This window comes from Achromobacter piechaudii NBRC 102461 (assembly GCF_001571245.1).
GTDB lineage: Bacteria > Pseudomonadota > Gammaproteobacteria > Burkholderiales > Burkholderiaceae_B > Achromobacter > Achromobacter piechaudii.
Map to the genome: position 1 here is coordinate 57,672 of NZ_BCTK01000008.1, position 112,121 is coordinate 169,792.

Annotated in this window: 106 protein-coding genes and 2 pseudogenes (2 of these 108 cut by a window edge); 51 read left to right on the forward strand and 57 right to left on the reverse strand. The window is 64.4% G+C overall.

What is annotated here, in order from left to right:
• The 4 genes from API01S_RS20045 to msrA form a co-directional block, all read left to right on the forward strand.
• Window positions 1–263 carry the final stretch of a molybdopterin-binding protein gene (locus API01S_RS20045; RefSeq protein ID WP_006219263.1) on the forward strand. 529 nt of this gene lie to the left of the window's left edge, so the window shows 263 of its 792 coding nt (coding positions 530–792); the start codon falls outside the window, past its left edge; its stop codon occupies window positions 261–263.
• 42 nt (window positions 264–305) lie between these two features.
• Window positions 306–647, forward strand: a complete 342-nt coding sequence (locus tag API01S_RS20050) for a pentapeptide MXKDX repeat protein (RefSeq protein WP_050728926.1) — start codon at window positions 306–308, stop codon at window positions 645–647.
• Window positions 648–728: 81 nt separating this feature from the next.
• The gene (gene msrB, locus API01S_RS20055) at window positions 729–1,229 is read left to right on the forward strand and encodes a peptide-methionine (R)-S-oxide reductase MsrB (RefSeq protein WP_061305945.1); all 501 of its coding nucleotides are present in this window, start codon (window positions 729–731) and stop codon (window positions 1,227–1,229) included.
• A 31-nt stretch (window positions 1,230–1,260) separates the two neighbouring features.
• Window positions 1,261–1,950 (forward strand): peptide-methionine (S)-S-oxide reductase MsrA, encoded by a 690-nt coding sequence (msrA, locus tag API01S_RS20060; RefSeq protein ID WP_061305946.1) that lies wholly within the window; start codon window positions 1,261–1,263, stop codon window positions 1,948–1,950.
• 405 nt (window positions 1,951–2,355) lie between these two features.
• Here msrA and API01S_RS20065 read toward each other — a convergent pair whose 3' ends face one another.
• Window positions 2,356–3,735, reverse strand: a complete 1,380-nt coding sequence (locus tag API01S_RS20065; RefSeq protein WP_061305948.1) for an NAD-dependent succinate-semialdehyde dehydrogenase — start codon at window positions 3,733–3,735, stop codon at window positions 2,356–2,358.
• Window positions 3,736–3,912: 177 nt separating this feature from the next.
• Between API01S_RS20065 and API01S_RS20070 the strand changes: the two genes are divergently transcribed.
• Window positions 3,913–4,872: an AraC family transcriptional regulator gene (locus tag API01S_RS20070; RefSeq protein ID WP_039884535.1), complete on the forward strand. Its 960-nt coding sequence runs from the start codon at window positions 3,913–3,915 to the stop codon at window positions 4,870–4,872.
• A gap of 133 nt (window positions 4,873–5,005) precedes the next feature.
• Here the strand turns inward: API01S_RS20070 and API01S_RS20075 are convergent, their stop codons facing one another.
• Window positions 5,006–5,623, reverse strand: a complete 618-nt coding sequence (locus API01S_RS20075; protein ID WP_061305950.1) for an FMN-dependent NADH-azoreductase — start codon at window positions 5,621–5,623, stop codon at window positions 5,006–5,008.
• A 108-nt stretch (window positions 5,624–5,731) separates the two neighbouring features.
• On the opposite strand from API01S_RS20075, the gene API01S_RS20080 reads away from it, so the two are divergent.
• Complete coding sequence (locus API01S_RS20080; RefSeq protein ID WP_006221592.1) at window positions 5,732–6,166, forward strand: winged helix-turn-helix transcriptional regulator; 435 nt, start codon at window positions 5,732–5,734, stop codon at window positions 6,164–6,166.
• Between the two features lie 256 nt (window positions 6,167–6,422).
• Here API01S_RS20080 and API01S_RS20085 read toward each other — a convergent pair whose 3' ends face one another.
• Complete coding sequence (locus API01S_RS20085; RefSeq protein WP_061305952.1) at window positions 6,423–7,307, reverse strand: NmrA family NAD(P)-binding protein; 885 nt, start codon at window positions 7,305–7,307, stop codon at window positions 6,423–6,425.
• Window positions 7,308–7,670: 363 nt separating this feature from the next.
• Here API01S_RS20085 and API01S_RS20090 point away from each other — a divergent pair, with 363 nt between their 5' ends.
• From API01S_RS20090 to API01S_RS20105, 4 genes and pseudogenes are all read left to right on the forward strand, one after another.
• On the forward strand, window positions 7,671–8,603 hold the full coding sequence (locus API01S_RS20090) for a LysR family transcriptional regulator (RefSeq protein WP_006221588.1): 933 nt from the start codon (window positions 7,671–7,673) through the stop codon (window positions 8,601–8,603).
• Between the two features lie 206 nt (window positions 8,604–8,809).
• Window positions 8,810–9,370, forward strand: a pseudogene (locus API01S_RS20095) (FAD-linked oxidase C-terminal domain-containing protein); the annotation flags it as partial.
• A gap of 196 nt (window positions 9,371–9,566) precedes the next feature.
• Entirely contained in the window at window positions 9,567–10,496 is a 930-nt protein-coding gene (locus tag API01S_RS20100; protein ID WP_061305954.1) for a hypothetical protein, read from the forward strand.
• 163 nt (window positions 10,497–10,659) lie between these two features.
• Window positions 10,660–11,397, forward strand: a complete 738-nt coding sequence (locus API01S_RS20105) for a hypothetical protein (RefSeq protein ID WP_061305956.1) — start codon at window positions 10,660–10,662, stop codon at window positions 11,395–11,397.
• Window positions 11,398–11,518: 121 nt separating this feature from the next.
• Here API01S_RS20105 and API01S_RS20110 read toward each other — a convergent pair whose 3' ends face one another.
• The 8 genes from API01S_RS20110 to API01S_RS20145 form a co-directional block, all read right to left on the reverse strand.
• On the reverse strand, window positions 11,519–11,962 hold the full coding sequence (locus tag API01S_RS20110) for a DUF695 domain-containing protein (protein WP_061305957.1): 444 nt from the start codon (window positions 11,960–11,962) through the stop codon (window positions 11,519–11,521).
• Between the two features lie 102 nt (window positions 11,963–12,064).
• Window positions 12,065–12,448, reverse strand: a complete 384-nt coding sequence (locus tag API01S_RS20115; protein ID WP_039883193.1) for a c-type cytochrome — start codon at window positions 12,446–12,448, stop codon at window positions 12,065–12,067.
• Window positions 12,449–12,677: 229 nt separating this feature from the next.
• Window positions 12,678–14,846, reverse strand: coding sequence for a glycosyltransferase (locus API01S_RS28885; protein WP_084802467.1), 2,169 nt, complete (start codon window positions 14,844–14,846; stop codon window positions 12,678–12,680).
• Window positions 14,821–15,777, reverse strand: a complete 957-nt coding sequence (locus API01S_RS20125; RefSeq protein WP_061305959.1) for a glycosyltransferase family 9 protein — start codon at window positions 15,775–15,777, stop codon at window positions 14,821–14,823. The genes API01S_RS28885 and API01S_RS20125 overlap by 26 nt, the downstream gene beginning before the upstream one ends.
• Window positions 15,778–16,063: 286 nt before the next feature.
• The gene (locus API01S_RS20130; protein ID WP_061305961.1) at window positions 16,064–17,164 is read right to left on the reverse strand and encodes a serine hydrolase domain-containing protein; all 1,101 of its coding nucleotides are present in this window, start codon (window positions 17,162–17,164) and stop codon (window positions 16,064–16,066) included.
• Between the two features lie 183 nt (window positions 17,165–17,347).
• Window positions 17,348–18,655: an ATP-binding protein gene (locus tag API01S_RS20135; protein WP_061305964.1), complete on the reverse strand. Its 1,308-nt coding sequence runs from the start codon at window positions 18,653–18,655 to the stop codon at window positions 17,348–17,350.
• Window positions 18,648–19,349, reverse strand: a complete 702-nt coding sequence (locus tag API01S_RS20140) for a response regulator (RefSeq protein ID WP_006219239.1) — start codon at window positions 19,347–19,349, stop codon at window positions 18,648–18,650. Before API01S_RS20140 ends, API01S_RS20135 begins: the two co-directional genes overlap by 8 nt.
• A 120-nt stretch (window positions 19,350–19,469) precedes the next feature.
• The gene (locus tag API01S_RS20145) at window positions 19,470–21,005 is read right to left on the reverse strand and encodes a sensor domain-containing diguanylate cyclase (RefSeq protein ID WP_254598589.1); all 1,536 of its coding nucleotides are present in this window, start codon (window positions 21,003–21,005) and stop codon (window positions 19,470–19,472) included.
• A 388-nt stretch (window positions 21,006–21,393) separates the two neighbouring features.
• Here API01S_RS20145 and API01S_RS20150 point away from each other — a divergent pair, with 388 nt between their 5' ends.
• From API01S_RS20150 to API01S_RS20165, 4 genes are all read left to right on the forward strand, one after another.
• Window positions 21,394–24,147: an autotransporter family protein gene (locus tag API01S_RS20150; RefSeq protein WP_409360613.1), complete on the forward strand. Its 2,754-nt coding sequence runs from the start codon at window positions 21,394–21,396 to the stop codon at window positions 24,145–24,147.
• A gap of 150 nt (window positions 24,148–24,297) precedes the next feature.
• Complete coding sequence (locus API01S_RS20155) at window positions 24,298–24,825, forward strand: P-loop NTPase family protein (RefSeq protein WP_061305970.1); 528 nt, start codon at window positions 24,298–24,300, stop codon at window positions 24,823–24,825.
• A gap of 154 nt (window positions 24,826–24,979) precedes the next feature.
• The gene (locus API01S_RS20160) at window positions 24,980–25,906 is read left to right on the forward strand and encodes an alpha/beta hydrolase (protein WP_254598572.1); all 927 of its coding nucleotides are present in this window, start codon (window positions 24,980–24,982) and stop codon (window positions 25,904–25,906) included.
• A gap of 201 nt (window positions 25,907–26,107) precedes the next feature.
• The gene (locus API01S_RS20165) at window positions 26,108–27,055 is read left to right on the forward strand and encodes a sensor domain-containing diguanylate cyclase (RefSeq protein WP_061305972.1); all 948 of its coding nucleotides are present in this window, start codon (window positions 26,108–26,110) and stop codon (window positions 27,053–27,055) included.
• Between the two features lie 33 nt (window positions 27,056–27,088).
• Here the strand turns inward: API01S_RS20165 and API01S_RS20170 are convergent, their stop codons facing one another.
• A complete protein-coding gene (locus API01S_RS20170) occupies window positions 27,089–28,054 on the reverse strand; it encodes a Bug family tripartite tricarboxylate transporter substrate binding protein (RefSeq protein ID WP_061305974.1) in 966 nt (321 codons plus the stop codon).
• Between the two features lie 244 nt (window positions 28,055–28,298).
• Here API01S_RS20170 and API01S_RS20175 point away from each other — a divergent pair, with 244 nt between their 5' ends.
• The 4 genes from API01S_RS20175 to API01S_RS20190 all read left to right on the forward strand — a co-directional run bounded on the left by API01S_RS20175 (window position 28,299) and on the right by API01S_RS20190 (window position 32,313).
• Complete coding sequence (locus API01S_RS20175) at window positions 28,299–29,285, forward strand: Bug family tripartite tricarboxylate transporter substrate binding protein (protein WP_061305976.1); 987 nt, start codon at window positions 28,299–28,301, stop codon at window positions 29,283–29,285.
• Window positions 29,286–29,294: 9 nt separating this feature from the next.
• Window positions 29,295–30,080, forward strand: coding sequence for an SDR family NAD(P)-dependent oxidoreductase (locus API01S_RS20180; RefSeq protein ID WP_061305979.1), 786 nt, complete (start codon window positions 29,295–29,297; stop codon window positions 30,078–30,080).
• 179 nt (window positions 30,081–30,259) lie between these two features.
• A complete protein-coding gene (locus tag API01S_RS20185; RefSeq protein WP_050728946.1) occupies window positions 30,260–30,931 on the forward strand; it encodes a lysozyme inhibitor LprI family protein in 672 nt (223 codons plus the stop codon).
• Window positions 30,932–31,233: 302 nt separating this feature from the next.
• Window positions 31,234–32,313, forward strand: coding sequence for a LysR family transcriptional regulator (locus API01S_RS20190; RefSeq protein ID WP_254598573.1), 1,080 nt, complete (start codon window positions 31,234–31,236; stop codon window positions 32,311–32,313).
• On the opposite strand, the gene API01S_RS20195 is transcribed toward API01S_RS20190, so the two are convergent.
• Entirely contained in the window at window positions 32,248–32,982 is a 735-nt protein-coding gene (locus API01S_RS20195; protein WP_061305983.1) for an SDR family oxidoreductase, read from the reverse strand. The genes API01S_RS20190 and API01S_RS20195 overlap by 66 nt on opposite strands.
• 293 nt (window positions 32,983–33,275) lie before the next feature.
• Between API01S_RS20195 and API01S_RS20200 the strand changes: the two genes are divergently transcribed.
• Window positions 33,276–34,898: a sensor domain-containing protein gene (locus tag API01S_RS20200; protein WP_061305985.1), complete on the forward strand. Its 1,623-nt coding sequence runs from the start codon at window positions 33,276–33,278 to the stop codon at window positions 34,896–34,898.
• A 98-nt stretch (window positions 34,899–34,996) separates the two neighbouring features.
• Window positions 34,997–35,380: a VOC family protein gene (locus API01S_RS20205; RefSeq protein ID WP_061305987.1), complete on the forward strand. Its 384-nt coding sequence runs from the start codon at window positions 34,997–34,999 to the stop codon at window positions 35,378–35,380.
• A 12-nt stretch (window positions 35,381–35,392) separates the two neighbouring features.
• Here the strand turns inward: API01S_RS20205 and API01S_RS20210 are convergent, their stop codons facing one another.
• From API01S_RS20210 to API01S_RS20230, 5 genes are all read right to left on the reverse strand, one after another.
• Window positions 35,393–36,154, reverse strand: a complete 762-nt coding sequence (locus API01S_RS20210) for a peptidoglycan-binding domain-containing protein (RefSeq protein WP_254598574.1) — start codon at window positions 36,152–36,154, stop codon at window positions 35,393–35,395.
• On the reverse strand, window positions 36,154–37,119 hold the full coding sequence (locus API01S_RS20215; RefSeq protein ID WP_050728952.1) for a hypothetical protein: 966 nt from the start codon (window positions 37,117–37,119) through the stop codon (window positions 36,154–36,156). The genes API01S_RS20210 and API01S_RS20215 overlap by 1 nt, the downstream gene beginning before the upstream one ends.
• The gene (locus tag API01S_RS20220; RefSeq protein WP_156487143.1) at window positions 37,112–39,160 is read right to left on the reverse strand and encodes a hypothetical protein; all 2,049 of its coding nucleotides are present in this window, start codon (window positions 39,158–39,160) and stop codon (window positions 37,112–37,114) included. The genes API01S_RS20215 and API01S_RS20220 overlap by 8 nt, the downstream gene beginning before the upstream one ends.
• A 113-nt stretch (window positions 39,161–39,273) precedes the next feature.
• A complete protein-coding gene (locus tag API01S_RS20225; protein ID WP_061305990.1) occupies window positions 39,274–40,266 on the reverse strand; it encodes a Bug family tripartite tricarboxylate transporter substrate binding protein in 993 nt (330 codons plus the stop codon).
• Between the two features lie 70 nt (window positions 40,267–40,336).
• Entirely contained in the window at window positions 40,337–41,434 is a 1,098-nt protein-coding gene (locus API01S_RS20230; protein WP_061305991.1) for a mandelate racemase/muconate lactonizing enzyme family protein, read from the reverse strand.
• 107 nt (window positions 41,435–41,541) lie between these two features.
• Between API01S_RS20230 and API01S_RS20235 the strand changes: the two genes are divergently transcribed.
• Window positions 41,542–42,471, forward strand: a complete 930-nt coding sequence (locus API01S_RS20235) for a LysR family transcriptional regulator (RefSeq protein ID WP_061305992.1) — start codon at window positions 41,542–41,544, stop codon at window positions 42,469–42,471.
• Between the two features lie 67 nt (window positions 42,472–42,538).
• Here API01S_RS20235 and API01S_RS20240 read toward each other — a convergent pair whose 3' ends face one another.
• The 4 genes from API01S_RS20240 to API01S_RS20255 form a co-directional block, all read right to left on the reverse strand.
• Complete coding sequence (locus tag API01S_RS20240) at window positions 42,539–43,318, reverse strand: 1,6-dihydroxycyclohexa-2,4-diene-1-carboxylate dehydrogenase (RefSeq protein WP_006219214.1); 780 nt, start codon at window positions 43,316–43,318, stop codon at window positions 42,539–42,541.
• A 14-nt stretch (window positions 43,319–43,332) separates the two neighbouring features.
• Window positions 43,333–44,676 (reverse strand): MFS transporter, encoded by a 1,344-nt coding sequence (locus tag API01S_RS20245; RefSeq protein ID WP_434647482.1) that lies wholly within the window; start codon window positions 44,674–44,676, stop codon window positions 43,333–43,335.
• Window positions 44,677–44,762: 86 nt separating this feature from the next.
• Window positions 44,763–45,698 carry a catechol 1,2-dioxygenase gene (catA, locus tag API01S_RS20250; RefSeq protein ID WP_061305993.1) on the reverse strand — a complete coding sequence of 312 codons (936 nt, stop codon included), beginning with the start codon at window positions 45,696–45,698 and terminating at the stop codon, window positions 44,763–44,765.
• A 96-nt stretch (window positions 45,699–45,794) separates the two neighbouring features.
• Window positions 45,795–46,937 (reverse strand): muconate/chloromuconate family cycloisomerase, encoded by a 1,143-nt coding sequence (locus API01S_RS20255; RefSeq protein WP_061305994.1) that lies wholly within the window; start codon window positions 46,935–46,937, stop codon window positions 45,795–45,797.
• Window positions 46,938–47,365: 428 nt separating this feature from the next.
• On the opposite strand from API01S_RS20255, the gene API01S_RS20260 reads away from it, so the two are divergent.
• On the forward strand, window positions 47,366–48,535 hold the full coding sequence (locus API01S_RS20260; protein ID WP_156487144.1) for a hypothetical protein: 1,170 nt from the start codon (window positions 47,366–47,368) through the stop codon (window positions 48,533–48,535).
• A gap of 73 nt (window positions 48,536–48,608) precedes the next feature.
• On the forward strand, window positions 48,609–49,037 hold the full coding sequence (locus API01S_RS20265) for a bleomycin resistance protein (RefSeq protein WP_061305996.1): 429 nt from the start codon (window positions 48,609–48,611) through the stop codon (window positions 49,035–49,037).
• Window positions 49,038–49,061: 24 nt separating this feature from the next.
• Here the strand turns inward: API01S_RS20265 and API01S_RS20270 are convergent, their stop codons facing one another.
• The 3 genes from API01S_RS20270 to API01S_RS20280 form a co-directional block, all read right to left on the reverse strand.
• Window positions 49,062–50,387 (reverse strand): PQQ-dependent sugar dehydrogenase, encoded by a 1,326-nt coding sequence (locus tag API01S_RS20270; RefSeq protein WP_061305997.1) that lies wholly within the window; start codon window positions 50,385–50,387, stop codon window positions 49,062–49,064.
• Window positions 50,384–50,842 carry a DUF2231 domain-containing protein gene (locus tag API01S_RS20275; protein ID WP_061305998.1) on the reverse strand — a complete coding sequence of 153 codons (459 nt, stop codon included), beginning with the start codon at window positions 50,840–50,842 and terminating at the stop codon, window positions 50,384–50,386. Before API01S_RS20275 ends, API01S_RS20270 begins: the two co-directional genes overlap by 4 nt.
• Before the next feature lie 186 nt (window positions 50,843–51,028).
• Window positions 51,029–51,283 (reverse strand): hypothetical protein, encoded by a 255-nt coding sequence (locus tag API01S_RS20280; protein WP_006219206.1) that lies wholly within the window; start codon window positions 51,281–51,283, stop codon window positions 51,029–51,031.
• 229 nt (window positions 51,284–51,512) lie between these two features.
• On the opposite strand from API01S_RS20280, the gene API01S_RS20285 reads away from it, so the two are divergent.
• Entirely contained in the window at window positions 51,513–52,043 is a 531-nt protein-coding gene (locus tag API01S_RS20285) for a GNAT family N-acetyltransferase (protein ID WP_061305999.1), read from the forward strand.
• Between the two features lie 89 nt (window positions 52,044–52,132).
• Here the strand turns inward: API01S_RS20285 and API01S_RS20290 are convergent, their stop codons facing one another.
• The 3 genes and pseudogenes from API01S_RS20290 to API01S_RS20300 form a co-directional block, all read right to left on the reverse strand.
• Window positions 52,133–52,705: a hypothetical protein gene (locus API01S_RS20290; RefSeq protein ID WP_061306000.1), complete on the reverse strand. Its 573-nt coding sequence runs from the start codon at window positions 52,703–52,705 to the stop codon at window positions 52,133–52,135.
• 67 nt (window positions 52,706–52,772) lie between these two features.
• Window positions 52,773–53,281: pseudogene (locus API01S_RS20295) on the reverse strand (hypothetical protein).
• Between the two features lie 88 nt (window positions 53,282–53,369).
• Entirely contained in the window at window positions 53,370–53,957 is a 588-nt protein-coding gene (locus API01S_RS20300; RefSeq protein ID WP_061306001.1) for a TetR/AcrR family transcriptional regulator, read from the reverse strand.
• 282 nt (window positions 53,958–54,239) lie between these two features.
• Here API01S_RS20300 and API01S_RS20305 point away from each other — a divergent pair, with 282 nt between their 5' ends.
• The 3 genes from API01S_RS20305 (at window position 54,240) to API01S_RS20315 (ending at window position 56,536) form a co-directional block, all read left to right on the forward strand.
• Window positions 54,240–54,740, forward strand: a complete 501-nt coding sequence (locus tag API01S_RS20305; protein ID WP_006219201.1) for a hypothetical protein — start codon at window positions 54,240–54,242, stop codon at window positions 54,738–54,740.
• Between the two features lie 167 nt (window positions 54,741–54,907).
• Window positions 54,908–55,237: a YciI family protein gene (locus tag API01S_RS20310; RefSeq protein ID WP_061306002.1), complete on the forward strand. Its 330-nt coding sequence runs from the start codon at window positions 54,908–54,910 to the stop codon at window positions 55,235–55,237.
• 93 nt (window positions 55,238–55,330) lie between these two features.
• The gene (locus API01S_RS20315; RefSeq protein ID WP_061306003.1) at window positions 55,331–56,536 is read left to right on the forward strand and encodes an MFS transporter; all 1,206 of its coding nucleotides are present in this window, start codon (window positions 55,331–55,333) and stop codon (window positions 56,534–56,536) included.
• 43 nt (window positions 56,537–56,579) lie between these two features.
• Here API01S_RS20315 and API01S_RS20320 read toward each other — a convergent pair whose 3' ends face one another.
• Entirely contained in the window at window positions 56,580–56,792 is a 213-nt protein-coding gene (locus tag API01S_RS20320; protein WP_006219198.1) for a YbdD/YjiX family protein, read from the reverse strand.
• A gap of 19 nt (window positions 56,793–56,811) precedes the next feature.
• Window positions 56,812–58,893 (reverse strand): carbon starvation CstA family protein, encoded by a 2,082-nt coding sequence (locus API01S_RS20325; RefSeq protein WP_061306004.1) that lies wholly within the window; start codon window positions 58,891–58,893, stop codon window positions 56,812–56,814.
• A 309-nt stretch (window positions 58,894–59,202) separates the two neighbouring features.
• Here API01S_RS20325 and API01S_RS20330 point away from each other — a divergent pair, with 309 nt between their 5' ends.
• The 4 genes from API01S_RS20330 (at window position 59,203) to API01S_RS20345 (ending at window position 63,345) form a co-directional block, all read left to right on the forward strand.
• Window positions 59,203–60,624, forward strand: coding sequence for a cache domain-containing protein (locus API01S_RS20330; RefSeq protein WP_006219195.1), 1,422 nt, complete (start codon window positions 59,203–59,205; stop codon window positions 60,622–60,624).
• Entirely contained in the window at window positions 60,621–61,277 is a 657-nt protein-coding gene (locus tag API01S_RS20335) for a response regulator (protein ID WP_061306005.1), read from the forward strand. Before API01S_RS20330 ends, API01S_RS20335 begins: the two co-directional genes overlap by 4 nt.
• Before the next feature lie 152 nt (window positions 61,278–61,429).
• Window positions 61,430–61,975, forward strand: coding sequence for a GTP cyclohydrolase I FolE (gene folE, locus API01S_RS20340; protein ID WP_006219193.1), 546 nt, complete (start codon window positions 61,430–61,432; stop codon window positions 61,973–61,975).
• 677 nt (window positions 61,976–62,652) lie between these two features.
• The gene (locus tag API01S_RS20345; RefSeq protein WP_006219191.1) at window positions 62,653–63,345 is read left to right on the forward strand and encodes a response regulator; all 693 of its coding nucleotides are present in this window, start codon (window positions 62,653–62,655) and stop codon (window positions 63,343–63,345) included.
• A gap of 29 nt (window positions 63,346–63,374) precedes the next feature.
• Here API01S_RS20345 and API01S_RS20350 read toward each other — a convergent pair whose 3' ends face one another.
• Window positions 63,375–64,715, reverse strand: coding sequence for an amidohydrolase family protein (locus API01S_RS20350; protein ID WP_061306006.1), 1,341 nt, complete (start codon window positions 64,713–64,715; stop codon window positions 63,375–63,377).
• A 151-nt stretch (window positions 64,716–64,866) separates the two neighbouring features.
• On the reverse strand, window positions 64,867–66,576 hold the full coding sequence (locus API01S_RS20355) for a methyl-accepting chemotaxis protein (protein ID WP_061306007.1): 1,710 nt from the start codon (window positions 66,574–66,576) through the stop codon (window positions 64,867–64,869).
• Between the two features lie 392 nt (window positions 66,577–66,968).
• On the opposite strand from API01S_RS20355, the gene tauA reads away from it, so the two are divergent.
• The 4 genes from tauA (at window position 66,969) to pdxR (ending at window position 71,417) form a co-directional block, all read left to right on the forward strand.
• Window positions 66,969–67,997, forward strand: coding sequence for a taurine ABC transporter substrate-binding protein (gene tauA, locus API01S_RS20360; RefSeq protein ID WP_050728973.1), 1,029 nt, complete (start codon window positions 66,969–66,971; stop codon window positions 67,995–67,997).
• 61 nt (window positions 67,998–68,058) lie between these two features.
• A complete protein-coding gene (locus tag API01S_RS20365; protein WP_006219186.1) occupies window positions 68,059–68,901 on the forward strand; it encodes a taurine ABC transporter ATP-binding protein in 843 nt (280 codons plus the stop codon).
• A complete protein-coding gene (locus API01S_RS20370; protein WP_006219185.1) occupies window positions 68,894–69,721 on the forward strand; it encodes an ABC transporter permease subunit in 828 nt (275 codons plus the stop codon). Before API01S_RS20365 ends, API01S_RS20370 begins: the two co-directional genes overlap by 8 nt.
• Before the next feature lie 163 nt (window positions 69,722–69,884).
• Complete coding sequence (gene pdxR / locus API01S_RS20375) at window positions 69,885–71,417, forward strand: MocR-like pyridoxine biosynthesis transcription factor PdxR (RefSeq protein WP_061306008.1); 1,533 nt, start codon at window positions 69,885–69,887, stop codon at window positions 71,415–71,417.
• 84 nt (window positions 71,418–71,501) lie between these two features.
• Here the strand turns inward: pdxR and API01S_RS20380 are convergent, their stop codons facing one another.
• From API01S_RS20380 to xsc, 4 genes are all read right to left on the reverse strand, one after another.
• Window positions 71,502–72,917 carry an NAD(P)/FAD-dependent oxidoreductase gene (locus API01S_RS20380; protein ID WP_061306009.1) on the reverse strand — a complete coding sequence of 472 codons (1,416 nt, stop codon included), beginning with the start codon at window positions 72,915–72,917 and terminating at the stop codon, window positions 71,502–71,504.
• A gap of 7 nt (window positions 72,918–72,924) precedes the next feature.
• Complete coding sequence (locus API01S_RS20385) at window positions 72,925–73,317, reverse strand: nuclear transport factor 2 family protein (RefSeq protein ID WP_006219181.1); 393 nt, start codon at window positions 73,315–73,317, stop codon at window positions 72,925–72,927.
• Between the two features lie 128 nt (window positions 73,318–73,445).
• The gene (locus tag API01S_RS20390) at window positions 73,446–74,378 is read right to left on the reverse strand and encodes a bifunctional enoyl-CoA hydratase/phosphate acetyltransferase (protein ID WP_061306010.1); all 933 of its coding nucleotides are present in this window, start codon (window positions 74,376–74,378) and stop codon (window positions 73,446–73,448) included.
• A gap of 91 nt (window positions 74,379–74,469) precedes the next feature.
• Window positions 74,470–76,281 carry a sulfoacetaldehyde acetyltransferase gene (xsc, locus tag API01S_RS20395; RefSeq protein WP_061306011.1) on the reverse strand — a complete coding sequence of 604 codons (1,812 nt, stop codon included), beginning with the start codon at window positions 76,279–76,281 and terminating at the stop codon, window positions 74,470–74,472.
• A 193-nt stretch (window positions 76,282–76,474) separates the two neighbouring features.
• On the opposite strand from xsc, the gene API01S_RS20400 reads away from it, so the two are divergent.
• The 6 genes from API01S_RS20400 to API01S_RS20420 all read left to right on the forward strand — a co-directional run bounded on the left by API01S_RS20400 (window position 76,475) and on the right by API01S_RS20420 (window position 81,834).
• Window positions 76,475–77,233, forward strand: a complete 759-nt coding sequence (locus tag API01S_RS20400) for an IclR family transcriptional regulator (RefSeq protein WP_061306012.1) — start codon at window positions 76,475–76,477, stop codon at window positions 77,231–77,233.
• 71 nt (window positions 77,234–77,304) lie between these two features.
• Entirely contained in the window at window positions 77,305–78,693 is a 1,389-nt protein-coding gene (dbpA, locus tag API01S_RS20405; RefSeq protein WP_050728979.1) for an ATP-dependent RNA helicase DbpA, read from the forward strand.
• Between the two features lie 198 nt (window positions 78,694–78,891).
• Window positions 78,892–79,299, forward strand: a complete 408-nt coding sequence (locus tag API01S_RS20410) for a DoxX family protein (protein ID WP_061306013.1) — start codon at window positions 78,892–78,894, stop codon at window positions 79,297–79,299.
• A gap of 260 nt (window positions 79,300–79,559) precedes the next feature.
• Window positions 79,560–79,724 (forward strand): hypothetical protein, encoded by a 165-nt coding sequence (locus API01S_RS29360; RefSeq protein WP_006219173.1) that lies wholly within the window; start codon window positions 79,560–79,562, stop codon window positions 79,722–79,724.
• Between the two features lie 35 nt (window positions 79,725–79,759).
• Window positions 79,760–81,205, forward strand: coding sequence for a BcpO-related WXXGXW repeat protein (locus API01S_RS20415; protein ID WP_061306014.1), 1,446 nt, complete (start codon window positions 79,760–79,762; stop codon window positions 81,203–81,205).
• A gap of 92 nt (window positions 81,206–81,297) precedes the next feature.
• The gene (locus API01S_RS20420) at window positions 81,298–81,834 is read left to right on the forward strand and encodes a peroxiredoxin (RefSeq protein ID WP_006219171.1); all 537 of its coding nucleotides are present in this window, start codon (window positions 81,298–81,300) and stop codon (window positions 81,832–81,834) included.
• 95 nt (window positions 81,835–81,929) lie between these two features.
• Here API01S_RS20420 and API01S_RS20425 read toward each other — a convergent pair whose 3' ends face one another.
• Entirely contained in the window at window positions 81,930–83,378 is a 1,449-nt protein-coding gene (locus tag API01S_RS20425) for a CoA transferase (protein ID WP_039883184.1), read from the reverse strand.
• 345 nt (window positions 83,379–83,723) lie between these two features.
• Between API01S_RS20425 and phrB the strand changes: the two genes are divergently transcribed.
• Entirely contained in the window at window positions 83,724–85,145 is a 1,422-nt protein-coding gene (phrB, locus tag API01S_RS20430; protein WP_061306015.1) for a deoxyribodipyrimidine photo-lyase, read from the forward strand.
• 100 nt (window positions 85,146–85,245) lie between these two features.
• Here the strand turns inward: phrB and API01S_RS20435 are convergent, their stop codons facing one another.
• Window positions 85,246–85,578 carry a tetratricopeptide repeat protein gene (locus API01S_RS20435; protein ID WP_084802469.1) on the reverse strand — a complete coding sequence of 111 codons (333 nt, stop codon included), beginning with the start codon at window positions 85,576–85,578 and terminating at the stop codon, window positions 85,246–85,248.
• A 239-nt stretch (window positions 85,579–85,817) separates the two neighbouring features.
• Here API01S_RS20435 and API01S_RS20440 point away from each other — a divergent pair, with 239 nt between their 5' ends.
• From API01S_RS20440 to API01S_RS20450, 3 genes are all read left to right on the forward strand, one after another.
• Complete coding sequence (locus API01S_RS20440) at window positions 85,818–87,389, forward strand: DUF1800 domain-containing protein (protein WP_254598575.1); 1,572 nt, start codon at window positions 85,818–85,820, stop codon at window positions 87,387–87,389.
• Window positions 87,390–87,398: 9 nt separating this feature from the next.
• Window positions 87,399–88,595: a DUF1501 domain-containing protein gene (locus API01S_RS20445; RefSeq protein WP_061306017.1), complete on the forward strand. Its 1,197-nt coding sequence runs from the start codon at window positions 87,399–87,401 to the stop codon at window positions 88,593–88,595.
• A gap of 87 nt (window positions 88,596–88,682) precedes the next feature.
• Complete coding sequence (locus API01S_RS20450; RefSeq protein ID WP_061306018.1) at window positions 88,683–89,174, forward strand: glutathione peroxidase; 492 nt, start codon at window positions 88,683–88,685, stop codon at window positions 89,172–89,174.
• A gap of 31 nt (window positions 89,175–89,205) precedes the next feature.
• On the opposite strand, the gene API01S_RS20455 is transcribed toward API01S_RS20450, so the two are convergent.
• Complete coding sequence (locus API01S_RS20455) at window positions 89,206–89,673, reverse strand: Lrp/AsnC family transcriptional regulator (RefSeq protein ID WP_006219163.1); 468 nt, start codon at window positions 89,671–89,673, stop codon at window positions 89,206–89,208.
• A 123-nt stretch (window positions 89,674–89,796) separates the two neighbouring features.
• Here API01S_RS20455 and API01S_RS20460 point away from each other — a divergent pair, with 123 nt between their 5' ends.
• The 6 genes from API01S_RS20460 to API01S_RS20485 all read left to right on the forward strand — a co-directional run bounded on the left by API01S_RS20460 (window position 89,797) and on the right by API01S_RS20485 (window position 93,948).
• On the forward strand, window positions 89,797–90,699 hold the full coding sequence (locus API01S_RS20460; protein WP_061306019.1) for a DMT family transporter: 903 nt from the start codon (window positions 89,797–89,799) through the stop codon (window positions 90,697–90,699).
• A gap of 149 nt (window positions 90,700–90,848) precedes the next feature.
• On the forward strand, window positions 90,849–91,550 hold the full coding sequence (locus API01S_RS20465; RefSeq protein ID WP_061306020.1) for a glutathione S-transferase N-terminal domain-containing protein: 702 nt from the start codon (window positions 90,849–90,851) through the stop codon (window positions 91,548–91,550).
• Between the two features lie 13 nt (window positions 91,551–91,563).
• On the forward strand, window positions 91,564–92,028 hold the full coding sequence (locus API01S_RS20470) for a GNAT family N-acetyltransferase (protein WP_006219160.1): 465 nt from the start codon (window positions 91,564–91,566) through the stop codon (window positions 92,026–92,028).
• A gap of 29 nt (window positions 92,029–92,057) precedes the next feature.
• Entirely contained in the window at window positions 92,058–92,333 is a 276-nt protein-coding gene (locus API01S_RS20475) for a lipoate protein ligase C-terminal domain-containing protein (RefSeq protein ID WP_006219159.1), read from the forward strand.
• A complete protein-coding gene (locus API01S_RS20480; RefSeq protein ID WP_006219158.1) occupies window positions 92,330–93,106 on the forward strand; it encodes a lipoate--protein ligase family protein in 777 nt (258 codons plus the stop codon). Before API01S_RS20475 ends, API01S_RS20480 begins: the two co-directional genes overlap by 4 nt.
• Window positions 93,107–93,138: 32 nt before the next feature.
• A complete protein-coding gene (locus API01S_RS20485; protein ID WP_006219157.1) occupies window positions 93,139–93,948 on the forward strand; it encodes an RsiV family protein in 810 nt (269 codons plus the stop codon).
• Between the two features lie 245 nt (window positions 93,949–94,193).
• Here the strand turns inward: API01S_RS20485 and API01S_RS20490 are convergent, their stop codons facing one another.
• The 18 genes from API01S_RS20490 to gabT form a co-directional block, all read right to left on the reverse strand.
• On the reverse strand, window positions 94,194–95,303 hold the full coding sequence (locus API01S_RS20490; RefSeq protein WP_050728988.1) for a porin: 1,110 nt from the start codon (window positions 95,301–95,303) through the stop codon (window positions 94,194–94,196).
• Window positions 95,304–95,582: 279 nt separating this feature from the next.
• Entirely contained in the window at window positions 95,583–96,062 is a 480-nt protein-coding gene (locus API01S_RS20495; protein ID WP_050728989.1) for a thioesterase family protein, read from the reverse strand.
• 263 nt (window positions 96,063–96,325) lie between these two features.
• Window positions 96,326–97,615 carry a Glu/Leu/Phe/Val family dehydrogenase gene (locus API01S_RS20500; RefSeq protein ID WP_050728990.1) on the reverse strand — a complete coding sequence of 430 codons (1,290 nt, stop codon included), beginning with the start codon at window positions 97,613–97,615 and terminating at the stop codon, window positions 96,326–96,328.
• A 284-nt stretch (window positions 97,616–97,899) separates the two neighbouring features.
• Entirely contained in the window at window positions 97,900–98,847 is a 948-nt protein-coding gene (hutG, locus tag API01S_RS20505) for a formimidoylglutamase (protein ID WP_061306021.1), read from the reverse strand.
• Window positions 98,844–99,626: an amino acid ABC transporter ATP-binding protein gene (locus API01S_RS20510; protein WP_061306022.1), complete on the reverse strand. Its 783-nt coding sequence runs from the start codon at window positions 99,624–99,626 to the stop codon at window positions 98,844–98,846. The genes hutG and API01S_RS20510 overlap by 4 nt, the downstream gene beginning before the upstream one ends.
• A complete protein-coding gene (locus API01S_RS20515; RefSeq protein ID WP_006219151.1) occupies window positions 99,623–100,291 on the reverse strand; it encodes an amino acid ABC transporter permease in 669 nt (222 codons plus the stop codon). Before API01S_RS20515 ends, API01S_RS20510 begins: the two co-directional genes overlap by 4 nt.
• A complete protein-coding gene (locus API01S_RS20520; RefSeq protein ID WP_006219150.1) occupies window positions 100,288–101,031 on the reverse strand; it encodes a transporter substrate-binding domain-containing protein in 744 nt (247 codons plus the stop codon). Before API01S_RS20520 ends, API01S_RS20515 begins: the two co-directional genes overlap by 4 nt.
• A gap of 106 nt (window positions 101,032–101,137) precedes the next feature.
• On the reverse strand, window positions 101,138–101,878 hold the full coding sequence (locus tag API01S_RS20525; protein ID WP_006219149.1) for an IclR family transcriptional regulator: 741 nt from the start codon (window positions 101,876–101,878) through the stop codon (window positions 101,138–101,140).
• A 194-nt stretch (window positions 101,879–102,072) separates the two neighbouring features.
• Entirely contained in the window at window positions 102,073–103,425 is a 1,353-nt protein-coding gene (locus tag API01S_RS20530; protein ID WP_061306023.1) for an amidase, read from the reverse strand.
• Window positions 103,426–103,575: 150 nt separating this feature from the next.
• Window positions 103,576–104,307, reverse strand: coding sequence for an ABC transporter ATP-binding protein (locus tag API01S_RS20535; protein ID WP_006219147.1), 732 nt, complete (start codon window positions 104,305–104,307; stop codon window positions 103,576–103,578).
• Window positions 104,304–105,065 (reverse strand): ABC transporter ATP-binding protein, encoded by a 762-nt coding sequence (locus API01S_RS20540; protein WP_006219146.1) that lies wholly within the window; start codon window positions 105,063–105,065, stop codon window positions 104,304–104,306. Before API01S_RS20540 ends, API01S_RS20535 begins: the two co-directional genes overlap by 4 nt.
• Complete coding sequence (locus tag API01S_RS20545; protein ID WP_061306024.1) at window positions 105,062–105,961, reverse strand: branched-chain amino acid ABC transporter permease; 900 nt, start codon at window positions 105,959–105,961, stop codon at window positions 105,062–105,064. Before API01S_RS20545 ends, API01S_RS20540 begins: the two co-directional genes overlap by 4 nt.
• 4 nt (window positions 105,962–105,965) lie before the next feature.
• The gene (locus tag API01S_RS20550) at window positions 105,966–106,841 is read right to left on the reverse strand and encodes a branched-chain amino acid ABC transporter permease (RefSeq protein ID WP_061306025.1); all 876 of its coding nucleotides are present in this window, start codon (window positions 106,839–106,841) and stop codon (window positions 105,966–105,968) included.
• Window positions 106,842–106,865: 24 nt separating this feature from the next.
• The gene (locus API01S_RS20555; protein WP_254598576.1) at window positions 106,866–108,107 is read right to left on the reverse strand and encodes an ABC transporter substrate-binding protein; all 1,242 of its coding nucleotides are present in this window, start codon (window positions 108,105–108,107) and stop codon (window positions 106,866–106,868) included.
• A 120-nt stretch (window positions 108,108–108,227) separates the two neighbouring features.
• The gene (locus tag API01S_RS20560; RefSeq protein WP_061306027.1) at window positions 108,228–109,427 is read right to left on the reverse strand and encodes a CaiB/BaiF CoA transferase family protein; all 1,200 of its coding nucleotides are present in this window, start codon (window positions 109,425–109,427) and stop codon (window positions 108,228–108,230) included.
• Between the two features lie 28 nt (window positions 109,428–109,455).
• Window positions 109,456–110,229 carry an enoyl-CoA hydratase/isomerase family protein gene (locus API01S_RS20565; protein ID WP_061306028.1) on the reverse strand — a complete coding sequence of 258 codons (774 nt, stop codon included), beginning with the start codon at window positions 110,227–110,229 and terminating at the stop codon, window positions 109,456–109,458.
• Window positions 110,226–111,206: an aminopeptidase gene (locus API01S_RS20570; RefSeq protein ID WP_050729287.1), complete on the reverse strand. Its 981-nt coding sequence runs from the start codon at window positions 111,204–111,206 to the stop codon at window positions 110,226–110,228. Before API01S_RS20570 ends, API01S_RS20565 begins: the two co-directional genes overlap by 4 nt.
• A 10-nt stretch (window positions 111,207–111,216) precedes the next feature.
• Window positions 111,217–112,121, reverse strand: partial view of a 4-aminobutyrate--2-oxoglutarate transaminase gene (gabT, locus tag API01S_RS20575; protein ID WP_061306029.1) — the 3' portion only. Its footprint extends 454 nt past the window's final position; the window shows 905 of its 1,359 coding nt (coding positions 455–1,359); its start codon lies beyond the right edge, outside the window; the stop codon is at window positions 111,217–111,219.

Sequence of the window (112,121 nt, forward strand, 5' to 3'; positions counted from 1 at the left end):
ACGCCAAGTACGTCGGCTTCAAGTGCGCGGACGACTACTACACCAGTATCGACATGCCCACGGCCCTGCACCCGCAGACGATCCTGGCGCTGACCTATGACGGCAAGACCTTGCCCCCCGAGTACGGCTTCCCCATGAAGCTGCGCATGCCTACCAAGCTTGGCTACAAAAACCCCAAGCACATACAGGCAATCTTCGTCACCAACACCTACCCAGGCGGTTACTGGGAGGACCAGGGTTACAACTGGTTCGGCGGCAGCTAGGTGGAATTCCTGTCTTACCCCCCTCCATCAAAGGAACGCATCATGAAGAAACTCACCACCGCCGCTTTTTCCCTGTGCCTGGCCTTTGGCGCCGTCGCCGCGCATGCTGCCGACACCATGGGCAAGGACAACATGAGCAAAGACGGCATGAGCAATAGCTCGATGTCCAAGGACGGCATGGCCAAGGATGGCATGGCGAAAGACGGGATGGCCAAGGATGGGATGGCCAAGGACGGCATGGCGAAGGATGGAATGTCCAAGGGCGGCATGTCCAAGGACGGCATGTCGAAGGATGGAATGTCCAAGGATGGAATGTCCAAGGACGGCATGTCGCACGACGGCATGAAGAAGGATTCCATGTCCAACGACAGCATGAAGAAGTAAACGCAGTCTGACCCGCCAGCGCGACCCGCCTGCCGGGTCGCGCGGCGGGCAATTGCCTGCCACTGACCACGGAGCCCAGCCATGACACTGAACCGCAGACATTTTCTTAGCTTGGGCGGCGCCGCGGCGCTTGCCGCCGGCCTGGCCCCCTGGCTGACCCCGCGTGGCGCGTCCGCCGCTGCCACCACGACCTTTCCCTACACGCTCACCGACGAACAATGGCGCGCGCGCCTGACGCCCGCCCAGTACCAGGTACTGCGCCGCGAAGGCACCGAACGCCCGTATACCAGCCCGCTGAACGACGAACACCGCCAGGGCACATTCGCCTGCGCGGGTTGCGAGCAGCGCCTGTTCTCGTCCAACACCAAATTCGACAGCGGCACCGGCTGGCCCAGCTTCTGGCAACCGCTGGAACACGCCGTCGGCGAAACCCGCGACAACAGCTTCGGCATGGTCCGCACGGCGGTCTACTGCGCCAACTGCGGCGGCCACCTGGGCCACGTCTTCGACGACGGCCCCCGCCCGACCGGCCTGCGCTACTGCATGAACGGCGTCGCCATGAGCTTCGCCCCGCAAGGCTGAACGGCCGCCTGAACTTTAAGGATCACCGACTATGAATTTCCAAGCCAAAACATTCTGCGCCACCCTTGCTGCCGCTTTCGGATTGCTGGGCATGGGCGCATCGAACGCCGCTGAAACCGCCTTCATCATCCCCGCCCCCGCCGTCGACCAGACCCCGGACGCGGCCGGACAAGAAAAAGCCGTCATCGCCGGCGGTTGCTTCTGGGGCGTGCAAGCCGTGTTCCAGCACGTCAAAGGCGTCAGCAACGCCGTCTCCGGCTACGCCGGCGGCCAGGCCACCACCGCCAACTACGACACCGTCAGCAACGGCAGCAGCGGCCACGCCGAAGCGATCGAGATCACGTATGACCCCAAGCAGGTCACCTACGGGCAATTGCTGCAAATCTATTTTTCGGTGGCGCACGACCCTACGCAGTTGAATCGCCAGGGGCCGGATCGGGGAACGCAGTACCGGTCGGCGGTGTTTCCGGCGAATGATGGGCAGCGGAAAGTGGCTGAGGCGTATATCGCGCAATTGAATAAGAGCGGGGTTTATTCGAAGGCGCTGGCGACGACGGTGGAGCCGCTGAAGCAGTTCTATCCGGCTGAGGGGTATCACCAGGATTATCTGGTGAAGCATCCGAATAGCATGTACATCGTGATTAATGATGTGCCGAAGGTGGAGAACCTGGCGAAGACGTTTCCGGGTATGTGGCGGGATAAGCCGGTGTTGGTGAATTGAGGGGGTGGGTGTTTGACTCGGGTTTTGTGAACGCCTGGGACTGTTGTTTATGTTGGAGAAGGCCGCTATGCGGCCATTTCTTTTGGGGTGTGGGTAAGGGGCTCTGAGAAATAGCTGGGCACGGAGCGGAACGCGGGTCAGGAGAGACATGCGGGTGAGTTAAGGCCAATTAGAGAAGACTCACGACCAACTGGCGGGGCGACGTCCGATCCCGACCCGCAGAGGCCACCAGGCTGACCAACGCTGCAAAGCATCCGTCAGCCTGCATAAGCTGAACGTCCGCTTCGGATCGCAGGTAGTCCGACGATAGCTCCGCCTAAAGTTAAACAGGCCGGATAATCGCGCCCTAGAGACGAATAGGGCAGCCACGTTGCGCATTTGCGTATGCAGGGGTTCAGGCTCGCCCTACTGGTCCAACCCCGCCATCAAGACGTACTTCACCTCGACATACTCCTCGATCCCGTAATAGCTGCCTTCGCGGCCGTAGCCCGAGTGCTTGATGCCTCCAAATGGAATCGATGCGGTGCCTACCGAGCCCGAGTTCAAGATCACCATGCCGGCTTCGATGTTCCTGGACAGCCGAAACGAACGCGCCAAATCGCGCGTGAAAGCGTACGCCACCAATCCATATTCAGAATGGTTGGCGCGCGCGACGACATCGTCTTCGGTGTGGAACCGATACACCGCAAATACCGGCCCGAAGATTTCGGTATGCGCGACGCGCATGTCATCGGTCAGGCCGACCAACACCGTCGGCTCGTAGAACAGCCCGCCTCTCGAATGGGGCTTCCCCCCCAGCACCACCTGCGCGCCGGCGCGTTTGGCGTCATCGACGAGTTCGGCCACCTTATCGATGCCCATCTGGTTGATCAGCGGCCCTACAACGAACTCCTCCTGCATGCCTTGGTCGACCCGGACGCGGGCAACTTTCTCGGCAACCGCCGCGACAAAACGGTCGTGGATGGCATCCTGCACATAGATGCGATTGGGCGAAATGCAGACCTGGCCTGAATTTCGCAGTTTCGCAGCGACCAGGCTGGTGGCCGCATCTTCGATGCTGGCGTCGTCGAAGACGATGAAGGGAGCATTGCCACCCAGTTCCAGCGTCATCTTCTTCAGATCGTTGCCGCAAGCGGTAGCCAGCATTTTGCCAACGGCGGTAGAGCCGGTGAACGAGATCTTGCGGATACGCGACTCGCCGGTGAACAGCTCGCCGATCTCTTTCGGATTGCCGGTCACCATCTCGAACACGCCCTCCGGGATGCCGGCCTTACGCGCGTACTCCAGCATTTTGTACGCCGTCAACGGCGTCAGTTCGGACGGTTTGATGATCATGGTGCAACCGGCCGCCAGCGCAGTGGCGATCTTGCGGGCGATCATCATGAATGGGAAATTCCACGGCGTAATGGCCGCGGTCGGGCCGGCAGGCTCCTTGAACACAAGGACTTCGGCGCCGGCGGCGTGCGACGGAACCGTGTCGCCGTACACGCGCTTGGCTTCTTCGGCATACCATTCGATGAAACCCAGTCCGTAGTCGATTTCGCCCAAGGCTTCGGACAGGCATTTGCCGTTTTCCCTGACCATGATCTCGGCGAACACGCGCTTGTCTGCGCGGATCAGTTCAAACCAGCGGCGCAGCAGGTCGCCGCGCTCCTTGGCAAGTTTGCGAGACCACAGAGGGAAGGCGTTGCAGGTCCGATCAATGGCGGCCTGGACATCGGCTGCGCCAAGTTCGGGCGCTTCGCCTACAACGGCGCCGTCAGCGGGGTTGAGTACTTTGATCATGGTAGGTGTCGTCCTGTCGGGTTGAGGGATGCCTGAGGCATGGATGTAATGCTAGGATTCCCGACGAGATAGTTCGATGGCCTCAAGTCTTTGTTTATTGCCTAAAACTATTTGGCTGAATATTCATGGACCATTCATGGCAATCTGTTCACCCTGTACCCCGATCAGACCAACACCATGTCCGAACGCCCCGAACCCGATGACCCGCTGGCCTCCGTGCGCCAACAGATGGCCCGTCTGCTTGGCGGGCTGGCGCCCACCGAGGGCTACAACCTGACGGTGCTGGAAGACGTGCGGCTGCTGCGCTCCAACCGCCCGCTGAAGTCCGTTCCCGTGCTGTACGACCCCGGTATCGTGATCGTGTGCCAGGGCACGAAGCGGGGCTTTTTCGGCGGGCAGACCTACCTGTACGATGCGCAGCAATGCTTGGTCGTATCGGTGCCGGTGCCTTTCACGATGGAAACGGACGCAAGCGAAGCCGAGCCGTTGCTGGCCCTATACATGCATCTGGACTTCAAACTGGCGGCCGACCTCATGCTGCAAATCGATCAGTTGGGCGGTTTTGTGGCGGCCGAGCCGAAAGGCATGATCTCCAGCCCCATGGATCCGCCATTGACTGATTCCGTGTTGCGCCTGTTGCAAGCACTTGGCCAGCCTATGGAAGCGCAGATCCTGGGGCCGGCTCTGGTGCGCGAAATCTATTTTCGTATCCTGACCGGGGCACAGGGGCCGGCGATGCGGGCGGCTCTGGCCATGCAGGGCCAGTTCGGCAAAGTGGTCCGGGCATTGCGCCGTATTCACGCCGCGTTCAAGGAAGACCTGACCGTGGATCAGCTGGCGCGGGAAGCCGGCATGAGCGTGCCGGCGTTCCACGTCCATTTCAAAGCCGTTACCAGCACTTCGCCCATGCAGTATCTGAAATCCACGCGCCTACACCATGCGCGGCTGCTGATGGTGCGCAACTCAATAACGGCCGCCGCAGCCAGCGCCGACGTCGGTTATGAAAGCCCATCCCAGTTCAGCAGGGAGTTCAAACGCCTGTTCGGGCGCAGCCCGGTCGAAGAGGTGAACCGGATGCGGGCGGACTTTGCCGTGCCACCGCCCTTTGCCGCCTCGGCGTACGTCTCGTCACACTGAAGGTGTCGAAGTTCATTGAAGGTGGAAACTCGACGCCATTCAAATCAGAAGGTTAGCGAGAGTTGGTTCATCCACTTTGGTCGGCGTGGTTCATTGAACCTGACAGGCGATGGTTTTCTTCCCGTCCATGAGGTCACGCGAGCTTCGCTAGTAAGCCTTCGATCGTCGTTTCGGTATTGGCGATTGCGGCCTTTGCCGCATCGGGGCCGAACACCGTGCCTTCGACACGCACCACCTCAACGTCAGTCAGGCCGATGAAACCGAGCAAGTGCAGCAGATAGTTGGTTTGAAAATCGAACGGTGCCCAGACACCTTCCGAGAACACGCCGCCAGCAGCGGTCACGAGATAGACCTTCTTGCCGACCAGCAGTCCTTTCGGGCCGGTATCGCCGTAGCCGAAAGTGACGCCTGGCCAAGTGACATGATCGAACCATGCCTTGAGTTGTGAGGACGGCCCGAAGTTGATCATGCCCGAACCCAGCACGATCACATCGGCGGCCTTCAATTCATCCACGAGCTCTTGGGCGAGCTTCACGGCCTGGACCTGTTCCGGCGTGCGCGCTTCAGGCGAAGCGATGCGGCCTTGCATATAGGCGGGCGCGATGTGAGGCGGTGGATTCGCGGCCAGATCGCGCACTATCAGCGAGCCGCCCAAGCGCTCCTGTATGCCCTCGGCGATATGGGTGGCGAAGCGAGTGGACAGGCTCTCAGCGCCACGCGGGCTGGAAGTGACAAGCAGGGTACGGTTCATAACAATCCTAGGTATAAAAGGAGAACCAGATTAACTATTTAGCCTAAATTACCGATTCATACGAAGGATGGTATGGTCACTCCCGTCCCCCCACAAGAAGGCACACGCATGTCACTGAGTCACATCGATCCACCTGCCGATATGCCTGCTCCTGACGCGGGTGGCTGCCTGGCGACCCGTAAAATCCTGGATCGCATTGGCGACAAATGGACGCTCTACATCGTCGCTACGCTGGCTAAAGGCCCGCATCGCTTCAACGAATTGAAGCGAGGCATCGATGGCATTTCCCAGCGGATGCTGACGCTGACCTTGCGCGGACTGGAACGCGACGGACTGATAACGCGAACGATGTATCCGAGCATTCCTCCGCGCGTCGATTACGAACTCACCGAGATGGGACGAACACTGTTGAAGCCGGTCATGGCGCTGGTCAACTGGGCGAACGAAAACCAGTTCGCCATTGCGCAGGCGCAAGAACGTTTTGACGAGAAGCCAGAGTCAGATCAGGTGATGGTTCAGGGCGTTATCTACGTACGTCGATAAGCGAATCTCAGGCGATTCAGGGACGCCGGGCGGGCAGATCCCCGGTCGATCGGGAAGGTTCCCAATGAATCAAACGTAGTAGCTTGAAAATGCATGCCCCTGACTTGAGATCAACCAAGATTGAATACCGCTCTGGTTAGCTCTCGTCGTTAGGCCGTCCTTGCGTTGCCTCGGCAGTGCGCGCGTTTCGATCTTTGCGGGGCGAGAACGAACTGCCAGACATGCCGCAACATTCGCTGGGTTCGCAGCCGCCTTTTCAGTTTTTCCCGCAGACTGCAGCAGATGCCAACACAAGCTCGCCCAGTACCTTATCAAGCTCGATATCGCCGTGGGCTATACCATCAACGGGCCCTTCGAATTCGATCCAACCTTCGTTGAATCCATCCAGCATGCGCATCCGTGGCAGCGGATATTTCATGCCCTGTGAGCGGAACAATGCGTCCCAAGTCTGCCTGTCGACGACCTCGGCGCGGACAGGGCGATCAAGCACGCGAGCGAAAGTCGACGCGAGATCGTTGGGCGATACCCGGCGCGGGCCTTCGAGTTCGACAATGCGTACGCCGTCCCACGTCTGTTGGAGAAGTTCGGCCGCCATGCGTCCGACGTCTGCGGTAGCAACCATCGGCACGGGCTTGTCGAGCGGCAGCAGGTAACTGGCGATCGCGCCATCGTCGCGCGCGGACGCGACGTCCCATGCCGCGTTTTCCATGAACCAGGCCGGCCGCAGGAATGTCACCGGCATTGGCATCTTGCGTAGTGCCTGCTCCATCAACGTGCGCTGAGTGAGCAAATTGCTTTCCTGCGCTTGGGCTCCGATCGTCGACAGGCAAACCACCTTTTCGGGCCTTGCCTTCTCAATCGCCTTCGACACGGCGTCGATCACCGCCTGCGCCTCGGGAAATCCAGGCTCCGGATCGAACTCCGAAGGGGGCAGGATAAATGCACCTTTTGCGCCTTCGAACGCGGCGGTGAGCGACGCAGCGTCTTCCATGCGAGCTATCGCGATTTCACAGCCGAGCTCTGCCCACGGACCTGCTCGTGCTACGTCGCGCAATACGGCACGCACCGGTTGACCTGCCGCGAGAAGTCGGCTGGCAACCGCGCCGCCGACCTTGCCCGTGATTCCTGTAATCGCAAACATTGCTCGTTCTCCTTACATGGGTAAATAAAGTGGCGCCGCACCAAAGCAGTGGCCGCCATGCGATCAAGCGCATTGCAGATCGTCGTAAAGCGCTCGCTCGAACTGACCGTAGAGATTCACCACGCGGGCATCGTAGAAAGGCAGCATCTGTGTAAAAGGCGACCCTGCGACGCACTTGACGGGATCCATTCTGCTGAAGTGCCGATAAAAACAAAATGGCAGGGATAGCATTAAATAAGTGACACTAAATCACTAATTAGGCATGCTTGAAATCTGCGTGCGTCATGGCCGTCCGGTGCGATGATGCTGTGCTGACCTCAAGTCGAACACTTGTGATTCTTCATCCGTAGTACGAGCTCAACCATGAAATACAGTAGCGAGAAGCTGTCCGGCGGCATCGGCGTGTTCGCCGCGGTAGTCGATGCAAAGACATTTGCTGCCGCCTCGGAAGTGCTAGGAATGTCGCCACCAGGCGTCAGCCGGGCGATTGCGAGGCTGGAAGAGAAATTGAAGATCCGGCTCTTCAACCGAACGACACGCTCCGTCTCCCTGACAGAAGAAGGCCGCCGATTCTACGAGCAGGTCATGCCCCACCTTGCAGGGCTGGAGGAAGCAGCCGCTGCCGCTGCCGGAGGGGCGTCGGCGGTGCGCGGCAAGCTCAGAGTCAATCTGGATCCCGTTTTCTACCGGATCATTCTGGGGCAGCGGCTCAATGAGTTCATGGACGCGCACCCGGAGCTTGAAATCGAGTTCATCGCGCGAGACAGTCTGGGTGACCTCGTCATGGACGGCTTCGACCTGGCGCTACGGTTCGGCGAGCCCAAGACATCCACCCTGATCGCGCGAAAACTGCTGGATAGCGGCATCGTGACGGTCGCCGCGCCGTCGTATATCGCCCGTTGGGGACGCCCCGCCAAACCGGAAGAGCTTGAAAGCGGCAACCACAGATGTCTTGAATTTCGTAATCCGGAGACCGGCAAACCGTTTCCCTGGGAATTTCATCGCAGGCGAAAACGCATTCTGGTCGACACCCAAGGTCGTCTCACGGTCAACGATCCCAGCGCGCTTCTCAATGCCTGCCTCGCCGGCTTTGGGGTTGCACAGATGCTGGTTCTTGGCGCCGAGCATCTTATTGCCGAAGGGCGATTGGTCAATCTGTTTCCGGAATGGACAGACGAGCGATATCCCTTTTATGCCTACTACCCATCGCGGCATCACATGCCGGCAAAGACCAGGGCTTTCCTGGACTTTGTTATCGCGCTGACCAGTCAGAAAAAGCGCGTCGGCACGAGCTAGTTGCAGCGAGTTGGCAAGGCGAGGTAACTCGGCCAGCTAACTGGTATAAGCGGTCTTGCACGTTCAGGTCACGAAAGTCAGTCGTTGGCCGGGAGCAGTCGTTGACCAAGGAACCAACTCGCCCCCCTACCGTCGCCGATATTTCTACGCGAACGGCTCCTATGCAGTGAGAAACGTCTCTCGACCAATGCCGCCAACCCGCAGTCGACGCGCCATGGAGCGTGCTGATCCAGGCCAGCGGGCTGGCCGGCATGGATCCGCAGGTGGCGCTGGAAAGCGCGCTGGAACAGGCGTTGGAGGCAGGCTCGATCAGCGATTGCGCGGTGGCGACCAGCTTGTCCGACGCGCAGAAATTCTGGCGGCTGCGAGAGTGCATTCCGGAACTGTTGACGGAACTCAAGTCCACGGTGAATTTCGACTGTGGCCTGCCCTGGACTGAAATGTCGGGCTTCGTGACCGAGGCCGAGGCCGCGCTGAAACAGAAATACCCGGATGCGACGCACTTGTTCCTGGGACATCTGGGCGACAACAACGTCCACATCCTGACCGGGCCGCACGACGCAGGCGAATGGCTGGGCGTGGAAGAGCTCGTGTACAGCGCGTTGCGCGGCCGGCAAGGAACCATCAGCGCTGAACACGGCATCGGCTTCCTGAAAAAGCCATTCCTGGGCTACACCCGCAGCGACGGTGAAATCGCATTGTTGAAGCGCATCAAACGTGCGCTGGATCCGAACAACACGCTGAACCCCGGTCGTATCGTCGATTGACCGTGGGTGGGCTGGGTGCGATCTGGGCAATGCGCGACGCCTTGACTGTGGCTGGCAGAGAGAAGCGCGTGATGGGTGGCTCAGCCAGATTTTGGCGCTGGGCGTAACGCTCCTGCCGGAGTGAAATTGCTCTATTGTCGGCGCAGGGAACGCTCCATATGATTCGCCAATGCGGTCAATTGCAAGGAGTCTGGCTATGGACCGGTTTTCTTTCGCAACAGTCACATGCGCATTGGCGACCGCTCTGTCGCCGATTAGCGCGACCTCTGCTGACTGCGCTGGAAACGCCGTATCTGGCCTGGGTGGGGTGAGCCGCGCCTGGGTAATGTCGGATGGAGGAATCGCCGCGTTCGCGAAAATGAACATCAACATTGACGGCTACAACCGTGCGTATCATCCGCAAAACGCTGCGGGAGGAGCACTAATTCACTTGTGCAACGCCGGAAAGGTTTATTTGGCTGATGGAACTTCGTATCACGGTTCCGAGAGCAACAGCACCTGCACGGGGCGCTTCATGTCGGATGTGGCACGTATCGGCGCTGCGGGCTGGAAAGATCCTTCAATCGGTGCAGTCAACTGGTACGGAATCTTGGGAACCGAGTCGGTGAGAGTGGCTGGACGCACCGTGACCTCTGTTGTGCCCGTCGTTCAAACCGATGGATCCGGGTTCTATGTCTCGCCGACAGCGCTCGCTGATTTCGCCATCACCGACAAGGCCAATCAGTCGCGCTATGTCAATGCTTTGCGCGTCCCGGCAGCGGTGGTGCCTGAGAGTGTGCTGTCCCGTGGCATCACGATGGGAGGCTTCGGCGTTGCCTATGACCCGGACAAAAAGATTGCGGTTCCATTCGTAATCGGAGATGCGGGCCCCCGGATAGGCGAAGGTAGCGTTGCGCTCGCGCGCTTGGTGGCCGGGCACCCCCTCAAGGATGAAATCTCCAGGAACGAGCGCTTCGTAGGCCAGGTCGACAGACCGAACATTCTTTGGATCTTCTTCAAAACGCCCAGCGAGAAGTACGACAGTAAGAACGAAGCAGCGACGATTGCGAAAGCGAATGCAGCCTTTAGTGCATGGGGCGGCAACGAGCGCCTCACTGCTTGCGCAAGGGCGGTTCCTCGCAATTGAACGAGGGTCTCCGGTGCTCTCACCACGCGCTTCAGTTGCGCGAAAGGCAGCCATGCTGCACGTGGGTCACCTGAAACTGCACCACAGAACCTCAGCCGCAGCGCTTGGCAAGCCCTTTCCTCCCCGCGTTACTATCGCGAAACCACAAGCCGCAAGGAAGGGAATGAACCAGAAGCCGCGCACAACCGAACGCCGCCAGATTCCGCGCAAGGCCTGGGCCTTGGGTCTGGCCATCGCCGCAGTCGCCGGGTTTTATGCCTGGAAGGCGTCCCCGCTGGGTCCAGGCCTGACCGAAAGCAAGATACATAAGATCCTGGTCGACGCCATGGCGACGCCCACCAATGCGCCCGACAGCGCCTGCGTCAACGTGGTGGGTGTGCGGCCCTTGCCGACCGATGTCTACACCGCCTTCCTGGAAGATCAGGACAAGATCGTGCAAGGGCTGATCAAACACCAGCTCATCACGGTCAAGCGCGTCAGCGCCGACGGCGACGGATCACCGCCAAAACCCAATGAGAAACCCGAGGACGCCTCCAGCCACATGGCGCTGACCGAAAAAGGCCGCGCGTACTACACGGACGGCGAGGCACGCATCGGTTCGGATCTGGTCTATACCGCGAAGTTCTGCGCCCCTGGCTTGCAGGTCGGCAAGATCCTCGACTACTCCAAGCCGGGCAAGAATCCATTCGACGACAACCCCAACGAGGTCACTGCGGTGAAGTTCGAATGGCGGCTGGATCGCGCCACCGCGGATTGGGCGGCGGACCCCGTCTTCTATCCCCAGATAAGCGGCTTTCCCTCGAAGGATCAGCCGGACGAGTGGCACACCCGGCACATCATGCTGGAACGGAAAGACGGCGTGTGGGGGCTGGGGGACCGGCCGTATACGATCCGCTGGTAAGCAGGCTGGCGCTGGCGAATGCGGGCGCTTAAAGCCCGAAGGGGTCATGCCCGTTCACGAGTCCATCGTTCGCCAGAGCGCCCACATGCTCAACATCACCAGCGCTGCTCGCCCACCTACCTCAATGCACCTGATCCGACCCTGCCGGCTGCAAATGCCCCAGGCCATTCCAATCCGGGTCTTTGAACACGCTCAGCTTGACCGGATAAACCGGATGTCCCGCCAGGCAAGCATTGAACGCATCCAGAAACCCATCCACGTCATGGGTGTAGAAGCGCCATTCCTTCTGATGATTGCCCGTCAGGCAAGCCACTTGTACGCCGACGTCAGAATTCTCGAAGCCCTTCTCAATAGCCTCTTCGAACGCATTGGTAAGCTGCTTGTCTTCTTCATTGGGCATGCCGGACTCTATGCCTTCATAGGCCCAGGTAATGATGATCAGGTTGTCATTGGCCTGTCGATCCGCCACAGGCGGCAGCCCGGTACGAAAACGCACGATGACGGACAAATCGTTGATGCGGGCTTCGCCCACTGCCCACATATCACCGGGAAAAATACTGCTCATTGCATGACTTCCTATTCAGAACCGAACCGAGGAGTTCGGCATTTACCATTGAGATGACCGCGCCGTTCGCAGCCGGGCTGCCCATCGATCAATCCCGCACCCTTAACGACTCTTCGTGATCACTGCGCTCATGTACGTATTCAGATCCCGAAAATCCTGAACCGTCCACGTATGCGGCGCCAGCTTCACGCCATTCTCCCGCAAAGTTCGGGGAATCAGATCGCCATTGGGACGCAGGATCACGGACGAGACGATGACGCCGGGATAATCGTTGAGCCGCTTCTTGAAGGCGGCGGTAGTCAGGTCGGGGGTAGGAGGGTTGCTTTTCTTAGCCAAGGGCCCCGTCGCTTTGAGATCCGCCCCATGGCACATCGCGCAGCGTTGCGTGTAGAGGTTCTTCCCGTTGACGTTTTGCGCGAAGGATAGCGACGCGTGCGTCAGCGCCACGAATCCCAGCGCAGCGACGCATGATGCTCGTACTTTCATTTGGCCTTCTTGTATCAATCAGATCATTATCGACAGCAGAATCGGACGGCGACGCGCCGGGTATCGGGATCGACGGCATGCTCGGCTTCAATAATGTCTGCCTCGCCCGCGAACGGTGATCACTGCCGCGCGCATTATGGCAGAGCGCGCGGCGCCACCGCCATCATGCCGCCCGCAAAAAGATCGACCGCCGAATGGCGGTCGATTTGCTATTCAACACCCTGCGCCATCAAGCGACCGAGACCCCGCCGCCCTGCCCCGCGTCTATCTCCTGCTGCGCCGGCGCATCCACGATCTCATGAATGAACGCCGCGACCCGGGCGATCACCTGCCGCTGCTCTCGGTCCATCGCCATGCCACGATCGCCATCACCCAGCACTTGTAAACACACATTCGTATTACGGGCTCGTCGCACGACGTCCAGGACTCCGGACAAAGAGGCGACGTCGTCCTGCCGGGCGTGCAACACCAGGCACGGTGCGCGCAGGTTGTGCATGCGGCGCAATACCGACGTTGCCAGCTTGCGCATCTCAAGCGCTGACCCCCAGGAGTCGCCCGTACTGCCCTCGCCCGCATGTTGCGGCGACAAGACGTTGCCGCGCAACGTCGCATCCTTGATGCGTAGCGGCGCTCGCTCCCGGGACAGGCCCAAGCCCAGAATACGCAGCACGGGTCGCAGAATCGCCAGACGGGCAGCGCGCGGCATGTCAGTTCGTCCATGCCGGAACGCGGGCGACAGCGCCAGTACGCCGGCCACGTGCAGCGGACGTTCCTGCGCCAGCGCCAACGCCAGGACGGCGCCGGCGGACAGCCCGCCCACGATCAACCGGTCGACCCGGCTGGCCAGCACATCCGCCCCGCGCCGCACGCTGGCCAGCCAATCCAGCCAGCCAGGCTTCGCAAGGTCAGGCAGCGTGCCGCTATGGCCGGCCAAGCTGACCGCCAGCACCGTATAGCCCTCCAGGTGCAGACCACGCGCCAGCACGCTCATTTCCTGGGGCGTGCTGGTCAGGCCGTGAACCAGCAGAATGCCCGTTCGGCCCCGGGCGCCCTCCCCGACGAACAGGACGTCATGGTCCAGGATCTCCAGCGGTTCGATTCTTTCTGCCGGCCTCGCCGGTGGAGCGTTCGATAAAGGCGTGCCTGCAATAGCCTTACCCATCACATCGACTTCGCGCGGTCCCGTTTGCGCACATACCAGAAGATCCGCGCCCGCAAGACCACCAGCGGCCAAGACCTTCGGGCGGGTCGCCAGCAAGGACAGGCCCGGCTGAGAGGCCCCGCCCGGCTCCATTGCCAGCCGATACGCCTCCAGCGTGCGAAGCATCTTTTCTTTCAGGCGGAAATGCGCATCCGCAAACGCCCTGGCGTGATTGACGATGGCCTGCGCCGCAGCGGGTTGGTTTCGGATTTGCAGGATGCAATCGACATAAGCGGCGACGTCGCCCGGCGCGGCCAGCCAGCCGGTGTGCCCGGGTTTGACGATCTCCGGCAGCCCGCCCACGTCGCTGGCCACGACGGGCCGGCGCATGGCGAACGACTCAGGCACCACGCGCGACCAGGCTTCCGCCGCCGAGGGCACCAGCATCACGTCGGCCGCGTGGATCATGTCGGGCACGTCCGAGCGGTGCCCGGCGAACACCACGTGTTCCGAGATGCCCAGCTCCACCGCCAGGCGGTAAAGCTCGTAGGCATAGGCTTTGGTGGCGGGCGTAGCCATGCCCACGACCAGGCCCACGGCGGGTACGCCGAGAGCGCGCAGGCGCTGCACCACGCGCAGAAGATCGGCCTGGCCTTTCTCCGGGCGCAGCATGCCGACTGTGGCGACGACATAGGCCTCTTCGGCGTCGGGCAGCCCCAAAGCATGCCGGATGCGCAGGACTGCGTCGGGTTCGTCGGCCGGCCGGAAGAATTCGTCGCCCGCCCACTCGCCCACCACGCTGATACGCGATTCGGCGACCAGCCGCGCGGCCAGCAGTTCCTGTTTGCCGACACTGCTGGTCGCAATGACGTGGTCGCAGCCGATGTTCCATTCCAGCCGGCGGCGCGGCGACGTGCGCATGGGTTTGGCGAAATGGCGTGTCCGCACCACTGCGCACAAGTCGCGACAGAGCGCGGCGGTCTTGCCGTCGGCGCGGCTATGGCTGTCCACGACCTGGATGCGCATCGCCTTGATGGCGCGGCGCAGCGCCAGGATGGTTGATGGCGAATACGCCTGCTTGAAGTCGATATCCACGGTGGTCAGCTGGCGCTCGCGCGCGGCGCGGCTGACGGCACTGTCCGAGGGAGACGCAATGGCCACTTCATGGCCGTGGCGTTGCAACCAACTGGCCTGCTCCAGCGTGCGGAATTCCAATCCGCCCAGGCTGGGTTCAGCCAGCGTATGCAGTATGCGCATGATGTTCCATGACTTGACGACAGGCGCCCAGCACCTCGTCAGGGGTGATCGAATTGATGCCGTCTTCAAGCCGGCGCGGCACGACGTAGGCCGAACCCGGCCGTTGCCAGAACCACTCGGGATTCTGTTCGTTGAAAACCCCTACGTAGGGCACCCCCGCGCCTTGCGCGACATGCGACGGCCCGCAGTCATTGGCCACCACCAGGCGCGAGCGCAGCATGATGGCGCTCAGTTCCGCAATCGGCCGGCAGAACGCGACGGCAAAGTCGGGCCGCTGCATGGCCTGCAAGGCCTCGCGTTCCGCCGCCTCTTTGGGACCCAGCACAAAGAGGAACCGGGTGCCCTCGCCCATCTCGCGCTTGAGCCGGTCGGCCAACTGCAAGTAATTCGCAAGGCTCCAGCGTTTGAACGCGCCCGACCCGCCACCGGGAATCAGCACTACGTCGGCGCTTTGCACGGTTTGCAGATGCGGACGCGCCAGCGCCCGGAAACAGGCAAGCGTCGCGCGTTCGGGATCGCAGGGGCGGTACGAGGCCAACAAGCGCAGGTTGGCTTGCCCGATATATTCAGCGATGTTCTTGCGGTGGTGATGCGTCCAGATCAGATCGCTGATCCGGGCATTACGAAAACCCAGCCGCACGGGCGGCAGTCGCAGCATATTGACCAAACCAAAACGCTCGCTGCTGTGATGCAGGCTGACGGATATCTGCGTTTCTTTTTTCAGGCTGCGCACATAATCCCCGAAAGACGAAGCGCGTACAAACTCGTCGACCCAGGGTAGCGCCCGATAAAAACCACCGACGTCGTCGCGGGCCACCACATTGATTTTCTGCGTCGGCCACCATGCCTTGAGCTGATACAGCGTTGGCATGGCGACGATCTGGTCCCCAAGTTGCGGCTGGCTTCTGACATAGACAACGATTTCCGACACGTACGGCCTCCCAAGATTATGTTGCGGTCGATTGACCACTGAGGGGAAATGTATAGGGTCAGGCACGCCCAATTTCTTGGATCTCTTTAAAAAATGTAAAGAAAAATACGATCGCGCTTTAAATAACTACACAAATAGCTCATTAATCCACGCAATTGCTTTCCAATTACCAAACTGTCATGCCGTCAGCGCAATCGCGCGCAGACTATTTCACTGATCAATATCCGCTCTATTCAGAATTTTCTGAAAATGCTATGCACCATCGTCGATTCATGAGGCACAAGATTTAAATGGCGTTTGACCCTTGCTGGGCCTGACGCATCATGCGCATCGCCACCGTAGACACCGCCGCCACCAGCGCCTCACCGGAATCCGAATTGCTCATGACCAGCACGGCCAGCTTGTCCTGCGGCGCAAGCACCCACCGAGCATGAAACGCTTCCGTCGCGCCGCTGTGCACGCGCACCGCCGACGCGCTCAACACGGTGTCGCCGCACGGCGCGCCCAACCACGACAAGGCGAATCGGCAATCCAGGTCCAGCCCATTGCCCGCCACCGTTTCCAGGCCAAGCAGCATCTGCGCGGAACGATCCGTCAGCACCTGCTTGCCGCCATAGGCCCCGCCCGCGAACAACATGCTGGAAAAGCGCGCCAACTCGGACGCGCTCATCCACAAGCCGTCCGCCGCCTCGTTGGGCTGCGGCGCTTCGGTCCAGGCCTGGCCGCGCCGATAGCCCAGGGCGCGCAGCTCCAGCATGCGTTCGTGCGGCTGAAAGCCCGCGCGGGGAATGTTTGTGGGTTGAAGAATCGTGCTGCGCACGAAGGCATCGAAGGGTTCCTTGGCCACATGTGCAACCATGTCCCCCAGCAAGCCATACGCCATGTCGGCGCGTGCGCGGCCCATCGTGTCTTCAAGCGTGGCGGGATGCAGGTTCAGCAGATTGCGGGCGGTATAGGGCTGCGCGCCAAGCCACTGCATGGCGTTGCGACGCGGTTCAACGTGCCAGTCCGGCAAGGCCTGCGCGGCCGATTCGTCCAGCCCAAGCCGCCCCTCGTCGGCGGCGCGCAGCACGCCCGCCGCCGTGACGAGCTTGCTGATGGCGCCTACGCGATACAGCGTGTCGCCGGAGGCGCTGCGATGCCGCGACGCGTCAGCGTAGCCAAAGCCGGTGCTCCAGACGATGCGCTGGTCCTCCACAATGGCAATCGACACCGCCGGCACCTTGGCCGCGCCCATGTCGTAGGGAATACGCTGCGCCAGGTATTCCACGACCGCTGCGTAGTCTCCCTTGCCGATCGTGGCCGGCGCGGCGGGCGGCAGGCTCTGGCAACCGCCTGCGGCAAGCAACAACGATCCGATGGCGGCCAGGCGGCTGAGAGAAAACATGGATAGCGGCAAACCTTGTGTAAAGGGATTGCCGCGATGCTAGCCGTGCGCGTAGCCAGAATCTTTCGTGCTTTGTAGGGAGTTTGTGAAGATTCGGCGCGCGATTTGTGAAGATTCTTAAAGCCGGGCGACAGAGATCGATTCAGGCATGGCCCGTGGATAGCGCGGGCGCCCCCAAGTCGATCAGGCCGCGTTCCAGCGGATCTCGAAGCGCGCGCCGCCCAGCGCGCTGTCGGACACGGCTGCCGCGCCGTTGTGCCAGCGGGCCACGCGGCTGACGATGGCCAGGCCCAGCCCGGTGCCGCCCGTGACGCGCGCCCGGCTTTCATCCAGCCGGATGAAGGGCTCGAAAATCCGCTCGCGATCAGCGCCCGGCACGCCCGGCCCGTCGTCGTCCACCGTCAGCACATACTCGTGCGGAGCCGGGCTCGTCAGCGCCACCTGCACCCGTCCACCCGCGTGCCGGATCGCGTTCTGAAGCAGGTTGAGCAAGGCGCGGGTCATGTATCGCGGATGCAGCCGGACCTCGCCCGGATCGCATTGCGACACCTGACACTGCACGCCCAGCTGCTCGGCCTCGTAGGCCGCATGCTGCACCACGGATTCAAGCCAGCCGCGCGCGTCCTGCGCCTGTAGCGGAATGTCGTCGCTCTTGTGTTCCAGCCGCGCGTACATCAGCAATTCCGACGCCATGCTGTCCAGCTCGGCGACATCGCTTTTCATTTCTTCGACAAGACGCCTGCGTGCTGCCGGGTCGGTCTCGCGGTCGATCATGTCCAGCTCGAACGACAGCCGTGCAATCGGCGTGCGCAGCTCGTGCGACACGGCGTTGGTCAGTTCGTGCTGATTGCTGATCAGCGCAGCGATGCGATCGGACATCTGGTTGAACGTGTCACCCAACCCCCGGATGCTGGAATAGCGCGACAGCCGCGCCCGCGCCTGCAAGTCGCCATGGCCCATGCGCTGCGCGGCAGTCTTCAGCGCTTCCAGATCGCGCCAGATCGGCAACGCCCACACCAGCATGAAGGCGCCTAACAGCAGAGCCAAGGCCGAGTAGATGACGACGATCATCCAGGTGGTGACGGGCGGTTCGGGCGGCATCTGGACCATCAGCCATTGCGCGCCCGGCCCGGGTATGGCCGAGACAAAGCGCATCAGCTTGTCGCGCACGATGAAGCCGCCCGCCTCGACGGTGCGCCGCTCATCGTCGGTCAGCGCGAAATCCGGTGCGTTGTAGTCGGCGGGATCCAATACCTGCAAAACCAGGCCGTAATGCGGCGCCAGCGTGTCGCGCACGTAGGCGCGACGCGCCTCGGGCGCGACATCGGTCAATTCCTGCTTCAAGCTGTGCAACTGTCCACGCACCGCCTCGCGCGTGTAGTTCACGTTTACCGACTCGAAGAAGTAGTTCGCCGTCCGATCGACCACCTCGTTCGACAGCACAAAGCCTACGGCCAGCACCACGAAGAGCCGCAGGACGAACCTAAGCATCCGCGCCCTCGTGCGCCTTGGGCGAGAACAGATAGCCCTTGCCCCAGATAGTCTTGATGCGGGCGGGGTCGCGCGGATCGTCATCCAGTTTGCGGCGCAGCTTGCTGACGCAGACATCCACGCTGCGATCCAGGCCATTGAACTCGATGCCGCGCACGGCGTTGAGCAGATCGTCGCGCGTCAACACCTGGCCCGCCTGGCTCGCCAGCGCCCAGAGCATTTCGAATTCCATGGTCGTCAGGTCGACCTCGACCCCCGCATGCCTGACCGAGCGCGTGTGGCGGTCGATCGACAGCGGACCGAACTCCAGCTGATCCGCCTGCTCCTGCCCCTTGTTATGACGGCGCAACAACGCGCGGATGCGCGCCAGCAGCACACGCGGTTCCACGGGTTTGATGACGTAATCGTCCGCGCCGGACTCCAGCCCCAGAATCTGGTCCAGATCATCTTCGCGCGCGGTCAGCATCAGGATGGGCGCGGACGAAAACGCCCGCAGGTCGCGGCACACTTGCAGGCCATCACGGCCCGGCAGCATCAGATCCAGAATGGTGATGGCCGGGTCGTGACGCCGAAACGCTTCCACCGCGTGATCCCCGCGATAAGCCTGGGCGACATTGAAACCGTGTTGTTCCAGAAACTGCGCGATCAGGCGCGAGAGCTTCGGATCGTCTTCAACTAACAAGGCCTTGGTCATGGTGTCCAGCTGTCGTAATACCGGGGAAGCGCAATCATTCCTTCGGCTTTCCTCCGAGTCAATCAAAAAAATGCGGTCCCAATCGCGTGCTGCACCGCGTGGGACAGCGGGATGGGTTCGCTATCCGGCACAACCTTCGGCCATTTGCTGCGCCCGACGTGCCTGTTTGTCCGCATACATAAGCTGGTCAGCCTGCTTGAGTGCGTCTTGCAGCGAGCTGACGGCGGGGTCCACGCTGACAATGCCAAAGCTTGCACCTCGATAATCGAAACGCCAGTCGACCAGGTCATAGGTACCGATCAGCGGCAGCGCAAGCCGGCTGCGTATCTCGTCGACGGCCCTTTGCGGATCGTCCGGCGAGGACGGCGTCGCGAGCCCAACCACAACGAACTCGTCGCCGCCCCACCGACCCAGCATATCGCCCGCACGCAGACTGGCCGACATGCGCCGGCCGACCTCAATCAAGAATCTGTCGCCGGCCTCATGGCCATAGGTGTCGTTGATCGGCTTGAATCCATCCAGGTCGATAAATGCCACCAGCACCCATTGCTGCGTCCGCTTCGCCAACGCGAACAAGCGTTCCAATTCGTTCAATACCGCGCGTCGATTCGGCAGCCCGGTCAGCGCGTCATAGTTGGCCGCATACCGTTCATCCTGCCGGCGCATCACCATCTGGCTGGCCAAGTGGCCGGATAGCACGATCAGGATCAAGCCGAACACCCCGATCAGCCCCGCCACCCAAAAATGCTGTCTGCGCATGGGCGCCAGGTGATCCAGCGTCGCCAAGGTAAGCAACTGATATTGCGTACCCGACAAGGGCTGCTGCCGCAGCAGATAGAGCCTGCCGTCAATGAGCCACTGGTCGGCATGCTCTGCGCCGCTTGCCGCGCGCACATCCATGGGCTCGCCCGGCTCTTCTTCGCCGTCCGGCGCCAATACCGTACCTGGCGCAAGAAGCGCGGCAACGTTGCGGAGCATGAACGGCTCGGACGACGCCGTGATCACGCGCCCCTGGCGGTTCACGATCAACGCAATATGACGCCCCGTCAGATAAAGCGCCACCTCTGGCGCGTCAAACTTGACCGTGACCGAGCCCAGCGGCATGTCGTTTGCGTCCTCGATGCGACTGGCCACGAAATAAGACGGGGATTTATTCAGACGAGCAATACCGAACGACTGTCCGAGACCGGTGCGCAACGCGTCAATCAGGTACGGCCGGCCCGAATAGATCATGCCGACGATACTGTCGGGTTCGGCCCAATTACTGGCCGTCACGGTGTCGTCCGACATATTGTTCATGTAGATGCGGGCGTAACGCAGATCAGTGGCCAGTGCGTTCATGACGTCGCCGACCCGGCGTACCAAGGGATCGCGCGCAAACTGCGCAGCACGCTCCTGCCGAGTCAGCTCGGCGGCGCCAGGCTGGTCCGTGCGATAACGAATGGCAAGCTCGATCACCAGACTCTGCCGCGCCACCATATTGGCCACGCTGACCATCTCGGTGAACAACCGGTCCATGACGCGCGCGGTCGTTGTCGTCTCGTACTCTGCGCTGGCCGCCTGTCTGGCCAACTGCGCCGTCACGATCCCCTGCGAAATCCACCAGCCCAGGCCGGCCACCAGAGCCAGCCAGACGACGGCCGCACCCAGGGTCATCCGGCGCACGGCGCGCCGCAATTGTTGTTCACCCCTGCCTTGCTCGCCCAACACGTCGTTCCCCTCACGGACCAAACGTCTAAAACAATTTTCTGTAGCGTTCGCGGCTCTCGTGTACCTGGCGGGAGTATAAGCGTCGACCGCCGGGCGATTCTGGAAAACTCCAATTTTCAGGCATCCATTATTTTCCCGTCCTTAATATCTTCTGCTTCGAGCTGTGCGCCATATTCCCGGGAGCAATATTCAGACGCATCGGCTATTCGCGCATCGACGTGTCACGAGCCAGGTGCTTTGACCAGTTCGTCAGGGGTAATCACCTATTAAGAAAAGCGCTCTGCCTGCCGTATCCAAATATCTGAGGTAGTCATCTATTTGGGAAGAAACGGTCTTGTCCAACCAAAATTGCAATAGGCCGGGATGGCCGACGTGGATAATCCTGGCCGCGTCCGCAGCCACTTTCGCCAACCCAACCTACGCGCAATCGGTCGTCGGTACCGGCGAGGTATTACCCGGGCCGGTAGTGACGCCTGACTGGGTTGTTGGAGGCGATCTGATTGTTGGCGATACCCTCACCGGGACGTTGAGCATCACTGGTGGCGGCTCCGTGCAGAACGACTGGGCATTTATCGGCAACCTCAATGGCGGCGTGGGTTCGTTGACCGTGTCAGGCCGCGATGGCAGTGGCACGGCATCCACCTGGACCAGCCTCGGTTCGGTGCTTGTCGGGGCCGACTCCGGCAGCAGCGGCACGCTGGCGATCCTGTCTGGAGGCGTGGCGCAAAGCGATTCTGCCGCCATCGGCATGGGGAATGGCAGCGTCGGCAGCGTGCTCGTTTCCGGGCCGCAGTCGAGCTGGAATATCTCCACGATCTATGGATTCGCGATCGGCGCGAGCGGCAGGGGCGCGTTGCGTATCGACAATGGCGGCGCGGTGCATAGCGGGCAAGCCTTGATCGGGCGGGACGGCGGCAGCGAGGGCAGCGTGACGGTATCTGGACGGGAATCCGTCTGGGACCCCTTGAACAATATCTACGTGGGTTTCGACGGCGTTGGCGATTTGAGCGTCCTCGAAGGAGCCACGGTACGGACTGTCGGATCGTCGGGCCCAAGCGCGGCGGCAACGATTTACATCGGCGCAGGATCGAGCGGCGTCGGAACAGTGACCGTATCGAGCACCACCACCGATATCTCGACGCTTACCGCAAGCGACCGCATCGAAATCGGCTCGGCCGGCACGGGAACATTGACCATCGACAAAGGCGGACTGGCGGTTGCCACCAGCGATACGTGGTTGTCCGTCGGCGGCACCGCCCGGGGCACGCTGAATCTGCTCGGCGATGCCAGTGGCCGCGGCGTGCTGGAGACAGGCTCGGTCATCAAGGGCGCCGGCGATGCCACCTTCAACCTGAATGGTGGCGTCCTGCGCGCCAGGCGCGACAAGGCCAACTTCCTGAATGGCTTCCTGACGCAGCCGATAGGCAGCGAGGGAGCCGGGTTCGATACCAACGGCCACGATGTGGGCGTGATGACGGCATTCTCGGGCACATCGCGCCTTGACAAGCTGGGCGCGGGCACGCTCACCTTGTCGGGCGACAGCACCCCCTTCACGGGGACCACCGACATCCAGGCCGGCACGCTTCAGGTCGATGGCGTTCTGGGCGGGCCGGTCAACGTCCTGCCGGGGGCACGATTCACAGGCACGGGACGCGTCGGCGCCACGGTCAACCAGGGCACCATCGCCCCGGGGCCGCGCAGCGGCTTTGGCACGCTGACGATTGCAGGCGACTACCGGGCACAGGGCGGCAACCTTGAGATCCGCACCCAGCTTGGCGGCGACAACTCGCCGACCGACAGGTTGGTCGTCACGGGCGGCACCTCGGGCGCCACACCCGTCACCGTGCAGAACATGGGTGGCACGGGCGGATTGACCCAACGCGGCATACAGGTCGTGCAGGTCAACGGGATCTCGGCGGGGCAGTTCAACCTTGCCAACGGCGACTACGTCATCCAGGGGCGTCCCGCGCTGGTGGCGGGCGCCTACGGCTATGTCCTGCAACAGGACACGGCAGATGGCGGCTGGTACCTGCGCTCATCCTTGACCGACCCCGGCATACCGTCGACCGATCCCGGCACGCCGTCAAGCGGCGCCGGCACACCACCGGTCGGTGGCGTTTCGCCGGGCGCCGAGGCACCCTTGCTGTATCAACCCGGTGTGCCAGTCTATGAAGCCTACGGCAACACGTTGCTTAACCTGAGTCGCTTGCCCACACTGCGCCAGCGGGCAGGCAACCGCCTCTATGATTCGGCGGACGTCGGCCGCAACGGCGTGTGGGGCCGGATGGAGGGCACGACGAGCCGGCTCAAACCTTCCACGTCCACGACGCTTGAACACCAAGACATCGATACCTGGAAGGCTCAGTTTGGCTTTGACCGTATCCTTGCCGGGCAAGCTGACGGGTCTCGTCTGGTAGGCGGCGTGGCTTTTCACTACGGCAAGGCCGACACGCGCGTGTCCTCCACGTATGGCAACGGCAAGATCGACACCACCGCCTATGGCATGACACCGACGCTGACCTGGTATGGCAAGAATGGCCTCTATATCGATACCCAGGCCCAGGCGACCTGGTTCGATAGCGACCTGAATTCCCAACTGGCCGGCAGCTTGAAGAAAGGACGCCAGGCTCAAAGCTATGGCCTGGGTATCGAAGCGGGTAAGGCGTTCGAGTTGAGCGAACGGCTGGCCCTGGTACCGCAGGCGCAACTGACCTACGTATCGACCCGCTTCGACAGCTTCAACGACAAATTCGGCGCACGCGTTGAAAGCGACAAGGGCGACAGCCTGCTTGCGCGCGTCGGTATCGCGCTGGACTACAAAAGCAATTGGCAAACGGCAGGCGTGAACCGCCAATCCAGCGTTTATGGCGTCGTCAACGTGAAGCATGAGTTTCTTGACGACGCCCGCGTACGGGTGGCGGGCGTGTCCGCGGGAAGTCGCATGGCGCGTAACTGGGGCAGCGTGGGAGCCGGCGCCAACTACAGTTGGGCAGAGCGCTATGCGATCTACGGCCAAGTCGATGCCGACGTCGATTTCTCCGGCAGCTATATCGTCACCGCTACGGCGGGTTTCAGGATGACGTTCTGAAATAGCGATTCCGCCCAGCTTCGCGATCAGACCTTCATTGAAATAGCGCCAATCCGCTTTCAGGTTGGCAGAGAAACGTAGTTCCCTGTTGCATGCGAGAATCCCATTCCGGAAAGCCTGCTCAGGCCACAGCCCGACTCATGAACCGCTATGACCCTTGACGACCTCGGCTCGCGCATCTGCATACTCGGCCCCAGCAACAGCGGCAAGTCCACGCTTGCCGAGGCCATTTCGCGCAAGCGCGGCATGCCGGCAATACATCTGGATCAACTGTTCCACCTGCCGCACACCGACTGGCAAGCTCGTCCCAAAGATGAATTCCTACGCCTGCATGACGAGGCGATACAGCAGGAACAGTGGGTCATGGATGGCAACTACACCAGCAGCATCGGCCCCCGGCTGGAGCGGGCCACGGGGCTGATCCTGCTTGACCTGCCCACCGCCACCAGCCTGTTCCGGTACTTTCGTCGAACGCTCTTCGAACGCGACCGGCGCGGCGCGCTGGAAGGCGGCAGGGATTCCGTAAAGTGGGACATGATCCACCACATCACGATCGTCACGCCGGGCAATCGACGGCAATATGCAGAGATGTACGAAAGCCTTGTGCTTCCCAAAATAAAATTGCCGACGCCGGCTGACCTCAAGCGCTTTTATCAAACGGAGCGGCTGGGCGAGTAGCAGCAGAGTTTTCACTACATGGCGTTTTTGGCCCCGGAGCAAAAGTCGAATCCGTCAGGATGGCCGGCGGTGCTGCTGCGTAAGCAACGCCCCGCATCATCGACCCGAATCATTCTCTTGCGCCAAGTGCGGCGCTAATCGAGGACGCTTTTCCATGCATCGTCGTTTTACACATTCGCTGCTGCTTACCCTGATAGTCACCTGCGGCGCCTTTATCGCTCCGACGCGCGCGCAGGTCCCGTCGACACCAAAGGTGCAGCCTGGCGGTGGACTCCCTTACGAGATCGCCGATAGCGAGGTATGGGACGTGCCCGATCCCGTCTCGCATCGCGGCTACCAGGTCTTTGTTGCATTGCCGCCCTCCTACACCAAGCAGCCGCAGCGGCAATACCCGGTGCTGTATGTGACCGACGCCGACTACGCTTTTCCGATCATCCGCCAATTGGGGCGGCGCCTGAATGTCGAAGGCCCCAAGATCGAGGAATTCATTCTCGTCGGCCTGTCCTATGGCAAAGGCGAAGACGGCGGCACCAGCCGCCAGCGCGATTACACGCCTACGCCAAACGGCCCGAGCACCGCACCGCCCAATGCCGTCCACGGTCAGGCGCGGGCCTATCAGCAGTACCTGCGCGATCAGGTAAAGCCATTCATCGCCAACCGATACCGGGCAGACCCCGCCAGGGCAATATTCCTGGGCCACTCCTACGGCGCTCTGCTGGGAACGCAGATTCTGTTCACCGAGCCAAGCTTGTTCAGCAGCTATATCCTGGGCAGCCCGTCTCTCTGGTACGACAAGCGCCACGCCTTCAAGCTGGAAACCGCCTACGCCAAGCAGAACCAGGATTTGCAGGCGAAGGTGTTTCTATACGTGGGAGCGTTCGAGGCCTTGCGCAAAGGCGATCGCCGCTACAACCAGACGGTGGACATGGTTGCCGACAACCGAGCATTGGAAGCCGCGCTGCAAAGCAGGAACTATCCAGGCTTGACACTGAAGTCGGCGGTCTTGAACGACGAAGATCATCTCAGCGTCGCGCCACGAGGATTCACGCAGGGGTTGAAGTATCTGTTGCCGGTGCGGTGAGGCCGCGCAAAACGCTGAACAATCGCGGCGAATAGCATCGACTTGCCAAACGCTGCACGCGATCGACGCCATTGCGCGTTCAGCCAAGCAAGCTCTAACTCTGCACCGAAATCAGCCCGCTATAAAATCCCCCCCTAAAGCCTCCCTTCCCCCCGCCCCAGCACAAGCGACGCCTCGCTTCAGATCAAAAGGAATATCGGCATGCCCGACACCTCCCCGCTTTTTGACGACAACGCGGTGTACAGAACCTTGCTGGAATCCACCAAGGCGATACCTTGGAAGATCGATTGGGCCACGATGAAGTTCGCCTACATCGGTCCGCAGATCGAAACGCTGTTGGGCTGGAGCGCCGACAGCTGGGTCAGCGTAGAGGATTGGGCCATGCGCATGCACCCCGAAGATCGGGAATACGTGGTGAATTTCTGCGTCACACAGTCCCAGGCCGGCGTGGATCACGAGGCGGACTACCGGGCGTTGACCAAGGACAACGGCTACGTATGGATCCGCGACGTCGTGCACGTCGTGCGCAAGGACAACGGCGAGGTCGATGCGCTGATCGGCTTCATGTTCGATATCACGGAACGCAAGAAGACCGAAGAGCAGCTCTTGAGCCTGCAAAAGGAATTGGAGGTGCTGTCTTTCAAGGACGGCTTGACCAATATCGCCAATCGACGCCGCTTTGACAGCAGTTTCGAATTGGAATGGGAGCGTGCGCGAAGCGAGCGTCAACCGCTATCGATCCTGTTGTTCGACGTGGATTTTTTCAAGCAATACAACGATCTGTATGGCCACACCCAGGGCGACAAGTGCCTGGTGGATATCGCCCAGACGCTCAGTCTGGCGCTGGACGGGCCTCGCGATCTGGTCGCGCGCTACGGTGGCGAAGAGTTTGTCGTGCTGCTGCCGGGGGCCGATGCCAGCGTGGCCTGGAAAGTCGCCGAGCGCTGCCAGCGCTTGCTGCAAAAGAAATCCATTGTGCACGCGCTGTCGCCGCATGGCCGGCGCGTGACGGTCAGCATCGGCGCGGGCACGCTGGTGCCGGACGAGCAGGCCGACCGCGCCAGCTTCATCAGGGCGGTGGACAAGCAGCTGTATGCGGCCAAGAACAACGGGCGGGACCGCATCGAGCACGTGGAACTGCCAACCTGAACGCCTGGCCCTGCGCGCGCGAGCGCGCCCTTGTCACTCGGCTTTACGCTGCTTCGCGCTGGCTTCGAACTCATGAGCCAGGTGCATCAGCTCTTGCTTGTACTCGTCCAGGCTTTTGTCGTAGTCGTCCAGATATAGATCCCGGCGAGCCTTCTTCATTGCCTCGGAGGCCGCGGCCTGCCGGACAAAAGTGGCCAGCCGCGCTCTGACCGGTTCGGGAATGCCGGTACGCACGGCCACGCTGTAGCTGCTTTGGAACACCATGTCGGGCACGCCCTGTTCGGCGAACGTCTTTACTCCGGGCAGATAACTGATGCTGCCGGGCTGGCCCGTGTAAGCCAACACCTTGACGTGGGGATTGTCCTTGACGCTTTGCGTCGTTCCTATCGTGGTGAAGTAGCCGTCGATCTGGCCACCCAGGATCGCCGTCAGCCCTTCCGCGCCACCCTTGAACGGAATGGGACGGTACTTTGCGCCCAGGCCCGAAGCCAATCTTGCCGCCAGCGTGGAATAGGTGCCCACGCCCAGGTCGGCGGTGCCGATATCCATTTCGCGGTCCAGGCCTTTCAGGTCCTGAAGGCGGTTCCAGCCCCGGTCGGCCGGCACGATGAACGCGTAGCTGCTCTGGCCCAGCGGCGCAAGAATTTCAAAGTCAGAAAACTCGTAGCCCGCGCTGGGCGTCGTGAACTTTGCGCTGTAGAAGCCCTCGGCGTGCACCAGCAGGGTGTAGCCATCGGCGGGCCGGCTCTTGACGGCCTGAATGCCAATCGCCGACCCCGCGCCGGGGCGGTTTTCCACGACCACGGGCTGTCCCATGAGCGTCCCCAGCTCTTGCGCGAAAGCGCGCGAGATGGCGTCGGTGGCCGCGCCTGGCGGATACGGCACGACTAGCCGGACGGGTTTTGTCGGGTAGTCCGATTGCGCGGCAGCCGCGAACGGCAGCAATGCGCTAAGGACTGCGCTGCCCAGCAGCGCGCGGCGGCGAATGGCGAATGGCATGTCTTGCTCTTTTTCAATTGTCTCTGCCAAAAGTTTATCGATCGCGCACCAAAAGATTCCCTGCGAAATTTGCAGAAGTCTTCTTCAAAAAATGAAGCATGCGGGAAATTGGCAGCGCACGCGGCGGCGCCCGCGACTCCGTCGAACCGCGCAGTTCTGATCTGCGCGTTGCGCACTAGCCAATCCAGGCGAGCTACCTAGAATCTAGAGCTCCAAATAATTCAAAAATCCTGGAGACGCTGAAATGACCCAATCCCTGTTCACACGGCGCGCCATTCTGCTTGGCGGCATGCTGATGAGCCTGGGCGTCAATGCCTTTGCCGCCCCCGACAATTGGCCCGACCGCCCTATCCGGCTGGTGGTTGCCGGATCGCCCGGTGCGGGTGGCGACATCTTCGCCCGCCTGATCTCGGCGCCGCTATCCAAAGTGTTGAAGCAGCCCGTGGTTGTGGAATCCAAACCGGGCGCCAACGGCATGATCGCGTGCGAGACCGTGGCCAAGGCCGCGCCCGACGGCTACACGCTGCTGTTCGCGCCGTCGTCCGCCATCCTGTTGAATCCCGTGGTGCTTCCGTCGCTGCCCTACGACCCCGAGAAGGACCTGCTGCCCATCGCGCAGGTCGGGGCCGCGGGCATCTTGCTGGTGGCCAATCCCAGCACCGGCTTCAAGAATCTGGCGGACATGGTCGCCTACGCCAAGGCGCACCCCGGCGAGCTGGCCTACGGTTCGTGGGGCACCGGCTCGTCCGGCAATCTGGCCATGGAAGGCATCAAGGCCCATTACGGCCTGGACATGCCGCACGTACCGTACAAGCAGCTGGTCACCGAGAGCACCGACCTGATCGCCAACACCATCCGCGTGGGCTTCATGGACATAGCCTCGCCCATTCCTTTCATGCGCAACGGCAAGCTCGTCGCGCTGGGTCAGACAGGATCACGGCGCTGGCCCGCCACGATGGACGTCCCGACGCTCGCCGAGCAAGGCTACAAGTTCGAGGCCGATGGTTGGTATGGCGTCTTCGCCCCGGCCGGCACGCCGCCCGAGATCATCCAGCGCCTGAACGCCGAGATCTATCGCGCGCAGCACAGCCCCGAGGTCCGGGAAAAAATCGAAGGCCAGAACATGATCGTGCCTGCGGACATTTCCGCCCAGGAATTCGCGGCGTCGATCAAGCGCGATGCCGTGATCTGGCAGGGCCTGGCCAAAGTCGCAGACCTGAAAAACAAGTAGGCCTGCCCCATGGACATGCCTACTCACCCTTCATTTGCTTCTGACGCCTTGCAAGGCCGCGTGGCAGTGGTCACCGGCGCGTCGGGCGGCATCGGCCAGGCCATCTGCCAGCAACTGCTGTCCCTGGGCGCGGCCGTGGTGCAAGCGGATATCGACACGGCCGACAACGCCACGCCGATGGATGGCGTGTTGAACGTGCACTGCGACATCTCCGATCCGGATTCGGTGGCGGACATGGCCGGGCGCGTCCGGGCCCGCTTCGGCCGTTGCGACGTGCTGATCAACAATGCGGCCATCAGCGCCGCGCCGGTGCCCCTGGAGGACTTGCCCACCGATTTGTGGGACCGCATCTTCCGCGTGAACCTGCGCGGCGCGTTGCTCTGCGCGCAGGCCTTGTTTCCCTTGATGCGCGACCAGCAGGCGGGCAGCATCATCAACGTGGCGTCGATCTCGGCCCAGACGCCAACCCGCGTGGGCGCATACGGCACGACCAAGGCAGCACTGATCGCCCTGACCCGTCAGATGGCCGTCGAATGGGGGCCGCGAGGCATACGCGCCAATTCCATCAGCCCCGGGATGATCCGCACACCGCTGTCGGAAAGGCACTACCGTGACGACGGCGTGCTGCAAAAGCGCATCGCCCGCATTCCCGCGCGCCGTATCGGCCTGCCGGCGGATATCGCTGGCGCGGTGGCGTTTCTTGCCAGCGATGCGTCGCTGTACGTCAACGGACAGGACCTGATCGTGGACGGGGGCTTTCTCAAGGCGTCACTGAGCAATCTGTACGACGCGTAGCGGGTGGCGGCGCAGGGCTCACGGACCTGCGCGATTGTCTGGACACCCTGTTCAGGCACGAGTCGGTCTGCCCTGCCCCTGCGCCTGCCCGGAAGTCGGGCGGGCGCAGGTAAACTGCGCCACTATCCTGAGCGCGGGCGGGATTGCCGAATGCGCCCATCCACTTGAGAGCACCCCACATGATTCGTCGTCTGGTCTTTACTGCATCCCTTGCCATGGCGGGCAGCGCGGTCGCCGCCCCGTCCTTCAACTGCGCCAAGGCCGCCACGCCCGTCGAAAAATCCATATGCGCCAATTACAAGCTGTCCGACCAGGACGCCGCCATCGCGCAGCAATACAAGGCGCTGCGGGGTGAGCTCGATGCCGAAGCCGTCAAGTCGCTGGCTGCCGATCAACGCTATTACCTGAGCATTCGCGACAAGGCCTACGCCGAGCCCTACACGGGCAGCACGCCCTTCGCGGAACTTACCTCGACCATGCGATACCGCCTGGCCTTCCTGAAGGCCATCAATCCGCAGCCTGCGGCCGGCTTTGTCGGCAAGTGGAAGAACATCGAGGGGGAAATCGAGATCAAGCAGACCGCCGATGGCCAGTTGTCGGTGTCGGCCAACTCGTCCCGGCCCTACAGCGGCAACTGGGTCTGCGACCTGAGCGGCAAGGCGGTCCCCGATGGTGACAGCTTGACGATCACCTATCAGGACGGCCGGCCCTGGGCCCTTGCGCTGACGCGCCGGGGCGCGGTGCTGGTAAGCCGCGAAATTGCCCCGCCTGGCGAAAAAGACGTAGGCTTCGGCCCGCCGTACTGCGGCATGAACGGCAGCCTGCAAGGGGATTGGTTCGCGGTGCGTTGAGGGCGGCGGATGGGTGCCGGGATTACGCGCAAGCCCGCCTCGGGCCACGGCGGGCGGCAGGACGGTGTTGCAACGCTTAAGACCAAAGCTCGAACTGCTATAGCGGTTGGCCGAACAAATGCGGCCGCGCCTGATGTCAGCGCAACTTCACGAAAGCCAACTCGGGGTCGCCGTCATCCAGGTTTTCAATCTGGCCGCTTGCGACAAAGCCTGGCTGATCCAACAAATGCCGCATCGGTACGTTCGACGCATTGGTCGACGTGGATAGTTTTCGCCCCTGGCATTGAAACGCTAACGCGTGCATGAGTGCCGCAGCGACGCCCTGGCCTCCGGCATTTCGCACTCGCGAAGCGCCCATCAGTAAAGATGTTGCCGATCAACCGATTGCCGTAAACTGCCCTTCGATCGTTGCTCTCTTGCCCACTCCCATGTTCCAGCTACGGCAGTTGAAGATCTTCATCGCGGCGGCGGAAACGTTGAGCTTCACCAAAGCCGCCCAGCGGGTTCACCTGTCCCAACCCAGCGTGACGGAGCAGGTGCGCGCGCTTGAGGAAAATGTCGGTCAGGCGCTGTTCGTGCGCCAGAACAATCGTCTGCAACTGACGCCGGCCGGTGAAAAACTTGCCGTCAGGGCACGCGAGTTGCTGGCCCTGGCCGACGATGCCTACCGCGAAGTCCGCGACAATGTCGACGACCCGAGCGGACCGATTCGAGTCGCTGCCCCGCAGACCTTGTGCACCAGCGTACTGGTCCCGCAGTTGCTGCACTTTGCGGACCAGTATCCCGACACCCAGGTCACGGTTCACGAAAGAAACTCCATGGCCACGGCCCAGGCGGTGCTGGACGGATCGGCCGACATTGGTCTGGTGCATGGATGGCCGGCAAGCGACGCCCAGCTGCGCGTGGAAGTCATCGCGCGCGACAGGCCCGTGGTCGTGATGCCGCCCGGCCATCCGCTGGGCGCCGTGGCGGATATCAGGCCGGAGGCATTGGCGGCGTATCCGTTGATCGCCACGATGGAGGGCTGCCGCTACCGGGAATTCCTGGAAGCCCGATTGCAGGAGGCGCCGGAACAGCCGCATATCCGCGCCGTCGCTGACAGCGTTGCGGCCTTGGTGCAGATGGTGTCGGCGGGTCTCGGGATATCGATCCTGCCCCGCATGGCGATGGACCCCGCCCTGACGGCGGCACGCGTGCAATGGCGGCCGTTGTCGACGGATGGAGACGGTTTGCCCATCTGTCTGCTCACCGCAGCGCGCGAGCCAACACGCCGGGTGGCCGCGTTTATCCAGATGATCCGGCTTGCAGCGGACGGCTCAGACCAGGCGATGCCCGCCATCGACGTGCAACACGGCGCCCGTCGTGTAGCCATTGCCAAGTAGGAAGACAACGGCATCGGCGATATCGTCAGCGGTGCCGACCCGGCCCACCGGAAGCTGCCCGGCCATCGACGCCAGCAGCGTTTCACTGTCGGCCCCTGCCACATCGTTCCAGATCGGCGTGCGCACCCAGCCTGGCGATACGGCGTTGACCCGGATGGGTGCAAGCTCGACGGCCATGGCGCGCACGACGCCTTCAAGCGCGGCATTGATCGCCGCCACGGCAACACCTTTGGGCCTGGGCCGGTAGGCTGCGATGCCCGATGTCAGCGTGATGGAACCCTGCGTCGGCATACGCGGCGCGCCATGCTTGGCCAGCAGGCTGGGCGCCACGACCTTCGAACGGATGGCGCGGTCCAGCGCCGGGAGGGGCAGCGAAGGCAGCAACTCGTACGCGCCGCGTATGTCGGCGGCGGTGCAGACCAGATGATCCACCGGACCCGACGCTTCAAATAGCTGCTGCACTTGGGCTTCGCTTGTCACGTCCGCTTGATGCAGCGTCGGTATCCCGCAGCTTTTCAGCTGTTCGCGCGCCGCGTCGAGCTTGTCGTCGGACCGGCCCACGATCGTCACCTTGCAACCCATGCACAGCAAGCGCGCCGACAGCGCCAACCCCATTCCCGAACTGCCGCCCACGACCACTACGCGTTGACCTGCCAGACCGATACCCATGCTCGATTCCTTCAAACGGTTTTTGGAATCAGCGATGTTGGTCCTGGGCAACGCCGGGCGCCAGCAGGAATGGCCGATGGGCGCATCGGTGTCTCCGATGGGGCGGCAGGCCGGTAATCCGCGAGCGCTGCCGCCGATGGCCGTTAGAATAGATCCACCCACAGTTTGCGGACCACCGACAGGTCTTGATCCCGACGCGAACAGAGGTACAAACCATGGCAAATCACTCTGCCCCTAGCCCTCCTCCGACCGACGCCGACCTCCGGCAGCCAGCGCCGGCTCACCTGTCGGAAATGCTCGACAGCCTGAGCGATGGATTCATGTCGATAGACAAATCCTGGCGCTTCACCTATCTGAACGAAACGGCCGAAAGATATCTGCGGCAGGAGCGCAAGAATCTGCTCGGACGCGAGATCTGGCAGTGCTACCCGGATCTTGTCGATTCCGGCTATTACACGACCTATCGGCAGACGGCGGCCACCGGACTGCCCGGCAGCCACACCGGCTACTACGCGCCGCTGCGTACCTGGTTTGAAGCCCGCTCGTTCCGGCACGAAGAAGGAATCACGGTGCTTTTTCGCGACGTCACACGCGAACACGAGCATGCCGCGCAGTTGGAATTCGAAGCCAGTCACGATTATCTGACCGGCTTGGCGAACCGCCGCAGGTGCATGGAAGAGCTGTCGAAGGCCGTTGCCGACGCAGCCTTGGCGGACACCTCGGATGGCACGCCCGTCGCGGTGCTCTTCATCGACCTGGATCATCTCAAGGAAGTCAACGACGCCTTCGGCCACGCCATCGGCGACGCGCTGTTGCGCGATTTTTCGTCGCGGCTGCATGTAATTCTCAACCCTGCCTGCTTCGTCGCGCGCGTGGGCGGCGATGAGTTCGTTCTGTTGTTGCGCAACACCACCAAGGCAGCGGCAGAGGCATGCGCGCGGTCGGTGCTAGACGCGCTGGCGGTGCCGTTCGAAGCTTGTGGTCGATCGATCTCACTGTCCGCAAGCATCGGTATCGCGCTGCTCAGAGACGCCAACGAATCAGCCGAGACCTTGCTGAGTCATGCCGACGCGGCCATGTACGCGGCAAAGGCGGCCGGCGGTCTGCAAGTGCGCACCTATGACGCCGTCCTGGACCGTGGCGTCCGCGACCGCGTCGCCTTGCGCTCTGATCTTCGCGCAGCATTTTCCGCAAACCAGTTCGAGCTTCATTTTCAGCCCCAGCTGGCGCTGGCGGACGCCTCCGTGATCGGGGCCGAGGCGCTGCTGCGTTGGCGCCATCCCGAACGGGGCCTGCTGACGCCAAACACCTTCCTGGCCATGTTGCTTGACTCCCCGTATGAGGGGGTTCTTGTCGATTGGTTGCTCGACGCTGTTTGCCGGCATATCGCCGCGTGGCGACAGATGGGAATGCATGTGCCAAGGATCAGCCTGAACCTGTCCGCGCGGCAACTTCTGGATGCGGGGCTGACGGACAAGATTCTCGATATCACGCGCCGGCATGGCATTTCCCCTGCCAGCCTTGATGTTGAAATCACCGAAGACTGTCTGGTGAACGACATCGACCGGGCAACGTCGGTGCTTGCGGCGCTCCAGCAAGCCGGAATCGCCACATCGCTGGACGACTTCGGTGCAGGCTATTCCAGTCTCAGCTATCTGGTTCGACTTCCTATCGACACCCTCAAGATCGACAGGTCCTTTGTTCGCGAGTTATTGGCTTGCGAGAAGGCCGTGGCAGTCATTCGAGGCATCGTCAGCCTGGCTCGCTCGCTAGGCATGAAGACCATTGCCGAAGGGGTCGAGAGCCAGCACGAAGCCGATATCTTGAAAGACGCCGGATGCGACTCCATCCAGGGCTATCTGGTCAGCCGTCCGCTCGGTGCGCAGGCTTTCGAAGAATTTCTGCGGCGTGCGTGATGACGCCGCGTGAACCGGCCACTTGCGGGCAGCGGATACGATCGCGAATGCCGGCCAGTTGATCAGTACGCACTCTTGCGTTCTCCAGGGAGGTTCCCATGATTGACCATACGGGTATCGGCGTTGCCGACGTGGCGCGCGCAGCAGCGTTCTACGATCCGGTGCTGGGCGCGCTGGGCCTGCGCCGCGTCATGCAGTTACCCAGCGAAGACGGATCCGATGCCGTGGGTTATGGCGTCGACTATCCGGTTTTCTGGATCGATAAGTTCCATCCGCATAGCGTGCGCCAACACACCGCCTTTGCAGCAAAGAACCGCGCCGAGGTCAACGCCTTCCACGCGGCCGCCATGAAGGCGGGCGGACGCGACAACGGCGCGCCCGGCCTGCGCGACCCGGCGCAGGGCTACCCGCCTGGGTACTACGCCGCGTTTGTGCTGGACCCCGACGGCAACAATATGGAGGCGGTGTTTCGGGGCGGTTGAAGGCGCGCCGGCTCAGAACAGGATCGGAGCGCGCGCGTTCAGCCCGGCCAGATCGCGACAAAAGTAGCGGTCCTCAAGGTATCTGGGTTCGTAGGATCGCACGTCGTAGTGGACCCAGGTCGGAGCGACATCATCGGGTTCCAGGGACTTGCGATTCTTGGCCGCCCATCCCACCTGAGCATTGGACAGTTCCACGAGCCTGCCTCGGATGGCGTGGCATTTCATGGCGTCGTCCTGCTTGGTTTCGCCGGCGCGCAGGGCGATATCCAGATCGACCGCCTTGCCGCAGTGATTGGTGGTGTTTCGATGGTGCTGTTGGTTGTCGGCCGAACATCGATAGCCGGAGCTGAAACTGAAGCGATGTTCCGGCATGTAGAAGCGGGCCGCGCGCACTGCCCATAGCAGCATGCGATGAATGCCGGGGTACTCATACAGGTGGAAGGCCTCGGTCTTTTGGTTGCCCAGGTACTTGCCCTTGAATTTGCCCCGCCCGAATCCCTCGCATTCGCCCCATCGACACTGCAACTGTGAAAAGTCGACGGAAAAATTGTCGGCGAATGCATCGATGGCTTCGAAGGTCGCGGTGTCCGCAACACCGCTGGGCGAGCTCTTGCCCATGAAATCGGCTTGGAATTTGGACACCTGCAAGGTGGTGCCGGGCCCGAACTCGCCGTCCAGAAGCGTTCCGCGAAACCCCGCCAGCCGCAATTGCAATTCTTCGACGTCGGCGCCCTGCATGCCAATCGATAAGGGCCTGCTGCCGTAGTCGCTCATCATTGTCTCCGGGGTTCGGGTGCGATGCGGGCAACGCGGTTGGTGTCGACAGAGGTCGTGCGATCAGCCGAATTTACAGGCGGCGGATCGGTCGGCCCTGTCACCATCGCCCAGTCATTCCACGTGATCTCCGTGCCGAGCAGTCCGGCCGCCGGTTGCGCCCGGAGCAGGCGCAAAGCCACGACGGGTTGCAAGGATTCGATCACATAGGTGGCGCTATCTTTTTTCGTGACCCGGAAGCCGGCTTGCGCGTCGGATAGCACCGGAGACGCCAGCGCCCCGAGTTTTGCGTCCAGCTGTGACGCCACATCCTTGGACGTTGTGACGGTCGCCTTCATCGAGTCGATGAGGACATCGGCTACGACCACCACCAGCGCGCCTTGCGCGAACGCGTTCTGTAGCGATCTCTTGGTCGGGGTGCTGGAGCCGGCATCGTTGAGATAGGCGATGAAGTCCGGTTTGCTCAGATACCGCTTGGTGGCCTTGCCAAACTCAAGCTCAACCTTCGTCACCGATCCATAGTCCACCGAGCCTCCAAGGTTGAGCAATTGATAGATCTTCGGCAGCGCGACCTTGACCGCGTAATCACTCGCGGAATTGGTGTCCAGCTTTACCGATCCGCCCTCACCCAACTCGGCGTAATTGGTGCCCCGCACGATCACGTTCAGCGCCGCCACGGGATCGGGGGGCATCACTTCGCCAGGCGCGCCCAGGCATTTCCAGGTTCCGCAAAGCTGATCGCCATTGGAGACGGGCTGCCCAAGCTGCTGGGGATTGAACACGGTGCCCACGCCGAACGCGTTCGTGGGATAGCTCAAGACCTGGTAGTCCTTGACATCGTCTCCCAGGCTCTTCTTGAGCGCGCTCGCGTAGTCGGCGTTGGGTACATTCGTACACGCCGTAAGCGTCAGTGCCAGCCAGGTCAAGGCACAGAAACGGAATCCGTGAAAGGCGCTGTCATTCATTTTTGTGTACCTCCTTGATAAGGGCCGCGGCCTCTGATAGCGACAACGCCTTCCTGTCGTCCGTGCAGAGGCAGATGCTCTTGACTTTGCGTTCCCGCCAGACGGGCGCAAGCGCGGCCTGCCTTTCCAGCATGAAGACGGAATCGTCGTTGATAAACAAAGATGTGAACGCTGGAGACGGGTCGTCGGGGTCGGTATCGAAGACGTAGTCCACGAGCTTCGAACCCGAGGCCAAAGGAATTTCGGCGGTGACGGTAAGGTGCCCGCTCATCTTCGCTGCGTCCACGATCCGACCATCGGGCAAGAGCGCGTAAGGGCCATCGCGCGACGCGTACAGCCTTGCCGGCGAGGCCGCGCCGCCCGACCAGTACTTGCCCAGGTAGGCTTTCCTGACTAGCGCGCTACTGAGCAGCCGATTCCTTGCCGCCATGGCGTCGGAGACCTCGGACTTGGGCGTCCAGAGCATTCTTCCGACCAGAAGTTTGATCGCCACCACCGGCGTGGCATAGCTCGCTCCTGACCCGGTGACTCCTTTGCAAGCGCCCTGCGTGCCGACGACGACCCCCTCGTCAATTGTCGTAACGCCGGTTCCAGTTGTGGAATACATGCCGCGTGGCGTACCCGCCGCATCGAAATAACCGACCAACACGGTGCCGAGCAAATCTCGGTACAAGTTGAACGAACTGAGCGGCTCCTGCGCATACTGCGTTGGCGATTCGATCGCGCTGGTGTCATTGAGCACCGCGTTGATCAGATTCGCGCGGCCATGAAGAATGATGTCTTTGGGAAATGCGCCGTCCGGCGTCACCGTGAAGAACGAGCCCGACACGCCCAAGGTGGCGGAATCCGCCGCCAAGGTACCGTACAACGCCTGGAGGAACAGGCCCGGGATCTCGATGGTGTCGGGCGCAAGGCCGATGGGCGCGGGTGATTGCGTCAGAAGGTCGAACTGAAGGTTGTAATTCCGCAGCGCACTCCCTCGGAATGATCGCTGAATCCAGTCCTTGATGTACTGCGTATTTTTTGATCTGTCCGCGTAGAAATCGATCGACTGCTTTTGGATTCGACCCGCTTCGCTGCCCAGCCCCAGCGAGTTCAGCGTCTGGACCGCTTTGTCATATACCAGGTCGCCGTGCCGACAGCCGCCCGTGTCTGAAAACACGTCAAGCAGATACAGCTTGGCGGGGCCCCATTGCCTGACTTTCTGCACTTGCGCGGGCGTCAGATGATATGCGCCGGCCTGCTCTTCATCAGCCGCGACGGACGCGCCCGGCTGCTCGGAAGCGGCGGCCGCCTGACCAAAATTGACGATGTAAATATCCGGGTTGGGAAGCAGGGAGAAAGTGCCGTCGTGCACCTTCGCTCGTAACCCGGGCAGACCGCCTAAGCCATCCAACCGGTCGGCATCCACCCGCAACAAGGTGGTCCCCGCGTCTCGCTGGGTAGTGTTCCATATCGCCGACTTGTCGGAAATGGCGAGTTCCCGCGTCCACAACACGGCGTCCTGAAGTTGCGAAGTGGGCGCCACGGTGTACGACCAAGTCATGCCGGCAATAGACCCGTCCAGAACGTTGGCCGTAGCCGCCTTGCTGGCATTGAGCACCTGCGCTTTCGACACCCAGCTCCCCTCGGTCATGGGCCGGCGTACAAACTGAGGGACTTTAAGTGTCTGGCCCTCGCGCAGCTTGGCGGGCTCGACGTTGTTGATGTCGATGATGGAACCGACCAGGTCAGCCTGGATCCCACGGAATGCCGATCCGCCCGCCTGATCGCCATACCCGTAAACGCGCGCAACCAATTGATTGAGCGTCTCGCCCGGCAGCAGCGTGACAAGATTGGTTGCGTCGGATTTCGCCGCTTGTGCCAACAAGGATTGTCGGAACGGCGCGAGGTCGTCCGCCGCGAACTTCTCCAGGTCGACCATCAACACCAGATCCAGGCCCGGGCGGGCGCCAACGCCCGCCGCGCAGAGCGGACTCGAGGCCATGCCCAGGCAGATGGACAGGGCGATTCCATACCGAAGCGTGATACGCCTGCGCATAGCGGCCTCCCGGGCGAACAGACTTTTTACGCCCGGTCAGCCGCAACCGCATGCCCCAAATTGAGTATGGCGCCGATCGATCGGCGCCCGGACTCGTCTGGCGGCCGCGCCCCCTACTCCGCCTTGATCCCGCCGCGCTGGATCACGTTCGTCCACTTGGCGACATCGTCGCGGATGCGCTGCGCGAATTCCGCTGGCGTGCTGCCTACGGGTTGAAAGCCCAGCCCCGCCAGCTTGTCGCGCAGCGCGCCGTTGTGCACGGAGTCGGCCAGCGTCGTGGACAGGCGCTCGATGATGGGTTGCGGTACGCCAGCGGGCGCGACCAGACCGAACAGCGGCGAGATGTCCACGCCCGGCAAGCCGGCCTGCGCGAACGTGGGCACGTCGGGAAGCTGGCTGACGCGCTGGGCGCTGGTGACTGCCAGGGCTCTCAGGCGTCCGCCCTTGATGTGTTCCAGCAGGGTCGGCACGGTGGCGAAGGCGAACTGCACCTGGCCGCCCAGCAGGTCGGTGATGACGGTGCCGCCGCCCCGATACGGTACGTGCAGCACGTCCACGCCAGCCTGCTGGCGCAGTTGTTCGCCAGCCAGATGCGGCCCGCTGCCCACGCCGGCCGACCCGAACGACAGCGTGCCGGGCGATGCCTTGGCCAGCGCCACGAACGAGGCGAGGTCCGTGGCCTTGACGGAGGGATGCACGACCATGACGAACGGCGCGGTCGCCATCAACGAGATCGGCGCGAAGTCCTTGATGGCGTCGTAGGGCTGGCGCTCGCCGAGCAAGGCGGGATTGATCGTGAACGCGGAGTCCACCATGCCGATCGTGTAGCCGTCCGGCGCGGACACCGCCAGCGCGCGCGTGCCGATCGTGGTGCCGCCCCCGCCCCGGTTCTCGACGACAAAGGGTTGCCCCAGCGCCTCGGCGTACACCTGACCCGCCATGCGGCCCAGCGTGTCGGTGGCCGCGCCCGGTGGGTACGGGATGTACAGTCGCACGGGCTTGTCGGGATACTGCGCGGCACGTGCCGAAAATGTCCACGGCAAAAGGGACGCGCCCACTGCCATGGCCGTGCCGTTGATCAGGAACGCTCTGCGCGATGCATGCATGTCTTAGTCTCCAGGTTTATTTTTCAGGCGGCCTCTTGGGGGCCTCTTCAGGGCTCGCGTTGCGTTGCGGTCAGGCGCTGTAGCGGCCTGCGGCCATTTCCGCTTCCGGATCCGCGCCCAGGCCGGGCGCGTCCGGCACATGTACCCAACCATTAGCGATGGGCACGCTGCACCCGTAGGGCACGCGGGCGAGTTCGACGTACAGGCGTTCCAGCGATACCTCTGCCTGCTGCGCGGCAATCAGGTGCAGGCTGGCCAGGAAGCCCGGCCCGAAGAACGCTACCTGCGGCGCGCAGATGACGGACGATCCCGCGCATTTTTGTGCGACGCGCCACGCGCCGGTCAGGCCCAGCTTGATGACGCTGGGCTGCACGTACTGCGCGGCCTCGTTGTCCACCACGCGTTCCAGGTCGGTGACGCTGCTGGCGTTCTCGCCCACGGCCAACGCAATGCCGCAAGCGCGTTTCAGGCGAGCCACCGCGCGGTCGTCCTCGGGCGGCCAGAGCGGCTCTTCGATCCAGAACGGATCATGCGGACGCATCGCATCGATGGCGGCCTCGGCCTCATCGGGCAGCCAGGCGCAATTCGTGTCCACCATGATCGGCACGCCGGGGCCCGTGCTGCGGCGCACGGCCGCCAGCGCGTCGGCGGTGCGTTCGTGCAGCTTGATCTCTGTATAGCCCTCGTTCAGTGCCCGCGTCGTGACGGCGTCCAGACGTTCGGCGTTGCCGTAGTACTGAAGCAGCGACGCATACACACGCACGCGGTCGCGGCGCTTGCCGCCCAGCAACTGGTGCAAGGGCACGCCGGCGCGCTTGGCCCGCAGATCCCACAACGCGATGTCCAGGCCGGCAAGCGCATGCACCACGGGACCGGAGCGCCCCAGGTTGTGCAGCGTGCGCTGCATGCCGGGCAGCAAGGTGTCGTCATCCGCGTCGCGGCCACAGGCCAACGGCGCGATCAGGGTCTCGAAAATGGCGGTCAGGGCGCGGGGCTCCACGCAATACGATTCGCCCCAGGCCACCGCGCCGTCCTGCGTCTGTACGCGCACGAGCGCGCTGTCCAGCTTGTCGCGTGGCCGGCCGGCGAACAGCGGCGACGGACTCCAGTGATGGAACGGCAGGCGCAGGGGGATGCAGGTGACAGAGACGATGGTGTTGGCGGGCATGATGCAGGGGCGATAGCGGAGAGAGACAGGAAGCGATGGGGCTATTCTGGCCGGCCCATCTTCATATGGTCAAATAGATGAATTGACTATTTCCATATGAAATTCATATGTTTAATCGCCGTGAACTCCTGCTGCTGCGCGCCATGTACCGGCATGACACCGTCACCGCCGCGGCCGCCTCGGTCAACATGACGCAGCCCGCCGCCAGCGCACTGCTGCGCGACATGGAGATCCGCCTGGGGTTTGCGCTGTTCAGCCGCGAGAATCGGCGGCTGCATCTCACCAGCCAGGGGCGCGCGCTGATCCCCGAAGTGTTGAACGCGCTGGCCGGTATCGAAGCCGTCGACAGGCTGGCCGTCGACATCCGGCAAGGCGCGCTGGCTCGGCTGGACGTGGCCGCCGTCGCAATCGCGGCGTCCAGCCTGCTGCCCCCGGCCATGGCGCGCATGCGGCAGGCGCACCCTGCCGTGGCGGTGACCGTCCGGGCGGGCACAGCGTTGGAGATCATTGAAATGGCGGTCGATCATCGCATCGACCTGGGCATCATCATCGGTTCGCCGCCAGACATCGACCGCGTCGGCAGCCTGCGGCTCGCCCCCTTGGGGCTGCACGCGGTCATGCGGAAAGATCACCCTTGGGCGCAGCGCGAATCGTTAACGCTGGAAGAGGCTGCCGCCGCCGGTCCGATCGTGCTGGCGCCCGCCCTGCCCGCTGGCCGCGCGACGCGCCAGGCGCTGGAGGCGCGAGGACTGCCCTATCGCCCCATCATCGAGGTGGCGCAATCATCGACCGCCTGCGCGCTGGCGGCGCAAGGGCTGGGCGTGGCCATCGTTGAAAGCCTGGGCGCGCATTACGCGGAACGCCTGGGTTTGGCCACGCGCCCTCTGATTTCATTGGAGGACCCGGTGCTGGCGGTGGTGTGGTCGCGCGACCGCGCCATGAGCGCGCCGGCGCGCTTGCTTCAGGAGGGATTGGCGGACGAGGCGCGCACGTGGCTGTCGCCGACAGAGAGCGCCGGGACCGAGCAACGCGGATAAAACGCGCCGCCCCTTTCCGGGCAATCGGAGTCAGCCGGTGGATGACTGGCTCCGCCCGTGCAGTCCCCTACCCCTGATGTCCGCCCGCTACGTACATCACTTGCCCGGTGATGTACGACGCCTCGGGCGCGGCCATGAAGCAGATGGCGGCGGCCACTTCGTCCATGCTGCCCATGCGGTGCATGGGCGTGGTCGCCAGGCAGTCGGTGTACATCTCGCGTTGCCAGACCTGATCCTGTTCCGAGGCGGGCTCGGTGTTGCGCGGGATGGCGCGCACGCCGTTGTCCAGCGCGCCGGGCGACACGCAATTGACGCGCACCCCGCTCTCGGCCAGTTCCAGCGCCATGCACACGGTGGCCGCGTGCACGCCGCCCTTGGACGCGGAATACGGCACGCGATAGATGCCGCGCGTAGCGTTGGACCCCACGTTGACGATCGCGCCGCGTCCTTGCCGGCGCATCACCGGGATGACTTCACGGCAGGACCAGAGCGTGGGCCAGAGCGAGCGGTTCACCTCGCGCTGCATCTCGTCGGGCGTGTATTCCCAGAACGGTTTCATCCAGATCGTGCCGCCCACGTTGTGGACCGACACGTCGATGCGGCCATGGGTGTCCAGCGTGTACTCGACCATGGAGCGCGCGCCCTCATGCGTTTCCAGATCGGCGCTGATGAAGGACGCGCAGCCGCCTTCCTCGCGGATCTCCCGCGCCACGGCCGCGCCCAGGTCGGCGGCCCGGTCCACCAGGACCACGCTTGCGCCCTCGGCCGCAAGCCGCCTGGCGGTGGCGCGCCCGACGCCTTGCGCAGCCCCGGTGACCAAGGCAATGTGATTGTCGAAGCGATTCATGAGATGGCTTGCCTTCAATGTGCGCGCGACAGGTCGCCAGGCGCGGGGCGCGACGACGGGGTGTCAACGACCAGCACGGCCAGCAATGCGCCGGCCAGCGGGACGGCAAGCGCCATGAAGAATCCCGACGGGCCGAACCAGCCCAGGAAGCTTCCACCGATGGCCGACCCGATGATGGCGCCGGCGCGGCCGACGCCGATGGACCAGCCCGTCGCCGTGGCGCGCAAGGCCGTCGGATAGGCGCCCACCACCAGATAATTCAACGCCAGCTGCTGGCCACCGATGCCCAGGCCCGCCGCGCCGATCAAGATGAACACCAGCGTCCAGTCCGTGCCCGCGTAACCCAGGCCCAAGGACACGGCGATCCCCAACGCGAACATCGCCATCAGCAGCGAACGCGTCGGCACGCGCGGCATCAGATAGGACAACGGGATGGCGCAGACGATGAACACGAGGTTCACGGTGAAGGTGCCCATGGGCGCCTGGTCGGCGGGCAGCCCCGCGGCCTTGAGCACGGTGGGCAACCACGAGAGCAGCATGAACCAGGCGACCCAGTTGAGCAGGTAGATCGACCAGATCGCAATGGTCTTGCGCGCGTAGCCTTTGGCGAACAAGGCTTTGACGCTGGCGCGGATCGTCGCGTCTTCCGGCACGGTGAAGCGCGTGCCGGCCATCAGCGGCTGGCCCGAGATCTTGCCAAGTATGCGCGCCACGTAGCCCTGGCCCGCGGCATCTCCACGCATGGCCTTGAATTGCAGGGACTCGGGCAGCAGTGCGAACAGCGCCACCAACAACAACAAGGGCGCAACGCCGCCCACGATGAAGATGCCTTCCCATCCGATCACGGGCAGCATGCGCGCGGCCAGCAGGCCGCCCAGCATCGCGCCGGCCGGCAAGCCCAGCAGCACGCCGGTGATGACCATGCCGCGCAAGCGGGCCGGGGCGTACTCGGACGCCAGCGCCAGCACGATGGGCGTGCAGCCGCCCATGCCCAGGCCGGCAATGAAGCGCAGCGCCAGGATCTGCCAGGTTTCGGTGGCGCCCGCCGTCATCAGCGTGGCCAGGCCGAACACGGCCACGCCCATCAGCGCGGCGGGCCGCCGGCCGATGCGGTCACCCACCAGACCCAGCAGCATGGCGCCCACGGTCATGCCGACGATGCCCGCCGTGAGGATGGGCGCCAGTTCGCCCGACTGGAGCTTGAAGGCAACCAGGATGGCCGGGCCGGTGAAAGCCATGGCCTGCGTATCGAAGCCATCGAACAAGGCAATCAGAAAACACAGGATCAGGACGCGCCACTGGAAGGCGCTCATCCGATGCTTATCGATCAGACTGGGTATGGAAAGCGTTGCTGACATTGAGAGTCCCCTCGTGATTTCGCTTGATGCGTTATTGGTATGTGGTCAGAACGGCCTCGCGCAGCGCGGCGCGAGGCCATGGGCTTTTACGCCTCGGCGCTGGCGCGCAGGCGGTTGACGAGCTGATTGTCTTTACCTTGCACAAGGTGGGTCAGTGCAAAGTTGAATTCGATTTCCTTGTAGGAATCGGCTTTCAGGCCCAGCTTGTCGCCGCCGGTCTTGTCGACCACCGGGGGGATCAGGCCCTCGCGCGTGGCATAGGCGAAGTCATCCCAGATAAGCGGGTCGCCTTCGATATTGAATTGCGTGGTCAGCTTGCGATGCTGGTCGGCGCTGACGAAAAAGTGCACGTGCGCAGGTCGATTACCGTGTCGGCCCATGGCGTCCAGCAGTTGCTGGGTTGCGCCTTGCGGCGGACAGCCGTAGCCCACCGGCATCAGCGTGCGGAATTCGTATTCGCCGTTCGGGCCCGTCTTGACCGCGCCGCGCAAGTTGAAATCGGTCTGCGCGCCGGTGGGATCGAAATGCGAATAGAAGCCCTTGGAGTTGGCGTGCCAGCATTCCACCACGGCGTTGGCCAGCGGCGCGCCGTGGGTGTCGGTGACCACGCCCCGTATCACCAGCGGGCCGGCATCCGCATCCGGGTCGATGTCGATGCGCGACATGCCGTCGCGCTGCGGCGCGCCGGCCACATACAGCGGGCCCTCGATGGTGCGGGGCGTGCCGCCGTCCAGGCCGGCGCGCTTGTCCGCTTCGTCCATGCGGATGTCCAGGTACTTCTCCAGGCCCAGCCCGGCCGCCAGCAACGCGGCTTCGCCGTCGCGGCCCAGCTTGTTCAGGTAGTTCACGCCGGCCCACACTTCATCGGGCGTGATGTCCAGATCGTCGATTGCCCTGAACAGATCGCTCAACAGGCGATGCACGATCTGCTTGACGCGCGTGGCGCCCTCGCCGCCTTGCACGTTGCTGGCGGCCGTCAGCAGGTCCTGGACTTCCTTGCTGTTGAATATGTTGAGGCTCATGGTTGTCGTCTCCGTTTGGTTTATTGCTGTATGCGGCTAGCGTGTCCGCGATCAATGCCGTTTTTCAGTCAACGCTTTTCAGTCAACGTTTGTCAGTCAACGTTTGTCAGTCACCTTGATCAGCCCGTCGCGCGTAAAGCGCTTGACGCGGGCTTCGTCCAACTCGATACCCAGGCCCGGGCCGACGGGCACCGTCAGTCCGAAGTCGCTGTAGTCCAGCGGCTGCGTCAGGATTTCTTCCGTGATGAGCAAGGGGCCGAACAGTTCCGTGCCCCACTGCAACTGCGCGAAGGTAGTGAACAGGTGCGCGGCCGCGATGGTGCTGACAGCGCCTTCCAGCATCGTGCCGCCGTACAGCTCAATGCCGGCTGCATCGGCAATCGCGGCGACGCGCTGGGCGGCGAAGAGGCCGCCGTTCTGCTCGATCTTGATGGCGAATACGTCCGCGCCGTGCTCGCTTGCGATGGCAAAGGCGCTCTCGGGGCCTTGCAGCACTTCGTCGGCCATCAGGGCGACGGGAAAGCGCCGCATCAAACGCGCCAGGGCAGCCGCGCTGGCCACGGGCTGCTCGACCAGTTCGCACCCGGCATCCGCCAGCGAGGGAACGGCCCAGGAGGCCTGCGCCTCGCTCCAGGCCATGTTGACGTCCACCCGTACCTCGGCCCGGTCGCCCAGCGCGCTTTTGATATCGGCCACGTGCTGGATGTCGGCGCGAGGATCCCGCGCGCCGATCTTCAGCTTGAAGATGCGGTGGCGCCGCGTGGCCAGCATCTGTTCGGCTTCGGCAATGTCGCGCGCGGTGTCGCCCGAGGCCAGCGTCCACGCAACCGGCAGCCGGTCGCGGCGGCGGCCGCCCAACAGTTCGCTGACGGGCACGCCCAGGCGCTTGCCCTGCGCGTCCAGCAAGGCCGTTTCCAGCGCGCTCTTGGCGAAGTGGTTCAGTTTGACGAGCTTGCCCAGATGCGCCATCAGGGCCTGGATACGGGTTGCGTCCTGGCCGATCATGGCGGGCGCGAAGTAGGCGTCGATGGCCAGCTTCATCGCCTCGGGGCTTTCCGGTCCATACGCCATGCCGGCGATGGTGGTGCCCTCACCGATGCCCACGACGCCATCGCTGCAAAACACCCTGACCAGCATCAGCGTCTGGCCGTGCATGGTGGCGACGGACAGCTTGTGCGGCCGTATGGTCGGAAGATCAACGAGGGAAGTTTCGATGCGTTCGATAATTGCTGCGGGCATATTGGGCACGGATAGATTGAGGGTCGGGATGAGGATTTATAGGGCCGATGACATTTTTGCGTCCAATACTTTGGGTGTCCGTATTAATACTTCACCGATATAAATTGACAAATCCCCTCTGCTACAGGCCTGGCACCCCAGGGCTCCGTACCGCTGGCATTCGGGTTTACGAGCAAGCCAAAACAGCAGAATTTGAGGCCTCGGGCGAAGCTCGACGGCGCGGTATCTCATACCTTCCAGATATGCAAAGCCGCCCAATCTTGCCGGCAGCCGCAAAACCCCTGATGCGGATCCAGTTAATAATGCGGGTCCTCGAAACCAAGATAGAGAGACCCTGCGATATGAGTCAGAACACACCTAGCCTGTGGCATCGACTGCGGCGCCCGCTTGCGGCCATGCTTTTGGGGTTGTTGCCTTTCTGGCTATTCATGGGCTCCACGCAGCAGACCTTGGTGAACGGCAAACTGGTGCAGGATTCCAGCTTCAACATCCTGGGCCTGATCCTGGCCATTGCTGGCCTGGTCATGGCGGCGAAGATGCTGAAGAAGGACGGTTCCTATGGCGAGCCGCCGCGCTGGTGGGCGCGCACCGTGCTGTGCGTCGCGGCCGTGTTGCTGTGTGTGTTCCAGATCGGGCAATCCGCCGGGCTCTACTACTTCAACGTGGGCCAGTCGATTGAACAGTTGCAGGCGCGCCTGTTCGGTCCGAGCGAACCGCGCGCGCAGTCGCTGGCAAGCGAGTTAGACAAGGAATCGCTGGCACGCGCCGAACAACGCGCAGCCACCGTCAGCCAGGTGCTGCTGCGCGATGACATCGCGACGTCGCTCGCCCGCATCCACGCCAACGCCACGCTCTACAACCTGTACGCGGAAAAGTGCAACAACCCCGGCAAGCGATTCGTGCTGGACGCCGTCCCCGTATTGCTGACCGAGCAAGACCGTACCTACGTTTCCAAAGCGCAGACCTTGGCCGCACGCAACGCCGCCGACCGGTTCGATTGCGAAAGCGCGCAGATGCGGGACTTCATGACCCGCTGGCTGGCCGACGACGTGCTGCGTGACCGCGCCAACCTGGCCGCGCAGACGGCCGCCTACGCCAAGCGCTTTGGCGACAAGCCGGCTGGCGCGGGCGACGACGCGCTGACCACGACCGGCTTGGGCGTGTGGCTGGGCGACACGCTGGCTGACGTGCAGGCCGCGTTCAAGACCAGCAGCACGCCGGTGCCGGTGGGCCAGTCGGGCAACACGAAACTTGAGCTGGCCGACCGTGGCATCGAGCTGATGTTCAACCCTGTCGGCAGGGTCAACGCCATCGTCGTGCGCGCGCCGTTCACGGGCAGCATCGTCGGCCTGAAGATCGGCGACAGCCGCCGCACGGTCAATCGCCTGCTGGGCGAAAGCTGGATCGACGTGCGCCTGCCCTATGACAACGCCGCGGCCGACTACGAGATCCGCTTCCGCAAGAAGATGCCTGGCACCTCGTCGCAATGGCTGGACCGTCGCAACGGCAATCCGCAGACCGCGCTGGTGCTGCAAGGCGCCAGCTACGCCAGCCAGATCGATGAAATCAGGCTGATCACGCCGCGCGCGCCGGGTTGAACGCGCGCGGCCCCGGCCTGGTACGGGCAACAACGAAAAAAGGCGCAACGACAGCGCCCGATAAGGAGACACGATGGAAGACAAATCGTACCGGGCACGCCTGGTTCCGGAACTGATGGTCCGGGACCTGGCGCGCAGCCGGAAATTCTGGATCGACCTATGCGGGTTCGAAATCGTCTATCAGCGTGAAGAGGAAGGCTTTGTCTTTCTCGACCGCGAAGGCGCGCAGTTCATGCTGGAAGAGATCCGTGGCGACGACGGCTGGATCACCGCGCCGCTGGAAGCGCCCTTGGGCCGTGGCGTGAATTTCGAGATCAAGGCGAAGTCCGTCGACGCGTTGTACGAACGTCTGCAGGATGCCGCGTGGCCGATGTACCGCACGATGCAGCAACGCTGGTATCGCAGCGGCGACATCGAGATCGGCGTCCGGCAATTCCTGGTGCAAGACCCGGACGGCTATCTGTTGCGCTTTTCCGCCTGGACGGGCGACCGCCCCGCCTGACGCGCGGGGCGTCGCCCCGCTGCCTTACTGCGGCGCCTTTGCCACGGGCTGCGCCGCCTTGGCGGACGAGGCGGGCGTGATGCGCCAGATCGTATTGGACAGATCATCGGCCACGATCAGCGCGCCCCTGGGATCAACGGTCACACCCACCGGCCGGCCGCGCGTCGTGCCATCGCTATCGCGAAAGCCCGCGACAAAATCGACGGGCGGCCCGGCCGGGCGTCCGTCTCGAAACGGCACGAAGACCACCTTGTAGCCAACCGGATCTTCACGATTCCAACTGCCGTGTTCGCCCACGAACGCGCCGTTGGCGAACTTCGGGCCCATGGCCTCGGACGAAAAATCGACGCCAAGCGCCGCCACGTGCGAACCCAGCGCGTAATCCGGCTTGATCGCGGACGCGACTTTTTCCGGATCCTGCGGCCGCACGCGATCATCGACGTTCTGCCCCCAGTAGCTGTACGGCCAGCCGTAGAACGCGCCTTCCTGAACGGCGGTGAGATAGTCGGGAACCAGGTCGGGGCCGATCTCATCGCGTTCGTTCACCACCGCCCAGAGCTGCCCCGTGTCGGGCTGGATGGTCAGCGCGGTGGGGTTGCGCAAGCCGGTCGCGTAAGCCTTGTGTTCGCCGGTACGGGTATTGATCCGCCAGACGCGAGCGCGGTCGACTTCCACGTCCATGCCGCGTTCCGTGATGTTGCTGTTCGAACCGATACCCACGAACAGGTATTGGCCATCGTCGCTGGCGGCCAGGGACTTGGTCCAGTGGTGATTGATTTCCGATGGCAGAGGCAAGACGGTCTTGGGCGGGCCGCTCGCCTTGGTCTGCCCCGGCTGGTAATCGAACTGCACGACGGCGTCCTGGTTGGCAACATAAAGCGTGTTGCCAACCAAGGCCAGACCGTAAGGCGCATTCAGGTTTTCCGCGAATGTCGAGGCTTCGTATTTGCCGTCGCCATCGGGATCGCGCAGCAACGTCAGGCGGTCGCCGCCCTTGACCGGGCTGGTGCCCTTGGCCTTGATGATGCCGGCGATCACGTCCTTGGGTTTGAGCTTCGGCGCGTTGCCGCCCCTGCCCTCGGCAACCAGGATGTCACCATTGGGCAGTACCAGCGTCTGACGCGGGATCTTCAAGTCCTTGGCGATGGCGGTGATCGTGTAGCCGTCGGGCACGGTCGGCGTCTTGTCGCCCCACTCGCTGGGTTTGGCGATGACCATATCGGGCAGCAGCCCCTGTTGCGGCTTGGGCAGATCCGGCGTGGGGCCGACTTGAGTGGCGCCCGATTGTGCCAACGCGACGCCACCCACGGCAGCCAGCGCAATGGCGGCAAGCGATTTAGCGGCTGTCATTGAGCCTCCCTGATCGTGGCGACCCTGACTCTGGCCACCCGGACACGCGGCGTGCGAAAACCTAACCAGACGGCCACGAAGGCCAGCAACACGACGGCCACCGACAGAATCAGGCCGATGGGCATGCTGGCCCAGGCGTCCCGGGCATGGATGAGCGCATCGAAAATGCCGACGACCCACGTCGCCAGCACGATGAGGAAATACGGAACGATTCCGCGCGCGCGCTGGGTCGGCCTGAAGAGATCGATAAACGCGAAGAACAACGCGACCCCTCCAAACACCAGGCCGCCGATCAGCAGCCAGGACGCGAAATTATTCCACTGGATGTGAAAAGACTGCGCATAGGCCGCGTCGGCCAGGGCTGCGCCTAGGAACCAGGGCAGCATCCCGGCCAGGAATACCGCTGGCACTGGATGCACGGTCAGGGCATACCGATGTTCGATGAGTTGGGTCACGGTGGATCGCCTTGTGAATTGCGGATGCGCGCGGGAAGACTCGTCCGTGCGCAGCAATTGCCGTGCCCGCCGCAAAACAACAAAGCCCGATATCGAATCGGGCTTTGTTCAATGCGCGTGCCGCGCGGGCAGCTCCAAGGCGCTCCGGGGAGTCTGCCCGGGCGTATCACCGCAGCAGGATCGTGCTTAGTTGCTGTTGATCCAGTCCTGCGTGTCCTGGATGAACCAGGGCAGATTCAGCTTTTCGCCTTCGCCGGACTGAATGGTCAGGCGCTGGTCGGACGAGCCCTGCGCGCCCTGCGTCGTGGAGGTCGACGTCGACGAGCGGCTGCGATAGTCCATGTCGGTCGAACGCGGAGGAGATGTATTTGCGCACGCGGCAATCGACGCGCACGCGACCACGGCAAGAACAGGCCGCAGTGCTAGACGAAAAATCTTCATGATGATCAAGGTTCCTGCTGGCGGCACGGGCCAAAGCGCCGGGCTATCGAGGCCGGGTAGCGTAGTTGGAGATGGGTTGTTGGGTTCGTTGCTGGGTTCGGTAGGTGCATTGTCATCGGCTGACTGCCCAATACCTTACTCGCATTGCCGATCCCGCGCAGCGGCCAGTGCCAACGATGGCCCGCGCCCTTTGCTATCATTTCCCGCTTCCCTCGCCCCCATCACACCCATGCAGCCATTTGCTTACGAAGGCCTGGTGTTCCGCGCATTCCAGGATAGCGACGCCGACGAATTCGCCAGCGCGGCGCGAGAATCAGTCGATACCGTCGGTCGATGGATGCCGTGGTGCACGGCCGAGTTCTCTGCGGCGAACGCGCTTGACTGGTTCCAGCAATGCCGCAACAGCCGCCATGCCCAGTCTGGCTACGAATTCGGCGTGTTCTCGGAAGACTCAGGATTGCTGCTGGGCGGTGCGGGCCTGAATGCGATCAACCACCAAAACCTGTTCTGCAATCTTGGCTATTGGGTCAGGCAGTCCGCCCAACGTCGCCAGGTGGCGCTGCGCACGGTGCAGGCGCTGGCGCCCTACGCCTTCGATACCTTGGGCATGCAACGGGTCGAGATCGTGATCGCCACGGGCAATACGGCCAGCCAGGCAGTCGCGCGCAGGGTCGGTGCGCAGTACGAATGCACCGCGCGGAATCGATTGCAGTTGCATGGCGGGCCGGTCGCGGCGGAGATTTATTCCCTGATTCCATAGCTGGGATTGGGGGATCCACATGGTGAGTCAGTACGAGCGTGCCGCGCACGCAATCGACGGTTAGTCGATCAGGCACCTGACTCCCGCCCTCACCTGCCCGGCTTTGATCGCTTCGCGAACCTCGCGTCTGCGCCAAACGCATCGTCGGTGCTGCCGCGCACTTTTGCGGCCTCGGTGACGGGGCCTACCGACCAAGGCGCGGCGCCTGTTGCCGGGGCGGAAGGCGGCGGCAGGATCGCCGCGATTCCGGCCGCCGAACGATAAGCCTGCAAGGGCAGCAAGCCCTGAATCGTGCCCAGATCGTTGGCGGCATCGGCGCGCGCCTGCTGCGCGGTGCGCTCGCGCCGCACCGCCTGGCTTGCCGCCACGCCATCCGCGTCCAACCGCGCCTGCTGATCGTGATACGCCCGGATGGCGTTCCTCAAACAATGTGCCGTGTACTGGTCCCTCAGCGTGTCCAGGGGTGCGACGCCGCTTCCAGGCCGTTCCACATGCCGGGTCGCGTCAGCCTCGGCCGGTCGCAGCGCAGCGTGCATGCGCGCGAACGACGCGGGAGCCACCCGCGTCGCGCGTGCCTGAGCCCGCAAGCGCTCGGTGCGGTAAGGGTCCTGAACATCATCGATACGGGCGTGGCCAATCGGGCCGACTGCGCGAGCATTCATGACGGTTCCTTGTGCAGCAATGCCGAATCAGCGTGCACGGCAATGAATGGGGCGGAAGCCGTGGCGATCACCAGGCCGACGTGTTCAGGTTGCGGCGCTTGGCGCGCAACCATAGAAACTGCGCCGTCGACCCCAACACGAAAACCGCAAGCCACGCGGCCAGCACACCGCGCACCAATGGCGATTGCGGTCCATCGGCAAGCGGATGCGAGACCGGCAGGCGCGTCAGCGTCTCGGCAATTCCCGGCACCCACATCAGGAAAAAGCTGAATGAAAATCCCAGTTGGGTGACATAGGGATGCGCGCGGGGCAGCCACGCCATGCGCGGCGCAAGCAGAGCGACCGACACGGCCAGCAACGCCAGGATGCCCAACGCATGCCCGGCATTGAAGCCGCCATGGCTGGACAAGCCGAACGAGGTCAGCACCGCGATCAGCAGCCCGCCCACATAGAGTTTGCCGACGCGGGTGGCGGGATCTATCCCCGATAGCGCGCAAGGCTGTACAGGCCCACGGCGGCGGGAATGAGACTGATGAGGGTATGCGCTGCCCCCAAGGCGGAAATCGGATGTGGCATGGATACGAACTCCTGAATAAACAACCGACTAGTTGGTCGGCTATACGGTCAAAAAAAAGCGCGCTATTGATCGAGCGCGCGGCGGCGGTCAGGCCGACTCAGTCAATTGTTTGATGGCTGCGTGTGAAATCGATGCAAACACCTTTGGATCGCCGAATGCGCGCGCGGTCAGCATTGCGCCGTGCACCATCGACATGAAGGCTTGCGCCTCGGCCTCGACCTTGTCGCGCAGACGGAACTGCCCCTTGGCCACACCGCTTTCAAGCACCGAGGCGATCCAGGCAGCAAGCTCGCCGAAATAGGCGCGCACGTCGTTCGCAATCGCTGGCGGAATCATGGGCGCTTCGGCAGCCAGCATCGCGCATATGCACATGGGCATCGTGCCTTCGCGTATGCACTTGGCCCAGTAATCCGCGTAGGCCATCAAGCGCGCTTTCGGGTCTTCAACGTGCTGGTCCAGCGCGGCAAGGCCGGCGCGCGCCTGTTGACGATGCAAGGCGACCACGGCCAGAACCAGGTCTTCCTTGGTGGGGAAATGATGATGGATGCTGGGCTTGCCGATATGAACCCGTTCGGACACATCGGCGTAGCTGAACCCGTGATATCCCCCGGCCGCAAGCAGCAAGCGGGTGTGTTCGACGATCTCAAGCGCTCTGGGTGAAAGGTCCAAACTCATGGAAATCCAACGTGGGGTGTTCAGGGTGCGAGGCTTGCCCGGCCCGCGCGTCGGGGCGTGGACGAGGCTTCGCGTGGAAACCAATCTACTAGTTGGTCGGTTGATTGTCAACATCGCGCGCAGGGGCTGCGTGGATTCCGAAGATGATGCTCCGCTTGTCCGATGCGCCGGCCCTTGCCCGCGCGGCTTAGGCTACAGTGCCGTTGCGGCGCTCTGCCCACCGCTCGCGCGCAGTCCCGCAGCCGCCCCTGGCGGCGCATCGAATCCTGGAGAAATACCGCAGTGAATGACACCCGCATACCCGATCCTGACAGCTCCGAAGACCGCAAGGAGCAGGAGCCCAGGCTTTGGCGTGATGACGGCTGGACCGCCCGCATCATCAAGAACGAGGAAGACGACGGCTGGGCCGTGGAGATGACCCTGGACGGGCAGTCCGAGCCGGCCCTGGTGGGCCCCTGGACCATGGGCCGTGACAAAAAGAACCCCAAGCCGCTGGACTCGCCCGCCTTCATCACCCTGGTCAAGACCGCCAACGAAGTCCTGCGCCGCCACGAACAACAGTTGCACGCCACGCTGCACAAGAGCGTGAAGATCGACGCCGCCGCTGGCCGCCTGACCGTCAAGCTGGACATCGTTCCCGATGAAGACGAACCCTATGCGGTATTGAGCGCCTACGACGAATCCGGCGAACAACTGGCCCAAGTCAACGTGGCGCCCACCTACAAGCTGACGGTGCAGCGCGCCTCGGAATGGGCCAGCGGCGGTTTTGGCAGGCAGGGCTGACGCGCCTGGGCTGACCGATCAAGCGGCTGCAAAGGCGTGACCTTGGGGTCGCGCTTTTTGCACAAGCCGCTGGCCGAACGCGGCAGGCATTCACTAAGATCGAATCCGAACGCGTACGGTCTGGCCGGCAAGCCGGCTTGATCCCACCCAGTCCCAGGAGAATGTCGATGCCCAAATTCATAGCGATAGGATATGGCGACCAGGCAGGCTATGACCGCACCGCCGCCGCCATCCGCGACGCCGCGCATGCGCACGATGCGCAATTGCAGAAAGACGGCGTATTGATGGGCGTCGCGGGCACGCCGGTGCAGGTGCGCAACACCGACGCCGCCGGCGTCCAGACCACGCAAGGCCCCTACCTGCAATCGTCCTTGCCCGTGGCCGGCTTCTCGGTCATCGAGGCCACCGACCTGGACGAGGCTATCGCCCTCGTGTCGCGCACGCCTTGCGCCGTCGCGCATGGCGTGGTGGAAGTCTGGCCGCTGGAACAACGCTAGTCCCCAGCGACACGCCCGCCGCGAACGCGGCCCTCTGGCCCATGGCGAAAGGAGTATCCTACGCCGCTTCGTACCAGCCAGATTCACACACGTATGCGCGGCAATCCCGACGCCAGACAAGGCGCCATCGCGTTGCACGGATTCTATTTCCTGTACTACGGTTTGCAGGGCGTCAGCATCCCGTTTCTTCCGCTGTGGCTCGCCAGCCGCGGCCTGGATTCCGCGACGATCGGCTTGATCGTCGCCACCTCCTTCCTTCCCAAGATCCTGTCCACGCCGGTCGTCGCGCACGTGGCCGACCAGACCGGCCGCGCGCATGCCTTGATTGCGTCGGCGCTGGCCGCTTCGCTGTTGCTGTTCGTGTGCTACCCGTTCCTGCACGGGCCGGGCTGGCTGCTGGGCGTCACGCTGGTGCTGAACGCGGTATTCCCGGCGGTGCTGCCGCTGATGGACCGCATGGCAATCGCCAGCGGCCGCGCGCAGGGCAATTCCTACACCATCATGCGCGCCTGCGGCTCGCTCGGCTTTGCCACGGTGACGCTGGCGGGCGGCTATCTCATCAAGACCTTCGACACCAATTGGGTGATGTGGCTGTCCATCCTGCTGATCGTTGCGTGCCTGGCTTGCGTGCGGCTGTTGCCCCAGGCCGCCCAGGCCCCGGCCGCCTCGTCGCCTGCCCAGCAGGATGCGTCGACGCCCCGCGCGCGCCTGCCCATGCTGGAGGTCGTGCGCGACCGGCCGCTCTTGATGTGCATCGGCGCGGCCTCGCTGGTGCAGGCCAGCAACGGCTTCCTGTATTCGTATTCCACGCTGTACTGGACGGCCAGCGGCCTGTCGACCGCCCTGATTTCGATGCTGTGGGTGGTGGGCGTGGGCAGCGAAGTGCTGTTCTTCTTCCTCGCGCCCAGGATCCTCGCGCGCACCGGTGCGCAGTGGCTGATCCTGGCATCGGCCGTGATGACGGCGATCCGCTGGGCGGGCCTGTCCGTCACGACCGACCCAGCCCTGATGGCCGCGCTGCAACTGCTGCAATGCTTCACGCTGGCCGGCAACAACGCGGCCATCATGTGGTACATCACGCGCCACGTGCCCGCCGCCTGCAAGACATCGGCGATCGCGCTGTACGCGCTGCTCTCGGGCGGGGTGTTCATGTTCGCCAGCATCCAACTGGGCGGCGCGCTGTACCGCAGCTATGCGCCGGGCGGATTCATGGTCATGGCGGCGTGCGCGGCGGGTGCGATTCCGCTGGTGGCGTTGGCGGAGCGGTTGCGGCGCGGCATGAAAACCGGGCGGGCATGAAAAAGCCCCTTGCGGGGCTCAGGTCCAACGGACTCACGGGATTTCAGCAGCAGCCGATGCGTTTCTTGCCGCCGTAGCGCGCGTCCTGGCGTTCGCGGAAGAAGGCTTCGTAGCTCATCGGTTCCTGGTCGGGGTGGGTACGGCGCATGTGTTCGACATACGTTTCGTAATCCGGCACCCCCACCATCAACCGCAGCGTCTGCCCCAGGTAGCGGCCGGCGGCGCCGGCCGCCGATGTCATATTGCTGAACAGCATGCGGCGCCTCCGGTGGCGATCAGTCGGCGCCGGCGGCGGCCGGCAGCGCTTCGTAGGGCGTCTCGCGCGAGGTCGGCTTGTTCTCGGCGCGGGCGCGCTGCACCGACTTCACGCCAAAGATCACGATGCTGACCACCACGAACATGAAGATCGCGCACAAGCCGGCGTTGATGTAGTCGTTGAGGACCACGCGCGACATTTCCTTCAGGGAATGCGCGGGCGCAAGCACCTTGCCTTCGGCGATGGCGGTGTTGTACTTGTTGGCGTGGGCCAGGAAGCTCACGCGCGGGTCGGCGTCGAACAGCTTCTGCCAGCCAGCGGTCAAGGTGCATGCCAACAGCCACAGCGTAGGCAGGATCGTGACCCAGGCGTAGCGGTCGCGCTTCATCTTGAACAGCACCACCGTGCCCAGCGTCAACGCAATCGCGGCCAGCATCTGGTTGGCGATGCCGAACAGCGGCCACAAGGTGTTGATGCCGCCCAGCGGATCGACCACGCCCTGATACAGGAAGTAGCCCCAGGCCGCCACGCACAGCGCGGTGGCGATCAGGTTGGCGGGCAGCGAATCCGTGCGCTTGAGCGACGGGGCGAAGGTGCCCAGCAGGTCTTGCAGCATGAAGCGGCCGGCGCGCGTACCCGCGTCCACGGCGGTCAGGATGAACAGCGCTTCGAACAAAATGGCGAAGTGGTACCAGAAGGCCATCATGCCCGGGCCGCCAATGGCCTGATGCAGGATGTGCGCCATGCCCACGGCCAGCGTGGGCGCGCCGCCCGCGCGCGAAATGATCGTGCTTTCGCCGACGTCCTTGGCGGTCTGGATCAGATCTTGCGGGGTCACCACGAAGCCCCAGCTGGAGACCACCTGGGCCACTTGATCCGGCGTGGTGCCGATGACGGCGGCCGGGCTGTTCATGGCGTAGTAGATGCCCGGCTCGATCACGCAGGCGGCCACCAGGGCCATGATGGCCACGAACGATTCCATCAGCATGCCGCCGTAACCGATGTAGCGGGCCTGCATTTCGTTTTCGATCAGCTTGGGCGTGGTGCCCGAGGCGATCAGCGCATGAAAGCCCGACACCGCGCCGCAGGCGATGGTGATGAACAGGAACGGGAACAGGTTGCCCGACCACACCGGGCCGGTGCCATCGACGAACTGCGTCAGCGCGGGCATCTTCAGTTCAGGGGCGACGACCACGATGCCGATCGCCAGGCCCAGGATGGTGCCGATCTTCAGGAAGGTAGACAGGTAGTCGCGCGGGGCCAGCAGCAGCCACACAGGCAGCACGGCGGCGATGAAGCCGTAGACGATCAGGATCCACGTCAGGCCCTTGCCGTCGAAGTCGAACATGGGGCCGAGCACGGGATGCGCGGCCACGTCCTGGCCGAAGGTGATGGCGGCCATCAGGCCCACGAAGCCGATGATCGACACTTCGCCGATCTTGCCCGGGCGGATGTAGCGCAGGTACACGCCCATGAAGAGCGCGATGGGAATGGTGGCGGCCACCGTGAACGTGCCCCACGGCGAATGCGTCAACGCCTTGACCACGATCAGCGCCAGCACGGCCAGGATGATCACCATGATCATGAACGCGCCGAACAGCGCGATCACGCCCGGGATCCTGCCCAGCTCGGACTTGACCAGGTCGCCCAGCGAGCGGCCGTCGCGGCGGGTCGAGATGAACAGGATGGTGAAGTCCTGCACGGCGCCGGCGAAGACCACGCCGGCCAGGATCCACAGCATGCCCGGCAGATAGCCCATCTGCGCGGCCAGCACCGGCCCGACCAGCGGACCCGCGCCGGCGATGGCGGCGAAGTGGTGGCCGAACAGCACGTGCTTGTTGGTGGGCACGTAGTCCAGGCCGTCATTGTGCTTCCAGGCCGGCGTCATGCGCGAGCCGTCCAGCTGGAACACGTTCTTCGCGATGAAACGGCTGTAATAGCGGTACGCGATCAGGTAGACGCAAACGGCGGCGATCACCACCCAAAGCGCGTTGATGGTCTCTCCTCGGGCCAGCGCCACGGTGCCCAGCGCAAACGCGCCCAGTACCGCGACCGCCAGCCAGACCAGGTGCTGACCCAGTCCCTTACTGATGGTATGCATAGATGCTCCTCGTGCCTCCCGCCATGCTTGTGGCGTGAAACGTCTCGTCGTCTCGCGGAAGGCAGACTCATTGTTGTGGGGTGGCGGGCGCGCATGGCGTCCGCTCTGCGTCCTGCTGGACGCGGGCGCTAGTATTTCTTTTTGCCTTGCCCGCAACAAGCGCGGAACTACGCAAATCGGGTACGTATTACTACGCAATGCGCCGCAACATAAAATGGCGGGATTGCCCGAATCCTCGCCTTGAATCAACCGCTTCCGTCTGACCCCTCTTATGTGGCGACGCAGCAAATACCACTTAGAACTATCCCCATGAAGCTGCGCCTGAAGATCCTGCTGCTTGCCGCGGTGCCCTTGCTGGTGGCCCTGGCCGCCATCGCGGTCGCCGTCTACGTGCAGGGCTTGCAGTTGGCCCAGCGCGAAAAGCAGCTGGTGGAAAGCGCCTGGCTGGCCAGCAAGGAAAGCGAGCTGCGCCACTACGTCAGCCTGGCCTACAGCGCGGTTGCGCCGTTGCAGGCGGCGGGCGATGACGAAGCCACCCGGCAGAAGGCGCTGGACCTGCTGGCGCAGATGGAATTCGGCCACGACGGTTATTTCTTCGTCTACGACCTGAATGGCAAGAACCTGATGCATCCGCGCCAGCCCGAGCTGGTCGGGCAGGACCTCTGGAATCTGCGCGATACGCGCGGCCAGAGCGTCATCCAGAACCTGCTGACGGCGGCGCGCCGGGGCGGCCAGCAAGGCGAAGTGGTGCATTACCTGTGGGAAAAGCCGTCCACGCACCAAGCCGTTGAAAAGCTGGGCTATGTGGTGGTGCTGGACCGTTGGGGCTGGATGCTGGGCACCGGCATCTATCTGGACGACGTAGAACAGGCGCTGGTACGCATCGACGCGGCGGCGCAGGCCAATATCCGCAGCATGTTCGCGTGGGTGGCCGGCATCGCGGCGGTGGCCATCCTGGGCGTGGCCGCTTGCGGGCTGGCGCTGAACATCAGCGACCATCGCCAATCCGACGCCAAGCTGCGGCTGATGGCCCAGCAGGTGGTGCGCTCGCAGGAAGACGAACGGGCGCGCCTGTCGCGCGAACTGCACGACGGCATCAGCCAGGTGCTGGTGTCCATCAAGCTGTCCTTGGAGGCCGCGCGCGAGCGATTGCGGCAGTCTCCCCCCGCCGACCCGGCCGCCCTGGCCCATATCGACAAGCCGCTGGGCGGCGCGCTGGACCGCCTGAACACCGCCGTGGGCGAGGTGCGCCGCATTTCGCACAACCTGCGTCCCACGCTGCTGGACGACCTGGGCCTGCCGGCCGCGCTGGAGCATCTGGGCCGCGAATTCGCCATCCCCAGCACGGACGGCGCACCCCCGCTGGCAGTGCAGCTGGCGACGACCGGCCGCCCAGTCAAGCTGCCGGACGCCTATGCAACGGCGCTGTTTCGCGTGACGCAGGAAGCGTTGACCAACGTCATCCGCCACGCCCATGCCACGCGCGCCGACATGACGCTGGCCTATACCGCGCACGACCTGCGCCTGACCATTACCGACGACGGACGCGGTTTCGATTATGCGCAGGTCCAGGAAGACCCCCGGCGCGGGATCGGCCTGCGCAATATGCGCGAACGCATGAGCGCGCTGTCCGGCAACCTGAGTTTCCATTCCAGCCAGCAAGGCACGACCTTGCAGGCCTGGCTGCCCCTGCCCCAAGGCGCAGCCTCCATCCCGACGAGCCCCGCATGAATCCGAACCCCGACGCCATCCGACTTCTGCTGGTCGACGACCATCCGCTGGTGCGCGACGGCCTGCGCCTGCGGCTGGAAACCGTGCCGCGCCTGCACGTGGTGGGCGAGGCCGGCAACGCCGCCGCCGCGCTGGCGTTCCTGGCCGCAAGCCTGGCCGACGCGCCGGATGGCGCCACCCTGCCCCATCTGGTGCTGATGGACCTGAACATGCCGGGCGGCGGCGGCCTGGAGCTGACGGCGCAACTGCACGAACGCTATCCGCAGATCGCCGTGCTGGTGCTGACGATGCACAACAACCCCGAATACATGGTGCAGGCCGTGAAGGCCGGCGCGCGCGGCTATCTGCTCAAGGATGAACCCGCCGAGGAAATCGTGACGGCCATCAGCGCGGTCATGGAGGGCCGCAGCTATTTCAGCGCGTCCGTCGCGCTGCGGCTGTCGCAGGCCAGCGCCCCGGCCACGCTGCTCACGCAGCGCGAACGCGACGTGCTGCGCCACATCGCCAGCGGCCAGGCCAACAAGCAGATCGCCCACGCGCTGGGCCTGTCGGTGCGCACGGTAGAAACGCACCGGCTCAATATCAAGCGCAAGCTGGGTATCGACGGGCAGGCCGAGCTGATCAAGTACGCGGTCGAGAACCGGGGCGTATGAAGCCGCCCGCCCGGACGTACGCCAGGACACAGCTCCAGGGCGGGTTTGCACATGTTTGCCGGCGCGCGCTGCGGTAGACTTGCCTGCATTCCCGCGTCGCCGACGCGGCACGTCACAACGCCAACACGAATGCGTTGCCCCAGGAGTCCCCCATGTCATTGGAAAAGAACTACACCGCCATACTCGAAGCGCTAGGGGAAGACCCAAGCCGCGAAGGGCTGGCCGATACGCCCGCCCGCGCGGCCAAGGCCATGCGCCATCTGTGCCGAGGCTATGCGCAGAACCTGGACGAAATCGTGAACGGCGCGCTGTTCACGTCCGACACGCGCGAAATCGTCCTGGTCAAGAACATCGAACTGTATTCGCTGTGCGAGCATCACATGCTGCCCTTCATCGGCAAGGCGCACGTGGCGTATCTGCCGGCCGGCAAGGTGCTGGGCCTGTCCAAGGTGGCACGCATCGTGGAAATGTATGCGCGCCGCCTGCAAATCCAGGAAAACCTCAGCCGCCAGGTGGCCGAAGCCGTGCAGAAAGTCACGGGCGCGGCCGGCGTGGCCGTGGTGATCGAGGCGCAGCACATGTGCATGATGATGCGCGGCGTGGAAAAACAGAATTCGTCCATGGTCACGTCGGTGATGCTGGGCGAATTTCACGACAATCCTTCCACGCGCGCCGAGTTCCTCAGCCTGATCCGCTGATCGTTCTCCGCGCCAGGACGGGCGCTGCGGCCAATCAGGCCGCAGCGCCCGTTTTCATTTGGCTTTGAATCCGCAAAGATAGGCCCGTCAGCGGCCCTTGCTTGGCCGAATGATCCTCCGCCATTCGCGCCTGCCGCCCCCTTTGCTTGTCCTTTTGCGCCATGCCGTCGCCACGCGATCGCAAAGCGCTTTCGAAGGGCTCCATCACCTTCGATTGAAACGCGCCAAATCCCCGTTGCAAGCCCGCGTTATCGAGCGAACGGACAGCGCGCGCGCACCCTACATTGGAGTCATTCGCAGCCCCCTCACAATCATTACGCTGCGAGTCACGGCCCAGCCTGCGGAGTCCGCCACAGCCTCCAAACGCGAACGTCGTGAGATATCAAGTTGTTGTTCGAAGTTGCAGTCGTCGCAGCAATAACGATGCCGCCGTCTTCCCCCCCCCGATCTGGCGCATCGTTAGCAGCAGCTTTACCCCGGCCGGCCTGCCGGCCGGGGCATTTTTAAGACTCTTCCAATTCACAAGAGCGTTATTAGCCGTCAGCATGACGGGTCGCCTGGCACGCACGCTTCATCGCGTTAAACGCGTCGCCAGTCCGTGTGCACAAGACCGTCAATTTGCAGGTTGCGCCATGCGCGGCCCGCAAGCGAGCGGCGTCCTTTCGATGCAGTAACCCATGAAAGTCCTCGTAATCGACAATGACAAGACCTCGGCGGAAGCACTGAGCCATACGCTTGCCGAGCAAGGCCAGATCGTCCACATTGCCACCGACGGAGTAAGCGGCCTTCGCATCGCCAAAACCTTTCCCTATGACCTGATCCTGCTTGATGTGCAGTTGCCCGTGATGGACGGTTTCACCGTGCTGCGGGAACTGCGCAAGGAAAGCAACGTGCCGGTCCTCATCGTCTCCGCGCGCGACGAACTGCAAGCCCGCGTGCAAGGCTTGAGCGAAGGCGCGGACGACTACCTGGGCAAGCCCTTCGCCACCTGCGAGCTCGTCGCACGCATGAAGGCCATCAGCCGACGCTCTTCCACCAGCGACGACAGCGGCGCGCAACACGTGCTGCGCGTGGGCGATCTTGAACTTCAGCTCTTGAGCCGCAAGGCATTGCGCGAAGGTCAGCGCATCCGGCTGACCGCGATTGAATTCGCGCTGCTTGAACGGTTGATGCGCAAACATGGCGAAGTGCAGTCGCGCATGAATCTCGCCGCGCACGTCTGGGGCATCAACTTCGATCGCGGCACCAACGCCATCGACGTGGCCGTGCGCCGCTTGCGCATGAAAATGGATGACCCCTTCGGCTCGCGTCTGCTGCACACCGTATGGGGTCTGGGTTACGTCATGGAGCAGCGCGACCCGCCGTACTGACGCGCATGGCGCGTCAGTACGGCGCGCCACTACATCATCATCGCGCCGCGCTCCTCACGGACCGCGGCGCGCGGCCGAAGATAACGGCCCTTGCCCGGTTCGCCCTGCACCTGGCTACCGTCATACACCAGCTCACCGCGACGCCACGTGCCAAACACATGCACGGTATACGGGCGCCCGTAAGCCTCGGGTTGCGAGGCCGAACGCCCCGGCGCCAGCACAACGAAGTCCGCATCCTTGCCCAGATCGAAAGAGCCCTTGCGGTCATCCAGCAAGAAATGCTCGGCGGGCTTTTGCGACAGCAGGCGCACCACCAGCGACGGCGACAGCCCGCGCGATTCGCAACCGGACCACAGCGCCGGCAAGAGCAGGTCAGGCCCGTAGTCCACGGTGGGCGCGGACCCGTCGCCCGCCTCGTCGCCGCGCGCCTGATAGCCGGTCGACACGAAGGTGCTCATGTCGTGCGCCAATCGCCGCCACAAGGCGTCGACCTCGACGCTGGGCCGCAGCAGCGGGTAGTCTTGGGCCGATCCGCCAAACTGCTGGATGGCGTCTTCGGTGCTCATCACCAGGCTGCGCAAGCTGGTCTCGATGGTGACCCAGTGCCCCGCCTGGCGGTAGCGCGCGCACATCGCATAGCCTTGTTCCGACCACACATCCGCGGCCTGCATGCGCACGCCCGCCGCCGCGCCCACGCGGCACAGCAGGCGCGTGGTCAAGCCTTCGATCAGCGGCAGGTTGGCGCGGGCCAGCACTTCCCTGCCCGGCCTGCCGGCATCCAGCAGCCGGCGCGCGTTGCGGCTGGCGGTCAGCCGCGCGTGGTTGTGCATGCTGCACGCCAGGCCGAAACGGGCGATGCCCTGGAAGGCTTGCAGCAGATCGCTTTCGCGCTGGGCGAAGCGATGGCGTTCGTCTTCGAAGGTAGGGATGGAAAATGCGCACACGCCGCCGCTGGCCAGCGCATCGGCTTCGTCCAGGCCGTGTTGGGCGTTGACCGTGCCGGCCACCGCCACGTCCACGTGTGCCTCGCGTCCGATACGCGCGACCATCGCATCCAGCTGCGCGCGGTTTGCGACGACCTCGGCATGTTCGTAAGGCATGTCCACCAGCGTGGTCACGCCACCGGCCGCCGCCGCGCGCGAGGCCCGGCGTATGCCGCAACCGTCCGCCCAGCCGCCGATGTACGTGCGGCTGTCGACGGCGCCCGGTAAGACCCACAGCCCGCGTGCGTCTACCTGATCGCGGGCGGCCGGAGGGCTGTGGCTGCCCATCGCCGCGATCCTGCCGTCCACGATCCCCAACCAACCGTCCTCGAGAATGCTATCGGCGTTGACCAGCGAACCGCGTATCACCATGTCGAAATCGCTCATTGTCTTCTTCTTGTCGTGAGGGCACGCGGCCGACCGGCTGCCCGGCTTTGCGCGCGTGCGTAGCGTTGATCGGCCGCTGACCATTCCCCACGGAAGCAGGCCAACGGGTACTGCCGGGCAGGCGCCGGATCCTCCTTCCGGCGCCGCTTCGTTAGAACACCTGCCAATCGTCTTGCGCGGGCGCGCCGGCGCCCGCTGGCGCTGTCCGCTGCAACCCGACGCGCTTGCGCGGCGCGACGGGCCGGGCCGTGGCCAGGACGGCGTCGGAAGCCGGGGCCGACACGCGCGCGGCGGGCACGTCGATCACGATGCGTGGCGACACCGTGAAGATGGCGACGGTTTTCGCCAGGGCGTCGGCCTGATCGCGCAGCGCGCGCGCCGACGCGGCGGCCTGCTCGACCAGCGCGGCGTTCTGCTGCGTGGCCTCGTCCATGCTGGACACCGCCAGATTGACCTGATCGATGCCCTGCGCCTGCTCGCTGGACGCGGCGGCGATTTCGCCCATGATGTCGGTCACGCGGTGCACGGCGCTTTCGATCTCGCGCATCGTCTCGCCCGCCAGCGCAACCTGCTGCGCGCCCGCCTTGACCCGGCCGGCGGAATCGCCGATCAGCTGCTTGATCTCGCGGGCGGCCAACGCGCTGCGCTGGGCCAGCGCGCGCACTTCCCCGGCCACCACGGCAAAGCCCTTGCCCTGGTCGCCCGCGCGGGCGGCTTCGACGGCGGCGTTCAGCGCCAGGATGTTGGTTTGAAAGGCAATGCCGTCGATCACCGAAACGATGTGCGTGATCTTGGTCGAGCTGGCGCTGATGTCCTGCATGGTGCCGACCACGTCGGCGACCACCGCCGCGCCGCGCCCGGCCACCTGCGACGCGCCTTCGGCAAGTTGGTTGGCGCGCAAGGCGTTGTCGGCGTTTTCCTTGACGGTTACCGCCAGCCGGCCCATCGACAGCGCCGTTTCTTCCAGGGTGGCGGCCTGCTGCTCGGTTCTCGACGACAGCAGCACATTGCCGTCGGCAATGTCGCGCGCCCCTTGGCCGATTTGCTGCACGCTTTGGCGCACGGCAGCGACCGTCTTGGCCAGGCTCGCCTGCATGCGTTGCAGGCCAAGAAAAAGTTGACCAATTTCATTGTCGGATTTGATCTCGATCTGGTTGGTAAGGTTGCCGTCGGCAATGCTCTGGAAGTGCGAGCCGGCGCGCACCAAGGGGCGCAGCACCGAACGGCCGACGAACAGCGCCGCGCCGATGCAGAGCAGCACCGCCACGACCAGCAACACCACGATCAAAGTGTTGGCGCGCAGATGCTGGGAGGCGGCGGCCGTCACGTAGCCGTCGGTTTGCTGGTCCACGTAGTGCAGGTAGTCGGCCACCTGGCGGTCGAAGGCCAGATGGGCCCCTTGCACGGCGTCCATTTGCAGCGCGAACGCGCGGGCGTCCTGGTTGCGCATGGATTCGAACTGTTCGGCGGCCAGCGCGTCGTAGAGCTTGTACGCTGCGGCGACGGGCGCCGCCCTTTCGTGCAGCGCGGGCGCGCGGACCTCGCTGGCGAACGCCTCGAAGCGCTCGCGCGAGCGGCGCCACAGGTCTTCGGCGCGCGTGGCGTCCGCATCGCTTTCCGTGATGCGGCCGACCTGCCGGTTGATCATGGCGGCGTCCATCGCCAGCCGCGCCCGCAGCATCAGCGTGTAGACCTCGTAGGCGGGCACGACGCGCATGGAATACGCTTCGTTGACCTGGCCCAGCTTGGCGTTGCTGGAGCGGGTGTCCAGCCAGGCCGCGCCGTTGGCGACGAGCATGCCGGTAAAGAACAGCGCCAGCAAGATGGCCAGGCAGGTGCGGATTTTCAAATGAGTAAACATACGACCTCGACGGAATTCATGACCCCGGGGCAGCGATCTCGCACCAGCGGGAACTGCGGACCTTGGCGCTGTCCTCCGCGCCCGCTGGGCCGGACGAAAGGACTGTATCCCAGCGTCCCGGACAAATCGTTAACAAATGAATGACATTTCCGTAATGGCGAATTCGACCCGTCGGTGATAGTCGCGGGAGAGGGCCTCGGGCATTTGGCCGATAGCCGGTGGACGGTCCCGGAACAACCATGGGCAGATCCCGCCGCAGGGCGGTTTGGCTCCTACTGAACCGCCCATCTGGACCTAGCGTTCTGCCCCTATCCGGGCAAACTGGCACCAGGGTCGCACCGGCACAAAGCCGGTCGCGTCGGGGCGCGGCCCACTCTCTCTCGGAGATCACCATGAACGCGATTTACCGCCTCATCCGCCGCTGCACCCTGGCCGGCCTTGCCGCCGCGCTATTGGCCGCGCCTGCCTATGCCCAGACCAAGCTGGTCGTGGGTTATCAGTTGATCGTCGGCCCATTTTTATCGTCCATCGCCGATGGCAGTTTCGACACCGCGTTAAAGGAAGCTGGCTACCAGGTCGATTGGCGACAGTTCACCTCGGGCGGCGACATTTCCACCGCGCTGGCATCGGGCAATGTGCCGGTGGGCGTGCTGGGATCCACCGGCATCACCTCGGCCGCCACGCGCGGCGTGGACCTGCAACTGTTCTGGATCCTGGACAACATCGGTAAATCGGAAGCGCTGGTCGCGCGCAACGGTTCGGGCATCAACAGCACGGCGGACCTGAAGGGCAAGCGAGTGGCCACGCCTTTCGTGTCGACGTCGCACTTTCACCTGCTGGTAGGGCTGGACCAGGTCTGGAAGATCAACCCGCGCGACGTCAGGATCCTGAACATGCAGCCGCCGCAGATCGTGGCGGCCTGGCAGCGCGGGGACATCGACGCCGCCTACGTATGGCCGCCCGCGCTGACCGAGATTGAAAAGACCGGCAAGATCATTGCCGACTCCGAAGCCATCGGCCGCGCCAGCGTGCCCACGTTCGACGGCATCGTCGTTGACCGCGCCTGGGCCGCGAAGAACCCGAAGTTCATGGCGGCCTTCACCGGCGTGCTGGCCAAGTCCTATGCCGATTACCACGCCAACAGCGCAAAGTGGACGGCCGACTCGCCCCAAGTAAAAGGCATCGTGCGCCTGATCGGCGGCAAGCCCGAGGACATCGTCAGCGCGCTCAAGCTGCTGGTGTTCCCGACCGCGCAAGAGCAGGCGTCGTCCACCTGGCTGGGCGGCGGCAAGGAATCGGGCGCGGTGCGCGCCCTGGACGCCAGCGCCAAGTTCCTGAAAGACCAGAAGCAGATCGACCGGGCGCTAACCGACTACAGTCCGCACGTCACGGACCAGTACGCGAAGGCAGCGGCGAAGTAGCCTGCCGCCGGCACGCAGGACGCCCGCCTTGCCGCGGGCGTCCGTTACAAGGGGAATCCGCATGACCCATCCATCCACGCCCGCCGCGCTGGCCTTGCGCGCGGACCATGTCAGCGTCACCTATCCCGGTTTGCACGACAGCGGGCCGGTGATTGCGCTGCAAGACGTCAACCTGACCATCGAGCCCGGCGAATTCGTCGTGGCGCTGGGCGCGTCCGGCTGCGGCAAGACCACCCTGCTCAGTCTGCTGGCCGGCTTTCTGTCGCCCACCGAGGGCCAGATCACGCTGGGCGGTCGGCCCATCCTGGGCCCCGGCGCCGATCGGGGCGTGGTGTTCCAGAAGCACGCGCTGCTGCCCTGGCTGAACGTGCTGGAGAACACCGAGTTCGGCCTGAAGCTGCAAGGCGTCGACAAGGAAACGCGGCGCGCGCGGGCGCGCCGCAACCTGGAGCTGGTGGGCTTGCAGGACTTTCACCGCCACATGATCTACCAGCTGTCGGGCGGCATGCAGCAGCGCGTAGGCATCGCGCGCGCCCTCACCTGCGACCCCGCCATGCTGCTGATGGATGAGCCCATGGCCGCCCTGGACGCGCTGACCCGCGAAACCATTCAGGAACTGCTGCTGGATATCTGGCGCCAGACCAACAAGATGTTCTTCTTCATCACCCATAGCGTGGAAGAGGCGCTGTTCCTGGGGTCGCGGCTGATCGTCATGTCGCCGCGCCCAGGGCGCATCACGCACACCTTCACGCCGGATTTCAACCGGCGCTACCTGGAGACCCGCGATGGCCGCCGCATCAAATCCAGTCCCGACTTCATCGCGATGCGCGAGCAAGTCCTTGGCATCATCTACGGCGACGAGCTTGCCGCCCACGAGTCCGCCCGCGAGCCGGCCCATGCATGAGCCGCGCGGTGGCCGCAAGCCCGCCACCCCCGGCAAGGTCTATGGCGCGCCCGGCGCGGGCTACAGCGGCCACATCAGCCTGATCACCAGCATCGTGCTGATCGCGCTGTGGTTCCTGGTCACCAGCACCGGCTGGGTCAGGCCCCTGTTCCTGCCCTCGCCCTTCGCCGTGTACGACAAGTTCATCTCGGCGATGACCGATGGCGTGGCCAATTCGACGCTGGCCGAACACGCCATGGCCAGCCTGACCCGGGTGTTCTCGGCCTTCCTGCTGGCCTGCGTGACGGCGGTGCCCATCGGCATCCTGATGGGGGTGAACCGCTATGCGCGCGGCATCTTCGATCCGCCCATCGAGTTCTACCGCCCCTTGCCGCCGCTGGCCTACCTGCCGCTCATCATCATCTGGTTCGGCATCGGCGAATTTCCGAAGATCCTGCTGATCTACCTGGCCATCTTCGCGCCGATGGCGATTGCCGCGCGCGCCGGCGTGCGGTCGGTATCCATCGAACAGATCCACGCGGCCTACGCCATGGGCGGCACGCCGATGCAGATCGTCTGGCACGTCATCCTGAAGGCGGCCATGCCCGAGATCTTCACGGGGCTGCGCATCGGCATCGGCGTGGGCTGGACGACGCTGGTGGCTGCCGAAATGGTGGCCGCCGATCGCGGCCTGGGCTTCATGGTGCTGAACGCCGCGCAATTTCTGGCCAGCGACGTCGTCATCATGGGCATCATCGTGATCGGCGTCTTCGCCTTTGCCTTCGATCTGCTGGTGCGCTACGTGGAGAAATTCGCCATCCCCTGGAAGGGACGCATCTAGGCGCGGCCGCTGCCCGCGCGGCTTGAATTGCCCTGCCGGCCGGACGCTTGCGGCGAGCAGGGCAATCCCCCATTCCGCCCCGCCGGGGCGTCCTCTATTCTGTTCACCGGATAGCGCGGCGCCCCTGCCCCAGCGGCCCGCGCCGCCATCACAAGGAGCCGTCATGTCCAGCCAGGCCGCGATGCACCAGCCTGTGATGTGGGAACGCCTGTTCGAACGGGAAAGCGCGCCCAACCTCAGCCTGCAAGGCCGCGTGCGCCAGATGCTGGTGTCGGCCATCCTCAGCGGCCACCTTCCGCCCGGCATGCCGGTGCCCTCCAGCCGGCAGCTTGCCGACCAATTACGCATCGCGCGCAACACGGTGGTCTTCGCGTACCAGCAACTGGTCAGCGAGGGGTATCTGGTGTCGCGCGAACGCAGCGGGCATTTCGTCTGCGATTCCGTGATGCAGGGGCATTCGGGCTCCGCGTCCGATGCGGCCCCGTCCGCACCCGAGGCCGAGCCGCCGGATCGCGTGCGCTGGGACGAACGGCTGCGCTTTCGGCCATCGCGCCAACGCAACATCACCAAGCCGCAAGACTGGCAGAAGCAGCCCTACCCGTTCGTGTACGGCCAGTTCGACGCCGACCTGTTTCCCACCGCCGAATGGCGTGAGTGCTGCATCAAGGCACTTTCCGTGCTGGACATCCGCAGTTGGGCGCCCGACCTCATCACGCATGACGACCCGGCACTGATCGAGCAGATCCGCACGCAGGTGCTGCCGCGCCGGGGCGTCTGGGCCGACGCCGAAGAAATCGTCATCACGGTCGGCGCGCAGCACGCGCTGTACCTGCTGGCCGACCTGCTGGTCAACGAAGACACCGTGGTCGGCATGGAAGACCCGGGCTATCCCGACGCCCGCAACATCTTCGCCAGCCACACGCGCCATCTGCTGCCGATGCCGGTGGACGAAGGCGGCCTGTGCACGGGCACGCACCTGTTGGGCTGCGACTATCTTTTCGTGACGCCGGGCCATCAATGCCCCACCACCGTCACCTTGTCCGCCGAGCGCCGCGAGACCCTGCTGGCGCTTGCGCGGCAGGCGGACAGCATGATCATCGAAGACGATTTCGAAAGCGAAAGCCGCTGGGGCGAAGGCGCCATTCCGGCCCTGAAAAGCCAGGACCGCGACGGCCGGGTGATCTATGTGGGCAGCCTGGCCAAGTCGTTCGCGCCGGGGCTGCGCATCGGCTACATCGTCGCGCCGCGCGAGCTGACGCGCGAACTGCGCGCGCTGCGCCGGCTGATGCTGCGGCATCCGTCCGCCTACATCCAGCGCGCGTTCTCGCTGTTCATTTCGCTGGGCCATCACCACTCGCTGCTGCGCAGGCAATCGCAGGCGTATCAGCGGCGTGGCGTGGAACTGGCCCATGCGCTGGCCCGCCATCTGCCGGACTTCACCCCCACGCCCATCACCGGATCGTCATCATGCTGGCTGCAAGGCCCGCCCTGGTTGAACGCGGCCGAACTGTCTGAAGCCGCGCTGGCTGAGGGCGTCGTGGTGGAACCGGGCGATGTGTTCTTCATGAACGGGACCGACGCGCCGCGCAATTTCCTGCGCGTGGGGTTCACGTCGATCCGCCCCGAACTCATCGAGCCGGGCATCGCCAAGCTGGCGCAGGTGGTGCGTCGCTACCGGTTGCGGGCGGCGGCGTAGCTCGGTGCAAACGGGCGGTCGGACGCCGCTTGGAAGAGCGTGCCCCGTTGTCGATGCGGGCCGCAGCACCGGCTACATCACCGGCTACAGCAATTCGTCGCGCAGGTGATACCAGCGATACAGCAGACCCTGCCCCAACCGCCTGAACGGCGCGAACAGATGGCCGGGCAGCGGCGTGTCGTAGATGGGCAGGTTCCACGGCGCGCCGTCCTTGCCCATCATCCGCTGGGCCAGGCGCTTGCCCGCCTGCGCCGAAAACGCGACGCCGTTGCCGCCGTAGCCGAACGCGTAATACACGGGCTGCGCCGGATCGGGCTGCGTCACGCGCGGCATCATGTCGTGGCTGACGTCCACCCAACCCCACCACGAATACGCCACCTCGACATCGCGCAGCGACGGAAATTTCCGGGCCAGGCCCTCGCGCAGCAAGGCAAGATGACGCGGATGCTGCGCGTCGGCCCCGCGCAAGGCGCTGCGGCTGCCGATCTGCATGCGGCCATCGGGCAGCAGGCGATAGTAAAAGCGCAGGGTGCGGGTGTCGGTGATGAAGACGGTGCTTTTCAGGCCGGCCGCCTCGCGTTCGGCGTCCGTCAGCACGCGCGTGACCATCGAATTGGACAGCACCGGCATGATGCGGTTGTCCAGCAGCGGGTTCACCCCCTGCGCCGTGTAGCCGCCCGTGGCGAAGGCCACGCGGCGCGCGCGCACCACGCCAGATGGCGTTTGCAGGGCGATGACGCCATTGTCGCGGCGCCAGCCCAGCACGGGGCTGGACGGATGCACGCGCACGCCCAGCGCGCGCGCCTGGCGCAGATACCCGTAGGCCAGCTTCAACGGATGCACGCCCACGCCATCCGGCTCGTGCATGGCGCCCACGGCCTCGTGGTCGTGCACATAGCGTTCGCGCAACTCGGCCTGACTGAGCATGCGCGCGTCGTAGCCGAACACGTCGCGCATGACTTGGGCCTCGTTGGCCAGGAACGCCATTTTCTTCTGGCGGTGCGCCGTGTACAGATGCCCGCCCGGCTGCGCATCGCAATCGACCTGGGCAACCAGGCTTTTCCAGTATTCGAACCCTTCGCGGATTTCGGCGTCCAGGCGCTTGGCGGTATCCATCCCCCAACGCGCGATCCATTGCGACCGGTACAGGCGCCCCGACGCGTTCTGCCCCTGGCCGCCGTTGCGGCTGGTGCAGCCCCACACGGCGCGGTTCGCTTCCAGCACCAGCGCGCGCACGCCGAAGTCGCGCGCGAGCGTCAGCGCCGCAGACAGCCCGGTAAAGCCCGAGCCCACGATCACGACGTCGGCGTCTACGTCGCCCTGGATGGGGCCATCGTCTTCGGGCGGCGTGCCGGCCGTGGCGACCCAGTACGTGGGCGCGTAATCCTGCCCCTGTCCGGGCGGCGACACGAGCGGATCGTAGGTCGGGTTGTAGGCGTTGACGCGCGGGGCGGCGGCCGGGGCCGGACGTGATGTGTCGAAGGACATGTGAGTATCCATGCGCGTCTCACGCTTTTGCTGGCAAGGCCGGGCGCTGCTTGCGGAATGCGTTCTTCACGCGGATCTTGCCGTCCTGGAAGGTGAAGATGTCGACCATGTCGGCCTCGACCCGCGAGCCGTCCGCCGCCGTTCCGGTGAACGTGCATTCCGACACGCCGCGATCGCCCGCCACCCAATGCCGGCCGTTGTTCCACTGCGCGTCGGGGAAGTTCTTCCAGGCCGCCGCGAACGCCGTGCGGACCGCCTCCACGCCCGTGTGCCGGCTGCCGCAAGCGTCGGGGCCGGCCACGGTCTCGAACACGCAGTCCTCGGTCATGAAGCGCATCAGCGCATCGATATCGTGGCGGTTCCAGGCGGCCGCGAATTCGGCCAGCATGTCGGCGGTGACGGTGTTTGGCATTGCCTACCCCTTAGTCGAAAGGCCGGCGCAAAACGTGCGCGGGCGTCTGGACTCAAGGTACGTGGCAGGGGCGGCAGGGTCTAGAACCAGACACGGCAAATCGCTTGCACCAGAACGGCGCGCGGGTTTCAGTCCGCGCGCGATGCCTGCATGGCGCGGGCGTGCAGCACCGCGATGGCGCAGCTGTTGACGCGCGCCTGCACCGAATCGGACCGGCTGGTCAGCAGCACCGGCACGCGCGTGCCCAGCACCAGCCCGGCGGTATCGGCGCCGGCCAGCCAGGTCAATTCCTTGTAGAGCATGTTGCCCGCTTCGATATCGGGGGCCAGCAGGATGTCGGCGTCACCGGCCACCCGCGACACGATGCCTTTCTCCTCGGCCGCCTCGCGGGAGATTGCGTTGTCGAACGCCAGCGGGCCATCAATATCGCCACCGCGTATCTGCTGCCGGTCGGCCATCTTGGACAAGGCCGCCGCGTCCAATGTGGCGGGCATGGCCGGGTTGACGGATTCAGTGGCGCACAGCACCGCCACCTTGGGACGGCCGATGCCCAACGCCTGCGCCAGATCGATGGCGTTTTGCGCGATGTCTGCCTTTTCCATCAAGGTGGGCGCGATGTTGACCGCCGCGTCCGTCAAGATGAACAGCTTGGCGTAGGCGGCCACGCCCATCACGAAAGCGTGGCTGACGCGCCGGTTGGTGCGCAAGCCGGACTCGCGCGACACCACCGCCGCCATGAAGTGATCGGTATGCAGGCTGCCCTTCATCAACATCTGCACGAGGCCGTCGCGCGCCAGCCCCGCCGCCGTCTGCGCGGCCATGCGTTCGTCGTCGGGCGTGTCGACGATGTCAAAGTCGCCGGGCCGCAAGCCGGCCTGCGCCAGCCGGTCCAGCAACTTGCGCGCGGGGCCCACCAACACCGGTTCGATATGGCCGGCGCGCTGCGCCTGCACCGCGGCGTCCAGACTGGAGGCCGACATCGGATACGCCACCGCCGTGCGCAGGCGGCCCGCCGATAGCGCGGCATCGCGCAGCGGCGCGAACAATTGATCGCTAGGCATACAGCGGGCTCCTTGATTCAAGCGGCGAGCAACGACAGCGCCAGCCAGGACGGGCCCGGCGCAAGCGCGCCCGGCCCACGGGACCGCGCCATCAACGTCCGATCGGATCGATCGGCAACGGCACCTCGCCCGCCTGGAACGGCTGGTTGACGTAGCGCTTGTACTTGTCCAGGAAGCGCACCGGCTGCTTGAGCGCATCGCGCCGGAACGGATCGCCCAGCTCCTGGCTGACCATCATTTCCAGCACCGTGGTCTTGCCTTCGGACTGCGCCTGGCACGCCGCCTGCAACGCGGCGCCCACCTGATCGGCATGTTCGACGCGGATGCCTTCGGCCCCCATCGCGCGCGCCAGCTCGGCGAAATTGGGGTTCAGCAGATTGCTGCCGACGAAGCGGCGGCCATAGAAGTCCACCTGGTTCTTCTTTTCCGCGCCCCACTGGCCGTTATGGAACACCACCGCCGTGACCGGGATCTTCTCGCGCACGCAGGTCAGCAGTTCCTGGAAGCTCATGCACCACGCGCCGTCGCCCACGTAGGCCACGGCCGGGCGGTCGGGCCGGCCCAGCTTGGCCCCGATCAGCGCCGGCAAGGCGTAGCCGCAGTTGCCGAAACTCATGGCGGCCAGCATGGAATTGGGCTCGTCGAATCGCAGGTAGCTGTTGGACACCGAGCAGATGTTGCCGATGTCGGTGGACACCATCACATGCTTGGGCATGGCGCGTTCCAGCTCGCGCAGCATGCGCCGGGGATGCATGCGGCCGCCGCCCTGCTCGATGATGTCCAGGCTCCAATCGTCGCGTTCGTGCGACCAGCCATCCAGCTCGGCTTCCCACGACGCCTTCTGCGAGGCGATATCGTCGCCGCGCGCGGCCTTGGTGCGCGTGCACGCGACCTCGCGCGACTTGAGCTTTTCGGTCAGCGCGGCGGCGGCCGGCTTGGCGTCGCCGCAGATGCCCACCGATACCGGCCGCACCAGGCCAAGCATGCGATGGTCGGCGTCCACCTGGATGATGCGTGCGCCCTGAGGCCAGTAGTCCAGCCCATGCTGCGGCAAGGTGCCGAAGGGCCCCAGCCGCGTGCCCAGCGCCAGCACCACGTCGGCCTGCGACAGCAGTTTCATGCCGGCCTTTGCCCCCTGGTAACCCAGCGGCCCGCACCATAGCGGGTGGCTGGCGGGAAAGGCGTCGTTGTGCAGGTAGCTGGTGACGACCGGCGCGCCCAGCAGCTCGGCCAGCGCCACGCATTCGGCCTGCCCCTCTGAAAACAGCACGCCCCCGCCCGCGACGATAACGGGGAACTTGGCCTCGGCCAGCAGGCGCGCGGCGGCTTCCAGGTCCTCTTCGGACCCCGGCCCCCGGCGCACGCGGCGCGGCTCGGGAATGGCGACGTCGATTTCGCCGTAGAAATAATCGCGCGGGATGTTCAGTTGCGCCGGGCCGCGTTCGGCCAGCGCGTTGTCAAAAGCCTTGGCCGTGAATTCGGCCATGCGGTCGGGCCGGTTCACGTGCGCCTGGTACTTGGTGATGCGCGAAAAAATGGGCAGCTGCTCGGTTTCCTGGAACCCGCCCAGGCCCATGCCGGCCGTGCCGGTTTCAGGCGTGATCGCCACCACCGGGCTATGCGCCCAATAGGCGGCGGCCACGCCCGTGACGAAGTTGGTGATGCCCGGCCCGTTCTGCGCGATGCACACGCCGTGGCGGCCGGTCACGCGCGAATAGCCGTCGGCCATGTGGGCCGCGCCCTGCTCGTGCACGGTCGGCACGAAACGGATGCCAGCGGCGGGAAACAGGTCCAGCGCGTCCATGAAGGCCGAACCGACGATGCCGAATACGTCTTTGACGCCCTGCGCGACCAGCGTTTCAACGAACGCTTCGCTGGGGGTCATGTGTTGCTTGCTGCTCATGGTCTCTCTCCTGGCAGGCCGGCGCGGGTGGGGGGTGGCAGGCAGCGTGGCTGTGCGCATCGTGCTTGCATCGTGGCCGGTGTGATTCGATACTGCCGTAGAAATCCCGCCTTTCCCATACCGCCGCGTTCCACTTTCTGCAAAATCCGTGCAACGACGGTCCCTCGGCCGCGAAATCTTCAAATATTGAAAGATGAAAGACGAATCCTCCGCCGCCTTGCGCGCGCTGACTCTGCTGGAACAGGTGGCCCGATCGGATGCGCCGGTGTCGCTGGCCGCCTTGACCGAGGCCACCGGCCTGCCCAAGCCGTCCGTGCTGCGCATCCTGACGCGGCTGGTCGAGGCCGGCATGCTGCTGCGCGAACCGGCAGGCAAGAGCTATGTCAGCGGCCCCCGCCTGAGCGCCCTGGCGCGCGACACCCTGCTCAATTCCCCTTTGCGCGGCGAGCGCCATCGCATCCTGGACAGCCTGGTCGATGAAATCGGTGAAACCTGCAACTGCACCATGCTGGACGGCGATGAGGTCATCTACCTGGACCGCGTCGAAACCGCCTGGCCGCTGCGGGTGAACCTGCAAACGGGCTCGCGCGTGCCCTTGCACTGTTCGGCCAGCGGCAAACTGTTTCTGGCGCACATGCGGCGCGAGGCGCGCGCGCGGCTGCTGGCCGCCGCCCCCTTGCCGCGTTACACGTCCAATACGCTGTGCGAGGTGAGCGCGCTGGAAGACGAGCTGCGCGCCATCAAGAAAGAAGGCGCGAGCTTTGACCGCGAGGAATTTCTGCTGGGCATCGTCTGCATGGCGGTCCCCATCCTGCGCGGCTCGCGCGTGATCGCGGCCGTGGCGCTGCATGCGCCGGTGGCGCGCCTGTCCATCGACGGCGCGCGCGGCTGGCTGCCCCGCATGCAAGAGGCGGCCCGCGCGCTGGCGGGCACCTACGAGGCCGACGACTAGGGCGCGGCCATGCCAGGGCTTACACTGTCGGTCGATTCCGTTTTTTCGCGGCTTTTGCGAGCCGCCCTATTGTGACCAACACGCCCTTTTCCACCCTTCCCCTGTTGCCCGCCCTGCTCGATAACCTGCAAAGCCTGGGGTTCGAGCAGATGACGCCCATCCAGGCGCAAAGCCTGCCGCTGATCCTGGAAGGCCGCGACATCATCGCGCAAGCCAAGACCGGCAGCGGCAAGACCGCGGCGTTCGGCCTGGGCGTGCTGCAAAAGCTGGATCCCACGCGCCTGGCGCCGCAAGCGCTGCTGGTGTGCCCCACCCGCGAACTGGCCGACCAGGTGGCGCAGGAATTGCGCCGCCTGGCGCGCCTGATCCCCAACGTCAAGATCCTGACGCTGTGCGGCGGCGCCCCGGCCCGCCCGCAAGCCGAATCGCTGGCGCGCGGCGCGCACCTGGTGGTGGGCACGCCCGGCCGCATCCAGGACCACCTGGAACGCGGCAGCCTGGACCTGAGTGGCTTGACCACGCTGGTGCTGGACGAAGCCGACCGCATGGTCGACATGGGCTTTTACGACGACATCGTGGCCATTGCCTCGCACTGCCCCACCAAGCGCCAGACGCTGCTGTTTTCGGCGACCTACCCGGACAACATCCGCAAGCTCAGTGCGCGCTTCCTGCGCAACCCGGCCGAGGTCAAGGTCGAAGCGCAGCACGATGCCAGCCGCATTGAGCAGATCTTCTACGAAATCGACGAAAAAGACCGGCTGGACGCGGTGGCCCGACTGCTTGCGCATTTCCGGCCCGTGTCCACGCTAGCGTTCTGCAACACCAAGATCCGCAGCCATGATCTGGTCGAACGCCTGCAAGCCGACGGCATCAGCGCGCAGGCGCTCAATGGCGACCTGGAACAGCGCGAGCGCGACGAAATCCTGATCCAGTTCGCCAACCAGAGCTGCGCGGTGCTGGTCGCCACCGACGTCGCCGCGCGGGGGCTGGACATCCAGAACCTGGGCGCGGTCATCAACGTGGACGTCACCAAGGACACCGAGGTGCACGTGCACCGCATCGGCCGCAGCGGCCGGGGCGACCAGAAGGGCCTGGCCCTGAGCCTGTGTTCGCCGGACGAAATGCGCTGGGCCAACCTGGTCGAGCAATACCAGGGCACGCCGTTGAAGTGGGGCGACATCAAATCGCTCAAGCCCAAGGCCGACCGGCCCCTGCGCGCGCCCATGGTCACGCTGTGCATCCAGGGCGGCAAGAAAGACAAGCTGCGCCCCGGCGACCTATTGGGCGCGCTGACCGGCGACGGCGGGCTGACCTTCGAACAGGTGGGCAAGATCAACATCACCGAATTCAACGCCTACGTGGCGCTGGACCGCCAGATCGCCAAGCAGGCGTTTTCGCGCGTGTCCAACAGCAATATCAAGGGCCGGCGCTTCCGCATGCGCTTTCTTGAGGAATTCTGATTGTTGGCAGGACTTTGTCGGCGGATTTGACCGTCTGCGTGACGAAAGCTTGATGATTTTGCAGGGCATTTGCCATAATGGCGCCGCTTGAGGCCGCCGCCGCGCCGCGCGCGGCGGTGCGGGCTTGGAACCAAAGGTTCGCGGTGGGTTCCAACGAAACCTTTGTCCCCTTTTAAACCATCACAAGAGAAACTCACCATGATCAAGTCCGACGATACCGGCAAGCTGATCCTGCGCCTGACCCTGGGCATCCTGATTCTGCTTCACGGCTTGTCCAAGCTGATGGGCGGCGGCGTGACCGGCATCAGCGGCATGCTGTCTTCGCACGGCGTGCCGGGCTTTCTTGCCTATGGCGTTTACGTGGGCGAGATCCTCGCGCCCGTCCTGCTGATCGTCGGCGTGTACACGCGCCTGGGCGGCCTGATCATCGCCATCAATATGGTTGTCGCCATCCTGCTGGCGCACACCGGCCAGTTGGGCAGCATGACCAACAACGGCGGCTGGGCGCTGGAACTGCAAGGCATGTTCCTGTTCACCGCGCTGGCGCTGGCCTTCATGGGCGCAGGCCGCTTCAGCCTGGCCGGCAACGGCGGCCGCTGGAACTGAGCGTTCGTCCCTGCCGCCCGCGCCGTTACCCGGCGTGACGCGGCGTGACGCAAAACGGGGTCGCCACGGCGGCCCCGTTTCTTTGCCTGCAAGGATTGATACCAACGACATGAGCCGTCACGCAGGCGCAAACATCGGTCACGCGAAAGCTGTTTCGGATCGATTACAAGAGGCGAACCAGGGCCATCCGGTATGGCCTAATCCTTACCAGCGCACCAAGGGCGTATGCCACGCCTGGCGCCAGGTAGGGAGTCACGAACATGAAGAAGAGCCTTTTATTGATGATGGTGATGGCCAGCACGCTGACCGGATGCGTCGTGGTGCCGGCCCGCCCGGCTTACTACCGCCCCGCCCCGGTCTATTACACGCCGCACTATTACTACCCCGCGTATCCCGCGCCGCATTACTACTACCGCGGATATTGACCGTCGCCATCGCGACGCGTCTTTTTGGAACTGCCATGACGCCCTCAGTCCGGATTTCCCGCTTACGGCCCGCCGCCGCCGCCGCCATCACCGTATCCTTGCTGGCCGTGTGCAGCGGCGCGCTGGCGCAAACCTACGCGCCGCCGCCCCCGCCCGCAGCGCCGCAGGCGCCCGACTACGACGGCGGCGACCCGGCGTCCGCCAATCTGGCATTGGTGGACCGCAGCCCCGAACCGCCGCCGCCGCTGCCCGTCTACGTGCAGCCGCCCGCGCCCGCCGACGGCTATATGTGGGTGCCCGGCTACTGGAGCCGCAATCGCTACGGCTTTTTCTGGGTGCCCGGCGCCTGGGTGCTGGCGCCCTACACGGGCGCATTGTGGACGCCCGGCTACTGGGGCTTCACCAACGGCCTGTACCTGTGGAACCCCGGCTATTGGGGGCCTCATGTGGGCTTTTACGGCGGCATCAATTATGGCTTTGGCTATGTCGGCCTGGGCTATGTGGGCGGGTACTGGAAGCGCGACCGCTTCTACTACAACCGCTCGGTGACGAACGTGAACGTCACCCGGGTCACCAACGTCTACAACCACACCGTGGTCGTCAACAATATCGACAACCGCCGGGTCAGCTATCACGGCGGGCCCGATGGCGTGCGGCGCGCGGCGGACCCGCGCGAGCTGGCCGCTCGCAACGATCGCCATGCTCCGCCCACGGACATTCAGCGCAACTTCGTGCGCGAGGCCGGCAACAACCGCGCGCAGTTCTATGACCACAACAAGGGCCGCCCGCCGCAGGCCTTCGTGGATCACCCGGATAACGGTGGCCGACCGCCCCAAGGCCAACGGCCTGGCGGGGACAATAATCGCCCCGATCCGAATCGCGGCAATCCGAATCGTCCGGATGCGGGGCGGGGTCCGGCGTCCGCAGTGTCGACGAGCACCCAGCCGCAGCGGGATCAACAGCAGCAGCAGCGCGACTTGCAGCAGCGCGATCAGCAGCAGCGCGGCCAGCAGCAACGGGACCAAGCGCAACGCGACCAACAGCAACGCGATAACCAGCAGAGAGACCGTCAGCAACTCGATCAACAGCAACAGCGGGATCAACAGCAGCGCGCGCAGCAACAGCAGCAACAGCAGCAACAGGCGCGCGATCAGCAGGCGCGGCAGCAGCAACAGGACCGGGAGCAGCAGCAGGTGCGCCAGCAACAGGCGCGAGAGCAGCAGCAACAGCAGCAACAACAGGTCCGCCAGCAGCAGGCGCGCGAACAGCAGCATCAACAGGTCCAGCAGCAGCAGGCGCGTGAACAACAGCAGGCGCGCCAGCAGCAGGCTCGTGAACAACAGCAACAACAGCAGGCCCGCCAGCAGCCCACCCGCGAGGCGCAGCAAGCCCGGCCTCAACAGCCGCGCGAAGCCGCGCAGCCCCGTCAGCAAGGCGGTGGCGGCGACGGTGGCCGAGGCGGTGGTCCCAACCGCGACTGACCTCACTGACCTTTACCCCCGACCGCGCGCGGACTACAGTAGGCCACTTGCCGCCGACCGCCGCGCGCGCCCCTGTTGATTTGGAGACACCCATGAAACGCCTTGTCCCCTGCCTGATGTTCTGCGGCCTGCTGGCCGCAGCCTCTGCCCACGCTGCCCTGAACGTCGGCGCTTCCGCGCCCGACTTCAGCACCCAGGCATCCCTGGGCGGCAAGGTCTTCACGTTCAAGTTGAACGATGCCCTCAAGCAAGGCCCGGTCGTCCTGTATTTCTTCCCCGCCGCCTTCACCCAGGGTTGCACCATCGAAGCGCACAACTTCGCCGAAGCCACGGACGAGTACAAGTCGCTGGGGGCTACCGTCATTGGCGTATCGACGGACAACATCGACACGCTGAACAAATTCTCGGTCAGTGAATGCCGCGGCAAGTTCGCGGTGGCGGCCGATGGCGACGGCAAGATCATGAAATCCTACGACGCCGTGCACGACAAGCGCCCGGAATACGCGCAGCGCGTGTCTTACGTGATCTCGCCGCAGGGCAAGATCCTGTACGAATTCACCGACATGAACCCGGAATCGCACGTGGCCAACACCATGCGCGCGCTGCGCGATTGGAAGGCCAAACAATAAGGTCGAAGCGCATCGTCGCCGCTTCCGGGACGATGGCAATAACAAAGGCGCCCTCGGGCGCCTTTGTCATCAGGTCAACGTGAAAACCGCGTTGCCTAGTTGAATGGCCAAACGGTCGGATGCGAGCCGGGCGGACTGGATGGGCGCGCCCAGCGCGCGGGCGTTTCCGAAAAGCGAGCGGCATGGCGCACTGCGACCAATTCGCCAAAGCCCGACGTTTCGGTTTCCAGCAAGCCGCCGAAGTCCGGCATGCGACAGTCCAGCCCGCCTTCAACCCGGCCCAGTCCGCGCAACCAATGCGCGGTCTGCGCCAAGGACACCCGGACGTGCCAACTACCCCCTTCGGTCGCCTGACGCGCCAACGCGACCTGCGCGCCGAACGCCATCAGATAGCCCGAAGCGTGGTCAAGAATCTGCATGGGCAAGGGCTTGGGCGCGTCCTGATGCGCTGCCTGCGCTTCCGCGTGATTGAAACCCGTGGCCGTTTGCACCAGCGAATCAAAACCCCGGCGATTGGCCCAGGGGCCCACGTTGCCGTAGGCGGACAGCGATACATAGACGATGCCGGGACGAATGCGCGCGGCGTCCTGCGGGCCAAAACCCAGAGCCGCCATGCCGCCCGGCCGGTACCCTTGCACGAACACATGGGCGCTGCGCAGCAGGTTGCCCAGCGCAATGCGACCGTCGGCCGTATCCAGGTCAGCCAGAACCGACAACTTGCCTCGGCTGGTGTCGATAATGTTGTCAATGTTGGGCAAGTGCGGCGAATTCACCAGCATCACGTCGGCGCCATAGGCAGCCAGCGCGCGGCCGCAAACCGGCCCGGCAATGATGCGCGTCAGATCCAGCACGCGTATGTCTTTCAGGGGCCGGGCGTCCTGGCCGTACTTGGGCAAGGGGCGCGGATCGGCCTCGCCGATGCGTTCGATCGTCATCAAGGGTTGCGCGGCGACCGCCTGGCCTTGCGGGTGGCGGTCCCATTCATCGAAGCTGCGCATGGCCGACACGACCAGTCCCGCGTCGGCGGCAACCTGTTCGAAGTCCAGCGCCTTCCACCGGCTCAACGCGGCTTGCACCGCTTCGCGCGTGGTGCCCTCGCCGGTCGGACAGCCCAGCAACGCCAGCGCGCCATCGCGGTGATGGGCGAAGTTGGCATGGATGCGCACCCAGCCCCCATCGCCGCATTGGTACACGCCGCTGATGGGATCCCAGATGTTGGGGGTGACGCCGTTGATCGTGAAATGACTGCGGCATTCCTGCGCCGCGTGCAGCATGTCCACGCTGACCTGCTGGCGCGAGCCGCCGCGCAGATACCAGAGTTCGGCGGCCGCCATCGCCGCAGCGGCCATGCTGACCTGCGCCGCCGTGCCCACCGCGAACGAGGACGGAACCACCGGATCGGCGCCCGTCAACATCACGTGTTCCATTGATTCGTCGGGCAAATCGAAAGAACGCCACAGCCTTTGCAGGACGTCGCGCGATGTCGTGGCGGCGGATGTGCGTCCCCGTAGAAAGGACGGGCGAAGGTCCATCAGATTTCCCATAGCGTTCAACTTTTTTTTCAGTCGTTGAATCGATTACATGGCGGCGGCCCAGGCGCGTCAATACAAACCTCGCGCCAGCGTGTTTCATGGTTTGACCGCTTGACTTGCGGCTGGCCGCTACTTGGCCAGCACCGGGATGCCGCGTCCGCCCCCTGCGCCACGGGCGGGCCGGGCGAGGAGGATATCGCGTTGCCCGGCGCTCGTGACAAGCACATTCCTTCGCACCGCGCCGTCACATCTACTCGTAGTTTTTACATCGTCTTCCACGAGCCGGCCCAATATAGAATGCCAGCCTCGACGGGTCGCTTCGCCGCCCGCCCATTTTTCGCCCGGAAATCGCCTTTCATGAATACGCTGCTCTGGCTGCGCACCGATCTGCGCATGCACGATAACCCCGCGCTGGCGGCCGCCCGCGAAAACGGCACGGTCACCGCGCTGTTCCTGGCCGCCCCGGACCAATGGCGCCAGCATGGCGACGCGCCGGCCAAGGTGGATTTCTGGCTGCGCAACCTGCATGAGTTGTCGCGCGACCTGGGCGAACGGGGCATTCCGTTGAAACTGCTGACCGTGGCCGACTGGAGCAAAGCGCCAGAGGCCATCGCCGCGTTCTGCCAGGCGCATGCCATCACCCAGGTACACGCCAACACGGAATGGGCCATCAACGAACGCCGCCGCGATGCGGCCGTTGCCGGCGCGCTGGACGCGATTGGCGTGGACTGGACGCTGCATCACGGCGCCTCGCTGCTGCGCCCTGGCACCGTCACCACAGGCAAGGGCGATTGCTATCGCGTCTACACGCCCTACGCACGCACTTGCCGCGACCGGCTGCGTACCGCGCCCGTTGTCGCAGTGCCGCCCCCGCGCCCGCAGACCCCGCCCGACTGGTCCGCCGACCCGCTGCCCGACACGTTCGACGGGTTTGCCCGTCCAAGCGAGGCGATACGCGCCCTATGGCCCGCCGGAGAAGCCGCCGCGGGCGACCGCCTGGAAGCCTTCACCGATGGCGTGATCGATGCCTACAAGGACGAGCGCGACTTTCCCTCGATGCCGGGCACCAGTTGCCTGTCGCCCTACCTGGCGGCGGGCGTGCTGTCGCCCGGCCAGGCGCTGCGCGCGGCGCTGTCGGCCAATCATGGCGAGCTGGACAGCGGCAAGGCAGGCGCGGCTACGTGGATCAACGAATTACTCTGGCGCGAGTTCTACCAGCATCTGCTGGCCGCCTACCCCTCGCTGTCCATGCACCAACCCATGAAGCCGGAAACCGCCGCCGTTCCCTGGCGCGACGCCCCCGACGACTTGCGCGCCTGGCAGCAGGGCCAGACGGGCATTCCCATCGTGGATGCGGCGATGCGCCAACTGCTGGCGCTGGGCTGGATGCACAACCGCCTGCGCATGGTGACCGCCATGTTCCTGTCCAAGAACCTGTTGATCGATTGGCGGCTAGGCGAAGCCTGGTTCATGGCGCATCTGGTCGACGGCGATCTGGCGGCCAACAACGGCGGCTGGCAATGGAGCGCGTCCACGGGCGCGGACGCCGTGCCGTACTTCCGCGTTTTCAACCCGCTATCGCAATCACGCCGTTTCGATCCGCGCGGGGTATTCCTGCGTGAATGGCTACCCGAACTGGCCGACCTGGACGACAAGGCGATCCACGACCCCAGCCCCATGGAGCGCGCGGCAGCCGGTTACCCGATGCCTATCGTCGATCTGGCGCAAAGCCGCTTGCGCGCGCTGGAAGCGTTCGGCAATCTGCCAGCGGTGGGATGAGGGCGGGTGCAGGCGGAGATTGATGGCGACAATTGATGCCAGCCACCGCTGCCTGCCACTGCCGATGAAGATGAAGAACCTGGCTCGCCCGGCGCGCGGTTCAAACGCCAGCGGCCGCCTGCTTGTCCAGGCGCTTGAGAAAAACCTGCAATTCCTTCTCAACCTGCTTGTCGCCGCGCGCCTGGGCGGCCGCCACGCCACGTTCCCATGCCGCGCGCGCTTCTACCGCGTCGCCCATGCCCAGGCACGCCTTGCCCAGCCATTTCCACGCGACCGAATAGGCGGGGTCGAAGTCCAGCGCCGCGCGCAGATGGGTCTGGGCCTGGTCGAAACAATCCTGCTCGGCATAGGCCTTGCCCAGCGAAAACCGCAGCAACATGTTGTCGGTGCCCTTGGCCAGCATCGCCTCCAGCCGTTCGATCATTCCTTCCATTGGCGTGCTCCTGTCCGCATCCTGCGCATGATTCGCGCCTGCCTGGCGCGTGCAAGCGGCCATCATAAGACGAGGCCGCCGCACGATCCGCAATGGCCCCGGCGATGGCCGGGATTAACCGCGCATTCCAGAATGCGGTTTCCGCGCGTTTCAAGATGCGCATGCGGGAATGTTCGAAGGATTATCGTGTCACACGTGTTGTTGGCCACCCGGGATCACGCTTGATGATGCAATCGCGAATGCTGCTGAGGAAACTCCTGCCGATGCTTTGCCTGCCGCTGGCAGCGGTGGCGCTGGCCCAACCGCCCGCGTCCACGCAGGGCAAAGCCAACGGCGCGGCCACTGCGCCCCTCCCCGCGCAGGACGACAGTCGCGCGTACGAAGCCGCGCTGGTCAACCGCATCACCTGGGGCGCCACGCCGGCCGAGCTTGCCCGCATCCATGAACTGGGCGCGCAGCGCTACCTGCAAGCCCAGTTGCATCCGGCTGCCCATGCGCCCTTGCCAGCGCCGATCCAGGCGAGCATCGACGCGCTGTCCATCAACCAGCAATCGGAGCAGGACGCGCAGGCCCAACAGCGCAAATTGCGCCAGGACGCCCGCGATCTGGAGCCGCAAGCCAAGTTGCAGATGCAGCGTGAAGCGCGCGCGATATCGCGCCAACGCGCCCAGGACACCGCCAGCCGCACGATCTTGCGCGCGCTGTATTCGCCAGACCAATTGCAGGAACAGATGACCTGGTTCTGGATGAACCACTTCAATGTGTTCGCGGGCAAGGGCGACGTGGGCACGTATCTGCCGCAGTACGAAGAGCGCGCCATCCGCCCGCACGCGCTGGGCAAGTTCGGCGACATGCTGCGAGCCACCGTCCGGTCACCCGCCATGCTGGTGTACCTGGACAACACGCGCAATGTGGCCGGGCAGATCAACGAGAACTACGCGCGTGAAATCATGGAGCTGCATACCCTCGGGGTGAACGGCGGCTACACGCAGGCCGATGTGCAGGAACTGGCGCGCATCCTGACCGGGCTGGGTGTGCACAACAGCGACAAGCCGCCGCGCGTCAAGCCCGGGATGCGCGGCGATCTGGTCCAGGACGGCCTGTTTCTGTTCAACCCGGCGCGCCACGATAGCGGCGACAAGGTTTTCCTGGGCCACAAGATCCGGGGCGGCGGGATGGACGAAGTCGATCAGGCCATCGACCTGCTGGCCCGCAACCCGGCGACGGCGCGGTTTGTCAGCGCGAAGATGGCGACCTACTTCATGGGCGACGCGCCGCCTCCCGCGCTGATCGAACGCATGGCCAAGACGTTTCTGGCGCGCGACGGCGATATCGCCGCCACGCTGCAAACCTTGTACTCGTCGCCGGAATTCGCCCGTTCCCTGAAGACCGGCGTATTCAAGGACCCGGTGCATTACGTGTTTTCCGCGATGCGCCTGACCTACGCCGACCTGCCGCCCATCCGCAATCCGAAGCCGGTGGCCGGGATGCTGCAACAGATGGGCCAAGGCCTGTATCAACGCCCTACCCCCGACGGTTACCCGATGTTCAAGTCCGACTGGTCGGGCTCGGGCCAGATGACCCAGCGCTTCGAAATCGCGCGTCTGATTGCCGGCGCGCCCAAGCCGTTTTATCGGACCGAGGGCGACACCGAGCCGGGCGCGCTGCCCAGGATGGTCCCATTGCTGGACGCCAATCCTGACCTGGCCCGGACGCTGTCGCCCGCCACGCGCGAGGCCATCGGCCAGGCCCGAAAGCCCGTGGACGCCAATACCTATCTACTGGCCTCGCCAGAATTCATGCGCCGCTAGGAGAACGCGATGGATCGTCGCCGCTTGCTTCAAATGATGGCTGCCGCCCCCTTGGTGCTGGGTGGCAGCCGGCTCTATGCCGCGCCCGCTGCCTCGGGCAACCGGCTGCTGATCGTCTTCATGCGCGGCGCCTACGACGCTGCCAGCCTGCTGGTGCCCACCTCCAGCGACTTCTACTACGAGTCGCGGCCCAGCATCGCGATCGCCCGGCCCGGCTCGGGCGACGGCGCCGCCCTGCCGCTGGCCGACGGCTGGGGCCTGCACCCGGCGCTGGCGGACAGCCTGCTGCCCTTCTATCGCAACAAGCAACTGGCGTTCGTGCCCTTTGCCGGTACGGACGACCTGACCCGCAGCCACTTCGAAACGCAGAACAGCATCGAGCTGGGCCAAGGCGCCAAGAAAGAAGGCAACTACCGGTCGGGCTTCCTGAATCGTCTGACGTTGGCGCTGGGCGCCAGCGCGGTCCAACCGGCCGCCTTCACGTCGGAAGTGCCGCAGATCCTGCGCGGCGACGCCCGCGTGCCCAATGTGGATCTGGGTGGCGCAAACCGGAAGTCGCGCTTGAGTGACGCCGACAATCGCGCCATCGCCGCGATGTACCGCGATACGGACCTGCACGCTTCGGTGGACGAAGGCCAGCGCATCATGGGCGCTACAAAGCAGGAACTGGACGCCGAGATGCAGGCGGCCAACGGCAACGCGGTATCGACCGACAAGCTGGAAAAGGAAATCCGCCGCATCGCCCGCTTCATGTCCGACCGCTACAACGTAGGCTTTGTCGATGTCGGCGGCTGGGATACCCACGTGGGTCAGGGCGGCGCAACGGGCTCGCTGGCCGGCCGCCTGGGACAACTGGGTCGCGCGCTGGCCGCCTATGCCGACGCGATGGGGCCGGCGTGGAACCAGACCACCGTGGTCGTCATCAGCGAATTCGGCCGCACCTTCCGCGAGAACGGCAACAAGGGCACGGACCACGGCCACGGCACGGTGTACTGGGTGATGGGCGGCAATGTGCGCGGCGGGCATATCGCCGGCCGCCAGGTCGCGGTCAGGCAAGACACCTTGTTCCAGGACCGCGACTACCCCGTGCTGAACGAGTACCGCGGGGTTTTCGCGGGCCTGTTCTCACGCTTGTACGGCTTGGACAAGGCACGGCTGGCAAAGGTATTCCCGGGCGTAGCCCCTGTCGATATCGGACTTGTCTGACGCCCCGGCCCGGGCGCGCAGCGCTACACTCGACGGGCTGATTGGCGTGCACGCGTCCGCGTTGCAACGCCCGAAACAGGAGCCCGCATGAGCACCATCTACGATTTCACCGCCCGCGATATCAACGGCGTGGATCAGTCCCTGGACACCTACCGCGGCCGCGTGCTGCTGGTGGTGAACGTAGCGTCCAAATGCGGCTTCACGCCGCAGTACGCGGGGCTGGAGGAGCTATACCGCTCGTACCGCGACGACGGTTTCACGGTGCTGGGTTTTCCCTGCGACCAGTTCGGGCACCAAGAGCCGGGCGACGAAGCCGAGATCCGCAGTTTCTGCTCCACACAGTACGACATCACGTTTCCGCTGTACGCCAAGGTCGACGTCAACGGGCCCAACGCGCATCCGCTATACCGCTGGCTGAAAGGCGAAAAGCCCGGCGTTTTCGGCACCGAAGGCATCAAGTGGAACTTCACCAAATTCCTGGTGGGTCGCGACGGCCAGGTCATCAAGCGCTACGCGCCGACGGACACGCCCTCTGGCCTGAAAGACGATGTGGCGCGCGCGCTGTCCGCACCCGTCTAGGGTTTGATCTTCACGCGGCGCGGGCCGTCCGTCATCGCAAAGGCGGCAGACGGCGGCGCACCGTATGCGCCTTGACGATGGCGGTATTGGTTTCGGCGAATTCCGTCACCCGCTCAAGAATGCCGTCCAGATGCGAAATCGACCGCAGCACCACACGGGCGATGAAGCAATCGTCTCCCGTCACCTTGTCGCATTCGACGAATTCCGGAATTTCCTGGATCAGCCCTTCGACATGCCGCAATTGCCCCGGCAAGGGGCGAATGCGCACAATGGCTTGCAGCGTATAACCCAGCGCCACCGGGTCCACGTCCAGCGTGTAGGCGCGGATGACGCCGGATTCCTCAAGCCGCCGCAAGCGGTCCGCCACGCTGGGCGCCGACATGCCCACCTGCCGCGCCAGATCGGCGGTGGTGGTGCGAGCGTTGGCCGTCAGCGTCTGCACCAGGCGGCGATCGATACCGTCCAGAACGGGGTTTTCAATCTTTAGGTCGTTTTGCATAAATTCCACCTAAATGAAGGTACGGATATGAAAGTACCGAACGATCATCATATAACCGGGATGATCCGCCTGGGATAATTTCTCCATCAAGAACGTGGCCGAGCGGCCCGATGGAGAAATATCATGACCCCCGCATCAGAACGCCTGGGCCTGGCGCAAATGGCCTCTGCGATGGTGTTGTCCGGAACCCTGGGCGTGTTCGTGCTGGAATCCGGCCAGAGCGCCTGGAACGTCGTCTTCTTCCGCTGCCTGTTCGGCGCGTTGTCGCTGTTCCTGTATTGCTGGGCGCGCGGCCTGCTCAAGCCCGGCCTGTTCACCGCGAAGACGCTGGCCTTGACGCTGGTGGCCGGCGCGGCGCTGGTGATGAACTGGGTGCTGCTGTTCTCGGCCTATCGGCTGGCGTCCATCTCGCTTGCCACCGCCGTCTATAACGTCCAGCCCTTCTTTCTGATCGGACTGGGCGTGCTGTTCCTGGGTGAACGCCCCTCGCGCGGCAAGCTTGCCTGGTCCGTGGTGGCATTCGCCGGCCTGTTGCTGGTGCTGCGCCTGACCGAGACCCACGGGGCCGGCGGGCAAACCTATCTGGCCGGCCTGCTGCTGGGCCTGGGCGCGGCCGCGCTATATGGCATCACCGCGGTCATCGTCAAACGCTTGAAGGGCATTCCCCCCCAAGTGCTGGCGCTATCGCAGGTGACGCTGGGCGCTGTCATGCTGCTGCCCATGGCCGACTTCAACGCCCTGCCAGCCGCCCCGCTGCAATGGGCTTACCTGGTGGCGCTGGGGCTCGTGCATACCTGCCTGATGTACATCCTGATGTATTCGGCCATCCAGAAACTGCCGACCACGTCCACCGCCGCGCTCAGTTTCATCTACCCGGCCGTGGCCATCATGCTGGACCTGCTGGTCTACGGCCACCGCATGGAACCCGTGCAGGTGGTGGGAGTGGCGATGATCTTCGTGGCCGCCGCTGGCGTCAGCCTGAACTGGACGTGGCGCCTGCCCGGGCGGCGCCCTCGCGCCGTGTAAGGCAGCGGCCACCGCCGCCTGTTTGCCCTGCCCTGCAAGAAACCCGCCCCCGGCCCCGGTTATTCGGGGCTGGGATTAATGCCTGCCGCTATCATGGCCTTCCATCCGCCGATGCTGTCGGCGGCGCCTTGATTCCCAGGACGCATCCCATGATCGATCTCTATTACTGGACCACCCCCAACGGCCACAAGATCACGCTGTTCCTTGAAGAAACCGGCCTGCCCTACAAGATTCACCCGGTCAATATCAGCCGGGGCGATCAGTTCAAACCTGAATTCCTGGCCATTGCGCCCAATAACCGCATTCCCGCCATCGTCGACACGCAGCCCGCCGACGGCGGCGAACCGCTCTCGCTGTTCGAGTCGGGCGCCATCCTGCTGTACCTGGCTGAAAAGACGGGCAAGTTCCTGCCCGCCGACCTGCGTGGCCGCGCGGAAGTGTCGCAGTGGCTGTTCTGGCAGATGGGCGGCCTGGGCCCCATGGCGGGCCAGAACCACCATTTTTCCGGCTACGCCCAGGAACGCATCCCCTACGCCATCGATCGCTACGTCAAAGAGACCAACCGTTTGTACGGCGTGCTGAACAAGCGCCTGGCCGACCGTGAATTCGTCGCGGGCGACTACTCCATCGCGGACATGGCGGCGTACCCCTGGATCGTGCCGCACGCCAAGCAGGGGCAGGACCTGAACGATTTCCCGCATCTGCAACGCTGGTTCAACGCCATCGCCCAGCGGCCCGCCACGCAGCGCGCCTACGCCTTGGCCGACAGCGTCAACACCGCGCCGTCCATCAGCGACGAGGAATCACGCCGCATCCTGTTCGGCCAAACCTCGCAGAACACCACCCGCTAGAAGGAGCTGTCCAATGCCCGACCCGCAACTGGTGTTTCGCCGCGCGCGCCAGGAAGACCTGCCGAAAATCGTCGCGCTGTTGGCGGACGACGAACTGGGCGCCAAGCGCGAAGACGCTTCGGTGCCGCTCAACCCCCGCTACACGGCCGCGTTCGCCGCCATCGCGCAGGATTCCAACCAATTCCTTGCCGTGGTTGAGCAAGGCCCGCACCTGGTCGGCTGTTTGCAGTTATCGTTCATACCCGGCTTGTCGCGGTTGGGTCTGTGGCGCGGCCAGATCGAAAGCGTGCGCATCGCCTCGTCGGCGCGCGGCCAGGGTCTGGGACGCGCCATGTTTGAATGGGCCATCGACCAGTGCCGCGCCCAGGGCTGCGGCCTGGTCCAGCTGACGACCGACCGCGAGCGCCCCGATGCGCGGCGGTTCTATGAAAGCCTGGGCTTCACCGCCAGTCACGACGGCATGAAGCTGAACCTTTAGTTTTGTCATTGATTTCGCAAGGAGCGCCCATGCATGGCGAATACAAAGTCCCCGGCGGCAAACTGGTTGTCGCGGATCTCGAAGTGCGCGACGGCCGCCTGGCCAACGTCCGCATCAGCGGCGACTTTTTTCTTGAGCCGCCCGAGGCGCTGGAAGCCATCAACAGTGGCTTGAACGGCATGCCGGCCGATGCCGGTGAACTGGAGTTGGCAGTGGCGGTGCAATCCGCCCTGCCCGCGGACGCCGAGATGTTCGGCTTTTCCGCCGAAGCCGTGGCCGTGGTGCTGCGGAGGGCGCTGGCATGACGCGCACCGACTGGAACGACTACGACTGGCAATTGATTCACGAAGGCCCGCAGGCCCCGTCGCTGCACATGGCGCTGGACGCCGTGATCACCGACGAGGTCGGCGCAGGCCAGCGCCCGCCCACGTTGCGCATCTGGGAATGGGCCGCGCCTGCCGTCGTCATCGGCCGTTTCCAATCTCTGAAAAACGAAGTCGATCCTGAAGGCGCCAAGCGCCATGGCATTGAAGTCGTGCGCCGTGTCAGCGGCGGCGGCGCGATGTTCATCGAACCGGGCAACTCCATCACCTATTCACTCAGTGCGCCGCAGGCGCTGGTGCATGGCATGAGCTTCCAGGAATCCTATGCGTTCCTGGACGCCTGGGTGCTGACGGCCTTGCAAGGCTTGGGCATCAAGGCCTGGTATCAGCCCTTGAACGACATTGCGTCCGACATCGGCAAGATCGGCGGCGCCGCCCAGGCTCGCCGAGCCGGCGCGGTGCTGCACCACGTGACCATGTCCTACGATATCGACGCCGATAAAATGGTCGAGGTCTTGCGCATCGGTCGCGAGAAACTTTCCGACAAAGGCACCACCAGCGCGAAGAAGCGCGTCGACCCGCTGCGCACGCAGACCGGCCTGGCGCGCGAAGTGATCATCAGCCGCATGCTGGAAACTTTTGCGGGCCTGCATCGTCTGACTCCGGGACAAATCGGCAGCGATACGCTGGCGCGCGCCCAGCAGCAGGCCGATGAAAAGTTCTCTACGCCGGAATGGACGGGCGTGGTGCCTTGACGGCAAGGCTTTGATTTTGTGGAGGTAGTTCAATGCGTCGCACATTCACGCCGCAAGGCGCGATAGGCGGTCTGATCCTGGGCGCGGCCCTGTTGGCCCTGGCTGGCTGCGGCACGTCGCCGCCCGCCAACATCACCCTGGCCGAGCCCGCCTCGTCCACACCAGAAAAGGTGGGCGATCTTTCCACCGAACGCATCAAATGGGCGTCGAACAAGCCCGGTTGCGAAGGCGATTGCCCGCGCATTGAAATCGACAGCGTGGCGTTTCCCGGCATCCCCAAACTGAGCGCGCTGGTCGATCACGTGCTGGCCTACATGACCGGCACGGACGCCAATCGCCGAGGCCCGTACAACACGCTGTCGGAATACACGCAGTACTTCTGGTCCACCGCGCGTCCGCGCGACTCCACGTATTTCAAGGCGTCGGTCAAAGACACGGTGGGCGACATCGTGTCGATCGAGCTGCACACCGAACAATTCCTGACCGGCGCCGCGCACGGCATTCCGGCAACGCAATACCTGAACTGGGAACGTACTCGCGGCCGCGTCATGAGCCTGGACGAAGCACTGATCCCCGGCCGGCGCGCCGAATACGTGGCCGCGTTGCAGCGCGCGCATGCCAAGTGGCTGACGGGCAACCCCGACGCCAAGCGCGATCCCGCCTCTTACAACAAGATGTGGCCCTTCCAGGAAAGCGACAACTTCGCATTGACCCGCGACGGCATCGTCGTGAAGTACGACGCCTATTCGATTGCGCCGTATTCGCACGGCGAACCGGAACTGAGCATCCCCTACGCGGACCTGCGCGGCATCCTGAAGCCGGAGCTGTTGCCGCGTTCCTGACGCTGCGCGAATGCCAAGGCCGGCAGCGGGCGAGATCGCCCAGTGCCGGCCATGCGGGCTCGACGCGGCGCCGGGCTCTTGCAAGCCCGAGGTTCGGGTGAGCGGACTGAGAGTGGAGCTAGGGAGGTGGCCGCCTTTTTCGCGTCTGTGGCCGGGTAAGACGCCCAGTCCGCTCAACGCAACCATGGCAGGACAGAACCGGCGACGCGCGCCATGCGCGTGCCGCCGGCCCCCGCGCGCATCGCTTAGAAGCGGTGGCGCACGCCCACGATGCCAACGGTGCTCTTGACGCCGTCAACAAACGCGAAGTCGGTGGCGTACGAACCCAGCGCGTACAGGTTGGTGCGCTTGGACAGGTTGTACGTGTAGCCGATGCTGTAGACGTTCATCGTCGAGTCGTTGCCGGCCGTCAGCGGGGTGCCGTTCGGGTCGGCACGCTGCCACGAAGCCAGGAAGCTGCTGGCGCCGAAGGGCACGGTCAAGCCCACCAGGTAGGAATTGGCTTTGAAGCCCGACACCGCAACGTTGGTGCCGAAGCTGCTGGCCGTGGGGCTGCCGCTGCCGAAAGAATTGATGCTCTGGCCAGTGAACCAGCCGTCGCGCGTCTGGCCGAAGCCCAACGCCAGCTTGACCACCTCGAAGTCGTAGGCGGCGGCGACAGACCACGACTTGGGCGTGGCGTCGTTGCCCAGCTGGCTGGCGGGGTTCAGTTGGTCATAGGTGGCGGCGACGTTCAAGGGGCCGTTCACGTAACGCAGGCCGGTCGTGATGGCGCGCGTGTTGTCGGCAGTCTTGAAGCCGGTTTGCGCGGCGGTCGTGTCCGAGGCGTTGAACGAGTAGCCCGCGCCAAACTGGAAGCCGCTGAACGACGGGGTCGAGTACTGCACCATGTTGTCGTAGCGGACGGTGTTGGCGGCGCTGAACGCCACGCCGACGTTGGCCTGGCCGTAGCTGCCGGCGAACGGATCGATCGACGCCAGGTACTTGGACGCGATGTTGGTCTGACGGCCAAATTCCAGCAGGCCCCACGAATCGGCCTTCAGGCCGACGGTGGCTTGGCGACCAAACAGGCGGCCGCTTTGGCCGGATTGGCCGTTACCCGAATTGAAGCCGCTTTCCAGGGTGAACACGGCGGACAGGCCATCGCCCAGGTCTTCCGCGCCACGCAGGCCCCAACGCGAGCCGCTCGACACGCCATTGACCATGCCGACCTTCGATTCGTGATAGCCGTCGCCCTTGATGCGCTGGTAGCCGATACCCGTATCGATCAGGCCATACAACGTTACCGAGGTTTCCGCTTGGGCCACGCCGGACACGGCGGCCAAGAGCGCGGATGCGAGCAGAGTCTTTTTCATTGCATATTCCCTTTGATTGAACATACCCGCGCTGTGCCCCGGCTTGTTTGGCAAGCGGCGCGCAGCGCATGGCAGGAACGAATTCTAGGGACGCTATGTGTCAGGCAATGATGCGATAAGGCTAGTGGCCCCGATCCGCGTAAAAAAAGCCCTACTGTGGTCTGCGCTCCACAACCGGGCTATACGTCCGCTCGGCCAATGAGCACGTCACGTTTGCATGTTAAGAACGCCGCTAGTGCAATGCAATCTCGGCATCACCCAACACGCTTGGAGTGTTGTTTATCTGGCGCCTTTCAAGGGCAGCAGGCGTCGATAGCCTTCCGGCAGCGGTTGGGCGGCGTGGTCGGCGGCGGCCCGGGCCAGGCGCTCTTGCAGTTCTGGCGGAAATGGCTTGGCGCGGCGGGTATTCAAATCCACGTGCAAGGACAATTGCTCCATGGTGGCGGCCAGGTAGCCGTCGCGCGTCTGGGTCAATTCCATCAGGCAAAGCAGCCGTTTGTCGTCCGCCTCCAGCACCCGCACGCGCAGCGCCAGCGGGTCGCCTTCCAGCACTTCACGCAGATAGGCCACGTGCACGTTCATCGTGTAGATGCCGCAGCGCGTCGCCTCAGTGTAGTCCAGCCCCACGCCCACCTGACTGAGCAGTTCGAAACCGACCCGGTCGAAGATGCCGACATAATGCGCCGCGTTCAAATGTCCGTACGCGTCGATCCAGGCGGGGTCCACAGTGAGGGTTGTGGACGGCAAGGTTTGGGTCATGGGGTCCTCCGGGGGACAAGGCTGGGAATGAAGGTAAGGGACGCAATGTTGATTCTGGCGTCGTTCTTGGCACCGGCACATTCTATGCAGATTGTGCAGGCTGCTCTGTTTAGGCGACGCGCCCCCTTCCTGTTGCGCCCGCTAGGCCCGATGAGATCTCACCACCGTCCCCAAATGGAAATCGCCCCATACGGGGCGATTTCTCTTCTTGTCTGCCTCGGCCTCCTCGGCGCCGCGTCAATGACGCGGCGTCGATTCAGTCATTACGGGTACAGGCCGCGCACCTGGCGCGCTTGCAGGATACGCGTGCAAGCCACGATGAACGCGGCGGTGCGCAGCGTGACCTTGTGTTCCTTGGCCACTTGCGACACGGCGCTGTAGGCCTCGCGCATGATGCGTTCCAGGCGCTGGTTGATCTCTTCTTCGCTCCAGAAGAAGCTGGAGAAGTCCTGCACCCATTCGAAGTACGACACGGTCACGCCGCCGGCGTTGGCCAGCACGTCCGGCACCACGTAGACACCATGTTCGAACAGGATGTCGTCCGCTTCCGGGGTCGTGGGGCCGTTGGCGCCTTCCACCACGACTTTCGCGCGCACCTTGGGCGCGTTTTCAGCGGTGATCTGGCTTTCGAGCGCGGCGGGGATCAGGAATTCGGTTTCCAGCGTCCAGAATTCGTCCTTGTCCAGCGCCTGGCCGCCCGAAAAGCCGCCCACGCCGCCGTGTTGCGACACATGCGACAGCAGCTTGTGCACGTCCAGGCCTGCGGGGTTGTGCACGGTGCCGGTGTGATCCTGCGCGGCGATGACCTTGGCGCCGGCTTCATGGAACAGGCGGGCGGCGGTGCCACCCACGTTGCCAAAGCCTTGGACCACGACGCGCGACTTGGACACGTCGATGTTCAGGTCGCGGGCGGCTTCGCACGCAACGACGAACACGCCACGGCCGGTGGCTTCCACGCGGCCCAGGCTGCCGCCCAGCGCGATCGGCTTGCCGGTGACCACGCCGGTGGCGGTGGCGCCTTCGTTCATGGAGTAGGTGTCCATCATCCAGGCCATGGCCTGGGCGTTGGTGCCGACGTCGGGAGCGGGAATGTCTTTGGAGGGTCCGATGATGACGCCGATTTCGCTGGTGTAGCGGCGGGTCATGCGTTCGAGTTCGGAATGCGACAGCGTGCGCGGATCAACGCGGATACCGCCCTTGGCGCCACCATAAGGCAGGTTCACGGCGGCGTTCTTGACCGACATCCACGCGGCCAGCGCCATCACTTCGGACAAGGTCACGTCCTGGTGGAAACGCACACCGCCCTTGCCGGGGCCGCGCGACACGTTGTGCTGCACGCGATAGCCTTCGAAGTGCGCGATGGTGCCGTTGTCCAGTTCGATCGGCACATCGACGATGAGGGCGCGCTTCGGACGCTTCAGCGTCTCGACCCACCGACCCAAGGTGCCCAGGTACGGCGTGACCCGGTCGACTTGTTGCAGGTAATTACCCCAGGGGCCGAGGTCATCGGCATTCAGATAAGACGGCAAGGCATGGGTGGGCGTTTGAGACATGAGCATGATCTCCTGACAAAGTTGCGCCATTTTATCCACGAAAACCATAGCGTCCCTATTTAAAACCTAAATATTTTTAATAGGGACGCATTGCCGTTGTGGATACCGTACGGGTCACGAGCCTGGCTCGAAAACTGCCCTATCCTAAGCCGCCAATTCGCAAGCGTCCAGCCTCGGTCAACCGCAAGCCGCGGCCACCAAGGCTTGGCGGGCAAGCAATGAAAAAAGGGGCAGCCCCTTGCGAGAGCAGCCCCTTTTTAGCGATGCCGTTCCCGACATCGATGCTACGGCGCCATCAACTGCCATGCCAGCCGGGCCGCCGCCCGCGCGCCGTGGCCATCGACGTCGAAACGCGGACTGTATTCCGCCATGTCGGCCACGCGCAGCTTGCCGCTGGCCTTGACCCGCACCGCGATTTCTTCGACGACCGCCATCGGCACCCCATACGGCGCGGGCGCGGACACCCCGGGCATGACGGCTGCCGGCAGCACGTCCAGGTCGATCGTCAGATAGACGTGGCGCGCGCGTGCCAGCAAGGCGTCCACATTGGCCAGACGCGCGGCCAGATGGCGTTCCTGCATATCGCGGTCTTCGACCCACACGGCGCCCACCTCGGCAGCGCGCGCGTACAGGGCCGGCGTATTGGCCAGCCGCGAGACGCCCAGGCAGGCGTATTGCAGCGCCCGCCCCTGCGCTTCGCAGTAGCGCGCAATCTGGTCGAAGGGCGTACCGGAACTGCCCGGGCGCCCCGTGCGCAGGTCGAAATGCGCGTCCAGATTCAGGACCAGGACGGGTTCGGTATCGCCCTGGGCTTCCAGCCAGCGGGCCAGGCCCTGGAAACTGCCCCAGGCAATCTCGTGCCCACCGCCCAGCACCAGCGGACGAGCGCCCTGCTCCAGCAGCCCGGCCACCCGCAGGCCCAAGCGCTCCTGCGCGTCTTCCAGTTGGTCGCCTTGGCACACGACGTCGCCGGCATCAAGCAGCCGCTCAAAGCCATGGGCGGGCAAGCCGGCCATGAATTTGCGGATGCCCGCCGGGCCTTCCGCCGCGCCGACACGCCCCTGGTTGCGCGCCACGCCGGCGTCGCAGGCAAAGCCCAGCAAGACCGATTCGCCCTTGCCGGCCTGCCCGGCCTCGGCTTCAACGATGTGCGCCAGCCGACGCGTATCGCCCTGTTCGGCGCTGTCGTCGCGCGCCTTCCAAAGGCTTTTATCCACCTGTGGTGCATTCATGCCGCCGCCCCCTGGCTCAACACCGCTTGCAGGAACTCGCGGGTGCGCGCCTCGCGCGGTTGCGTGAAGATCACTTCGGGCGGCCCGGATTCCAGGATGACCCCGCCGTCCATCACCGCCACCACGTCGGCCACATCGCGCGCAAAACCCATTTCGTGCGTGACGACCATCATCGTCATGCCTTCGCGCGCCAGCAGCTTCATCACCTGCAACACCTCGCCCACCAGCTCAGGGTCCAGCGCCGAGGTCGGCTCATCGAACAGCATGACCTTCGGCTGCATCGCCAGCGCGCGCGCGATCGCCACGCGCTGCTTTTGACCGCCCGACAGGCTGGCCGGCATGGCCGCCATTTTCTGCGACAGCCCCACCTTTTTCAGCAGGTCTTCGGCCAGTGCATTGGCCTGGTCGCGCCCCATTCCACGCAGCGTGCGCGGGCCCACGGTGACGTTGTCCAGCACGGACAGGTGCGGAAACAGGTTGAAGCTCTGGAACACCATGCCCACCTGCATGCGCAGCTGGTTCAAGGCCGCTTCCGGCAACAACGTGCCGTTGTCCAGCAACGTCTGGCCACAGATGTCCACGGTGCCGGCTTCCGCCACTTCCAGGCCATTGCAGCAACGCAGCAAGGTGCTCTTGCCCGAGCCGCTGGGCCCGATCACGACCACCACCTGCGAAGGCAGCACATCGAAATCGATGCCCTTGAGCACGGCATGCTCGCCATAGGACTTTTCCAGGCCGCGTATGCGGATCATTTCCTGCGGATTGCCCAGCTGGTTCATTGCACCATCCCTCCGGCGCGCAGGTGTTGCTCGACCTTGCGCAAAATCAACATGGCGGCAGTCGTCAGGACCAGATAGATCAACGCCACCACCAGATACGTTTCAAGCGACCGATACGACACACTGATGATCTTCTGCCCTTCGTGCATCAGGTCGTGAATGGTCAGCAGCGACACCAGCGCCGAATTCTTGATCAGCGCGATGAACTCGTTGCCCAGGGGCGGAATCATGCGCACCACCGCTTGCGGCAGGATGATGATGCGCATCGCCTGGCCCGACGACATGCCCAGCGAACGCGCCGCTTCGGTCTGGCCACGGTCCACCGACTGGATGGCGCCGCGCACGATTTCCGACACGTACGCGCCTGAATACATACCCAGGCCCAAGACGCCGCACGCAAAGGCGGGCAAGGTCACGCCAAATTGCGGCAGGCCGAAGAACCAGATGAACAATTGGACCAGCAGCGGCGTTCCGCGAAAGAACAGCAGGTAGACGCTGCACAGGTTGTAGATGACGTAGCGCTTGGGGTTGAGCCGGCCGACGCCGACCAGCAGGCCCATGACGCAGCCCAGCAACAAGGCGCCGGCAGTTACCTCGATGGTAACTACCGCGCCCCGCATCAGGCTGTCGAAGTCGGCGAAGACGGGGGCGAATTCCAGATTCATTTCTTGGGCGCCTCGAACCACTTGTTCACGATGGCCTGATAGCTGCCGTCACCCTTGATCTTTTGCAACGCCGCGTTCAGTTCGCGGGTCAGCTCGGGCTTGCTCTTGGGCACGGCGATGCCGTAGTCCTCGGTCGTGATCTGGTCGCCCAGCACAGTCAGACCCGTGGTGCTTTGCGCGAACAGCTTGGCGGCCGGCTTGCCGGTCACGGCGGCATCGGCGCGGCCGATCTGCACCAGGTTGAACATTTCCTGGTTCTTTTCGACTTCCACGCGCTGCACGGACGGGAAGTGTTCTTTCAGGTAGTTGACCGACTTGGTGCCCACCTGCACCGACACCTTGCGGCCGTCCAGGTCCTTGAGCGTCTTGATGGGGCCGTCGGCCTTGGTCAGCACCACCAGGCCACCGGCGTAGTACGGGTCGGTGAAGTCGACCACCTTGCTGCGCTCGGGCGTGATGTAGATGGCGGACACGGCGATGTCGGCGCGCCCGGCTTGCAAGGCGGGGATCAGGCCCTTGAAATCGATGTCGATCCATTCGACCTTCTTGCCCATCGCGCCAGCCAGCGCTTCCACCAGCTCAATGTCGAAACCGGTGCGCTTGCCGTCTTTGACGAACTCCATCGGCGGGAAGGTTGCGTCGGTGACGGCGCGGATGGTTTCCTGGGCGTGCGCCGGGCCGGCGCTCCAGGCGAGGCCCAGCGTCAGGGCGGCGGTCAGCAATGTGCGGCGAGTGGTCATGGTCAGTCCTATGCGTGAGGGTACGGCGATGAGTACGGCAAGGTGATGCGACTAGGGAATCGGAAAATTCAAATGAGAATGGGCGGCACGCGCCAGAGGCGAGCCTTCAATGCGTTTTCAGGCGTTCGGAAATGCGGCGCGCGGCCGCGACGGTCATGGCGATCAGCGCGTCCGGCTGCTGGGCCGCGCGCGTGGAAGGCGCCATCAAGGTGATCGAGGCCACAGCCTGGTTGGGCCGCTGGAAGATCGGGACGCTGACGCCCCACACGCCGGCGTCGACCTCGCTATCGGTCACGGCGTAACCCTGTTCGCGTATGCGCTCAAGTTCGTCGGTCAGGCGGCCTGCATCCACGCCGGCTTCGTCGGCCAGATAGGCCAGAGCGGCCTGCAAGCGGCCCAGCGGCATGAACGCCAGCAAAGATTTGGCCGAAGCGCCACGCGCCAGCGGCAGGCCGCGCCCCTTGGTGAACGAACAGCGCAGCGGGTGTTGGCTTTCGACCATGTCCAGGCACACGGCCTGGTCTTTGACGGCCACCAGCAAGCCGATGGTTTCGCCGGATGCAGCCGCCAGCGCAGCCATGTCGGGCTGCGCTTCATGGATCAGGAAGGAAGACTGGTCAAAGCCCCATGCCAGCTGGACGCAGAGCGGTCCCGGGCCGTATTCCCCTTCGTGCTCGGCCACGAAGCCCCAGCGCTTGAGCAGGGCCACCTGGCGATAGAGCGTGCTTTGAGCCAGGCCGGTTTTCTCTGCCAATGCGGCGATCGTAAGCGGGCCATCGTGCCGGGCCAGCGTGGCCAACACGTACAGGACGCGATCCGCGCCAGCCCCTACCGAGGGTTCAGACATCAAACTCAGCTCCAAGCAATATGGAGCGGAGATTATCAACTTTCGATTAATTCACTGCCTTTCATTCCCGAATACTGAGAATTTACAGGGAAAACCCCGAATTTCAGACGAAAAAAAGCGCCCGAAGGCGCCAAACCGTCCGACATTACCGGCGAACGGCGTCGGACGATATCCGGTCGCGGCCCGAGCCGCGCTCAGACCCGATTGGCGGTCGACCCCAGGATGCGTTCGGCACAGCGGGCCCAGTACAGCAGCCGCGCGTCCTCCTTGACGAAGCCGACCATCTGGAATCCCAGCGGCAGGCCGTGTGGCCCGCGCGCCACCGGCAACGTGATCGACGGATTGTGCAAAAGCGACCAGATGCGGATGAACGCCGAGCTGCCGGTGCTGCTGGCAGGCGGCGCTTCGCCCAGCGTGGACGGCATGACGACGGCGTCGACCTCGCGCGCCGCGTCATAAAAGGCACGGCGGCAAGCATCGGCCGCGTCCAGGGCGCCGGCATAGTCGGCGGCCGACACCCCCTCGCCCATCGTCAGGTAGTCGATCAGCCCCGGATCGCACAACGCGGCGTGATCGCGCTTGATCGCCGCATACTCGCGAGCCAGATCGTAGGCCATGATGACGTCCTGCGCCTCGCCCATCGTGTCGAACGCTGCGGGCATGGCCAATTCCTTCACCGTCACGCCCGCCGTGGACAAGGCCCGCAGATTCGCCTCGAAGCTCTCTCGCATGCAGGGTTCGGCGTCGGCCCAGTCCTTGGGTCGCCACACGCCCGCCCGGAAATCGGTCCGCAGCGGCAGCGTGGCGTCGTAACGCGGGTCTCCCGTGAAGGCGCGCATGAACAGCGCCGCGTCGTCCACGCTGCGCGCGATCGGGCCGATCACGTCCAGCACACGTGAATAACGCCGGATGCCGACGTACGGAATCGCATCCAGCGTGGGCTTGAACCCCACCGCGCCGCAAAAGGCGGATGGCCGCAGGATGGACCCCGCGGTCTGCGTGCCGATGGACAGCGGCGTCATGAAGTCGGCGACGGCGGCGGCCGAACCTGCGGAGGATGCGGCGGGAGTACGGCTCAAATCGTGCGGATTGCGAGCGGGTCCGGGCAGCATGATGGCGTGCCGCGATACCGTGTTCTTGCCCAGGACGTTAAAGCCCAGCGCATGCGCCTGCGTCACGACCGGTGCGTCCGCGTCGGGCTGGCGGCCAGGAAAAATCTCGGGGTCGCCCAGTTCCGTGGGCATGTCGGCGGTGTCGATGGTGTCTTTGATGCCCAGCGGCACCCCGTCCAGCAAGCGCCGTCGGCCATGGCGGTCCCATTCGCGGGCCCGCGCCAGCGCGCCGTCGGCATCGACGCGCACCCAGGCTTTGACGTCGGCGTTGCGCTCCTCGATCCGGTCCAGGCAGGCGCGCGCCCAGGCCTCGCAAGTCAGGCTGCCCTGCGCAAGCGCCGCCAAGCCCTCGGTCGCGGTCAAGGCGGCGATGGCGTCGGGCGCGGGGCGGCGCACGGCGGACGCCGGGCGGTCAATCGTGTCGGAAGTAGGCAAGGTACGGCTCCAGGATGAAGAGACAGGGTCGCGGGCTGAGACAGCTCCGCCCTCGGACAGGATTACGAAACAGGGCAGCGCCGCCGTCGGAAGGGGTTGCCGGCCAGGGCCTGCCCTCGGGAAGAGTCGGGGACCGAGGCAGCGCCGCCCTCAAGCAGACGGGCGCTCGCCAGACGAATGGCCGCCCCGCCCGATGTACAGATCGCTCATGTGCTGATTGGCCAGCAGCGCCTGCCCGGTGTCGGTCAGCACGATCCGGCCCGAGTCCAGGATGTAGCCCCGGTCGCTGAACGCGAGCGCCTGGCGCGCGCGCTGCTCCACCATCAGCACGGCCACGCCGATCTGCGGCAATCGGCGCACCTCGGCGAACACCTGCTCGGTCAGCGCCGGTGACAAGGCAGCCGAGGGCTCATCCAGCACCATCAGGCGGGGCGAAGACATCAGCGCCCGCGCGAAAGCCAGTTGCTGACGCTCGCCGCCCGACAGGTTTTCAGCGTGTGTCCTGCGGCGTCCGGCCAGGGCCGGGAACAGGTCGAACATGTCCCGGATACGCTGATCGCGCCCTTGCACGTGCTCCACCACCTGAAGGTTCTCCAGCACGGTCAGCGCGCCGAACACATTGCGCACCTGGGGCACATACGAGATGCCGATGCGCACGCGTTCCTCGACGGGCAGCGCCAGCAGGTCCCGGCCGTCGAACGCCATCGTGCCGGCGATGCGCGGCAACAGCCCCATCACCGCCTTGACCAGCGTGGACTTGCCCGCGCCGTTGGTGCCGGCGATGGTGACGATCTCGTTGGCCGCAACGGTCATGTCGATGCCGCTGACGATGTCCACTTCGGCATAGCCGCCGGACAAGCCGTTCATGACGAGCAGACTCATATCACCCCTCCCATGTAGGCTTCGCGCACGCTCTCGTTGGCCAGCACCGCTTCAGGCGCGCCCTCCGCGATGACCCGCCCCCGATCCATCACATACATGCGGGGCACGATCCGCGCCAGCTCGTCCAGGTTGTGTTCGATGATTGCGACCGTCAGGCCGCGCTGGTTCAGTTCCACGATGCGCGCCGACAGCTCCTCGATCAGCACGGGGTTCACGCCGGCAAAGGGCTCATCAAGCAAGATGCAGCGCGGCTCCAGCATCAGCAGCCGGCCCAGTTCCAACAGCTTTTTCTGGCCGCCCGACAGCTTGCCGGCCGGCTCATCCGCCACCCGCGACAGGTTCAGGAACGCCAGCAGCTCATGCACGCGTTCCGCGTTGCGCGCCTCTTCACGGGCGACTTCGCCGCGCGCGAAGACCAGCGCCGCCAGCTTTTCACCGCGCTGGTCGGGCGCGGCCGCCATCATGTTGTCGAACACGGTCAACTGGCTGAACTCGCGCGGCACCTGGAACGTGCGCGCCAGGCCCCGGCGCACGCGTTGATGCACGGCCACGCCGGTAATGTCCTCGTCGGCGAAGCGCACGCACCCCGAGGTCGGCGGGATGTATCCCGTGACCACTGAGAACAGCGTGCTCTTGCCCGCGCCGTTGGTGCCGATCACCCCGACCAGCTCGCCCTTGCGGACTTCGACCGTGACGTCGTCCAGCGCCTTGAAGCCGCCGAAGCTGGCGCTCAGGCCCGTGATGGAAAGCAGCGTCATGCCTTTCTCCTGCGAGTCGAGGTATTGCCAAACAGGCCCTGCGGCCGATACAGCACCACACAGATGAGCGCGATGCCGATGATGCCGATCCGTACGCTGGCCATCTGCACTTCCGAGATGCCTCCTACGAAGTCCCGCACGAAGCGCGAGCCTTCCAGGAAACCGACCAGCAGCACCGTGCCGGCCACGACCCCGCTCAGGCGTCCGACGCCGCCCAGGATGATGGCGATCCAGATATAGAAGGTGATCAGCGGTACGAACTGCTCGGGGCTGATGAAGGTCAGGTAGTGCGCCTGGAACGCGCCAGCCAGCCCGGCCAGCCCCGCCCCCAGCATCAGCGACCGCGTCTTGAACTTGGCCGGATCCTTGCCCAGGGCGCGAACGGCGACTTCGTTGTCGCGCACCGCTTCGATGACGCGGCCAAAGGGGCTGCGGATCACCAGATGGATCAGCAGCAACGCGCCCGCATTCACGGCAAGCAGCACCACCATGATCCACAGGTCCACGGTTTGCGGCGACGCCCAGCCGGCGAACAGCCGCGGGATGCCTGGCAGGCCGTGCATTCCGCGCGTCAGCCATTCCTCGGTCTGCAGGATCATGCGCACGGATTCCGAGAAACCCAGGGTCACGATGGCCAGGTAGTCGCTGCCCAGCCGCAACGCGATCATGCCCAGCGGATAGGCCGCCAAGGCCGCGAACGCGGCGGCCGCCACCATGGACACGGGCACCGGCACGCCTTTGAGCGACAGCAGCGCCGACGTGTATGCGCCGATCGCGAAAAAGCCGACATGGCCGAAGTTGATCAAGCCGGTGAACCCGTAGTGCAGCGACAGGCCGAAGGCCAGCAGCATGTAGATCAGGATCCCGATGGCGATTGCAATCAGATAGGCTTCCATGATGTCACCTCGCCGCCATCGGCCGGCCGAAAATACCCTGGGGACGCAGCAGCAGCACGCACAGCAGCACCGCGAACGCGAAGACGATCTTGTAGGCCGGCCCCACCACCAGGCTGGCAACCTCCTGCGCAATGCTGAACACCATGATCCCGACGATGGCGCCCACCGGATTGCCGATCCCGCCCAGGATCACCGCCGCGAACATGGGCATCAGCAATTCCCAGCCCAGCTCGGGAATCACCACCGCTTTTACCCCCAGCAGCACGCCGCCCAGGCCGCAGTAGGCCCCGGCGATGCTCCACAGCGTGACCATGACGCGTCGCCCGCGAATGCCGCTGGCCGCCGCCAGTTCCGGGTTGTCGGCCACGGCCCGCATGCGCCGCCCGGTGGGCGTCATGTGCATCAAGGCAAAGACCAGCGCCAAGGCCGCCACGGCGATGCCCACGATGTAGACGTCGGTGGGCAGGATCCGCACGCCGCCGAAATTCCACGCCCGGGTCAGCGGCAGGTCGAAGGTGTATTGGTCTTGCCCGGCGAAGAAGGTGATCGTGCTGCGCAAGGCGAACGCGACGCCGATCGAGGCGATCAGCCGCGACACGTTGGAGCGAGACTCCAGCGGCCGGAACACCCAGGCATAAAAGAAAAGGCTGACGGCGGTGGTCGCCGCGACAGCGGCCAGGCCGCCCGCCAGCATGGACCCGCCAGCCAGCGCCTGGGTGAAAACGGCCGCATAGGCTCCCAGCGTCATGTAGTCGCCGCTGGCGGCGTTGGGAAAGCGGGCGATGCCGAACACCAGCGTAATCGCCAGTGCCGGCAAGGCCAGCAGCATCCCGATCACAACGCCGTTGATGCCGGCGTTGATGACGGTGATTGCATCCATCTTATGTTCCCCTTGGAATGTCCGTCAGACCTTGCCGGCGATGACTTCGTTAAGCACCAGCTTGCCGTCGCGGATGTCGAACACGCCGAAATCGGGCACGGTCTCGCCTTGTTTGCCGAAGTCCAGCCGCGACGATGCACCGTCGTAGTCCACCGGCTTGCCGGCGCGCAACAACGCTTGCCCCTGGGCGAAGCCGCTGACTTTCTCGCCGCCGCCTTCCGCCGTCACCGCGCGGATCTTGCCGTTGATGGCCGCGACGTCCGCCTGGGCGCCCGCCGCCTCGATGGCCAGCGCCAGCGTGATCACCATGTCATAGGACTGGGACGCGAAAATGTCCGGCTCGCGCTTCGTGCGCTTGCGGAATTCGGTGGCGAAGCGCTTGTACGCGGCATGTTCGTGCGCGGCGACGTTCGAGATCGAAATGATCCCTTCCGTCGCCTCTTTGCCCAGCGCCTTGACCAGGTCTTCATTGGCGGTCCAGCCCGGCATGATGAATTTGCAGTCCTGCCCGGTCTGGAACCATTCCTTCAGGATGATGGTGGCGTCGGGCCGGTAGGCGCTCAGTGAAATCACATCGGGCTTGGACGCCAGCACCTTGTTCAGTTCGGTGCGGTAGCTGGTCTGGTTAGGCTCGTAGACCGTGAACGCGCTGACGTCGCCGCCCTTCTCCCGCCACGCATCCCGAAAGTAGTTGGCCTGCCCGACAAAGGTGGAATTGTTGAATGCCATCACCGCCGGCCGCTTGAAGCCGCGCTGGCGCGCCACTTCGGCGAACGCGCGGCCGAAGACGGCATTGGACGCCTGGAACATCCACGCCAGCCCCTGCTTGTTCTCCGTCAACATCTCGGGCGCGCCGCAGGTGTTCATGGTGATGAGCCCCGCCGCGTTGGTGATCGGCATGGCGGCCAGCCCCACCGACGATGGCCAGATGCCCACCACCGCTTCGACCTTGTTGATCTCGATCAGCTTTTTCACCGCCAACACGGCCGCATCGGGCTTGGTCTGGTCGTCTTCGGCGTACAGCTGTATCTGCCGGCCCGCCGCGCCGCCCGCGGCATTGACTTCCGCAATGGCGATCTTGATGGCCTCCAGCATCGCGGGGCCGTATGGCCCGCCGACGCCCGTGATGGAATTGAGCGCGCCCAGCCGAAACGGCGGGGCTGCCTGGGCCTGCGCCCAGGCCAGGCCGGGCATCGCGCCTGCGGTGGCCAGCGCGGCGCTGGCGGCGAGGAAATCGCGTCGGGATAGATGAGTAGGCTGCGTCATGAAGGTTCCTTGCGGCGTGAACATCGTTGTTCAACTTCGAATAGCCGCCGGCGCTTGCCACGCCGGCGTCCCCTTGGTGCTTGGATGCGACTTCGGTACTGCCTGTTGCGGGTGTCCGGGCTAGGCGATCACTCCCCGTGCGCGCATGCCCGCGATTCTGTCTTCGGGCACGCCGAAGCGCCGCAGCACATCGTCGGTGTGTTGGCCCATCAGCGGCGCGGCGGTGCGCAAGGCGCCCGGCGTCCGCGAGAATTTGGTGGGAATGCCGATGGTCTTCATTGCGCCCAGCGTGGGGTGCTCCAGTTCCTGCACCATGCCGCGCGCCAGGTAGTGCGGATCTTGCATCGCTTGACCAAAATCGTTGATGGGCCCGCAAGGCACCGACGCCCGCTCGCAACGCGCGATCCATTCCGAGGCGTCCGCGCGAGCGAACTCGGCTTCAAGAATGGGCTCGAGCTCGGCGATATTGGCCAGGCGGTCGGAGTTGGTCACGAAGCGCGGGTCGGTGATCAGTTCGGGGCGCTCCAGCACATCGGCGCACAGGCGTTCCCAGGTGCGTTGATTGGCCGCGCCAATCATGATGAAGCCCATGCGGGTGCCGAACGCCTGATACGGCGCGGACACCCGGTGGCGGCTGCCCGTGCCTTCAGGCACGGTGCCGTCGGCGAAGTACGCGGCGGCCTCCCACACGAACCAGGGCAAACCGCATTCGGCCAGGGCGATATCGATATGCTGGCCTTCGCCCGTCTTCATCTGATGGATGCAGGCGGCCAGGATGGCGTAGACCGCCGTCAGCCCCGCGCCCACGTCATAGATGGCGATGCCGGACTTCAGCGGCCGTCCGCCCGGCTCGCCCGTCATGCTCATGATGCCGCTCATGCCTTGCGCCACCAGATCGAAGCCGCCCTTGCCCGCATAAGGCCCGGACTGGCCGTAGCCGGAAATCGAGCAATACACCAGGCGCGGATTGATCCGCGAAAGCGTCTCGTAGTCCACGCCCAGCGACCGGGTCACGCCCACGCGGTAGTTCTCGACGACCACGTCTGCCCAGCGCGCCAAGTCATACAGCACCTCGCGCGCCTCGGGGTCCTTCAGGTTCAGCGCAATGCCCTGCTTGTTGCGGTTGATCTGGGCAAAGCAGGTGGACTCCCCATTTACGTAGGGGCCCATCTCGCGGGAATCGTCGCCGGTGCCGGTCTTTTCGACCTTGATGACCTCGGCGCCCAGGTCGGCCAGCACCATCGTGCAATATGGGCCGGCCATGATCTGGGACAGATCCAGGATCTTGATGCCGGCCAAGGGGGATGCAGCTTGAGTCATGTCGGATCCGTCTCGGGTCGATGGCCGGTCAGCGGCCGGTGAATTCGGGAACCTGCTTGCGGGCGAACGCCTCGCGTCCGCGCCGGTAATCTTCGGTGCCAAAGCAGGCGTAGGCTTCGCGGCGTTCGGCGTCGGTCAGCGCTTGACCTGCGCGCAACTGGCCAACGAAGCGCTTGTGCCAGCGGTTCACCAGCGGCGCGGCGGCGGCGATGCGGCGGGCCGCGGCATAGGCCTGATCGACAACTTGCTCGTCATCCACCACGCGGCTCAACAGGCCTTTGGCCATGGCTTCCTCGGCGCCGAAAACATGGCCTTCCAAGAGGATCTCCAGCGCATGCGTGGCGCCGATGACCGCAATCAGGTCCGCCAATTCCTGGTGGTCAACGGTCAGGCCGATGCGATTGACGGGGATGCCGTAGCGGCTGCCGCGTCCGGCGATCCGGATGTCGCACATGGCCGCCAATTCGAGTCCGCCCCCCACGCACACGCCTTCGATGCAGGCCAGCGTCGGATGGCGCAGATGCTTGAGCCGGTCCGTCATCGCCAGCGTGAAGGCGGCGTACTCCGCCGCCTGCGCCGGGCCGTCGCGGTCGTCGGCAAAGCCCCCGATGTCGCTGCCGGCGCAAAACGCGCCGCCCGCGCCGCGCAGCACGACGCAGCGCACCGCGTCATCGGCATCCAGCTCGCCCATGATCCGACCGAAATCCCGGTACATGTCCAGGGTGAAGGCGTTGCGCTTGGCAGGACGATTCATCAGCACGGTTGCCACGCCGTCGGGCTCGCGGGCGAGGTCGATGCTCATGCCTGCCCCTCCAGCCGCAGATCGGTGCCTTGCAGCACCACGCGGCCGTCCAGCTCCAGCGTGGCGTCCGTGACGATGGTGTCGTAATGCGCCGCCGCCTTGACCGTGCCGCCGATATACGCGCTGGTGCCCAGGGCCAGCTGAATCGACCCGTAGACGGACTCGTCCGACAGCATCGTGCCATCCAGTTGGCAGCGCGGGTTCATGCCGACGCCCAGTTCACCCAGGTTGTAGACGAGCGGGTCGTTGAAGCTGGCCAAGAGGTCGCGGAACTGCCGGGCCACCGCGCCGCCTTCGATCGCCACGGCCATTCCTTTTTCGATATGGATGCGCACCGGCTCATCGCGGATCAGCGATACGCCGGGAATGCTGGCGTTCACTACGATCACCCCCTCGGCCGTCCCTTCCACCGGCGCCAGGCTGGATTCCAGGCAATACCCGGCTGAAATATCGGTCGTATTGGCGAAACCGTGCAGCGCCCTGCCCTGGCGGCCGGCGATGCTCATCGTGACGTCGGTGCCCAGCGCGGTCGTGACCCGGGCCGTGTTCGCCTGTGTCAGCGCATCGGCCAGGCCCTCGATCTGCGGACGCAGCGCGTCGAAGTCGGCCTCCCAGCCCTCGGCCAGGAAGAAATCGGCCTGATGCGATTCCGGTAGGACGATGACCCCCACGCCGGCCCGGGTCGCCTGCTGGCGTGCATCCGTGTGGGCGGCATTGGCGCGGGTCAGCGCAATCACCAGGTCCGCGGCCTGCATGGCCTGCGCGACCACGGGCGAAAACTGGCGGCCATGGCGCGTGGATCCGGCGATCTGCAGCAGGTTCAATCCCGCGCCCGCCTCGTCCACGGCGATGGCCAGCGGCTCGACATTGTGGTCCGTGTGCAGGTCGTACAGCACCAGCACTTCCATGCCGGGACGGGCCGCGCCCAGCTGGCTGACGACTTTGCGGGCGTTCTTCAATTTCAGCAATGTGTGCATGCAATACCCCTTATGCCGCGTGCGGCGCGTGGTGGTCGGCCGCTTGCTGGGCATCGGCGACAGCACGCTCAAGAATGTCCAGCCCGCGCGCCAATTCATCGTCGGTAATGCACAGGGGCGCCAGGAAACGGATGACGTTGCCGTAAAAGCCCGCCTTCACCAGGATCAGTCCGCCCTGGTAGGCCGCCTGCACGATCTGCGCCGCCAGGTCGCCGGCCGGCTCGTGTCCGCGCTTGTCCTTGACCACCTCAAAGGCCACCATGGCGCCCAGCCCCCGCACATCGCCCACGATGCCGAAGCGTCCCGCCCAGGCGTCGAAGCGTTCACGCACCCGGGCGCCGACGTCGCGGGCGCGCGCCGGATAGTCTTCGCGACGCATGACCGCGATGGTCGCCAGCGCGGCGGCGCACGCCAGCGGGTTGCCGCCATAGGTGCCGCCCAACCCGCCCACCTTGGGTGCATCCATCAGGTCGGCCCGGCCCACCAGCGCGGCGATGGGCAGGCCGCCGCCCATGGACTTGGCCAAGGTGTACAGGTCGGCTTCGATACCGGCATGCGCGGTGGCGAACCATTGCCCGGTGCGGCAAAAGCCCGATTGGATCTCGTCGGCGATCAGCACGATGCCGTGCTGCGTGCAGTACTTGCGCAGCGCTTGCAGGAATGCCGGCGGCGCGTCGTGAAAACCGCCCTCGCCCTGGATCGGCTCGATGATCACCGCCGCCAGCTGCTCGGGCGTGATCTCGGTTTCGACCAGCCGGCGAAATTCGTCGAACGCCTGTTGGGCGCATTCGGCCTCGTTCAAGCCCGAGCGATAGCGCACGGGGAATGGCGCGCGGTAGACCTCGGCGGCAAAGGGGCCGAAGCCGGTCTTGTAGGCCGGGGCCTTCGCCGTCAGGGACAGCGCCATATAGGTGC

Excerpts from the sequence above, each read along its gene's own strand:
- API01S_RS20050 (WP_050728926.1), top strand. The coding sequence starts at position 306 with ATGAAGAAACTCACCACCGCCGCTTTTTCCCTGTGCCTGGCCTTTGGC.
- msrB (WP_061305945.1), top strand. The coding sequence starts at position 729 with ATGACACTGAACCGCAGACATTTTCTTAGCTTGGGCGGCGCCGCGGCG.
- msrA (WP_061305946.1), top strand. The coding sequence starts at position 1,261 with ATGAATTTCCAAGCCAAAACATTCTGCGCCACCCTTGCTGCCGCTTTC.
- API01S_RS20065 (WP_061305948.1), bottom strand. The coding sequence starts at position 3,735 with ATGATCAAAGTACTCAACCCCGCTGACGGCGCCGTTGTAGGCGAAGCG.
- API01S_RS20070 (WP_039884535.1), top strand. The coding sequence starts at position 3,913 with ATGTCCGAACGCCCCGAACCCGATGACCCGCTGGCCTCCGTGCGCCAA.
- API01S_RS20075 (WP_061305950.1), bottom strand. The coding sequence starts at position 5,623 with ATGAACCGTACCCTGCTTGTCACTTCCAGCCCGCGTGGCGCTGAGAGC.
- API01S_RS20080 (WP_006221592.1), top strand. The coding sequence starts at position 5,732 with ATGTCACTGAGTCACATCGATCCACCTGCCGATATGCCTGCTCCTGAC.
- API01S_RS20085 (WP_061305952.1), bottom strand. The coding sequence starts at position 7,307 with ATGTTTGCGATTACAGGAATCACGGGCAAGGTCGGCGGCGCGGTTGCC.
- API01S_RS20090 (WP_006221588.1), top strand. The coding sequence starts at position 7,671 with ATGAAATACAGTAGCGAGAAGCTGTCCGGCGGCATCGGCGTGTTCGCC.
- API01S_RS20100 (WP_061305954.1), top strand. The coding sequence starts at position 9,567 with ATGGACCGGTTTTCTTTCGCAACAGTCACATGCGCATTGGCGACCGCT.
- API01S_RS20105 (WP_061305956.1), top strand. The coding sequence starts at position 10,660 with ATGAACCAGAAGCCGCGCACAACCGAACGCCGCCAGATTCCGCGCAAG.
- API01S_RS20110 (WP_061305957.1), bottom strand. The coding sequence starts at position 11,962 with ATGAGCAGTATTTTTCCCGGTGATATGTGGGCAGTGGGCGAAGCCCGC.
- API01S_RS20115 (WP_039883193.1), bottom strand. The coding sequence starts at position 12,448 with ATGAAAGTACGAGCATCATGCGTCGCTGCGCTGGGATTCGTGGCGCTG.
- API01S_RS28885 (WP_084802467.1), bottom strand. The coding sequence starts at position 14,846 with ATGCGCATACTGCATACGCTGGCTGAACCCAGCCTGGGCGGATTGGAA.
- API01S_RS20130 (WP_061305961.1), bottom strand. The coding sequence starts at position 17,164 with ATGTTTTCTCTCAGCCGCCTGGCCGCCATCGGATCGTTGTTGCTTGCC.
- API01S_RS20135 (WP_061305964.1), bottom strand. The coding sequence starts at position 18,655 with ATGCTTAGGTTCGTCCTGCGGCTCTTCGTGGTGCTGGCCGTAGGCTTT.
- API01S_RS20140 (WP_006219239.1), bottom strand. The coding sequence starts at position 19,349 with ATGACCAAGGCCTTGTTAGTTGAAGACGATCCGAAGCTCTCGCGCCTG.
- API01S_RS20145 (WP_254598589.1), bottom strand. The coding sequence starts at position 21,005 with ATGACCCTGGGTGCGGCCGTCGTCTGGCTGGCTCTGGTGGCCGGCCTG.
- API01S_RS20155 (WP_061305970.1), top strand. The coding sequence starts at position 24,298 with ATGACCCTTGACGACCTCGGCTCGCGCATCTGCATACTCGGCCCCAGC.
- API01S_RS20160 (WP_254598572.1), top strand. The coding sequence starts at position 24,980 with ATGCATCGTCGTTTTACACATTCGCTGCTGCTTACCCTGATAGTCACC.
- API01S_RS20165 (WP_061305972.1), top strand. The coding sequence starts at position 26,108 with ATGCCCGACACCTCCCCGCTTTTTGACGACAACGCGGTGTACAGAACC.
- API01S_RS20170 (WP_061305974.1), bottom strand. The coding sequence starts at position 28,054 with ATGCCATTCGCCATTCGCCGCCGCGCGCTGCTGGGCAGCGCAGTCCTT.
- API01S_RS20175 (WP_061305976.1), top strand. The coding sequence starts at position 28,299 with ATGACCCAATCCCTGTTCACACGGCGCGCCATTCTGCTTGGCGGCATG.
- API01S_RS20180 (WP_061305979.1), top strand. The coding sequence starts at position 29,295 with ATGGACATGCCTACTCACCCTTCATTTGCTTCTGACGCCTTGCAAGGC.
- API01S_RS20185 (WP_050728946.1), top strand. The coding sequence starts at position 30,260 with ATGATTCGTCGTCTGGTCTTTACTGCATCCCTTGCCATGGCGGGCAGC.
- API01S_RS20190 (WP_254598573.1), top strand. The coding sequence starts at position 31,234 with ATGAGTGCCGCAGCGACGCCCTGGCCTCCGGCATTTCGCACTCGCGAA.
- API01S_RS20195 (WP_061305983.1), bottom strand. The coding sequence starts at position 32,982 with ATGGGTATCGGTCTGGCAGGTCAACGCGTAGTGGTCGTGGGCGGCAGT.
- API01S_RS20200 (WP_061305985.1), top strand. The coding sequence starts at position 33,276 with ATGCTCGACAGCCTGAGCGATGGATTCATGTCGATAGACAAATCCTGG.
- API01S_RS20205 (WP_061305987.1), top strand. The coding sequence starts at position 34,997 with ATGATTGACCATACGGGTATCGGCGTTGCCGACGTGGCGCGCGCAGCA.
- API01S_RS20210 (WP_254598574.1), bottom strand. The coding sequence starts at position 36,154 with ATGAGCGACTACGGCAGCAGGCCCTTATCGATTGGCATGCAGGGCGCC.
- API01S_RS20215 (WP_050728952.1), bottom strand. The coding sequence starts at position 37,119 with ATGAATGACAGCGCCTTTCACGGATTCCGTTTCTGTGCCTTGACCTGG.
- API01S_RS20220 (WP_156487143.1), bottom strand. The coding sequence starts at position 39,160 with ATGCGCAGGCGTATCACGCTTCGGTATGGAATCGCCCTGTCCATCTGC.
- API01S_RS20225 (WP_061305990.1), bottom strand. The coding sequence starts at position 40,266 with ATGCATGCATCGCGCAGAGCGTTCCTGATCAACGGCACGGCCATGGCA.
- API01S_RS20230 (WP_061305991.1), bottom strand. The coding sequence starts at position 41,434 with ATGCCCGCCAACACCATCGTCTCTGTCACCTGCATCCCCCTGCGCCTG.
- API01S_RS20235 (WP_061305992.1), top strand. The coding sequence starts at position 41,542 with ATGTTTAATCGCCGTGAACTCCTGCTGCTGCGCGCCATGTACCGGCAT.
- API01S_RS20240 (WP_006219214.1), bottom strand. The coding sequence starts at position 43,318 with ATGAATCGCTTCGACAATCACATTGCCTTGGTCACCGGGGCTGCGCAA.
- API01S_RS20245 (WP_434647482.1), bottom strand. The coding sequence starts at position 44,676 with ATGTCAGCAACGCTTTCCATACCCAGTCTGATCGATAAGCATCGGATG.
- catA (WP_061305993.1), bottom strand. The coding sequence starts at position 45,698 with ATGAGCCTCAACATATTCAACAGCAAGGAAGTCCAGGACCTGCTGACG.
- API01S_RS20255 (WP_061305994.1), bottom strand. The coding sequence starts at position 46,937 with ATGCCCGCAGCAATTATCGAACGCATCGAAACTTCCCTCGTTGATCTT.
- API01S_RS20260 (WP_156487144.1), top strand. The coding sequence starts at position 47,366 with ATGGGCTCCACGCAGCAGACCTTGGTGAACGGCAAACTGGTGCAGGAT.
- API01S_RS20265 (WP_061305996.1), top strand. The coding sequence starts at position 48,609 with ATGGAAGACAAATCGTACCGGGCACGCCTGGTTCCGGAACTGATGGTC.
- API01S_RS20270 (WP_061305997.1), bottom strand. The coding sequence starts at position 50,387 with ATGACAGCCGCTAAATCGCTTGCCGCCATTGCGCTGGCTGCCGTGGGT.
- API01S_RS20280 (WP_006219206.1), bottom strand. The coding sequence starts at position 51,283 with ATGAAGATTTTTCGTCTAGCACTGCGGCCTGTTCTTGCCGTGGTCGCG.
- API01S_RS20285 (WP_061305999.1), top strand. The coding sequence starts at position 51,513 with ATGCAGCCATTTGCTTACGAAGGCCTGGTGTTCCGCGCATTCCAGGAT.
- API01S_RS20290 (WP_061306000.1), bottom strand. The coding sequence starts at position 52,705 with ATGAATGCTCGCGCAGTCGGCCCGATTGGCCACGCCCGTATCGATGAT.
- API01S_RS20300 (WP_061306001.1), bottom strand. The coding sequence starts at position 53,957 with ATGAGTTTGGACCTTTCACCCAGAGCGCTTGAGATCGTCGAACACACC.
- API01S_RS20310 (WP_061306002.1), top strand. The coding sequence starts at position 54,908 with ATGCCCAAATTCATAGCGATAGGATATGGCGACCAGGCAGGCTATGAC.
- API01S_RS20315 (WP_061306003.1), top strand. The coding sequence starts at position 55,331 with ATGCGCGGCAATCCCGACGCCAGACAAGGCGCCATCGCGTTGCACGGA.
- API01S_RS20320 (WP_006219198.1), bottom strand. The coding sequence starts at position 56,792 with ATGCTGTTCAGCAATATGACATCGGCGGCCGGCGCCGCCGGCCGCTAC.
- API01S_RS20325 (WP_061306004.1), bottom strand. The coding sequence starts at position 58,893 with ATGCATACCATCAGTAAGGGACTGGGTCAGCACCTGGTCTGGCTGGCG.
- API01S_RS20330 (WP_006219195.1), top strand. The coding sequence starts at position 59,203 with ATGAAGCTGCGCCTGAAGATCCTGCTGCTTGCCGCGGTGCCCTTGCTG.
- API01S_RS20335 (WP_061306005.1), top strand. The coding sequence starts at position 60,621 with ATGAATCCGAACCCCGACGCCATCCGACTTCTGCTGGTCGACGACCAT.
- folE (WP_006219193.1), top strand. The coding sequence starts at position 61,430 with ATGTCATTGGAAAAGAACTACACCGCCATACTCGAAGCGCTAGGGGAA.
- API01S_RS20345 (WP_006219191.1), top strand. The coding sequence starts at position 62,653 with ATGAAAGTCCTCGTAATCGACAATGACAAGACCTCGGCGGAAGCACTG.
- API01S_RS20350 (WP_061306006.1), bottom strand. The coding sequence starts at position 64,715 with ATGAGCGATTTCGACATGGTGATACGCGGTTCGCTGGTCAACGCCGAT.
- API01S_RS20355 (WP_061306007.1), bottom strand. The coding sequence starts at position 66,576 with ATGTTTACTCATTTGAAAATCCGCACCTGCCTGGCCATCTTGCTGGCG.
- tauA (WP_050728973.1), top strand. The coding sequence starts at position 66,969 with ATGAACGCGATTTACCGCCTCATCCGCCGCTGCACCCTGGCCGGCCTT.
- API01S_RS20365 (WP_006219186.1), top strand. The coding sequence starts at position 68,059 with ATGACCCATCCATCCACGCCCGCCGCGCTGGCCTTGCGCGCGGACCAT.
- API01S_RS20370 (WP_006219185.1), top strand. The coding sequence starts at position 68,894 with ATGCATGAGCCGCGCGGTGGCCGCAAGCCCGCCACCCCCGGCAAGGTC.
- pdxR (WP_061306008.1), top strand. The coding sequence starts at position 69,885 with ATGTCCAGCCAGGCCGCGATGCACCAGCCTGTGATGTGGGAACGCCTG.
- API01S_RS20380 (WP_061306009.1), bottom strand. The coding sequence starts at position 72,917 with ATGGATACTCACATGTCCTTCGACACATCACGTCCGGCCCCGGCCGCC.
- API01S_RS20385 (WP_006219181.1), bottom strand. The coding sequence starts at position 73,317 with ATGCCAAACACCGTCACCGCCGACATGCTGGCCGAATTCGCGGCCGCC.
- API01S_RS20390 (WP_061306010.1), bottom strand. The coding sequence starts at position 74,378 with ATGCCTAGCGATCAATTGTTCGCGCCGCTGCGCGATGCCGCGCTATCG.
- xsc (WP_061306011.1), bottom strand. The coding sequence starts at position 76,281 with ATGAGCAGCAAGCAACACATGACCCCCAGCGAAGCGTTCGTTGAAACG.
- API01S_RS20400 (WP_061306012.1), top strand. The coding sequence starts at position 76,475 with ATGAAAGACGAATCCTCCGCCGCCTTGCGCGCGCTGACTCTGCTGGAA.
- API01S_RS20410 (WP_061306013.1), top strand. The coding sequence starts at position 78,892 with ATGATCAAGTCCGACGATACCGGCAAGCTGATCCTGCGCCTGACCCTG.
- API01S_RS29360 (WP_006219173.1), top strand. The coding sequence starts at position 79,560 with ATGAAGAAGAGCCTTTTATTGATGATGGTGATGGCCAGCACGCTGACC.
- API01S_RS20415 (WP_061306014.1), top strand. The coding sequence starts at position 79,760 with ATGACGCCCTCAGTCCGGATTTCCCGCTTACGGCCCGCCGCCGCCGCC.
- API01S_RS20420 (WP_006219171.1), top strand. The coding sequence starts at position 81,298 with ATGAAACGCCTTGTCCCCTGCCTGATGTTCTGCGGCCTGCTGGCCGCA.
- API01S_RS20425 (WP_039883184.1), bottom strand. The coding sequence starts at position 83,378 with ATGGGAAATCTGATGGACCTTCGCCCGTCCTTTCTACGGGGACGCACA.
- phrB (WP_061306015.1), top strand. The coding sequence starts at position 83,724 with ATGAATACGCTGCTCTGGCTGCGCACCGATCTGCGCATGCACGATAAC.
- API01S_RS20435 (WP_084802469.1), bottom strand. The coding sequence starts at position 85,578 with ATGGAAGGAATGATCGAACGGCTGGAGGCGATGCTGGCCAAGGGCACC.
- API01S_RS20440 (WP_254598575.1), top strand. The coding sequence starts at position 85,818 with ATGCTGCTGAGGAAACTCCTGCCGATGCTTTGCCTGCCGCTGGCAGCG.
- API01S_RS20445 (WP_061306017.1), top strand. The coding sequence starts at position 87,399 with ATGGATCGTCGCCGCTTGCTTCAAATGATGGCTGCCGCCCCCTTGGTG.
- API01S_RS20450 (WP_061306018.1), top strand. The coding sequence starts at position 88,683 with ATGAGCACCATCTACGATTTCACCGCCCGCGATATCAACGGCGTGGAT.
- API01S_RS20455 (WP_006219163.1), bottom strand. The coding sequence starts at position 89,673 with ATGCAAAACGACCTAAAGATTGAAAACCCCGTTCTGGACGGTATCGAT.
- API01S_RS20460 (WP_061306019.1), top strand. The coding sequence starts at position 89,797 with ATGACCCCCGCATCAGAACGCCTGGGCCTGGCGCAAATGGCCTCTGCG.
- API01S_RS20465 (WP_061306020.1), top strand. The coding sequence starts at position 90,849 with ATGATCGATCTCTATTACTGGACCACCCCCAACGGCCACAAGATCACG.
- API01S_RS20470 (WP_006219160.1), top strand. The coding sequence starts at position 91,564 with ATGCCCGACCCGCAACTGGTGTTTCGCCGCGCGCGCCAGGAAGACCTG.
- API01S_RS20475 (WP_006219159.1), top strand. The coding sequence starts at position 92,058 with ATGCATGGCGAATACAAAGTCCCCGGCGGCAAACTGGTTGTCGCGGAT.
- API01S_RS20480 (WP_006219158.1), top strand. The coding sequence starts at position 92,330 with ATGACGCGCACCGACTGGAACGACTACGACTGGCAATTGATTCACGAA.
- API01S_RS20485 (WP_006219157.1), top strand. The coding sequence starts at position 93,139 with ATGCGTCGCACATTCACGCCGCAAGGCGCGATAGGCGGTCTGATCCTG.
- API01S_RS20490 (WP_050728988.1), bottom strand. The coding sequence starts at position 95,303 with ATGAAAAAGACTCTGCTCGCATCCGCGCTCTTGGCCGCCGTGTCCGGC.
- API01S_RS20495 (WP_050728989.1), bottom strand. The coding sequence starts at position 96,062 with ATGACCCAAACCTTGCCGTCCACAACCCTCACTGTGGACCCCGCCTGG.
- API01S_RS20500 (WP_050728990.1), bottom strand. The coding sequence starts at position 97,615 with ATGTCTCAAACGCCCACCCATGCCTTGCCGTCTTATCTGAATGCCGAT.
- hutG (WP_061306021.1), bottom strand. The coding sequence starts at position 98,847 with ATGAATGCACCACAGGTGGATAAAAGCCTTTGGAAGGCGCGCGACGAC.
- API01S_RS20510 (WP_061306022.1), bottom strand. The coding sequence starts at position 99,626 with ATGAACCAGCTGGGCAATCCGCAGGAAATGATCCGCATACGCGGCCTG.
- API01S_RS20515 (WP_006219151.1), bottom strand. The coding sequence starts at position 100,291 with ATGAATCTGGAATTCGCCCCCGTCTTCGCCGACTTCGACAGCCTGATG.
- API01S_RS20520 (WP_006219150.1), bottom strand. The coding sequence starts at position 101,031 with ATGACCACTCGCCGCACATTGCTGACCGCCGCCCTGACGCTGGGCCTC.
- API01S_RS20525 (WP_006219149.1), bottom strand. The coding sequence starts at position 101,878 with ATGTCTGAACCCTCGGTAGGGGCTGGCGCGGATCGCGTCCTGTACGTG.
- API01S_RS20535 (WP_006219147.1), bottom strand. The coding sequence starts at position 104,307 with ATGAGTCTGCTCGTCATGAACGGCTTGTCCGGCGGCTATGCCGAAGTG.
- API01S_RS20540 (WP_006219146.1), bottom strand. The coding sequence starts at position 105,065 with ATGACGCTGCTTTCCATCACGGGCCTGAGCGCCAGCTTCGGCGGCTTC.
- API01S_RS20545 (WP_061306024.1), bottom strand. The coding sequence starts at position 105,961 with ATGGAAGCCTATCTGATTGCAATCGCCATCGGGATCCTGATCTACATG.
- API01S_RS20550 (WP_061306025.1), bottom strand. The coding sequence starts at position 106,841 with ATGGATGCAATCACCGTCATCAACGCCGGCATCAACGGCGTTGTGATC.
- API01S_RS20555 (WP_254598576.1), bottom strand. The coding sequence starts at position 108,107 with ATGACGCAGCCTACTCATCTATCCCGACGCGATTTCCTCGCCGCCAGC.
- API01S_RS20560 (WP_061306027.1), bottom strand. The coding sequence starts at position 109,427 with ATGACTCAAGCTGCATCCCCCTTGGCCGGCATCAAGATCCTGGATCTG.
- API01S_RS20565 (WP_061306028.1), bottom strand. The coding sequence starts at position 110,229 with ATGAGCATCGACCTCGCCCGCGAGCCCGACGGCGTGGCAACCGTGCTG.
- API01S_RS20570 (WP_050729287.1), bottom strand. The coding sequence starts at position 111,206 with ATGCACACATTGCTGAAATTGAAGAACGCCCGCAAAGTCGTCAGCCAG.